Below are 111,907 nucleotides of genomic sequence, written 5' to 3' on the forward strand. Positions count from 1 at the left end.
CTTGACCATATAACACCCAAGCAATTTGCTCATGCAGATTGCGGTGGTGAAGATGATACGAACCGAAAGTTCGCAACCACAAATTCACATATCCGAATTCGCCAAGAGTGTTCAACAGACATTCTGGCTACAGAATTTCTTGACGACCATAGAGCATTGGAACCACCTGATCCCATCCCGAACTCAGTAGTGAAACGATGCATCGCCGATGGTAGTGTGGGGTTTCCCCATGTGAGAGTAGGTCATCGTCAAGATTCATTTCGCAAAACCCCTATCTGCGCATGCAGGTAGGGGTTTTGTCTTTCTGCATCCAGGGTAGGCATTAGTCATCTCCCACATTTCGATCTGGGAACACTAGAATAGAGCCGACGTACCTATTCAGAATATCGAGATGCCCGATCCCGTCGAAACCCAAGCCTTGGAGCAGTTGCCGCTGGACGAACTGGTCGCTTGCCACGAGTGCGACCTGCTGATGCGCAAGCCGGTACTGCAGCATGACGAAAAAGCCCAATGCCCACGCTGTGGATACGAGCTGTACGCCCACCGGCACAATGTGGTCAACCGCAGCCTGGCCTTGGTGTTGACGGCCTTGCTACTGTTCGTGCCGGCCAATTTCCTGCCCATCATGCAACTGCACCTGCTCGGCCAGACTTCGGACGATACCGTCTGGAGTGGTGTGCTGGGCCTGTACAACTCTGAGATGCGCGGCGTTGCCGTGGTGGTGTTCCTCTGCAGCATGGCCATTCCGCTGCTCAAGCTGCTGTGCCAGTTGGCCGTATTGCTGAGCATCCGCCTGAATGTGGGGCGTGACTACGGGCTGGTGTTCTACCGCTTTTATCACCACCTGCGCGACTGGGGCATGCTTGAGGTCTACTTCATGGGCGTGCTGGTGGCGATCGTCAAGCTCGTGGACCTGGCCGAACTGACCGTTGGCCTGGGCCTGTTCTGTTTCATCAGCCTGTTGCTGGTCCAGGTCTGGCTGGAAGTGGTGATGTCGCCACACCAGATCTGGAGTGCGTTGTCGGGGGAGGATCTCCATGCGGGCGATTGATGCAGGCATCCTGGTCTGCAATGAATGTCATGAACTGAACCGTCAGGATGCCGAAAGCGACTCGCAGACCTGTACCCGCTGCGGCGCCATCGTGCACGCGCGGCGACCCAACAGCATCATCCGTACCTGGGCACTGCTGATCACCGCTTCGATCCTGTACATCCCGGCCAACCTGTTGCCGATCATGACTATCAGCACCTTGGGGCAGGGTAGTGGCGACACCATTATGTCCGGCGTCATCACCTTGCTCAAGCACGGCATGCTGCCAATTGCCGCTGTGGTGTTCATTGCCAGTATCCTGGTGCCTACCTTCAAACTGGTGGGCATCGGCCTGTTGCTGTATTCGGTCCAGCGCCGCCAGCCGCTGTCGGCAAGGCAACGGATACTGATGTACCGCTTCATCGAGTTCATAGGGCGCTGGTCCATGCTGGACATCTTCGTCATTGCCATTTTGGTGGCGGTGGTGAATTTCGGTCGTATCGCCAGTGTCGAAGCCAACCTGGGCGCTGTCGCCTTCGCAACTGTGGTGATCCTCACGATGCTTGCTGCTTTAACTTTCGATCCCCGACTGATCTGGGATAACACGGAGTCGGATGACGACCATGAGTGACATGCCAACGGCTAAAACCCGCCCTGCCTCGAACTGGTCGGCTATCTGGATCCTGCCGCTGATCGCGCTGATGATCGGTGGTTGGCTGGCCTGGCAGGCCTACCGCGATGCCGGCGTGGAGATCGAAGTGCGTTTCGAGACCGGTGAAGGCATCGTCGCCAACAAGACCGAGGTGATCTACAAAGGCATGTCGGTGGGCAAGGTCACGAAACTGGTGCTCGACGCCGAAGGTGAGAGTCAGGGGGTAATCGCCACCATCGAAATGAACAAGGCCGCCGAGCCGCACCTGACCAAGGGCACGCGCTTCTGGCTGGTCAAGCCGAGTGTCAGCCTGGCGGGTATCTCAGGCCTGGAAACACTGGTGTCCGGCAACTATATCGCGGTCAGCCCTGGTGAGGGCGAGCGGACCAAGCGCTTCAAGGCACTGAAGGTTGCGCCGCCGCTGTCTGATACCGAGCCTGGCCTGCACCTGACCCTCAAGGCTGAGCGCCTGGGTTCGCTCAATCGGGACAGCCCGGTGTTCTACAAGCAGATCCAGGTTGGCCGGGTGAAAAGCTATCGCCTGTCCGACGACCAGAGCACGGTCGAGGTCAAAGTGTTCATCGAGCCTGCCTACGCCAGCCTGGTGCGCAAGCACACGCGTTTCTGGAATGCCAGCGGCATCAGCATCGATGCTGATCTGTCGGGTGTGAAGGTGCGCAGCGAGTCGCTGTCGAGCATCGTGGCGGGTGGTATCGCCTTCGCCACGCCGGAATATCGCAAGGACAGCCCGCCGACCGACCCGAGCCTGCCGTTCCGCTTGTATGAAGACTTCGATGCTGCCCAGGCGGGTATTCGCGTCAAAGTGAAGCTGAGCGACTATGAAGGCCTGCAGGCGGGGCGCACGCCAGTCATGTACAAGGGCATCCAGGTCGGCTCGTTGAAAGCCCTGAAGATGGAAGACAACCTGGCCAGCGCCACGGCCGAGCTGACGCTGGACCCACTCACCGAGGACTATCTGGTCGAAGGTACGCAGTTCTGGGTAGTCAAGCCGTCGATTTCCCTGGCCGGAATCACCGGCCTGGAAGCGTTGGTCAAAGGTAACTACATTGCCATTCGCCCGGGCGAGAAGGGCGCCAAGCCGCAGCGCGAGTTCGAGGCCCGGCCCAAGGCCCCGCCCCTTGACCTGAAGGCACCAGGCCTGCACCTGGTGCTGTTCGCCGATACCCTGGGTTCCCTGGAGATCGGTAGCCCGGTGATGTATCGCCAGGTGAAAGTTGGTAGCGTGCAGAGCTACCAGTTTGCCCGCAACAGCAAGCGGATCCTGATCGGTGTACACATCGAGAAGGAATACGAAAACCTGGTCAACGGCTCCTCGCGCTTCTGGAACGTCAGCGGAATTACCCTGACCGGTGGCCTGTCGGGCATCAAGATCAAGAGTGAGTCGCTGCAGACCCTGATGGCCGGCGGTATCGCCTTCGATACGCCTACGCCCAATGTTGCGCTCAAGCGCCATATTCCGCGCTTCCGCCTGCTGGAGAGCCAGGAGGCGGTTAACCGCACCGGTACCCTGGTCACCATTCGGGTGGACCGTGCCGACGGCCTCAAGCCAGGTACGCCAATCCGCTTCCGTGGCCTGGATGTGGGTAGCGTCGAGAGCGTGGACCTGACAAAAGACTTGCAGGCGGTACTGCTGCGGGCACGTATCACCGAAGCGGCTGATCGCATTGCCCGTGTGGGCACACAGTTCTGGGTGGTCAAGCCGGCGCTTGGGCTGGTGCGCACCGAGAACCTCGATACCTTGATTGGCGGGCAGTACATCGAAGTGCAACCGGCGGCGAAGGACAAGGGGCCGCAGCGTGATTTCATTGCGCTGGGCGAAGCGCCTGAGGTCGTCGGAGAGGAAGTGGGCCTGCCGTTGACCCTGAGTGCGCCGCGGCGTGGCTCGATCAAGCCGGGAGTACCTGTTACCTATCGCGAGGTGGCGGTGGGCAAGGTGACCGGTTTCGAGCTGGGGCAGACTGCGGATCGCGTGTTGATCCACATTCTGATCGAGCCGCGTTATGCCGCCCTGGTGCGCGGTGGCAGCCGGTTCTGGAACAGCAGTGGCTTCGGCTTCGACTGGGGGCTGATCAAGGGCGCCACGGTGCGTACCGAGTCGCTGCAGACGCTCATCGATGGCGGTATTGCATTCGCCACGCCTGAAGGTGAACAGATGGGCAACCCGGCACGGCCGCAGCAGACCTTCGCCTTGTTCGACAAGCCAGAGGATGCCTGGCTGCAGTGGGCGCCGAAGATCCAGATCGCCAAGTGATTGGAGGGGCGGCCTTGTGTCGCGATAGGGCTGCGGAGCAGCCCCCAATATGTCAGCTTCGCATCCAATATTGCTGGGGCGGCTTTGCCGCCCTATCGCGACGCGAGGCCGCTCCTACAGGAGTGCGATGTATCAGCAAGAAATCGCAGGCATAAAAAAACCGACCCTAGGGTCGGTTTTTTCGACAAGCGTCGCTTAGGCAGCTGCAGCTTCTTTCAGCGCCTTGATGTGGCCATTCAGACGGCCTTTGTGGCGAGCAGCTTTGTTCTTGTGGATGATACCTTTGTCGGCCATACGGTCGATTACAGGTACAGCCAGAACGTAAGCGGCTTGCGCTTTTTCGGCGTCTTTTGCGTCGATGGCTTTAACTACATTCTTGATGTAGGTGCGGACCATGGAACGCAGGCTGGCGTTGTGGCTGCGACGCTTCTCAGCCTGTTTTGCACGTTTCTTGGCGGAAGGTGTGTTGGCCACCGTCGAGCTCCTCGAAAGACTTTAGGTAAATAGCAAACAAAATAGGCCGCGAATCATGCCGATGAGTCGACCAGATGTCAAGGCCACCTGCAGGGTTCCGCCGAGTGGTGCAGCAACAGGCGGGAAATATTCCTTTCTGCCGTGCTACCTGTAAACTCGGGAATTTTTGGCTCCCCTGCGAAGGCGCGGGAGTATCGCACATTCGGACGCTGTCTGGCAGCGCCCTCTGTCTCTGGCGTGAATCTTTTCGATGAATCTGCTCAAATCCTTGGCTGCAGTCAGCTCCATCACCATGATTTCGCGGGTGCTGGGCTTCGTGCGCGACACCATCCTGGCCCGTGTTTTCGGTGCCGGTATCGCCACCGACGCCTTCTTCATCGCCTTCAAACTGCCCAACCTGCTGCGGCGAATCTTCGCCGAAGGGGCATTCTCCCAGGCGTTCGTGCCGATTCTGGCCGAATACAAGACCCAGCAGGGCGAAGAGGCGACGCGGACCTTCATCGCCTACGTCAGCGGCCTGCTGACCCTGGTGCTGGCCCTGGTCACGGCGATCGGTATCCTCGCCGCGCCATGGGTGGTCTGGGCCACCGCCCCGGGCTTTGTCGACAGCGCCGAGAAGTACGCGCTGACCACCGACCTGTTGCGGGTGACGTTCCCTTATATATTGCTGATCTCGTTGTCGTCCCTGGCCGGTGCGATCCTCAACACCTGGAACCGCTTTTCGGTCCCGGCGTTCACCCCGACGCTGCTCAACGTGGCGATGATCATCTTCGCTGTGCTGCTGACGCCGTACTTCAATCCGCCGATCATGGCCCTGGCCTGGGGCGTGTTGGCGGGTGGCCTGGCGCAGTTGCTGTACCAGCTGCCAGCGCTGAAGAAGATCGGCATGCTCGTGCTGCCACGCCTCAATCTGCGCGACGCTGGCGTATGGCGGGTGCTCAAGCAGATGCTGCCGGCGATCCTCGGGGTGTCGGTGAGCCAGATCTCGCTGATCATCAACACCATCTTCGCCTCCTTCCTGGTCGCCGGCTCGGTGTCGTGGATGTACTACGCCGACCGCCTCATGGAACTGCCCTCGGGAGTGCTGGGCGTTGCCCTGGGCACCATCCTGTTGCCGACCCTGGCCAAGACCTACGCCAACAAGGACCGCGAGGAGTATTCGCGGATCATGGACTGGGGCCTGCGCCTGTGCTTTCTGCTGGTGCTGCCGTGCACCCTGGCCCTGGCGATCCTCGCCGAGCCGCTGACCGTGGCGCTGTTCCAGTACGGCAAGTTCAGCGCCTTTGACGCCGCGATGACCCAGCGCGCGCTGATCGCCTATTCGGTCGGTCTGTTGGCCATCATCCTGGTCAAGGTACTGGCACCGGGCTTCTATGCGCAGCAGAATATCCGTACGCCGGTGAAGATCGCGATCTTCACCCTGGTCTGCACCCAGCTGTTCAACCTGGCGTTGATCGGCCCGCTGCAGCACGCCGGCCTGGCCCTGGCGATCAGCCTGGGTGCCTGCCTGAACGCGGGCCTGCTGTTCTGGAAGCTGCGCAGCCAGCAATTGTTCCAGCCGCAACCGGGCTGGGCGATGTACCTGCTCAAGCTGGTGCTGGCAGTCACCCTGATGGCAGCGGTGCTGCTGGTGGGCATGCACTATCTGCCGGCCTGGGAACAGGGCAACATGCTCGAACGGTTCCTGCGCCTCGGTGCGTTGATCGCGGCGGGTGTGGTGACGTATTTCGGTTGCCTGTACCTGTGTGGTTTCCGGCCCCGGCATTTCGCCCGCAAGGCCCTGCATTGAGGTAGAAGGCGGGTCAGGCGTCGGTTTTTCGCATTCCACGCCACACCCGGGCGCTGCTGCCTGTCACCAGCGCCCGGGTGTGGTTATAATCGGCCACTTTATGAGCAAGAAGCGCGTTATGCAGCTGGTTCGAGGTCTTCACAACCTGCGCCCCGAGCACCGGGGCTGTGTCGCCACCATTGGCAACTTCGACGGGGTTCACCGCGGCCACCAGGCAATCCTGGCGCGCCTGCGCGAGCGCGGCCAGGCGTTGGGCCTACCGACCTGCGTGGTGATCTTCGAACCGCAGCCGCGCGAGTATTTCGCCCCGGACACCGCACCCGCCCGCTTGGCGCGCCTGCGCGACAAGGTCGAATTGCTGGCCGCCGAAGGTATCGACCGGGTGCTGTGCCTGGCGTTCAACCAGCGCCTGAGCAAGCTCAGCGCCGATGCGTTCGTCAAGGCGATCCTGGTCGATGGCCTGGGCGTGCGTCACCTCGAAGTGGGCGACGACTTCCGCTTCGGCTGCGATCGTGCCGGTGATTTCGCCTTCCTGGTCGCTGCCGGCGAGCAGTACGGGTTTACCGTCGAGGCGGCCAACACCGTGATCCAGGACGGCCTGCGGGTCAGCAGCACCGAGGTGCGCAAGGCGCTGTCCGAAGGCAACTTCGAGCTGGCCGAGCACCTGCTGGGCCGCCCGTACCGTATTACCGGCCGTGTGCTGCATGGCCAGAAGCTGGCTCGCCAGCTGGGCACGCCGACCGCCAACATCCAGCTCAAACGCCGCCGTGTGCCGCTGTCCGGGGTCTACCTGGCCAGCATCGAGATCGACGGCAAGGCCTGGCCGGGTGTCGGCAACATCGGGGTGCGCCCCACGGTGGCCGGCGACGGCCGCCCGCACCTCGAGATTCATCTACTGGATTATGCCGGCGATCTGTATGGCCGGCGCCTGACGGTGGAATTCCACCACAAGCTGCGTGAAGAGCAGCGATTCGCCTCCCTGGAGGCGCTGAAGTCGGCGATCGATGCGGATATCGCCGCCGCACGTGCACATTGGCACGCTCAACCGCTAACGAAGAGCCTGAAATGACCGACTACAAAGCCACGCTAAACCTTCCGGACACCGCCTTCCCCATGAAGGCCGGCCTGCCTCAGCGCGAACCGCAGATCCTGCAGCGCTGGGACAGCATTGGCCTGTACCAGAAGCTGCGCGAAATTGGCAAGGATCGTCCGAAGTTCGTCCTGCACGACGGCCCGCCCTATGCCAACGGCAAGATTCACATCGGTCATGCGCTGAACAAGATCCTCAAGGACATGATTGTCCGTTCCAAGACCCTGTCGGGCTTCGACGCGCCGTACGTACCGGGCTGGGACTGCCACGGCCTGCCGATCGAGCACAAGGTCGAGGTCACCCACGGCAAGCACCTGACCGCCGACCGCACCCGCGAGCTGTGCCGCGAGTACGCCGCCGAGCAGATCGAAGGGCAGAAGACCGAGTTCATCCGCCTGGGCGTGCTGGGTGACTGGGACAACCCCTACAAGACCATGAACTTCGCCAACGAGGCCGGTGAAATCCGCGCCCTGGCCGAAATGGTCAAGCAAGGCTTCGTGTTCAAGGGCCTCAAGCCTGTGAACTGGTGCTTCGATTGCGGTTCAGCCCTGGCTGAAGCCGAAGTCGAATACGCCGACAAGAAATCCCAGACCATCGACGTGGCCTTCCCGGTTGCCGACGAGGCCAAGCTGGCTGCCGCCTTCGGCCTGGCATCGCTGGCCAGGCCAGCGGCCATCGTGATCTGGACCACCACCCCGTGGACCATCCCGGCCAACCAGGCGCTGAACATCCACCCGGAGTTCAAGTACGCCCTGGTCGATACCGGCGAGCGCCTGCTGGTGCTGGCCGAAGAGCTGGTCGAGTCGTGCCTCAAGCGCTACAACCTGGAAGGTTCGGTGATCGCCACCGCCCCGGGCTCGGCCCTGGAGCTGGTCAACTTCCGCCACCCGTTCTACGACCGCCTGTCGCCAGTCTACCTGGCCGACTACGTCGAGCTGGGCGCCGGCACCGGCGTGGTGCACTCGGCACCTGCCTACGGTGAAGACGACTTCGTCACCTGCAAGCGCTATGGCATGGTCAACGACGACATCCTCACCCCGGTGCAGAGCAACGGCGTGTACGTCGAGTCGCTGCCATTCTTCGGCGGCCAGTTCATCTGGAAGGCCAACCCGGCCATCGTCGACAAGCTGAGCGAAGTCGGCGCGCTGATGCACACCGAAACCATCAGCCACAGCTACATGCACTGCTGGCGCCACAAGACCCCGCTGATCTACCGCGCCACCGCGCAGTGGTTCGTCGGCATGGACAAGCAGCCGAGCACTGGCGAGCCGCTGCGCGAGCGTGCACTCAAGGCCATCGAAGACACCAAGTTCGTCCCGGCCTGGGGCCAGGCGCGCCTGCACTCGATGATCGCCAACCGCCCGGACTGGTGCATCTCGCGTCAGCGTAACTGGGGCGTACCGATCCCGTTCTTCCTGCACAAGCAGACCGGCGAGCTGCACCCGCGCACCGTCGAACTGATGGAAGCCGTGGCCAAGCGCGTCGAGCAAGAAGGTATCGAAGCCTGGTTCAAGCTCGATGCTGCCGAACTGCTGGGTGACGAAGCCGGCCAGTACGACAAGATTGCCGATACCCTGGACGTCTGGTTCGACTCCGGTACCACTCACTGGCACGTACTGCGTGGCTCGCACGACATCGGCCACGCCACCGGCCCGCGCGCCGACCTGTACCTGGAAGGTTCCGACCAGCACCGCGGCTGGTTCCACTCGTCCTTGCTGACCGGGTGCGCCATCGACGGCCATGCGCCGTACCGCGAACTGCTGACCCACGGCTTCACCGTGGACGAAAGCGGCCGCAAGATGTCCAAGTCGCTGGGTAACACCATCGAGCCGGAGAAGGTCAACAATACCCTGGGTGCCGACATCCTGCGCCTGTGGGTTTCCGCGACCGACTACTCGGGCGAGATGGCGGTTTCCGAGCAGATCCTGCAGCGTAGCGCCGATGCCTACCGCCGTATCCGCAACACCGCGCGCTTCCTGCTCTCCAACCTGTCCGGCTTCGATCCGGCCCGCGACCTGCTGGCCCCGGAAGACATGCTGGCCCTGGACCGCTGGGCAGTGGACCGTACCCTGCTGCTGCAGCGCGAGCTGGAAGAGCACTACGGCGAATACCGCTTCTGGAACGTCTACTCGAAGATCCACAACTTCTGCGTGCAGGAGCTGGGTGGCTTCTACCTCGACATCATCAAGGACCGCCAGTACACCACTGGCGCCAACAGTGTCGCCCGTCGTTCCTGCCAGACCGCGCTGTACCACATCAGCGAGGCGCTGGTGCGCTGGATCGCGCCGATCCTGGCGTTCACCGCCGACGAAATCTGGCAGTACCTGCCGGGCGAGCGCAACGAGTCGGTCATGCTCAACGGCTGGTACCAGGGTCTGACCGAACTGCCGGAAGGCATCGAGCTGGACCGCGCCTACTGGGACCGCGTGATGGCCGTCAAGGCTGCGGTCAACAAGGAGCTGGAAAACCAGCGTACCGCCAAGGTCATCGGCGGCAACCTGCAGGCCGAAGTCACCCTGTTCGCCGAGGAAGGCCTGAGCGCCGACCTGAGCAAGCTGGGCGACGAGCTGCGCTTTGTGCTGATCACCTCGGCCGCCAGCGTGGTGCCGTTCGCCCAGGCGCCGGCCGAAGCCGTGGCCACCGAAGTCGAAGGCCTCAAGCTGCAGGTGGTCAAGTCTGGCCACGTCAAGTGCGGCCGTTGCTGGCACTTCCGCGCCGACGTCGGCAGCCACCCGGAGCACCCGGAAATCTGCGGCCGTTGCGTCGACAACCTGAGCGGCTCGGGTGAGGTGCGCCACTATGCCTAACCCTGCAGCGGGGCGCTTCGGGCGCCTTGCATGGCTTTGGCTGAGCTTGCTGGTCCTGGTCCTCGACCAGGCCACCAAGCTGTACTTCAACAATGCCCTGACCATGTACCAGCAGATCGTCGTCATCCCTGACTACTTCAGCTGGACCCTGGCCTACAACACCGGTGCTGCCTTCAGCTTCCTCGCGGATGGCGCCGGCTGGCAGCGTTGGCTGTTCGCCCTGATCGCCGTGGTGGTCAGTGCGGTGCTGGTCGTCTGGCTCAAGCGCCTGGGGCGCGGCGAGACCTGGCTGGCGGTGGCGTTGGCATTGGTACTGGGCGGTGCGATCGGCAACCTGTACGACCGCATCGTGCTCGGCCATGTGGTCGACTTCATCCTGGTGCACTGGCAGAACCGTCATTACTTCCCGGCCTTCAACCTGGCCGACAGCGCCATCACCGTTGGTGCGGTGATGCTGGCGCTGGATATGTTCAAGAGCAAGAAGTCCGAGGATCCGGTCCATGACTGACACCCGTATCGGCCAGAACACCGAAGTCACCCTGCACTTCGCGCTGCACCTGGAAAACGGCGACACCGTCGACAGCACTTTCGACAAGGCCCCGGCCACCTTCAAGGTCGGTGACGGCAACCTGCTGCCAGGCTTCGAGAACGCGCTGTTCGGCTTCAAGGCCGGAGACAAGCGCACTGTGGTGGTGGCCCCGGAGAACGCCTTCGGCCAGCCCAACCCGCAGAACGTGCAAGTCATGCCGCGGTCCCAGTTCGAGGGCATGGAGCTGTCCGACGGGCTGCTGATCATCTTCAACGACGCCGCCAACACCGAACTGCCGGGTGTGGTCAAAGCGTTCGATGACGACCAGGTGACCATCGACTTCAATCACCCACTGGCTGGCAAGACCCTGACCTTCGAGGTGGAGATCCTCGAGGTCAAGGCCCTGTAAGCCTGGAGCCGAGCATGCAAATCAAACTCGCCAACCCGCGCGGCTTCTGCGCGGGGGTCGACCGGGCGATCGAAATCGTCAACCGTGCGCTGGAAGTCTTCGGCCCGCCGATCTATGTGCGTCACGAAGTGGTGCACAACAAGTTCGTGGTGGAAGACCTGCGCAACCGTGGCGCCGTCTTCGTCGAAGAGCTGGACCAGGTGCCGGACGATGTCATCGTCATCTTCAGTGCCCACGGTGTTTCCCAGGCCGTGCGCCAGGAAGCCGCCGGCCGTGGCCTGAAGGTGTTCGACGCGACCTGCCCGCTGGTCACCAAGGTGCACATCGAAGTGGCCAAGTACAGCCGCGACGGCCGTGAGTGCATTCTCATCGGCCACGAGGGGCACCCGGAAGTCGAAGGCACCATGGGGCAATACGACGCCAGCAACGGCGGCGCCATCTACCTCGTCGAAGACGAAGACGATGTTGCCCAGTTGCAGGTGAACGACCCGGACCACCTGGCCTTCGTCACCCAGACCACGTTGTCGATGGACGACACCAGCCGCGTCATCGATGCCCTGCGCGCGCGCTTCCCGAACATCGGCGGCCCGCGCAAGGACGACATCTGCTACGCCACGCAAAACCGCCAGGATGCGGTCAAGCAGCTGGCAGAGGAGAGTGATGTATTGCTGGTGGTTGGCAGCCCCAACAGCTCCAACTCCAACCGCCTGCGCGAGCTGGCCGAGCGCATGGGCACCCCGGCCTATCTGATCGATGGCGCTGAGGACATGCAGCATGCCTGGTTTGAAAAGGCGCAACGGGTGGGCATCACTGCCGGTGCTTCGGCCCCCGAAGTGTTGGTGCAGGGGGTGATTGAACAGCTCAAAGCGTGGGGCGCTACCGGCGCCGAAGAGCTGGATGGGCGGCCGGAGAACATCACGTTCTCCATGCCTAAAGAGCTGCGGGTTCGCTCGCTGATCTGAATCGGGGGCCTGCGCACAGAGAGTCTGCTTCCTTGACTGTGCGCAGGTCGACCCTGCCAGCGCTTGATATCACCACCTGATGATACTTGTTGCTCGCAGGGGCGTTCTCACAAACCTCCAGCGTCGCGCCGAACTGGCCCACTGGCATCCCCACAGCACCGAATTTCACCTGCCCCTTGGTGTTTTCGACGATTCTCATCGGACGCGTGAGCCGGTGTTCGCGCAGCACTTGCTGATTGTGCTCCAGTTGCACAAGCCAGCCCTTACCCCAATTATTTTCCAAAGGCCGCACAAGCACAGGCTGGCTTTGCAGCATGGCGTGACTGCGCGCGCTGCGCAGTGCCAGGGCCAGGTCTCGGGCTGCCGCAGCTCTGTGTAGGCCATCGCTCAACCTGGCGTAGGCCGGCATGCCGAGTTGAGTCAGCAAGGCGGCCATGGCCAGCGCGAACATCATTTGTATCAGTGTTACTCCACGTTGCTTCACCGTGCATTCCTCCCTGGAAGTGCTTGGCTATAGCTTCACGGTCGTTGGGCATGAGGTCCAGTCGACTTGGTTCAAGGCAATGGCAGGAAATGTCGCAGGAGGTGCAGGGATGCACAATAAACAGCGGGGCATGACACTTCTGGAAGTGTTGTTGGCGATAGCCGTGGTAGCTGTAGGCATATTCGCCTCGGCCGCGTTGCAGCTTAAGGCATTGCAAGCCACCGACAGTGCGCGGAGCGAAGGGCAAGCTGCGTTGGCGGCGCACAGCGAACGCGAGCGGAACCGGCCATGAAGCGCATGCAAGTCGGCTTCGGGTTGCTGGAGGTAATGCTGGCGCTGGCAATCGGGCTCATGGTGCTGGTGGCTGCCAGTCAGCTATTCGTTTCCGCTCATCAAACATGGCAGCTTCAAGGCGCGGCGTTGCGCCTTCAGGATGATGCACGCCTGGCGTTGCTGCGCATGGCCCAAGACATCCGGATGGCGGGCATGTTCGGTTGCTTACGACTGAAGCCCGGTGACTTCAAGGACCCGCTTGCTCGGCAGGCATTCGCGCAGCCACTGGTGATCAGGGCGTCCAGCCTGGAGTTGGTGGTCGCTGAGTCATCGGGGTACGCAGGGAAGCCGGATTGGACATTGCTGACGAACTGCCGTGAAGAAGCCGTCGTGTACAAAGATCCTCCTTCGCAAACGAGCGCGGTTATGGCCGTGCGAATCAGGCGCCATCGCTACGAGCTGCGCGATTCAATCCTCTATTTCAACTCTCAGCCGCTAGCCAACCACGTGCGTGAGATGCAGGTGACGCAGGTTGATGTGCCCGAGGGGGGAAGGGTAGATCTGCGACTGACGTTGCTTGAACCGACACTGCAACTTGAGCAGCGGCATGAAATAAGCGTGGCCCTGCGCAATCTGGTTTCCAGCCCATGAACCGTCAACGCGGAATGGTTCTGCTGCTGTCGCTGGTACTCAGCCTGCTGCTGGCTTTGCTTGCGGCATCAGCCTTACGCGACGCACTGATCGAAACGCGAATGACCGGTGCCATGAGTGATGGCCTGCTGGCATTCGAACAAGCAGAGATCGTGTTGCTGGCTGGCGTCGATGAGCTGCAACGCTCGTCCCCGGAGCAGTGTAGTGACTGCAAACCACCTTCACGCCCGCACGACCTGCAAGGCCAATGGCAGAAAGTCAAGGAAGGTTACTTTCACCTGCAGAACCTGGGTGTGACCGACCGAGCTGCACACATGCCCGAGGGCGAACAGTTCACCCTGTACCGAATAACAGCCGTCAGCCAGCAACTGGCAGCTCGCCAGGTCCTCGAAGCCGTCTACGCCATTCCAACCGCTCAACCACAAGCCCCCCAGCGCATCCTCTGGCGGCAAATACTGAGGCAGGACTGACATGCAGCAAGGTATGACCCTGATCGAGTTGTTGATTGTCGTGGCCGTGACCGGCATTCTGGCAGCCATTGCCTACCCCGGTTACAGCGACCAGCTCAGGCGAGCCGCACGCAGCGAAGTGGTTGGCCTGCTGCATGACGCTGCCCTGCGCCTGGAGCGCCATCGCGTGCGCACCGGCCAGTACGCCGAGGGCGACCCGCAGCTGCCCACCAGCAATCGCCACTACCGCCTGCAGGCCCAGCGCGACAGCGACACCTTCACGCTGATCGCCCGCCGGCTGCCCCACGGCCTGATGGCCGATGACCGTTGTGGCGACTTCCAGCTCGACCAGGCCGGTGTACAGAGCAATCCGGGCGCCATGCAAAGCAGCGAGCGCTGTTGGGGAAGCTGAAGGTTGAATGATGCCCAGGCATCGCGGATTTACTTCAGGTGTTGGATCGACAGATGAGCAAGCAAGTAGTGGTGGTCGGTGGCGGGGTGATCGGCCTGCTGACCGCGTTCAACCTGGCGGCGAAGGTCGGCCAGGTGGTGGTGTGTGATCAGGGCGAAGTTGGCCGTGAGTCTTCCTGGGCCGGCGGCGGCATCGTCTCGCCGCTTTATCCCTGGCGCTACAGCCCGGCGGTGACCGCCCTGGCGCATTGGTCGCAGGATTTTTATCCACAGCTGGGCGAGCGCCTGTTCGCCAGTACTGGCCTCGATCCGGAGGTACACACCACTGGCCTGTACTGGCTCGATCTGGATGACGAAACCGAGGCACTTGCCTGGGCCGAGCGAGAAAAGCGGCCGCTCAGCGCTGTGGATATCTCCGCCGCCTACGATGCGGTGCCCGTGCTTGGCCCGGGCTTCAAGCATGCGATCTTCATGGCCGGTGTGGCCAACGTGCGCAACCCGCGGTTGGTGAAGTCGCTCAAGGCAGCGTTGCTGGCACTGCCCAACGTGACCTTGCGTGAGCACTGCCAGGTCAGCGGCTTCGTTCATGAGAACGGGCGCGTGACTGGCGTACAGACGGCTGACGGTGTGCTCACGGCAGATGAAGTGGTGCTCAGCGCTGGCGCCTGGAGCGGTGACCTGCTGCGTACCCTGGGGCTCGAGCTGCCGGTCGAGCCGGTGAAGGGCCAGATGATCCTGTTCAAGTGCGCCGAGGACTTCCTGCCGAGCATGGTGCTGGCCAAGGGGCGCTATGCGATTCCGCGTCGTGACGGGCACATTCTGGTGGGCAGTACGCTGGAGCATGCCGGTTACGACAAGACCCCGACCGAGGACGCGCTGGCCAGCCTCAAGGCTTCGGCCATCGAACTGCTGCCAGCGCTCAAGGATGCCACGGTGGTTGGGCACTGGGCCGGACTGCGGCCAGGCTCGCCGGAAGGCATTCCCTACATCGGGCCGGTGCCTGGGCATGACGGTTTATGGCTGAACTGCGGGCATTACCGCAACGGCTTGGTGCTGGCGCCGGCTTCGTGTCAGCTGTTCGCCGACCTGCTTACTGGGGCCGAGCCGATTATAGATCCGGCACCGTATGCGCCGGCAGGGCGTTTGGGCTGCAAAGCAGCCCCAATTTCACCGAGCTAACAGATCACCGCGATTGGCCAGGCCCCTGCTGCAAGTGCGCCTGGCTGCAATACCAGTCATTCCCCTGCTGCAGCGCCCGGTCGTTGGGCAGGTGCACGCCGCAATGGGCGCAGCGCACCATCTTCAGTGGCGCATCGAGCTTGGGCTCGGGGTGCGACTGCTGGCTGACTTTGAACTTGCGCCACAGCCAGAACGCGGCGGCGATCAGGGCGATCCAGAATAGTAGGCGAACCATGGTGTCCAGCTTGTTGGTTGTAGAAGCCGACAGTCTAGGATGCGGGCATAAAAAAAGGGAGGCCTCGGGCCTCCCTTTCTCATAGCGCTTGGATCAGTCGAACAGACCAAAGGTCATGTAGCTGAACCACGAGCGGTCTTTTTCAGCTTCCTTCGGGCCGGCCGGCACGATCGGGTCGCCGTTCTCGTCCTTCGGCAGCAGCTCTTGCGGCATCTCGTCGCGCGCGTCCTGGAACTGCTTGACCACGTCCTGGTTGGCGCGGGTTTCGCCCGGCGGCAGCGGGGTTTCGGTCTCGATCAGGCCCAGGGTGGCCTTGGACAGCCAGCCGCGGCCGTCAGACTCGGTCTGCTTGGGCTGGAACTGGCCATCGACCAGGCTCGGGTGGTCCGGGTAGTTGAGCTTGAGGGTTTCCAGGCTGGTGGCCGCCAGCTCGTCCAGGTGCATCTTCTGGTACGACTCGACCATGACCGCCAGGCCGTCGCCGACCGATGGGGTTTCCTGGAAGTTCTCGACCACATAGCGACCACGGTTGGCAGCAGCCACGTAAGCCTGGCGGCTCAGGTAGTAGTCGGCCACGTGGATTTCGTAGGCGGCCAGCAGGTTGCGCAGGTAGATCATGCGCTGCTTGGCGTCCGGCGCGTAGCGGCTGTTGGGGAAGCGGCTGGTCAGCTGGGCGAACTCGTTGTACGAGTCGCGGGCGGCACCCGGGTCACGCTTGGTCATGTCCAGCGGCAGGAAGCGCGCCAGCAGGCCACGGTCCTGGTCGAACGAGGTCAGGCCCTTGAGGTAGTAGGCATAGTCGACGTTCGGGTGCTGCGGGTGCAGGCGAATGAAGCGCTCGGCGGCCGATTTGGCGGCCTCAGGCTCGGAGTTCTTGTAGTTGGCGTAGATCAGCTCGAGCTGCGCCTGGTCGGCGTAGCGGCCGAACGGGTAGCGCGACTCCAGGGCCTTGAGCTTGTTCACGGCGCTGGTGTAGCTGGAGTTGTCCAGGTCAGCCTGAGCCTGTTGATACAGCTCGGCCTCGCTGAGGTTCTCGTCAATGACTTCCTTATTCGAGGAACAGGCCGCGGTGAGCCCGAGGATGGCGATCAGCAGCAGGTGTTTCACTTGCATGGCGGCTTGCGTCCCTTTGACGGCCGCTGTCTTGGGCGGTGCCGTCCTGTTATGATGAGCGCCCCGGCCAACCCCGGGACAAAAGAAGCCGTATTTAACCACAAGCTCGCAGCCGAAACCAAAGGCTGTGCGCCCGCCGAATCGAGCATGTCCGAGATCATTCAACTTAGCGCAGAGGTCCCGTCCGAACTGGGCGGCCAACGCCTCGACCAGGTCGCCGCCCAATTGTTCGCCGAGTATTCGCGTTCGCGGCTTACTTCGTGGATCAAAGAGGGCCGCCTGACGGTCGATGGCGCGGTCGTGCGCCCTCGGGACCCCGTCCATGGTGGTTCGCAACTTGTCCTGGAGGCCGAGCAAGAGGCCCAGGGTGAGTGGGTCGCAGAAGATATCGAACTGGATATCGTCTACGAAGACGACCACATCATGGTGATCAACAAGCCTGCCGGGCTGGTTGTGCACCCGGCCGCCGGGCATGCCAGCGGTACGCTGCTCAATGCGCTGCTGCACCACGTGCCAGACATCATCAATGTGCCGCGCGCCGGCATCGTTCACCGCCTGGACAAGGACACCACCGGTCTGATGGTGGTGGCCAAGACCTTGCAGGCGCAGACCAAGCTGGTCGAGCAGTTGCAGAGCCGCACTGTCAGCCGCATCTACGAATGCATCGTGGTTGGCGTGGTGATTGCCGGCGGCAAGATCGACGCCCCGATCGGCCGTCACGGCGGGCTGCGCCAGCGCATGGCGGTGACTGACGGCGGCAAGCCTGCGGTCAGCCACTACCGGGTGCTCAAGCGCTTCCGTTCGCACACCCATGTGCGGGTCAAGCTGGAAACCGGTCGTACTCACCAGATTCGCGTGCACATGGCGCATGTCGGTTATCCGCTGGTCGGCGACCAGACGTACGGTGTGCGTTTCCGTATTCCGCCAGCAGCCAGCCCAACCATGGTCGATGCGGTCAAGAACTTCCCGCGCCAGGCCCTGCATGCGCGGTTCCTGGCGTTGGTCCATCCGATCACCGGTGAGAAGATGAAGTGGGAGTCACCACTGCCGGGCGACTTCGTCTGGTTGCTGTCGCTGCTCAACCAGGACCGCGAGAGCTTTATCGGATGAACGGCCTGACGCAGACGCTGCTGATCCCCGACTGGCCAGCCCCGGCCTCGGTTCGCGCCTGTGTCACTACCCGTGAGGGTGGCATCAGCCTGCCGCCCTACGAATCCTTCAATCTTGGCGATCACGTGGGCGATGACCCGGTCGCGGTTACCGAGAACCGCCGTCGCCTGAGTGACACCTTCGCCATCCAGCCAGCCTGGCTCAAGCAGGTGCATGGCCTGGTGGTGGCGGATGCCGACCCGGCCGTGGTGGCCGAGGCCGATGCCAGCTGGACTGACCAGCCTGGCATTGCCTGCACCGTGATGACGGCCGATTGCCTGCCGGCGCTGTTCTGTGATCGCGCCGGTACCCGCGTGGCGGCAGCTCATGCCGGCTGGCGCGGGCTGGCGAGTGGCGTGCTTGAGGCCACCCTTGATCGCCTGGCGCTGGCGCCTGAAGAGGTGCTTGTGTGGCTCGGGCCGGCCATTGGCCCCAAGGCCTTCGAAGTGGGGCTGGAAGTGCGCGATGCCTTTACTGCCGTGCATCCTGAAGCGGCCAGGGCCTTTGTCGACGGTGAACGGCCGGGCAAGTTGATGGCCGATATCTATGAGCTGGCGCGCATTCGCCTGGCGGCGCGTGGGGTGACGGCTGTTTATGGCGGTGGTTACTGCACGGTCAGTGATGAGCGGTTCTTCTCCTATCGCCGTACCCCTCAAGGGGGGCGCTTCGCCTCGCTGGTCTGGTTGGCCCCGCGTTAATCCAGAAAGCTGACCCCGGTCAACCCCGCTACGCTTGAATCTTCCAGAATCAGCCTTATCTATAAGGTCATCTCAGGCAGGTTTCTTCACGAACAGGCGCTGTCCATCGCTCCGACCTGCCCTTTAAAGGAAGGTACACCATGCGAATAGACCGTTTGACCAGCAAGCTCCAGCTTGCAATATCCGATGCCCAATCCCTGGCCGTTGGCATGGACCACCCAGCCATCGAGCCCGTGCACCTGTTACAGGCACTGCTCGAGCAGCAGGGCGGTTCGATCAAGCCGCTGCTGATGCAGGTCGGCTTCGACATCAACAACCTGCGTCAGGCATTGGTGAAAGAACTCGACCAGTTGCCGAAAATCCAGAACCCCACTGGCGACGTGAACATGTCGCAGGACCTGGCGCGCCTGCTCAACCAGGCCGACCGCCTGGCCCAGCAGAAGGGCGACCAGTTCATTTCCAGCGAACTGGTGCTGCTTGCCGCCATGGACGAGAACAGCAAGCTCGGCAAGCTGTTGCTCAGCCAGGGCGTCACCAAGAAGGCCCTGGAAAACGCCATCAACAACCTGCGCGGCGGTGCGGCGGTGAATGACGCCAACGCCGAAGAATCGCGCCAGGCCCTGGACAAGTACACCGTCGACCTGACCAAGCGCGCCGAAGAAGGCAAGCTCGACCCGGTGATCGGCCGTGACGACGAAATCCGCCGCACCGTGCAGGTGCTGCAGCGTCGTACCAAGAACAACCCGGTGCTGATCGGCGAGCCTGGCGTGGGCAAGACCGCCATCGCCGAAGGCCTGGCCCAGCGCATCATCAACGGTGAAGTGCCCGACGGCCTGAAAGGCAAGCGCCTGCTGGCGCTGGACATGGGCGCGCTGATCGCCGGTGCCAAGTACCGCGGCGAGTTCGAAGAGCGCCTCAAAGGCTTGCTCAACGAGCTGTCCAAGCAGGAAGGCCAGATCATCCTGTTCATCGACGAACTGCACACCATGGTCGGCGCCGGCAAAGGCGAGGGCGCCATGGACGCCGGCAACATGCTCAAGCCGGCCCTGGCCCGTGGCGAGCTGCACTGCGTAGGCGCCACCACGCTCAACGAATACCGCCAGTTCATCGAGAAGGACGCGGCGCTGGAGCGGCGTTTCCAGAAAGTGCTGGTGGAAGAGCCGAGCGAGGAAGACACCATCGCCATCCTGCGTGGCCTGAAAGAGCGCTATGAAGTGCACCACAAGGTGGCCATCACCGACGGTGCGATCATTGCCGCGGCCAAACTCAGCCATCGCTACATCACTGACCGCCAGCTGCCGGACAAGGCCATCGACCTGATCGACGAAGCGGCCAGCCGCATCCGCATGGAGATCGACTCCAAGCCGGAAGTGCTCGACCGCCTCGACCGTCGCCTGATCCAGCTGAAGGTGGAATCCCAGGCGCTGAAGAAGGAAGAAGACGAGGCAGCCAAGAAGCGCCTCGAGAAGCTCACCGAAGAAATCGAGCGGCTGGAGCGCGAGTATTCCGACCTGGAAGAGATCTGGGCGTCGGAGAAAGCTGAAGTGCAGGGCTCGGCGCAGATCCAGCAAAAGATCGAGCAGGCTCGTCAGGAGCTGGAAAGCGCCCGTCGCAAAGGTGACCTGAGCCGCATGGCCGAGCTGCAGTACGGGGTGATCCCGGACCTGGAGCGCAGCCTGCAGATGGTCGACCAGCACGGCAAGACCGAGAACCAGTTGCTGCGCAACAAGGTCACCGAGGAAGAGATCGCCGAAGTGGTGTCCAAGTGGACCGGCATCCCGGTGGCGAAGATGCTCGAAGGCGAGCGCGAGAAGCTGCTGAAGATGGAAGATTTGCTGCACCAGCGGGTGATTGGCCAGGGCGAGGCGGTGACCGCAGTTGCCAACGCCGTGCGCCGTTCGCGTGCCGGGCTGTCCGACCCGAACCGGCCAAGTGGATCGTTCCTGTTCCTCGGCCCGACCGGTGTGGGCAAGACCGAGCTGTGCAAGGCGCTGGCCGAGTTCCTGTTCGATACCGAAGAGGCCATGGTGCGCATCGACATGTCCGAGTTCATGGAGAAACACTCCGTGGCTCGCCTGATCGGTGCCCCGCCAGGTTATGTCGGTTATGAAGAGGGTGGCTACCTGACCGAGGCCGTGCGCCGCAAGCCGTACTCGGTGGTGCTGCTGGACGAAGTGGAGAAGGCTCACCCGGATGTGTTCAACGTGCTGTTGCAGGTGCTGGAAGACGGCCGCCTGACTGACAGCCATGGCCGCACCGTGGACTTCCGCAACACGGTGATCGTGATGACCTCCAATCTGGGCTCGGCGCAGATCCAGGAGCTGGTGGGCGATCGCGAGGCGCAGCGCGCGGCGGTGATGGACGCAGTGGGTTCGCACTTCCGTCCGGAGTTCATCAACCGGATCGATGAAGTGGTGGTGTTCGAGCCTCTGGGCCGCGAGCAGATCGCCGGTATCACCGAGATCCAGCTTGGCCGCCTGCGCAGCCGCCTGCTCGAACGCGAACTGTCGCTGAGCCTGAGCCCGGAGGCGTTGGACAAGCTGATCGCCGTGGGCTACGACCCGGTGTACGGTGCACGGCCGCTGAAGCGGGCGATCCAGCGCTGGATCGAAAACCCGCTGGCGCAGCTGATCCTGGCTGGCAAGTTCTTCCCGGGGACGGCGATTACTGCCACGGTGGAAGGCGACGAAATCGTCTTTGCCTGATTGCTGTCATGAGCAAGCCCCGCTTCGGCGGGGCTTTTTTGTGTCTTCCTGTGCCGGCCTCTTCGCGGGGCACAGGCCCAGCAAATCCGGGGCTTTGCGGCCGTCTTGGATAACTTGCTGAAATTTTTGAAATTTCTGCTTGCATCAAAAATCGAGTGCCCCTAATATACGCCGCGTTGTCAGGCACTAAGCGAATCACCAGCAATATCGGTGACCGCAAAACAACTTACAAATCAGTAAGTTGAACGAAAAAAAGTGGTTGACAAGCAAAACGAAGAATGTAGAATAGCCGGCCTCAGCAGCGACAACGCGAAAGCGAAGAAGCCTAAGGGTCCGAAGCGAACACAGTCTTCGGAGTAGCAGTGAAGTAAGTTGTACCGAAGTTCAGTTCCGCGATAGCTCAGTCGGTAGAGCAAATGACTGTTAATCATTGGGTCCCTGGTTCGAGTCCAGGTCGCGGAGCCAATCTCGGGGTGTAGCGCAGTCCGGTAGCGCGCCTGCTTTGGGAGCAGGATGTCAGGAGTTCGAATCCCCTCACCCCGACCATTTTCCGGGTCGTTAGCTCAGTTGGTAGAGCAGTTGGCTTTTAACCAATTGGTCGTAGGTTCGAATCCTACACGACCCACCATGTAAAAATGGGCATCTCGATCGAGGTGCCCTTTTTTTTAAGCAAGACCTCGGGGTGTAGCGCAGTCCGGTAGCGCGCCTGCTTTGGGAGCAGGATGTCAGGAGTTCGAATCCCCTCACCCCGACCATTTTCCGGGTCGTTAGCTCAGTTGGTAGAGCAGTTGGCTTTTAACCAATTGGTCGTAGGTTCGAATCCTACACGACCCACCATGCAAAAAGGGCATCTCGAATGAGATGCCCTTTTTCTTTGTCTCGAATTTATTCTGCTAGATCCCTGGGCCTGCTCCGCAGGCCTTTCGCGACACAAGGCCGCTCCTACAGGTTGTCCGCGCAGGGTAAATATTGCGCGGTCTTGTGTAGGAGCGGCCTTGTGTCGCGAAAGGGGCGCAAAGCGCCCCCAGCAATCTTCAGTGCAGCTTCAGTCGCGGCTCGGTGCCCCGACCAATCTTGCTACCCAACATCATCAAAGCCGTGCGGAAGAACCCGTAAAGCGCCATCTGGTGCATGCGGTACAGCGAGACGTAGAACATCCGCGCCAGCCAGCCCTCCAGCTTCACGCTGCCCATCAGGTTACCCATCAGGTTGCCCACCGCCGAGAAGCGCGACAGCGACACCAGCGAACCGTAGTCCTTGTACTCGTAGGTCGGCAGCGCCTTGTTCTCCAGCCGCGCCTTCAGGCTCTGCGCCAGCATCGAAGCCTGCTGGTGCGCGGCCTGGGCCCGTGGTGGCACGTTGCGGTCGCTGCCCGGTTGCGGGCACGCGGCACAGTCACCGAAGGCGAAGATGTCGTCATCGCGGGTGGTCTGCAGGGTAGGGCGCACCACCAGCTGGTTGATGCGGTTGGTTTCCAGGCCGTCGATATCCTTGAGGAAGCCCGGCGCACGGATACCCGCCGCCCACACCTTGAGGCTGGCCTGGATCACTTCGCCGTCTTTGGTTTTCAGGCCATCCTCGGTCACTTCACTGACCGCGGCATTGGTCATCACCTTCACCCCGAGTTTTTCCAGGGTCTTGTGCACCGGCACGCTGATACGCTCCGGCAGCGCAGGCAGCACGCGCGGGCCGGCTTCGATGAGGGTGATGTGCATGTCCTTGGGCTGGATGCGGTCCAGGCCATAGGCCGCCAGTTCGTGGGCCGCGTGGTGCAGCTCTGCCGCCAGCTCGACACCGGTGGCACCGGCGCCGACAATGGCCACGCTGATCTGCTCGCTGGCCACGTCGCCCGCGTGGGCACGCAGGTAGTGGTTCAGCAGCTGCTGGTGGAAGCGCTCGGCCTGCTTGCGGGTGTCGAGGAACAGGCAGTGCTGCGCTGCACCCAGGGTGCCGAAGTCGTTGGTGTTCGAGCCCACGGCGATGACCAGGGTGTCATAGCCCAAGGTGCGCGCAGGCAGCAGCTCGCGGCCCTCTTCATCGAGGGTGGCGGCCAGTTGAATCTGCTTGCCTTCACGGTCCAGGCCGCTCATGCGCCCCAGCTGGAAGTTGAAGTGGTTCCACTTGGCCTGGGCCACGTAGTTCAGTTCGTCTTCCGAGGAGTTCAGCGAGCCGGCGGCCACTTCGTGCAGCAGGGGTTTCCAGATGTGCGTGAGGTTGGCGTCGACCAGGGTGATCTCGGCCTGCTTGCGCTTGCCCAGGCTTTTACCCAGGCGGGTCGCCAGTTCCAGGCCGCCGGCGCCGCCGCCGACAATCACGATGCGATGAGTCATGGGGATATCTCATAAGGTTTACGGAATTCGTGGCCCCAGGGGCCGGCCGCAAACTGCAGGAGGGGCGGGCGAGCGCAAGGCAGCTCATAGCACCAGTCCACTCAGCAGGCGGCTGATGAGACCCAACCCGATGGTCACGGCCAGTACCAGCACAAGGAGCAGCCAGGGCCGGAAGGGCCGGCGCTCGACTTGGTGCTGGGGGGCTCGCAGATACTCATCGACACGACGCTGATCTTCCGGGTTCAGGCGACTGGTCATGGTGGGCCTCGTCAGGTAGACGTTTGTGACTGCAGGAACGCCACAGCGTTCATGCAAGCGCTTCAAACAAATGATAATGCTTTCTATCCCTGGCGCCGAGTTTACGCCATCGCAAAGACTCTCGGCAGTGGATCAAAGACTGATGCCCACGTCGAAGACGATGCTGCGCCCCAGGTTGCCGCGCAGAAAGTCCGGCGCGTCGGGGTGGGCGAACAGCACCCGGGCGAACGTCGGCCCGACCAGCGACAGTGAGCGCCAGCCCTGGCGCAGGTATTCGGTGGGCGGCGGGAAATGGGTGTTGAGGTCGAGCACTTCGCGCTTGAGGCTGGCGAAGGCGATGATGTCCAGCTCACCCAGGTCCAGGCCGCGCTCGCGGTAGTTGTGCGCCTTCTTGCGCAGGGTCGGCGCCAGGCGCCCGAGCAGCTCGGCGGCGGCGATGCGCCGGGGGCGGGCTTCGCGGCGCACCAGCTGGGCCAGGGAAAAGGCACTGCGCCGGCGTTGCAGTTCTTCACGCCACTCGTCGTTGAGACGGCGGCCTTCGTCGAGCACGAAAAACACCTCGAATGCCGCATCGCGGAACAGCACGTCCGGCGGCTCCTGGCCGGCCGGGGTGAAGTCCTCGCTGCGGTAGGGAATGTTCAGCCCTTGCAGCAGGCGCTGGCACACCCACCGCTCCCGCTCCCACTTGCGGGCGTTGGAGAGAAAGGCATTGGCTTGTTCGGCCTGGATGGTAAGCAGGCGCAGGTAGTCTGAGTCATCCATGGGAACAAGCTTAGCCGCTAATCGATGACGGTAAGATGCTGTTTGTGCGTGGGAAACAGGGCAGGGTGTAGACTCAGGTTTATCCACAGGCCAGGAAGGGGCATTGCTCGGGTGATCAGCGCGCAGGTTTTATCCACAACCACGCTTGCCGTGGCTTGGCTCGGTTACGTTCCCTTGCTGATCTGGGCTGCCTGCCGTACGCGCTGGGTCGAGCTGGTGACCGACCGACGCCGCCAGCACCTGCTGTTCGGCACGGTGTTCTGCCTGTTTGCCCTGTGGCTGGTCAGGCGTGATTTCGATACGGGGGTTTCATACCACTTCATCGGCATGACGGCGGTGACCTTGCTGCTGGACTGGCCGCTGGCCGTTCTGGGCGGTTTCCTCGCCCAATTGGGGTTGCTGGCGCTGGGGCGGCAGGACCTTGCGGCGCTTGGGGTCAACGGTTTGCTGCTGGTGGGCTTGCCGGTGCTGATTACCGAAGTGTGCGCGATCCTGGTCGAGCGGGCGCAACCGCGAAACCTGTTCGTCTACATCTTCTGTTCGGGGTTCTTTCCCGCTGCGCTGACGGTGCTGATGTGCGTGCCGGTGGCGCTGGGCGTGTTATGGCTGGATGGTCGCTTTGCGATGCCGGAGTGGCTCAGCGACTTTATCGGTTACTTATGGTTGATGATGTTCCCGGAGGCGTTCATCAACGGCATGGTGATCAGTGCGTTGGTGGTGTTTTGCCCGGAGTGGCTGGAGACGTTCAACCGAACCCGTTATTTGCAGGCGCCATGGAAGGATGACGAGCGCTGAGAATTGTATTGGCTGTGCTGGCCTCTTCGCGGGTAAACCCACGAAGAGGCCAGTGCAGGCTAGCGAAAATCAGCTCAGTGCCGCGGCTCCAGCTCCCCGGAAAACAGCTCATCTTCGGCATCCGGCGCCACCGGAATCTTGTGTTCCTCGGCCGCCCAGGCGCCCAGGTCGATCAGCTTGCAGCGATCGGAACAGAATGGCCGGAACGCGTTCTTCTCGTTCCATTCCACAGGTGCGCCACAGGTCGGGCAATCGACGGTCAATGGCTGGCTCATGGCTGGCCTCCTCGTAAAGTCAGGTAAAAGTGGTGCAGGCGGTCAATCTGTTCGTACAGTGCGGCCAGATCGCCGTCGTTGACCACCACGTCGTCGGCATGGCCCAGGCGCTCCTCACGGGCCAGCTGGGCTTTGAGAATGGCCTGCACCTGCTCAGGGCTGGCGTTGTCACGTGCCAGGGTACGTGCCACCTGCAGCGCTTGCGGCACATCGATCACCAGCGTGCGCTGGACCTTCTGATGCTGGCCCGACTCGATCAGCAGCGGCGACACGTACACCGCATAGGGCGACTCGGCCTTGGCCAGGTAACTGAAGATCTCCTGCCCGATCAGTGGGTGCAGCAGTTGCTCCAGCCACTTGCGCTGGGCCGGGTCGGCAAAGATCAGCTGGCGCAAGGCCGCACGATCAAGCTGGCCATCGTCCAGCAGCACGCCGGGGCCGAAGCGTTCGACGATGCTCGCCAGTGCCGGGCGGCCGGGTTCGACCACCCAACGCGCCGCCTGGTCGGCGTCGACCAGGTGCACGCCAAGTTCGACGAAGCGCTCGGCGGCGGCGCTTTTGCCGCTGCCGATGCCGCCGGTCAGCCCGAGAATCCAGGGGGTGAAGGCCTTGGTGGTCATCACATTCCAAACAGTTGCAGGTAGAAGGCGTATATTTCATCACCCCAGAGCACGGCAATCCACCCCGCAATGGCCAGATAAGGGCCAAAGGGTATGGCAGTGCCGACGGATTGCTTGCGCACGCGCAACAGGCACAGGCCCGCCACCACGCCGATCACCGATGACAGCAGCAAGGTTACCGGCAATACCTGCCAGCCGCCCCAGGCACCAATCAGCGCCAGCAGCTTGAAGTCGCCATAGCCCATGCCTTCCTTGCCGGTGATCAACTTGAATACCCAGTACACCGACCACAGGCTCAGATAGCCGGCCACCGCGCCCCACAGTGCATCGGGCAAAGGCACCACGGTGTCGAATGCGTTGACGATCAAGCCCAGCCACAGAGTCGGCAGCACGATGACGTCGGGCAGAATCTGCTGGTCATGGTCGATCAGGCTCAGTGCCAGCAGGCTCCAGGTCAGGAGCAGCAGGGCCAGAGCCTCGATACCTGCACCGGCATGCCAGGCCACTACCATCGACAACAGCGCACAGGCCAATTCGACCAGGGGGTAACGCGCACTGATCCGCTGCTTGCACGCCGAGCAGCGCCCGCGCAAAGCCAGGTAACTGAGTACGGGTATGTTCTCCCAGGCGCGTATCGCGTGGTGGCAATGCGGGCAGTGGGAGGCGGGGAGCGAAAGGTTGAAGCGCTCGTGCTCGATGGTCGGCAGGCCCAGTACCTCCTGCGCCTCGCGCTGCCACTGGCGCTCGAGCATGATCGGTAGGCGATGCACTACCACGTTGAGGAAGCTGCCCAGCAACAGGCCGAGCACAGCCGCCAGGGTAATGAAGTACGCCGGCTGCTCGGCCAGCAAAGTCCATGAAGTCATGTTCAGATCAAGCTACCCAACTGGAAGATCGGCAGGTACATCGCCACCACCAGGCCACCGACCAGCAGGCCCAGGATCAGCACGATGGCCGGCTCCAGCAGGCTGGTCAACTGGTCCAGCGCCTGGCTGACCTGTTCCTCGTAATGGCTGGCGGATTTCTCCAGCATCTGGTCCAGCGTGCCGCTGGATTCACCGATGGCGGTGAGTTGCACCAACAACGGCGGAAACAGCGGCTCAATCGCCATCACCTGGTTCAGCGCCTGCCCGTTGGCCATGCCCTGGCGCAAGCGCTGCACCGCCTGCTCGTGCAGGTCATTGCCGCAGGCCTTGGCCACGGTGACCAGCGCATCCAGTAACGGCACCCCGGCAGCATAGGACGTGGCCAAGGTGCGAGCGAAACGCGCCAGGGCCGCCTGGCTCAAGAGCTTACCGAACACGGGAACGCGTAAGGCCTGTGCAGTTATCCACAAGCGTGCTGGCGCATGCTTCTGATACAGCCGGGTCACGGCAAATCCCAGGGCAAACGCGGTTATCAACAGCAGCGGCGCATAACGCCCCAGCCCTGTGGACAAGTCGATCACCCACTGCGTGAAGGTGGGCAACGCAGCATCGAAACCGGCAAACAGGCTCTCGAATCGCGGAATCACCTCCAGCAACAACACCGCCGAAACGCCCAACCCGGTCAGCAACAGCAGCAGCGGATAGAGCATCGCCTTGCGCACGCGTTTACGCAGCAGCTGGCGCTGCTCCAGCATCCCCGCCAGTTGTTCCAGTTGCCGATCGAGCGTGCCGGACTGCTCACCCACGCGAATCAGGTTGCAGTACAACCCATCGAACCAGGCCGGATGGCGCTGCAGCGCATCCGCCAGCCCCAGGCCCGAGGCCACATCCCGTTTCAATTTATCCAGCAACGCTGCCTGCCCCTTGCTGCAGCCACTGCGGCCCATCACCTCGAAGGCCTGCAGCAGCGGTACCCCGGCCTTGAGCAAGGTGGCCAGCTGGCGGCTGAAGCCCGCCGGGTCGGCCTTCTCGCGCGCCTTTGGCAAGCGCCACTCGGCCCCGCCCGCTGGGCGCAGGCTGGATACGCGGATGCCCTGGCGCTGCAAACCGGCCCTGGCATAAGCCGGGCTGCGCCCGCTGACCTGGCCGCTGACCGTGGCACCGCTGGCATCGGTGCCGCGCCACGAATAGAGATGTGTCGATGGGTTCATGCAAAGGTCCTTTTCTGCCCGTGCGACAAGCCTGGAAACAGCTTGCCCCGTCCATGAGCGGGCGGGCGTCCGTGATGCTCACTAGAGTAGTTCAGCGAAGATGACGCCCTGGCGGGCAGGGGTGACAAAAGGTGTCTGTTCAGGCCTACTGCGCCGCTGCCAGTTGGGGTCGAGCCTGAACTCCACGCGTACACGTATCAAAAAGGAAATCGTTCATGAAAGGGCAACGCGGTATCACCCTGATCGAACTGATGATCGTCGTTGCGATCATCGGCATTCTGGCGACCATTGCCATCCCGATGTACACCAGCCACCAGTCCCGCACCAAGGCGGCGGCCGGGCTGCTGGAGATCAGCGCGCTGAAGACGGCGATGGAGCTGCGCTTGAATGAAGGCAAGGATGTGACGAATGTGGCCGAGTTGGGCGGCCAGCCGGCGACGGCGAACTGTGCGATCACGGTCAGCAGCAAGGCGGCTGACGGGACGGGCTCGATTGCGTGCACCTTGGTTGATGCGCCGGCCAATGTGGTTGGCAAGAGCCTGACCCTGACGCGCTCAGCTACTGGCTGGAGCTGCACCACCAACATTGAGGAAGACCTCGCGCCAAAGGGCTGCAAAGCGTCCTGAGGGGAAGGGAATAAGGCCGGGGAAACAGGGGTTTACGCGGCGGGTGCGGCAGTGGTACGTTGCGCTACACGCCGGTGTAGCTCAGTCGGTAGAGCAGCGCACTCGTAACGCGAAGGTCGCAGGTTCGATTCCTGTCTCCGGCACCACATTCAGCTCCACTGCATTCCGCTGAATGCTTTGGAAGCCCTCTAAACCGGCCTTATGGCCGGTTTTTCGTTTCCACGACCCTCCGTCGGGAACCAACAAAATCCCCAATAACCGGGGGTATTTTTGGGGTACAGCGTCTTTCCTGATTGGAGAACGTACCCCTATGCCACGCCTAGCCATTCCGCTCAGCGACCTCAAATGCCGCACGGCCAAACCGCGTGATCGGGCCTACAAACTGTTCGACGGCGGGGGTATGTACCTGTACGTCGCGCCCAGTGGCTCGAAGACTTGGCGGCTGCGGTATTTCAAACCCAGCGGCAAGGAGGGCACGCTGATTATTGGCAAGTACCCCATCGTTTCATTGGCCGTTGCGAGGGCCAAGCGCGATGAGGCCAAGGCTCTGTTGCTCGACAACCTTGATCCGATGGAAGAAAAGCAGAAGGCCAAGATCGCAGCTCAGCGGGCGAGTCTTCTGTTTGAAACCGTCGCCCTAGAGTGGCACGTCGAAATGTCCCGGCGCTGGACCGAGGGCCACGCCAAGACGGTGCTGAGCAGGTTGCGCACCCATGTGTTTCCACTGATTGGCCAGCGGCCTATCGCTGAGCTCGACACCCATGATCTCCTTGAGATCACCCAGCGGATCAAGGATCGCGGCACCTTGGATGTAGCGCTGCGTGTGCAGAACTATCTCTCCACGATCATGCGGGGAGCGAAGCGAGCGCGACAGATCACTCAAAATCCGGCGCTCGATCTGGCCGGCTCGATTCAAGCGCCGCGTACGGTGCATCGTCCTGCACTCTCGCTGAATCGCCTTCCTGAACTGCTGGATCGAATCGACAACTACACCGGTCGCGAACTGACTCGGCTCGCAGTGCTGCTGACGTTGCATGTGTTTGTGCGCTCCAGCGAACTGCGCTTTGCACGGTGGGATGAATTCGATCTGCAAAGGGCAATGTGGGAGATCCCCGATACCCGCAAGCCGATTGAAGGCGTCCGCTATTCCACACGCGGGACCAAGATGAGTGGGGATATTCAGATAGTGCCGCTGTCGCCTCAAGTGATCGAAATCCTTGAACGGCTACTCAGCTTGAATCGGTTCTCTGAACTGGTGTTGCCCGGTGACCACAGGTACTGGAAACCCTTGTCGGAGAATACGGTTAACCAGGTGCTGCGAAATATGGGGTACGACACCACCAAGGACGTGTGCGGGCATGGTTTCAGGACCATGGCTTGTAGTGCCTTGCTCGAATCAGGGCTGTGGACGGACGCGGCGATTGAGCGGCAGATGAGCCATCAGGAGCGTAACCGCGTGCGCGCAGCGTACATCCATAAGGCACAATTTTTGGAGCAGCGTCGGTTGATCATGGCTTGGTGGAGTAACTACATCGATGCCAACAGATCGGGCCATGTCACCCCGCATGAGTTTGCTCATCCGGTAGGCGACAACGTCACCGCCTTGCCAAATGGCCATGGCGCATTCAATCGCGGGTAAGCCTGCAAAATCGGCGCTGGCTGCTCTTTCACGCGGGTCCATCCAAACAGGGCTGCAAAGCCGCCCTGTTTGGATGGACCTCACTTTGAAGAGCTAAAAGCCACGGCGTTGTCCGGGGTTTGCCACGGAATTCCACCGGTGGATAACCGCTTTTCACGTCCTCAATAGCGCTGAATATCGATCCTTGACCGGGTTTATCCACAGGCGTAGAACTGGCCGTGCAAGCGCTGTCGTTGACAGCACCCCAGGTGATCCGAACCTTTAAGGTCACGCCGCTCCCGCGGTGGTTCTCCCCAAGGGCGATTCGCATCCGGCAGCTCGCCCGGTCACTACCCATGTGATGGATGCTCTTACACACATGGCACTCATGCGCCAGATACTCCGTACCTCGCTGCCCTGCAGCAACCTATCCGCTTGGCCGAATCCTGCGCCAACCTGTGCCCGTCTCTTTCGCTGGAAAGAGACGGGCACTTCTACCACTGCTGCAGCCCTGATCGCACATGGCTTTGCGGCATTCCCCCTCGTGACAATCGGCGTGACAAACGCCGATGTCACCAGCAATAGCCATGTAGATGATGGTGCCGCAGACCAGGGAATGGACTGCACCTGACTGACAGTCAGGCATGCCTCGGTCATCGCATTGCTGCTTGCACCTGGCTCAGGATCTCGCGGCACTGGTCTCGTCAGCCAATGCAGCCTCCACCCGCCCACCGGTAACGGTGTTCAGGAGGCCTGATCATGAGATGCCCTTGCTCCCGGTCGTAAGGAGCCGCCAGTCCCGCGTAGTGGACATTCCCCACAGGTCGCAGGGGCCTTGATCCCTGATAACACTCAGCATTCTTGGCGGGATGACGTGGGGCGAGGACCGGAGAATCGGCGATGAGGTGATCAACATGGCATTGGTAGGTAGACGCGATGGCCGTAATTTCGGTTACGGCAGGCAATTGAGCTATGCAGGGCCGCAGGCGCTGAAAGACATGTTTGGCGGAGGCCACTACGGCACAGTCAAGGCGCACTGTGACCGGTGGCTGGCTTTCGTGAAGTGGTGCCGCTCCGAACAGGGGCCCGGTATCAATGATGCGCGGCAGATTGACCAGAATGTCTTGGCCGACTACGCGGCGTATCTGCGCGAAGTGGTTAGGCGCGGTGACCTTGCTGTCAGCACCGCACAAAACCGCCTATCCAGCGTTAACCAGACCATGGCGGCGCTTCGCGGTGATCAGTGCGTGAAGTTGCCAAGTCCGAGCAAGGCGTTGGGTATGCAACGCACCGGGGTTCGTCACTCGGTGCCGCAGGGACAAGAACGCGAACAGGTTAAACAGATCGTCCATGCGCTTTGCGGCCATCATCAGCTACGAGCCGCTGCGATTGTTCTGGTGGCGCGAGCCACCGGCATGCGCTTGCGTGAGGCCATCTTGGCTGACCTGCCACGGCTAAGCCGTGAGGCTAGCGACTTAGGCAAAATTAACATTCAGGAGGGCACCAAAGGCGGCCGCGCCGGCGCCTCGGCACCGCGTTGGATTGCAGCGAACGACAATGTTCGAGGTGCCCTTGAGTTTGCGCGGCAAGTCTCGCCTGCGGATAGCCGCAACCTGATTGCGCCACACGAGAGCTACCGGAGTTTTCTGCAAGAGATCATCCGCCCTGCGCGGGACATCCTGCATGCACATAACCTCAAGGGCTTCCATGAGCTACGAGCGGCTTACGCATGTGAGCGCTACGAGCAGATCACCCAACACCCCGCGCCAATCAACGGCGGCCAATGTTGCCAGATAGATAGGAACCTTGATCGTGATGCCCGGTGGCAAATCAGCTTCGAGCTGGGGCACGGGCGGATCGACGTGGTCGCAACCTACATTGGTGGCCGGGCATGAGTAAGCCATTCGATATGGAGTTATTCTTGGCTGGCGTTCTGACCGGGTCGCACGCGACGCGGCAACGACATTTGCGGCAGGCGACGCTTATCCAAGCTGAAATTGCAGATCGCTGGCAGCGAGAGACGCCTTGGGCCTGGCAGAGAAAGCATTTAGCTTGGTTTCTTGAGCATCGCCTATGTCGACGCAGCGAGATGACGCAGTATTACTATTTTCTGACCGTGCGGCTGCTCGCTCGCCGTTTACAAAAAACATGGGTGTTCAACCCCAGAGCGAGGATCTGATTTTGATAGGCACGGCTGACAGCAACCGACCCGTTGCAGGTATTTGGCGGTTATGCACCGCAGCCAGCAATGATCTAATGCAAGCTCTAGTCTATCGCGCTAGGTAAACGGCCCTGGATGCGATGGTACTCATGGACAGGGGAGCGAGCCGCGCCATCATTTGGCTATCTCGTAGTTTTCACTTGCGTTAGCATTATGTACCTTACGCCGAGCAAGATCGGCTGGGTCCGTGTATATACCCGGCAGTTCAAAACGCATTCAGATCCGCGCCCTGGTTTGGACTGGGGGTTGGTGGCGCCTTAGCGTCGTGCAGAAAGGAATACTGTGCCAGTGATCAATTTCCATTCGGAGAAGCCGGCTGAACAAGATTTGTTCCCGGGCGGGAGCCATGAAAAGGTCGCTTCCGCAATGCAGGCGTACATTACTACCCCCAATGCTTCCAAGGTCATTGGACTGGATGGTGAGTTCGGATCCGGGAAAAGCTCGATATTGGAGATGCTCGGCAACAAGCTCAAAGCAGAAGATGGTAACTATCGGGTTTGGTTTTTTGACTGCGAGCAAAACTACCAGGGTTCGATCAAGAGCAACTTCATTGAGCTCTTCACCGATCAGCTACTCAAGGATACACGCTCAGGCAGCAAGGAGGCCAACGCGCTGATTCGCAGCAGGGATCTCGCCCTGGGGCGAGAGTTTGAATACTCGAAGAAAACAACGAGTAATGTGAGCGCGTGGGCGCTCTTGCTACTTGCAAGCCTATTTTTCTCTTCGAGCTCCTTCAAGGAAATTTTCAAGCTTGCTCAGCCAACGGCGGAGGTGGCGACGACTCTATTGATCGCCAACTGGGCCGCTCTCATCAGCCCGGGGATCGTGTTGTTTCTGGCCTGGGTTTGCAACCACGGCAGGGACATCGGAGGCGGTAAGAAATGGAGCCTCCTAAGCCTGTTCAAGGGCTCAAGCCATGACTATATCAATGAAAAAATTGAGGTCTCCAAGGAAGTCACGCCCCTTGATTTAAAGCGCACATTGATCGAGCAGTTGAAGCTGCTAACCAAACAGCGCTACGTAGTGATTCTGGATAACCTCGACCGATTACCAAAGGAAAGCTTGCGCAGCGTCTGGAGCGATCTTGAAATCTTCACGTCGGTGGCATCGGCTGAGAACCTGACGGTCGTGGTTCCTTTCTGCTCGAACAAGGTTGCAGCGTATCTGGGGGCTGACGCGGATCGCAAATACGATTCGAGGGATTTCATCGCAAAAAAATTCCCAGTGGTGTTCCGAGCGCCACCTGTTGTCACCTCAGGATGGAAGGATGGTTTCCGCCAGATGTGGAACCACACCTTTGCCCAAGCCGAAGCCTCAACCGCCGAGCACTGCGCGCAACTGCTTCACCGTCACAGCCCTATGGCCAACGGTCTCGTCACCCCACGGCTGCAGAAAAAGTTCATCAACGATATTGCCACCACATCACTGGTTGTCGGTGACCACATCAGCTTGGTGTGTGTCGCCGCCCACTTGCTGCTGTGCCGTTACAATGAGTTTCCGGTTGAGGAGATCCTGCGCAACGATGGGGTGTCGATGGACTACAAGGTATTGGTAAAGCTGGATGACGCAGCAGTGAACAAGGTCGCTGAAACGAATGCCTTGTTGAATACCGTGGTTGGCCAGGATATGAACGCTGGCTGGCAAATCCAGATCCTTCAAGTTCATTTCCTCACGACCAGTGAGATCGCGATTGCCGAGTTGCTCGATGAGCCACTGCGCCAGGCGATCGAAGGCGCTGATGAGGACAAGCTCTACTCCCTGACATCGCTGTTTGGCTTCACAGACGCTTTCAAGCGCCTTTTAACAACCGGTCTACCGCTGTCACAGTTGTTGCCACCCATTCACGCCACACACGAGAAGCACGGAGGGGAGTGGGTGAAAGAGGCAATACAGCAGATCAACGAAGCTGATTTGGTGTGCTTGCCAGAGAATGGCGCTGGAAACACTAAGTTCTATGATGCGATCCAGTACAGCATCACCGAGGGTTTGAACGCATCGAAAATAGCAAGTCATGGAGAAAGACTGAGAGGCTCCATTGAGAGAGCGATTAGCGAACCCTATGACGCGAGCGGCTTTGGCACGCTCAAGAGCGCCGTGAAAGAGTACGATCTTTATTTGGGCGCAGTAGGGGGGGAGTTTGACTCCGTGACCGTTGAGCGTGCAGAGTGCATCATGCACTTGCTGGCGCTGATTGAGACACTCAAGGTCATTAAGTCTCACCACTTCAAGCTCGACTCAGACCATATCGAGACGGCATATCATCAGCTGGCGTGCACCGAGAGCCATCCATTGAGTATGGTGCCCCTAGAGTCCGACCGAGTGATTCCGGCAGTGAATTGGGCGTTCAGTGCCCTTCGCCTCGGTGACGGCCTCGCGGGTGGAATCAGTGCGACAGATATGCTTACTCTGACCAAGGAGTGCAGCACAGGCAACGATTCGGCAATCATCAGCCTAGCGTTTGCAGAGACTATCGATCAAACGATCTTGAGCAATGTTGCATCGCTTCTCAGCACTAACGCCCGCGACATCGTACGCACGGTCGCAGCCATCGTGTACATCCGCAATGAGGATGCCACTTCGTTAATCGGTATTGCCGACATCGAAGGCGTGCTGAAATCAGAGCTTTTCCGATCGTTGGCTAACGCGACGCTGCAGTCCACTGAAGTCCTGCCGCTGCTCTTGGGTGAAGCGGTAGACACCGTGGCGCCATTTGTGGGCGATCTCATCATCCGTAGAGGTATCAGTTCCCTTACTACCATTTGGATGCTGAAAAACTACAGTGCGGTCATGGCTGCGATTGAGGTGCATGGCGTCACGCAGCAAGCATTTTTAGATTGGTTCAATAGTTGGGATACCCATGCCGCTAAACATGCTAATCAACCGCAGATAATCGATACAGCATTGGTGGAAGGTGTCTTTTCAACCTCCGAGTCTAGATTCTCGTCATTTAAGCAGGCGATGTTTAAGTTCCTGGACTCCAGTGATCGAAGTGAAGAAGACTGGAAAAAACTAATCGGGGAGGCCTCGCCTCAGGTGATGAGCATCGCGCGCGCCACGGCGCAGCTGTCAATACCACTAAACAGTGCTGCGACGGTGGGTAAAGCGCTTGGGGCCACGTTGCATGCCTACGTACACGAGGAGGATGTGTACTCGCTGAACACGCAGACCATGGCGATGATCAATGCGCTGCTGCAGGCGCTTGATGAGCAGTCAAGATACGTCATCGGTGGACGGCTACGCACACTGTTCTATTCCGACCCCGACAGTATCGGCAGGCTCATCGAGGTGATCGGAAATTACGGGCACCTCATTCTGGATATTCAGCCCGCTAACAGTGATGAAGCTACACGATTGATCAGACTGCTGGATTACATCGGACGGTACCCTGATGCGACACAGCAAGCGGCAAGCTTCCTGGACAAACGAGCTGATCAGCTGTCCCGTTACAGGTACTCGGACAGTCTGCGTGAAGGGATGGCATCGGTCGTGAGCAAACTAGAGAAACTCACGCCCTCAATCTTCAAAAGATTCGCAAGAAAGTCTTGGTTCGCCTCGTTATTCAAAACTGCGCAATCGGATCAGATTGCTAATGAACGCGGGGAAGAGGCCAAGTAGTAGGGTGATTTAGTTTAGTGTTACAGGGGCTTGTTCTCAGCCTCTTAATAACATACGCAGAAGTGGAGGAATTAACGCCTAGAAGGAGCCTATATTGATTGTTATTTGATGTTTTCAGCCTGGTAGGTGGTTGGGATATGGAAATTCATTATCTAATATGGCAGAAGGCGTTGCATTGCTTAAATGAATTTATGAGATTAAAAGGGCTAGATTTTATTTTATGAGGCCGTTAATTGAGGTTGTCATCCAGAAAGGTACGGCAATAAACAGAGCCCGCCTGCTTGATCTGAAGAGGGATAAAAGACTCGCAGCGAATGTGAGCGTGGTCTACATTTACTCGCTAGTTGAAGAGGCGGTGAACTATCCGAATGAGATGGGCCATGTTGTATATATTGGAGAAGCTGGCCGTCCAAGTGAGCCAACAGGAACGAGATTTGCTCAGCATATTAGCACAAGCGAAACTCGAGGTAGTGATAGTGGGACAATATACTCATTGTCTCGTTATTATTGGCGCGGCATGAAAATCCGGCTTAAAATAATTCTCGTCGAAAATTTTGAAGCAAGAAAGTTTCTTGAGCGAAATCTTCTTTCCGCTCATGTTAAAAGGTTTGGGGCATTGCCAATATGTCAGGGCACGACGGGGAGTAATTATCGCACGACATTAATTTCAGCCTACAATCCTCCCGAAGACCATACTTTGTTGCTAGTTCCGGATTTGGTTGTTAGTTAAAATGTTTTCAATCTCCTTATTGAGTTTTAAAGTATATTCAATTGTTGGGTCGCCACTGGCCATTTTCGACCCGAAGCTGCCCATGTTGGAGGGCAGCAAGCGGCCAAATACGGACGGCTATACAGCGGCTTAGATGGCGTCAATTTTAGGATTGAAGGTGTCTACGAAAGCGAGGGCGATTCATTTTGACGTGCTCGCCAAACCTAAAAAATTCTAGGTCGGTTGTGGTGTAGCTTGTCGGCTCATGAATTGGTTGTAGCTATCAGTAAAACCTGATCTAAATTGGTCGCTGTACAGTCGGGTTGCTTCTCTGTTAAGTAGCTCAAGGTTTTTATAGTCGACCTCTGAGCGGAGCGCCGTACCCTCGTAGAAATTAAGCTGAGGGATGGATGGTATGCCTAGTCTTGGAGCGTTCAGAATGAGCGGACCAAATACTTTCGCACACTTGGCTGGATCATCAACGTTTCCTTTGAGAAGCCGGTTAAGGCCAGAGATTACTAAGTCAGCCACCTGTAGCCCAAGTGTTTCTTTAGAATCAGCGAATTTTGAATCGTGATCTAGCAGTTTTTGGAAGTTAAAACTCATCATGGAGCTTGTAATTTCGGAATAGTCCATCCCGTAAATTTTCTTCCTCTCCGCCAGTTCCTCTCGACTCATCGGGGCAAATGGAGTAGATCCGCCATAGTTTTTGAGAAAATATCTGTGATCATTCTTTGCAGTGACCGGGATGCCTCTGGGTTCTATTTTGAAATTTGCTTGAACAAATGGAGGCATCAGCGCTAGATAAAGGGTTTCGAATACCTTCATTTCCCGATTTTTTTGATCGATGACCCACGAAAATCGGGAAAGCTCTTTTGGGGCATGAATAGCATAGAAGGTTAGAGCCTTGTCCAGCATGAATGCGACAAGCGCCGCTTGAAAAATGATTTGATTGTATTCTTGTATGCTCGATTTCTGAATCAGCTGAATGATACGGTCTGCTTCTTGCCTTAGAAGCATAAACGACTGACCCTCCATCTCGGGCTTTACAAGTTTTAGATAGTTTTCTCTGCCTGCTATTTGACTTTGCTTGTGAGCTTTCGTTTTTTGATCGTCGAATAAAAAGCGATTTGTCGTCACGGCATGCAATGTGCATTTTGCCTTCTTGAGTTTTTCTAAAAATTTAATGAACTCAGGGCTGTCTGGGCTGGGCCTCGGATTTTTAATCTCTTCATGGGGCTCGATGCCTAGGTCCCGTTTCAGTTCAGCCAATGCAGCTTGCACCTGTTTTTCACTGAAATGTGGAACGGTGAGGGCGCCCACCGCGCACCATGCTTTATCGATTCTCTCCATTTTCGTGTGCGCATCGAACAAGCCTGATTCATCGATGTAGATCTTCATACCTTACTTTCATCCCTGTGTGTGGGGCACTTTGTGTGCCACGTTGCCTGTAACCAAAGGTGTCTGCTCAAAGGATTTAGCTGTACCCGTTACAACAGGCATAGTTAAGCCTCAGCGTCCGCTAGTCCTGCTAAACGTTTGCTGATAGTCTCCTGCCCTCCCGGATCGATCAGATCGAAGTGAGTTGGTGCATTTGGCCAAGGCATTGGCGGCTTCCTTGTGCTCGGAGTACGACAGCAGCCAGCCTATCGTACAGAGACATGGTTGAGCCTGACCACCTCGGCACTGAGGCTCTGGAAGTGTTATTACACCCTAAAGCTGAGCGTATGTAGGGGATCAATATCCTGGGTCAGGGGGGCATGCCTACCTTCTCTCAGTGTGACCCTCCCCCAGTCCTTTAGCGGATCTTTGTGCCGGGTGTCGAAGGGGCTGTGCCATCCCCAGAGTACCAGCTACCACTTCCTGGGACGTAATTGAGCTTGTGATTCGAGTCAGCGAGTAACCAAAGATCTGGCCTGGTGGCATCCAGGGTATTGACCCACGATCCTGTCGAGTGCCCCTCCAGACCTCCCGCCATGGTCGGTTACGAGAAAACCAGCCCCGATGGATACTTCCGCACAGCGGATAACTCGCAATCGGCTTGAGTCCGTGCCTTTCCCGCTCAACATCTTCTACACTCAGACCTCAAAAAGCAGCCGGGGTAGCTCCATGAAGAAGGTCTACATCGCTAACTTTGGGCGAAAAAATTACGAATGGCCCGAGTGTCTCAAGAAAAATACCGTCGCGACAATGAATAACCTGGATGCACATGCCGCTTGGTTGGCTAATGATCGGGATGCATACCATCAAATCTCTATGCAACCCTCCAACTTTCTAGACAATAAACCGCCTACTCCTGCGGTCACCACGCGATGGTTCAATGCGACCACAACGGTAAATGACACCGCTGGGGATATATGGATGCATTGCGACCAAAATCATGTGTGGTGGACGGAGTCGACTACCGCTGCCTGTGAAATCTACCAAACTACTGAACCCATTGAGATAGGTGCTCGACCTGTGTTTGTCTACCATAAACCTTGTCTGCCCTGGTCCAGCACGAATAAGAATGGTAGGTCTTTGAGCTGGAACAGCCTGCATCCGAAAGCGAGGCAGATTCTTTTTACACAGGGTACTCTAGCGGCGTTATCACCCGAAAATGCAGCATACGCGAGAGCGCTGATTGATGACGCAGATCTCTCGGAATGGCATGACTTACCGAAATGGAAAGAAGTGTTGCGGAACTCCAAAAAGACGTTGAGTACTAGCTTCACCCCCTTAGAAAGAGCTTGTTACCGAATGGCGCAGACCGCTTTATCGACAGTGGCTCAATCCAATGGGCAAGAGGTGGTGAGTACCATAAAAAACAAGTTAATTAGTCTTTCGTTCGATGATGTGAGGGAGCTACTTGCTGAGCTTTTCAACGCACAGGAAGGAAGGTGTGCTTTGACTGATATACCTCTTCAACTTGATGGTGAGCAAGATGATGACCAGTTTTTATGCTCCCTTGACCGAATCAAAAGTGATGGGCACTACGATCGGGACAATCTGCAAGTTGTTTGTAGGTTCGCTAATCGCTGGAAATCGGATAGTGAAAACGAGGAATTCAAACAGCTCGTTGATGCGATTAGGAGACACTAGCCTCTACAACGCTTAGGTTGTATTTCTTGAGTCGGCCCTTAACCCTTCGGCGCAGATGTCCAATTTTAACCTGCTGTCAACGGCAGTTATGGGTCGGTCTCTGCCGGTCATGATTCCATTGCAAGCGATGGGTTATGCACTTGCGCGTCGCCAGGAGCCTCCGTGAAAATGCGCATCCTCATGAGTGGTCACCGTTGGGGCCTTTTATGATCGTCGGTATGAGGGCGATATATGACTCATCAGTTCATCGATCTCGCCAGAAGTGGGAGTGTAAGCAGGTTCAAATCGACCGCTTTCACCGGCGAAAACGTACTTTGAACAGAGGCATTCGTCATGTAGCTGATCACAATTTATGCAAGGAGGATTGCAGATCTCGATCATTTGATCGATTGCCGTTGAAGGGTCATCGGGATCGTAGATATCGGGATGCCAAGAACTATTCGCAATGATGTATTCGCCTCTCGCGAACCTAACAACGTCATCAGTTCCTTCAAAATTCCAGCTCGACAGGGCTTTAAGGGCTGGCAAGAGAACAACACGACAGTAATCGAATCGATATTCATCAAGGTGGCAGAAAATGCGTCCTTCCTCCTCCATCAAGCTCTGGAACGAGATCTGCCCATAGCGTTCGCCCAGTCCTTTGTACCGCGCTGGGTCAATTCGAATGTGCTTGAGTGCGTTGTTGATCCCGTCGACCAGTTCCATTTTTCGATTTGCAAGATACGCCCCAGAAACCGAGAATTTTGCATCAAACGTTGCGACCAATTCTTTGCGTGTTTCTGTTATCCCGTCGGCCGCTCGCACTGCCTGTAAGTAATCAACGCTGTGAGCCAAAATCAGGTTTGCACCGAACGCTTGGTGGAGCGAGATCTCGTTGTTCCGGACCTTTGCCTCTAAATCGTTCTTAGCAGGCTCAAGGATGTACTTGATGAAGTGTTCGAAATCCTCACATGCCCGGTCAAGGGCCGAGTTTTCTTGCGTCATAGGCTGAATCTCAACTCATTGGGTGTGTTCTGAAGGCCGATGGCGGTATCCGCATCTGAGCAGCGAGGCGCATATCAGCCGATGTCGATACTCAACTCATACACGTGTTGGGCTCCTACAGCTTCAGTCCACTTCCCCGTGAACGATTTATAGGAATCATCAGAAAAGCACCCGGTGACTGTGTAGGGAATTTTTTGATTGCCGCGCTCATCTTGGGGGCAGGGATTTCTTCGTAATAGGCTGTGACGGTTTGAACGGCCTCTGTGAGTTCAAGGCCGATTGCACCGGCCCAAGAAATACCTTGGCCAACTTTCGCTCCCCTAAACCCCAATGCTACAACCTTCGGGCCGATATTCAAGGAGGAAACCACGCCACGAGGGCTGTTGGGTTCATCGTCAGCTATCCAATCTACCGTTGCGTGCATTCAGGGTATTCTTCGACAGGAAATTTTTTGCCACTATACACGCAAGCATGCTTTGTAAATTGCCATGGGATGAATCGCCCCGGCTTTTCTAGACACTTTTGAGCGGTTGCTTTTGGCCGATTGCTGACCTTAGCCACCGCCAGCTATGGGCGCGTTTTCTGCCGTTTCTCACCTAGCACTGGAAGCGGGTGTGCATAGCTCATAGTGGAGCCTTCGCAATTTCCGATTCGATTCCACTTAAAGCCATAACTAGCTGATTTGTTTGTAGATACCCTATGAGGTACATCAAAAAATCCACCAAGTTCCAGCCCCGCGAAAACCGGGCCCTCACGGCCAACAACCGTCCGTCTGTCTCCGGCACCACATATCAAGGCTTGCAGCGATGCAGGCCTTTTTTGTGCGTTGATGAAAGCCAACGCCCAACAGGCCGCTGTAACAAATTGCCGAAAATGGGCGGTTTGACCTTTCAAGGCAAATCTTCGAGAATGTTCGGCGAGGACTGCAAACGCGCATTTTTGGGCATGGCTTGCCAGTAATCGGCCCCCCGAATCTGGCAGCAGTGAAGCTGGTACTCACTGACGTAGGGACAGTCGATAGGCCCCACCATATGGCCGATGATTTGACTGGGTTCTGACCTGATGGATCGTAGATCCGGAAACTAAAGAATCGCTGCGACTACAGCCTCAGTAACATCCGAAGGCGACCCCACAAGGGTCGCCTTTTCTTTTGCCCAATCGATCATTATTTCCCCGACTTTGGTCCCTCGTGGAGTGGGCTGAGGTGTCCAGGTCACCACCGAGTAGTGAAAGCCAAGCACCCGATCACCCTCGCGTGGTTCCAGCGTCAGGGTGCCGTCTACCGTTCGCAGCAGTGTGATGCGCTTTTTAGCCGCTAAAGGATGATGGGCATCGTGGTAGATCTCGGTGCCTTGTGCCATGAGTGAGGCGATGAACGCCGCCAGATGATCCGGGCTATTGATGCCCCGTTTGCGTAGAAACGCTTTCTTCCCATGCCAGATATGCAGGATGCCATAGCCGCTGGCCTGACCGCCCTTGCCCTGGAAGTGCTGGCCGACTTTGACATAGACCCTGCCCTCGGCGAGGTTCAGATTCATGGCTGAAATCGGCGGGATCACGCCAAAGACGAGGCCACCTGTGGGATGCTCCACCAGATCGGCAGGCTTCATCTTGAAAATGCGGGATGGGGTGCTGACCACGGCGGCTCCTTTGCTTGCCGCTATGGTAAGAAAATTGGGAGGAAACGGTCCTTGGAGAACGTTTGCTGCGTGTTTCCCCAGGAGCATGCGGCACTGATGTAACGACCTATGCTCAAACGGCATTTGTGATGTGGGGCCGTTCGGTAGGTTTTTACAGCGCTAGCGATGTTAGAATAGAAGGCAAATAGCGCTTCTTAGAGAGAGCGCAATTTTTATATTCGCATGGCGTGTATCTGCGCCACTCATTAGTTTGGATAAGGATTTGTGCGTGCGAAACAATACCGATAAAGAAAAGGAATATTTGAAGTGCAAGCCATGAAGAGCGCCTTTAAGCCTGCTCTACTTGATCTTTTTTCAATAACTATCGCCTCGATTCTTGGCGCCGTGCTTGTTTTGGTTAGCTTCCATAATGAGTTTTTCATAGGATTTTTTGCTTATCTTGCGGCCGTTGCTATGGTTTTACTTGGAGTCTATGCCGCTAAAAAAAGGTCGAATGACGCCATAGCACATACCATTAATATTTTTGTGACCTCGCTGGTGTGCATAAGCTTTACCTTCAATGCTACCCAAATTTTAGCCGGGTTAATATTGCGCTACATGGGTGACCTTGAGAGCGATCTCATGAATCATTTCGCAGAAAAGTATGCGCTATTAGGATCCCAGGGTGAGCTGCTGTTATGGACGGTAGTGGCAAGTTTTTCTCTCGTGTTCGCCAATCGCTGGGCAAATGAGAAATTCAGAAAAACCCCGACCTCGCCCAAGAAATCGAGCACTATAGAGCAGTTGTGCGCTTTTATACTGTGGCTAACTTCGACTCCGACTAATCTTGTCTTTGTGGTGTTCCTGCTTACAGGCTCTATATATCTGGCGGTCGTATGTAATGATTTGTCTATCTTTGCCGCGGCAGGAGGGCCAATTACAATTATTGGACTTTTTTCGACTATAAAATTCACAACTATTGAGAAATATCTCAAGCGAGAAGAGCTGATTGCAAACAGTACCGGGGTCACTGGCCCGCCTCTTTCTGAAGAGGAGTGCAGAAAGATTGTCATACAAAGCCAGGAGGCCGCTCGGAAGCGTTTGGGCCTTGAATTGAGGTCAGAGCTGACCGGAATTGGCTTAACAGTATTCGGTACGCTGCTTTGGGCTTATGGTATGTATGTGCCCATTACCTCTTGGATTGAAAAGCTCCTTCCTTCGATTAGTTGAGATTATTAATAAGCGCATTGTGTGAGTCCTTTCCGATCACAGAGAGCGTCACTGACTCAATGCTCCAGTGCAGAACCGCTATTAAGCATGGCGGCTGTCGACGATGCCGAGCAAGTGGGATGCCATAATGATCATCTCCCTTGCTTCGGAGGCCTCAAGCCCAACATGCCGATGGCTTTGAGGATTTTTATAACTACCGATTGCGCCTGACATCAGTTGCATCAATGCTTGCTGCTCACCTGTTCCGGCTTTTTTATCTGTCAATGGTCCAATTTTGGGAGCAAAAGCATGAGTAGTGAGCTTAGGTCAATCCATTCATCGCTGAGAAGTGCTACTTTGCGTATCGAGACTTCGAGAGTCTTGAGCGACTCAAAAACTGCAGTGTCATACATTTCCTGTTTGAACAGATTTAGTGCGGCAGACCGTAGTGAGGGGTGGAGCAGCTCCTCTGGAAGTTGGCGATCTTCTATCCACGATTTCAGCGGCGTGCTCTGCTCGTAGTGTTTCCTACCCAGGCGTGAGAGGGTCATCCACGGGCTGTCGTTAATCGGATGATGGCAAATAAAACCATTGCTATACAGCCAGCCCCAAGCTTCTGAGCATGCCAATGCTGCGAGCTCGCTTCGGTCGTAGTCCGTCAGAATGTTTGAAAGAAAGTTATGGGCGCACTCAGCATTTTGAGGGGCCCGCAATTGGCTCCCCAAGACTTGTAGAACAGCTTCACACAAATCCAACAAAGGCGCGTCACTCAGGAGAGCGATCGTTGGGTAAAGATCCTTGAGACGCGGCATAAAATGTACCTGCTACAGTTCGACTGACCACAGACTATAGCCAGCGTAGCTGAGAAGCGTCTTTCGTATTGATACGACTCCTGTTTCCGCAATGAAGCGATGCGGGCCTCTAGACGCTTACATTCTTCCTACGACATGCGTTGCTTTTATGAATGATGCAGCCGCTTGCGAAACCAGCCTCATGGGGATAAATTGCCCCCGTCGCGGCCAATTCCGCGACCGGGTTTGGCGACCCGTACGAAAAGGCGCAACGGCGCCCCGACCACGATTGCAGGCGCTTTTTTTGCGTCCGCAGTTTCGTGTAATGGCGGCTGTGCGTGGGAGACCTTCGGGTCTGCCGAGTTCCTTTTCCTCGGTTCGCCAACCTGCGTACAGCTGCCACCCTAATCGTTTGGCGACGGTCAGCGTGGTGCTTCAATCGAAAAGGACCTCATGCATGCTCATCCGAAGTCTATCCAGGATCCTCGCATCCGTTCTCCGCCGCCGCCCCGCGCCAGCTCTCAAACCTCACCGCTTCTACCCGATCTGCGATCTGGCTCGCCCCACCTCCAGCCCAAGGCGGGTGCCCCATGACTGACCAGGAACGCTTATCCACCCTCCAAAGCTACGCCTGGACCCTCGAACTGCTCGGCGAAGCCTTGGTCCAGCACGATGAAGTGCTGGAGTGCGAACACAACCCTCACCTGAGCTTCCGCAACACCGCAGGCATCCATCAGGCAATCCGGATCATCAGCCGGCTGGCCAGTGAGCAATGCGGGAAGATGATCGACCCCAGCGACCTGGTCGATTGAATGGGAAGAGCGCTGTCGCCAGCCTACAGCTGGCGCAGCTGCTACTGTCAGAAGCCTCAACAACGAAAGATGAGGTTCAAGATGGTTTCTCACAGGGATGTCATCGCCAAAAACCGTGATGCCTGGAATGCATCAGCCGATCACCATCGGCGAAGCGCGGCCTGGAGCCAACTGATCGAAGCCGTGGCTAACAAATACTTTTCTTGCCTGGATTCAACCCTGACTGAACAGTTGGAGCAGGTAGGCGTAACGGGGAAGGCCGTTATCCAGCTGGGCTGCAACAATGGCCGCGAAGTGCTTTCGCTGTTTGCCCTTGGCGCACTGGAAGTGGTGGGTGTCGATCAGTCTTCGGCATTTCTCAAACAAGCGCACGAGCTTGCCGAAAGATCCCCATATTCGCCCGAATTCGTCGAGTCAGACATCCACGAACTGCCGGCAACCCTGAACGAGCGCTTTGATGTCGCCTTGATCACCATCGGTGTTGTGAACTGGATGCCTGACCTCGCTCTGTTCTTCAGCCACGTTGCCAGGACGCTTAAGCCGGGCGGCATTCTAGTGATCTACGAAACCCACCCCTTCCTGGAAATGCTCGACCCCGAAGCCCGCGACCCGTGGCGCATCAGCACTTCCTATTTCCTGTCCGAACCACTGGTCGAAACGGGCGCCATTGTCTACGAAGGCAAGGCCGAGCCCAACGAACTGCAGTCTTATTGGCATCTCCACCCGCTGAGCGATGTGCTCATGAGTGTTACTCGCGCAGGCTTGAGCCTTCGTGCATTCGACGAGTACCCGCATTCCAATCGGGAGGAGGTCTACGACGTCTATGAGCAGGGCGCAGCACAAATACCCATGTGCTACACCCTGGTCGCAGAAAAACGCTGAGTAAGCTGATGAACTGAGCCGTTTTCCCCGGCTCAGCCCACCGTAATCCCCGCATTCAGCATCAACACCACGATCAAGCCAACCACCGCCACGATGGACTGCACCACCGAGATGGTCTTGGTCGCTTCGCCCATGGTCATGCCAAAGGACTCCTTCACCATCCAGAACCCGGCATGGTTGGCATAGTTGAAGAACAGCGAACCGCAGCCGATCGACAGGGCCAGCAACGGCAGGTTCAGGCTGGGGTCAGCACCTGCAAGCGGCGCCAGCAAGCCGGCAGCGCCGACGATGCCAACCGTGGCGGAGCCGGTAGACACAGACAGCAGCATCGCGATCAGCCACCCCAGAATCAACGGCGGGAAGGCCGATTGCTGGGTCAGGTGCACGATGGCATCGCCGACCTTGGCGCTGGTCAGCATCTCCTGGAAGGCCCCACCCCCAGCGATGATCATGATGATCGAGGCGATTGGCTTGAGGCTTTTGCCCAGCGCATCGCGCAGCTGTTCGGCGTCGCCGCCGCGCGCCAGTACCAGGCTCGCGCCGGCGAACAGCACGCCCAGCAGCATGGCGATCAATGGGTTGCCCAGGAAGCTGGCCAGTTCCAGCAGCGCATTGCCCTTGGGCAGCAGCATTTCGGCGACGGCATGCACCAGCATCAGGATCGCCGGCAGCAACGCGGCCAGTATGCCGACCACTACGCCGGGGCGGGGTTGATCGTCGGCTTTCTCGGCCAGGGTGAACTGGTCCAGCAATGCCTGATCGGGGCGCGTGCTCATGCGCTGCGAAATGAACAGGCCATACAGCGGGCCGCCCAGGATCATGGCCGGGATAGCGGCAAGGAAACCATACAGCATGGTGGGCCCGACCGAGGTCTTGAGCACCGCGATGGCGGTCAACGGGCCAGGATGCGGCGGGACCATGCCGTGCATCGCGGCCAGCGCGGCAATCACCGGCACACCGACATACACATACGCCGAGCCCTTGAAGCGGGCCTTGCTTTCCAGCTTGCGCGCCACGCTGAAGATCAACGGCAGCATGATCACCAGGCCCACTTCGAAGAACATCGGGATGCCGATGACAAAGGCCACCAGCATCATCGCCCAGGGGATCATCCGGTCCGAGGTGCGCTTGAGGATCACATCCGCGACCTGTTCCGTGACGCCAGCGTCAGCCAGGATCTTGCCGAGCATCGCGCCCAGCGCGATCACCACCCCGACTGCACCCAGTGTCTTGCCAGCGCCCGTGAGCAGGTGAGAGACGATGCTGCCGGGCTCCATGCGGGTGGCAAAGCCCACGCCAATGGACACCACCAGCAAGGCCAGCAGCGGGTGCATCTTGAGGCGGGACACGATCAGCGCTACCAGCACCAGGACACTGACCAGTGCGGTCAGCAACAGCTGTATATCTAAGGGGGTCATTCAGGGAATCTCGGTTGGGCTGGCGTGCTCGCGGCACTCAGGCATTGCAGGCATGACAGGGTTTCTGCGGGCAATAGCGAGCCGTTATCGGTCGCGGGCAGATGGCCGACTGGATGCGCAAACTTCGAACTTCGGAGGAATGGTGCTGGCGCACGGCGGTGTGGCGCCGGGCATACGCGTAGGGCTGGGCAGTGCGGTCATGGAGCGATTCACCTTGTTATTTGGTCATCTATATGAATCTTTACAAAGTATTTCCGGGACGGTGGGATGCTGTCAATAGCATGCGGTCGCATCACATGGCCTTTTCGCCTTGGCAGACAATACTTCTCTGTATATGCAGGCGTGCTCCTGGTGGCGCTCGCCGCTGGGAGGTGTGAGGTGAACAAGCTATCAATCGTAGGTGCCGGGATCGTAGGCGAGGCGGCGGCGCAGATCATTGCCCGGGAAGAGTACTGCCGTGAGCTGATGTTGCTCGATGTGCAGGGTGAGCTGGCCCAGGGCAAGGCGCTGGACATCTGGCAGGCAGCCGTCGAGTCGGGTTCTGATACCCGGGTGCTGGGTGGCGCCAAGGCCGAAATGCTGCAGGACTCGGACCTGGTGGTGATTACCGCAGGCGTGCCACGTAAGCCTGGCCAGTCGCGGCAGGACGTGCTGAGCATCAACCTGCCGATCCTCGACGGCATCATGCAGGACATCAACCGCTATGCGCCGGCCGCGACGGTGCTGGTGGTGTCGAACCCGGTCGATGTACTGACCTATCGGGCCTGGTCGCTGAGCAAGCTGGGGCGCGGCAGGGTGTTCGGGCAGGCCGGGGTGCTGGATACCGCACGCATGAAGTGCTTCATTGCCGAGGAGACGGGGTTTTCTGCCCGCGATATCACGGCGCTGGTGCTGGGCGGGCATGGCGACAGCATGGTGCCGCTGATGCGCTACTGCCAGGTCGGGTCGGTGCCGCTGTCGCACTTCCTGTCTGATGAGCAGATCGAGCGGATCGTCGAGCGCACGCGTAAGGGTGGTGGTGAGATTCTGGGTTTGAAGAAGGTCGGCAGTGCTTGCGATGCACCGGGCGTGGCCATTGCGCAGATGGTGGATGCGATTGCCAATGGGCGTAACCGCATTCTGCCGGCGGTTGCGATTCTTGAAGGGGAATACGGGCGCACCGACATCGCCATGGGCGTTCCCTGCGTGCTGGCGGGGGAGGGGATTGCCCGGGTGATCGAGTTGCCGCTGGATGCGCAGGAGCAGGCGATGTTTGACCACTCTGCCGATCAGGTGGCGCGGGATATTGCGGAGATGAAGGCGTTGTGAGCGGGGAACAGCGGCTACAGCTGGCGAGACTTTGGGGCTGCTTTCGCAGCCCTATCCGACCGGTCCGGCGCCCCGGCAAGGCCGCTCCTACAATGATCGCATAGTGGCCTATCGGGGTCGTATGAGGGCCGGGACGGCCCGGACGTAAATCAATTCACTTACCAGCTCAACCAGTGTTTGCGTAATGACTGCCGCTGCCGCCAGCCCGCACAGGTCCTCCGGCAATGCCAGTGCCAACGGCAACACCACCAGCGAGTTACGCGTAGCGGCGCTGAAGGTTACCGAGCGTGCCTCTGCCACTGGCAAGCGCAACAGCCGCGCTGCGACGAACCCTAGCAGCGGCGCCAGCAGCATGAAGCCGACGTATACCGGAATCACCGGCAGCAACTGGTCAAAATCCCGCATCACCACGGCAATCTGCGACCCGATCACCGCCACCAGCACCAGTGCCATCGCGGGTACCGGCATCCATGCCCAGGCGTCATTCCAGGCTGAGACAGCGCTGTAGCGGCGGGCGCCGGCGCTGGTGAGCACGGCGAGGATCATCGGCAGCACGATCAGCAGCACGAAAGCTTCCACGAACGGGGCGATGCGGATGGTCACGCCGCTGCTGTCGCCGAGCATCAGCGCCAGGTACAGCGGCAGCAGCATCAGCTGCACCAGCAACAGCACGGGCGTGGCAGCGAGGGTCAGGCGCGAGTCGCCTTTGCCGATGTGGGTGAACACCACCACATAGTCGATGCACGGCGTCAGCAGCACCAGCAGGGCGCCGATCAGGATCGCCGGGTGCTCGGCCAGGCCGCGGGTGAGGCCCCACACCAGTAATGGCACAAGGATGAAGTTGGCAAGCAGCAGGGCGGCCATGAAGCGGCGGTTGCCCAGGCCCTGGCGCAGGTCGAGGAAGGGGATCTGCAGGAACATCGCGTACATCAGCACGGCGATGGCAGGGGTGACCAGCACTTGCAGGTGTTGCGCGGCGTCGCTGGCCAGCAGACTGAAGACAACGGCTGCGAGCACCGCGGCAAAGTAGATCGGGATTTGCTGGGTTTCGAGTTGCTCTCTGGTCAAGACCGGGCCTGTGCTGGGTTGTACGTGGGGTGGCACAGGTTAATACGTGACGACGGGAGGCGCACGACGTATCAGGCCGGCTTGAGCCAATCGACACCGCGTTCCTCGATGATCAGGCTCAAGGTCCCTTGCTGCGCCGCCGGATAGCAGGCCAGAAAACCGCCCACCGGATACAGATTGTGCACCTCCAGCGGGTGCCCCTTCGCGCTGGCCAACTGAATTTCCCTGCGACCCTCTTCAAGCAGCGTCAGGTCGAACGCATCACCGGTTTGCGCATCGGTCAGCGCCCACAGGCTTGGGTCTTCTGCCTTGATCGGCTGGACGTTCACCAGGCCATCGCCGGTGATGAACACTCCTTGGCCAGCGTGGGGGCCGTTGCGCAGATAGAGTCGGTAACCCTTCTCGCCATGGCGAAAATACAGCAGTAACGGGGCTGGCTGGGCGGCTTGCTCGAAGGTGATCAGCCCGATCTCCCGGCCGTGGTGCCAGTTCGCGTCGGTGCCATTCAACATGCCGAGGGTGGTGGCGCCTTCGACGACATGACCTGGCGTTTGCTTTGGGCTCGCCAGCGTTACGGGCCCGCGGGTCATGTTGCCCAGCACATTGATCGGCGCTTCAGCGACCTGCAGGGTGGCGGTGAAGGACAGTGCTACGTGATCAGCCATGGGTGGCCTCCTGCTTGTTTGTCAGAGGAGGCGGCAGGTTAGGCAGCCTGGCCCACGCAGCCTATTCGGAAGCGGTTCCCGCGCCAGAATGCAGGCAAGAAAAAGCCCGGCACAAGGCCGGGCATTTTCACATCAGGCTTGTGCCAATCAGTTGCCGTAAACCGGCAGCTTCTTGCAGATGGCCTTGACCTTCTCACGCACGGCGTCGATCACCGCTTCGTTGTTCAGGTCAGCCAGGATGTCGCAGATCCAGCCGGCCAGCTCGCGGCACTCGGTTTCCTTGAAACCACGGGTGGTGACGGCTGGGGTGCCGAAACGCAGGCCCGAGGTGACGAACGGGGAACGTGGGTCGTTCGGTACCGAGTTCTTGTTGACGGTGATGAAGGCTTTGCCCAGGGCAGCGTCAGCATCTTTACCGGAGATTTCCTGCTTGATCAGCGACAGCAGGAACAGGTGGTTCTGGGTACCGCCGGAAACCACGTCGAAACCACGCTCGATGAACACTTCGGCCATGGCCTGGGCGTTCTTCACGACCTGCTGCTGGTAAGCCTTGAACTCAGGCTGCAGTGCTTCCTTGAAGCAGATGGCCTTGGCGGCGATCACGTGCTCCAGTGGGCCGCCCTGGGCGCCTGGGAAGACGGCGGAGTTCAGCTTCTTCTCGATCTCTTCGTTCTTGCGAGCGAGGATCAGGCCGCCACGTGGACCGCGCAGGGTCTTGTGGGTGGTGGTGGTGACCACGTCGGCGAACGGCACAGGGTTCGGGTACACGCCAGCGGCAACCAGGCCGGCAACGTGGGCCATGTCGACGAACAGGTAGGCACCGACCTTGTCGGCGATGGCGCGGAAGCGGGCGAAGTCCAGGACCTGCGAGTAAGCCGAGAAGCCGGCAACGATCATCTTCGGCTTGTGCTCGACCGCCAGGCGCTCGACTTCGTCGTAGTCGATCAGGCCGTTGCCGTCGATGCCGTACTGGATGGCGTTGTACAGCTTGCCCGACGAGCTCACCGAAGCACCGTGGGTCAGGTGGCCACCGTGGGCCAGGCTCATGCCCAGGATGGTGTCACCGGCCGACAGCAGGGCCAGGTAGACCGCGGCGTTGGCTTGCGAACCCGCGTGCGGCTGGACGTTGGCGTAGTCGGCGCCGAACAGCTGCTTGGCACGGTCGATGGCCAGTTGCTCGACCACGTCGACGTATTCGCAGCCGCCGTAGTAGCGCTTGCCTGGGTAGCCTTCGGCGTACTTGTTGGTCAGGACCGAGCCCTGGGCTTCCATGACTGCCGGGCTGGTGTAGTTTTCCGAAGCGATCAGCTCGATATGCTCTTCCTGGCGCAGGGCTTCTTGCTGCATGGCTTCGAAGAGCTCGGCGTCGTACTTGGCAATGGTCAAATCACGGCTGAACATGGCGGTCCTCAAGGATCGGGGTAATTTGGGGGGGCATTCTAACCGATTGATCCGCGCCTGGCATATGAACTGGCATCAAGTCGCGGACCAATGGGCCTCATGTTGCATCCCGCGCCGTGTCTGGGCTGGAGTTGACTCGAAGGTCCGTTTTTTTGACATGGATTTCAGTCGTGACGCGGCCCCTGTGGGAACTCACTGGAACATGAACAGGGTCTCGTTGGCGAACTGCGCCTCGAACTGGTTGGCCGGCATCGGTCGCCCGAACAGGTAGCCCTGCACCTCGTCACACCCATGCTCGCGCAGGAACTCCAGCTGCTCGTGGGTCTCCACGCCTTCGGCGATCACCGCCAGGTTGAGGCTGTGGGCCATGGCGATGATTGCCCGGGCGATCTGCGCGTCCTGCTCGCCCTCGGGCAGGCCGTCGACGAAGGTGCGGTCGATCTTCAGCACGTCGATGGGGAACTGCTTGAGGTAGTTCAGCGACGAGTAACCGGTGCCGAAGTCGTCGACCGCGATGCTCAGGCCAAGGTTCTTCAGGCTGGCGAGAATCTGCAGGGCCTCGTTGACCTCGCGCATCAGGATGCTCTCGGTCAGTTCCAGCTCCAGGCACGCCGGCGGCAGGCCGGTTTCCTCGAGGATGGTGGCAATCCGCGTGCCCAGCTGGCCGTCGGAGAACTGCCGCGCCGAGATGTTCACCGACACCTTCGGCACGCGCACCTTGCTCTTGTGCCAGACCTTCAGCTGGCGGCTGGCCTCGCGCAGCACCCAGTCGCCGACATCCACCACCAGGCCCAGCTCTTCGATCACCGGGATGAAGTCGCCCGGCGGCACCAGGCCGCGGGTCGGGTGGCGCCAGCGCAGCAGAGCCTCGGCACCGGTCAGGCGCTTGCCGTCACCGCTGAACTGCGGTTGGTAGTAGAGGATGAATTCGTTCTGCTCCAGCGCGTGGCGCAGGTCGCTTTCCAGTTCCAGGCGCTCCAGGGCGCTGGCGTTCATCTCGGTCTGGTAGAACTGGAAGTTGTTCTTGCCACGCTCCTTGGCGTGGTACATGGCGGTGTCGGCGTTCTTCATCAGCTGGCTCAGCTCGTTGCCGTCCTGCGGGCTTAGGGCGATGCCGATACTGGCGGTGACGAAGAACTCGCGGCCTTCCAGCACGAACGGCCGCACCAGGCTGCCCAGAATGCTCTCGGCAACATGAATGGCGCGGTTCAGGGCCATCTCGCGGGTGGCGCGCGGCTGCAGCAGCAGGGTGAATTCATCGCCGCCCATGCGCGCCACGGTGTCGTCGTCATCGACGCAGGCCAGCAGGCGCAGGGCCATATCCTTGAGCATGCGGTCGCCCGCGGCGTGGCCGAGGGAGTCGTTGATCGGCTTGAAGCGGTCGAGGTCGAGGAACATCAGCACCACCCACGACTTCTGCCGCTCGGCCTGCTGCAGCGCGGTGTGCAGGCGGTCCTGGAACAGCGTGCGGTTGGGCAGGTGGGTGAGGGCGTCGTAGTAGGCCAGGCGGTGGATGCGCTGCTCGCTGGCCTTGCGCTCGCTGATGTCGGTAAAGAAGCACACATAGCTGGCCAGGTCGCCTTCGTCGTCGAGCACGGCGGTAATGCCGACCCAGGCCGGGTAATGGTCGCCGTCGCGGCGCTTGAGCCACACTTCGCCTTCCCAGCTGCCGCGCTGGTGCAGCTGCTTGAGCACGTAGCGCAGGTGGCTTTGCTGTTGGTCCTCGACCACCAGCATGGCCGGCAGCTGGTCGAGCACGTCGCTGACCGCATAGCCGCTGACCCTGCTGAACGCTTCGTTGGCCTGCACGATGTAGCCGGCCGGGTCGGTGATCAGGATGGCCGAGGTCGAGTGTTCGAAAACCGTCGCGGCCATGCGCAGGTCTTTTTCCGCGCGGCGTTGCTGGCTGATGTCGCGGCCCACGCCGAGCACGCCCTCGAAGCGCTGCTGGTCGTCCCAGACCAGCACCAGGCGCAATTCGATGGGGATCTTGCGGCCATCGGCGCGCAGGCAGTCGAACAGGAACAGTTGCGTCGGCAGCTGGCTGCGCAGTTGTGCCAGCTGAGCGCTGTCGCCCATGGCCTTGCTGACCCGTTCCATCAGGCTGTAGATGCCGGTGAGCTGGGCCGGGTTGGCGATGATCGACTGCCAGCCGTTGTCGAAGATCCACTCGGCCTGGTAGCCCAGCACCGCCTGCACCGACGGGCTGAGGTAGTTGAGCTGCAGGCGGCTGTCGGTGGAGAAGATCACGTCGCTGATGCTTTCGGCGAGCATACGGTAGCGCTGCTCGCTGTCACGCAGCGACTGGCTGGCCTCGATCTGCACGGTGACGTCCTTGCCCACGCCGATGATGCGCGTGACCAGGCCGTCGTCGTCGCGGGTCAGCACCTGCTCGCGGATTTCGTAGCAGCGCCAGCCGCCGTCACGGTGGCGGAAGCGCAACTGAGTGTGCAGCGACTGGCTGTGCGCACTGTCGCGCTGTTGCTGGCGCAGATCCTGATAGTGCGCGGCGTCTTCGGGGTGCAGCAGCAATTCCCAGAAGCGGTCACCCATCTGCGCCAGCTCGGTGCGGTCGTAGCCGAGGGTCTGGCCGAGGTGGCGGTTACTGAAGATCATCCGCTGGCTGAGCACGTCCTGCACGTACAGCTGGTCAGGCACGGTGCGCACCACGTCGGACCAGAAGCTTTCACGCTCCAGCAGCGACAGCTCCACCTGCTTGCGGCTGGTGATGTCGCTGATACTGAGGATCACCGCCTGGTAATCGCGGCGCTGCTGGGGCAGGCGCGCCATCAGCCACAGGTGCAGCTCGCCGCCCAGCGGCGCGGGCAGGCGCACTTCCAGTTCCAGCGACGGGCGTTGTTCGATCAGGGCGTCGATCAGTTGCATGCCGATGCTCTCGCGGCCAACGCCGCTGCCATCGATCAGCCGTTGCCAGGCGCCTTCGTGGCACTCGACATTGAGCAGTTGGCGCGCCACCTGGTTGATCTCGGTGATCTTCAGCTCCAGCAGCAGCGAGCGGCGCAGATTGGCGTCCAGTGCCAGGCTCTGCTTGAGCCCGGCCAGGTTGCGCAGGTGATAGCGGTCGAGCTGGCCGGGCAGGCTCGACAGATCAAGCACGCACAGGGCCACGCCCGTGCCTTCGAAGATTTCCTGGTAGCGCCGGCGGTCTTCCTGCAGGGCGCGCTGGCGGCGGCGCATGTTGATCAGCGCCAGCACGGGCAGCAGGGCGCAGAACAGTGCCAGCAGGCACTTGCCGATCAGTGCCGGCAGCAGCTTCTGCTGGGCCAGGCCGGCGTCGAACAGGCCACGCATTTGCCAGGCGCTGTTGTCTATGAAGGCGAGTATCACGCTTTGCAGGGGTTCACCGCTGGTCTGTGCCGGGGCATGGCGTTCCAGGACCTCGCCACTGCGGCTGTTTTCCAGCAGCCAGAGCGGGTGGCCGGGGCCGTTCAGGTGCACGGTGAGCGCCTGGTAATAGTCCGCTGACAGGCGCAGCAGCCAGTAGCCGCGATCCTGTTCAGCCGTCTGGCGCAACAGCAGATAGATGATGCGGTTGTCCGCCGAATTGGCGAAAAAGTAGCTGCGGCCCTGGTTCAGGCTGACCAGTTCGTCAATCAACTGGCGGTCGGGGCTGCCGGCCAGGCTGTCGCTGCGCAGTTGCCCGGCATGGTCCAGCCACGCCAGGTCGCGCAGGCTGGGCAGGCGTTCACGCAAGGTCGCCAGCAGGCTCGGCAGGGCGGCGGGCGCCGGCGCCTTGACGTACGGCTGGACCGCGTTGAGGGCCTGCTGGGCCTTGAGCGCCATGTTCAGGCTCAGGTGGTCGGCGAGTTCGGCACTGGCGTCCAGGCTCAGCTGGCGCTGGTCGGCCTGGGTGTGACGGAACTGCGAGAACAGTTGCCATAGCAGCAAAGCCAGCAGGATCAGGGCCAGCAGGGCCAGCGCACCTTTCACCGAACCACGCAGCGAAGCGACTGGGGCCGGCGAAGCGGGGCGCAGCAGAGTCGGATGATTGAGATCGGTCAAGCGTTGGTCCTGCGATTGGGCTGGCGAGGGCAGGGAGGAAACATGCACGGTGTATGCCGGTATCTGCACAGGCCAGGACCGCGGCTGCGCACTATAAAGCCGGACTTCCGAACGGGCTAGCATGCCTGTGATTATGGCAATGTGCCAGCCCCCTTGTCCGGCGCCAGTGGTCGTGGTGATGCCGGCCTGTTCGGCAAGACCCTGCATCCTGTGCGAGAATGCCGCCCGCTTCAATGACAACGCATCGGAGATGTTCGGTTTTGGTTACTCACTTTTCCACCAATGGCCTCGATTCCGCCTGTGGGCGCAGCAGTCAGACCCTTGTCAGCACTGCCGTGACCGCGGACGTATCTTGCAAATCGTGCCAGCGTTCGCTGGTCAAACCCGACGCGGCTGCGGCCTCGAAGAACAAGACGCCATCGCTGGCTGAACTGCGCAAGACCGCCAAGGCGGCGGTAGCGCCGGCTGAAGAGGCTCCCGTGGCTGCCGTGGCCAAGCCGGCGGGCAAGGTTGTCAGCACGCCTGTTGCGGCCAAGCCTGCCAAGGTTGCCGAGCAGCCTGCCCGCAGCGGTGGCTTCAGCGTCAAGGCCGCTTATGCTGCGCGCCTGGCCGAGCAGGGCGAGCGTTGCCGCCTGCCGCGGGGCAAGGCTGGCAAGCAGCGTCACGTCTGAGCCATCTTCGGCTGCAGCACTGACCTTTTCGCGGGGCAAGCCCGCTCCTGCAGGCCGGGTGGTCTTTGTAGGAGCGGGCTTGTCCCGCGAAAGGGCCGGTACAGGCAAATAATGCCTCCCAGGATCACAGCGATCCCCCCCACCATCCGACCACCCTGTGCAACGCCGCGCGTTGGCGTAGAATGGTCGACTTTGTTCAATGAAACCCCGTAAACACATCCCCCTGGCCACAAAGCCTGGGTGATCGTCGATGTCTTTACCTATTTAGAGGGCTTGGTTTTGGCTCAATACGTCTACACCATGCATCGGCTGAGCAAGGTCGTGCCGCCGAAGCGGGAAATTCTCAAGAATATTTCCCTGTCGTTCTTCCCAGGCGCCAAGATCGGCGTGCTCGGCCTGAACGGCGCCGGTAAATCGACCCTGCTGCGGATCATGGCGGGCGTCGACAAGGAATTCGACGGCGAAGCCCGTCCGATGCCCGACATCAACGTGGGTTACCTGCCGCAGGAACCGCAACTGGACCCGAACAAGTCCGTGCGTGAAGTGGTCGAGGAAGCGGTCAGCGTGATCAAGGACGCCCAGGCTCGCCTGGACGAGGTCTACGCGGCCTACGCCGAGCCGGACGCCGACTTCGACAAGCTGGCTGCCGAACAGGCCAAGCTCGAAGCCATCCTGCAGGCCGCCGACGGCCACAACCTGGAGCGCCAGCTGGACGTCGCCGCCGACGCCCTGCGCCTGCCGGCCTGGGATGCCCGCATCGAACACCTGTCCGGTGGTGAGAAACGCCGTGTGGCCCTGTGCCGCCTGCTGCTGTCGGCCCCCGACATGCTGCTGCTCGACGAACCGACCAACCACCTGGACGCCGACTCGGTAGCCTGGCTGGAGCGCTTCCTGCACGACTTCCCAGGCACCGTGGTAGCGATTACCCACGACCGTTACTTCCTCGACAACGTCGCTGGCTGGATCCTCGAACTGGACCGCGGCGCCGGCATTCCGTACGAAGGCAACTACTCGGGCTGGCTGGAAGCCAAGTCGGAGCGTCTGGCGCAGGAATCCAAGCAGCAGAGCGCCCACGAGAAGGCCATGAAAGAGGAACTGGAGTGGGTGCGCAAAGGCGCCAAGGCTCGTCAGTCCAAATCCAAGGCCCGTCTGCAGCGTTTCGAAGAAATGCAGTCGCAGGAATTCCAGAAGCGCAGCGAAACCAACGAGATCTACATCCCGGCCGGTCCGCGCCTGGGCGACAAGGTCATCGAGTTCAAGAACGTCAGCAAGGGCTATGGCGACCGCGTGCTGATCGACAACCTGTCGTTCTCCATGCCGAAAGGCGCCATCGTCGGCGTGATCGGCGGTAACGGTGCCGGTAAGTCGACCCTGTTCCGCATGCTGATGGGCAAGGAGCAACCGGACTCGGGCAGCATCGAGATCGGTGAAACCGTGCAACTGGCCTGTGTCGACCAGAGCCGCGAGGACCTGGACGGTGGCAAGACCGTGTTCCAGCAGGTTTCCGACGGTTCCGACATGATCAAGATCGGCAGCTACGAGATCCCGTCGCGCACCTATGTTGGCCGCTTCAACTTCAAGGGTGGCGACCAGCAGAAGTTCGTCAAGGACCTGTCCGGTGGTGAGCGTGGCCGCCTGCACCTGGCCCTGACCCTGAAGGAGGGCGGTAACGTCCTGCTGCTCGACGAACCGTCCAACGACCTCGACGTCGAAACCCTGCGTTCGCTGGAAGAAGCCCTGCTGGACTTCCCGGGCGCCGCCATCGTGATTTCCCACGACCGTTGGTTCCTGGACCGTGTGGCCACTCACATCCTGGCGTACGAAGACGACTCGAACGTGGTGTTCTTCGAGGGCAACTACACCGAGTACGAAGCCGACCGCAAGAAGCGCCTGGGCGATGCTGCTGCCCAGCCGCACCGTGTACGGCACAAGAAGCTGGCCCAGTAAGCCGGTTTTCTGATGCACAAGAATGGGGCCCTTCGCGGCCCCATTTTTGTGCCTACTCACAGCGGCATGGCGCCGATTTTACCGATGAATCGATGGCGATTTTGTATACACTTATATAAAACGCACCAAATAATTTCATAAAAACGACATTTCGCCCTATTCCAGTGCGATTGCTTCTTGGTACATTTCGAAAAAAACCAATAAGTCCAATCCTCTTGGTGAGATGTCTACCATGATCGAATCTGTCGACAATTTCCTTGCACGCCTGCAGCAACGCGACCCGGGCCAACCGGAATTCCACCAGGCTGTGGAAGAAGTGCTGCGTACCCTGTGGCCTTTCCTCGAAGCCAACCCTCACTACCTGCAGTCCGGCATCCTCGAGCGCATGGTCGAGCCTGAGCGCGCCGTGCTGTTCCGCGTGTCGTGGGTAGATGACCAGGGCAAGGTCCAGGTCAACCGCGGCTACCGCATCCAGATGAGCAGTGCCATCGGCCCGTACAAGGGTGGCCTGCGCTTCCACCCGTCGGTGAACCTGAGCGTGCTCAAGTTCCTGGCCTTCGAACAGGTGTTCAAGAACTCCCTCACCTCGCTGCCCATGGGCGGCGGCAAAGGTGGCTCGGACTTCGACCCGAAAGGCAAGAGCGATGCCGAAGTCATGCGCTTCTGCCAGGCCTTCATGAGCGAGCTGTACCGCCACATCGGTGCCGACTGCGACGTGCCGGCCGGTGACATTGGCGTGGGTGCCCGCGAGATCGGCTTCATGTTCGGCCAGTACAAGCGCCTGGCCAACCAGTTCACCTCGGTGCTGACCGGCAAGGGCATGACCTACGGCGGCAGCCTGATTCGCCCAGAGGCCACCGGCTACGGCTGCGTGTACTTCGCTGAAGAAATGCTCAAGCGTCAGAGCCTGCGCATCGATGGTCGCCGCGTGGCCATTTCCGGTTCCGGCAACGTCGCCCAGTACGCAGCGCGCAAGGTCATGGACCTGGGCGGCAAGGTGATTTCGCTGTCCGACTCCGAAGGCACCCTGTACGCCGAAGCCGGCCTGACCGATGCCCAGTGGGACGCGCTGATGGACCTGAAGAACGTCAAGCGCGGCCGCATCAGCGAGCTGGCCGGCCAGTTCGGCCTGGAGTTCCGCAAGGGCCAGACGCCGTGGAGCCTGCCGTGCGACATCGCCCTGCCGTGCGCCACGCAGAACGAGCTGGACATCGAAGACGCCCGCACCCTGCTGCGCAACGGCTGCATTTGCGTGGCCGAAGGTGCCAACATGCCGACCACCTTGGCGGCGGTCGATCTGTTCATCGAGGCCGGCATCCTGTACGCCCCGGGCAAGGCTTCCAACGCCGGCGGCGTGGCCGTGTCGGGCCTGGAGATGTCGCAGAACGCCATGCGCCTGTTGTGGACGGCCGGAGAAGTGGACAGCAAGCTGCACAACATCATGCAGTCGATTCACCATGCTTGCGTGCATTACGGTGAAGAGGCCGATGGCACGGTCAACTACGTGAAGGGCGCCAACATCGCCGGCTTCGTGAAAGTCGCCGATGCCATGCTGGCTCAGGGCGTGGTCTGATTCCAGGTCGCCGGGGCCGCTTTGCGGCCCTTTCGCGACACAAGGCCGCTCCTACAGATATGCGCGGTCCCCTGTAGGAGCGGCCTTGTGTCGCGAAAGGGCTGCAAAGCAGCCCCAGGACCTCAACCGATTTCGATAATCTCGATCATCCGATCCCCCGCCGGCCGCCGCCACAGCACTTCATCCCCAGGCCCGGCCCCAAGCAACGCCCGCCCCAGCGGCGATCCCCAGTTGATCATCCCGCGCCCGGCATCCGCCTCATCCTCGCCCACCAGCTGCACCACCTGCTCCTGGCCCTGCTCGTCGACGAACCTGACCCGGCTCCCAATCTGCACCTTGCTGCCTGAAGTCGCCGCCGGCACCACCTGCGCGCTTTGCAGCCGCGCGCTGAAATAGCGCAGGTCCCGTTCGGCATCGGCCAGGCGCTGCTTGTCGCCGCGCTCGCCCTCGGCCTGCAACTCGCTGCGCAAGGCATTCAGTTCGCTCACGCGCTGTTGCAGCTGGCGCAGGCCGCTGGCAGTGACGTAATTGGGCTGGTCGCTGACGCGCCGCTCCACCGGCTGGTCGGCCTGGGCGGCGGCCTGGTCTTCGTTGACGAATGCTCGGCTCATGCAATGGCCTCCTTCTGTTGGAGACCAGCATGGCAGGCCGGCAGTTTCAGTGGATGTCCGTTTGCGACCTACTTGCTGCGATAGGCACGGGCTGCACCCTGGTCCTTCTCCTGTTGCCACTCGCGATCACGTTCGTCCCAGAAGCGCTCATGGTACTGGCGCTGCTCCTCGCTGTTCTGCATCGCCTGGCACTGGCGGAAACCATCGTCCCAGCCCGTCTCGTAGTGGCGATCATGCAGGTAACGCGGCACGTCCTTCTTGAAGTCGCCAACCATCAACCCGGCCGCCTGACGGCCGCTGCTGCAACCGTCCTGATAGCCGTCGGCGTAGGCGGGGGGATAACCGTGGTTGACCATCTGATCGTGGGTGGTTTCACAACCCGCCAGCAACAACGCAATGCACACGCCAAACCAGTACCGCGACATGACCACCTGGACCCTTGGATAGATACCGGAAAGTCTAGGTGGCGATTTGTCGGGGAGCTGTCAAAACAGTGTCAAAGAGTCGGTTGGTTCACAATCAGTAGTGATACCACTTCAACTCCAGCATCACCTCATTCTGCGCGCTGGCCAAGTGGCTGAACTCCCGCGAAGCACTCAGCCTCACCCCCAGGTTCTGGCTGATTTCCCATTGTTGGTTCAGGCTCACACTGCGCCGCACCTCGCCATTGGTGAAGTAATCGCCCTTGGCTTCCAGCGTCATGTTGCCCAGGCCGTTGCGCCACAGCAGCCCGCCATTGAACCCCGTCGCCGGGGCAATGAACTGGGCGAAGTCGTTGTGGTGCTCGACCCGAACCGTGCCCAGGGCAAAGCCCAGCAGGCCATCGGCCAGTTGCCAGGTGCCACCGGCTCCGCCATGCACATGGCTCACCAGCACCTCGTCATCATGCTTGCCCGGCACCCGCTCCAGGCCACCTGCCACTTGCCAGGACCAGGGCTTGAGCAGCTCGTTGCGCGGCGTCAGCGAGCGGATGGTGGCCAGGTCCAGGCGTTGCACCTGCCAGTCGTTGCCTTCGTACTGGCGCACCTTGAGCTGCAGGATCTCGATCTGCGCCCCCAGCGGGAAGCCGTAGGCATTGTCGTTGAGGTCGTGATAGGCCATGCGCAGGCCGTACTCGGCATAGGCGCGATCCTCCCGGGTGCCGACGCCCAGTTGCCAGGTACGCGAGTCGTGGCCGTCCTCGGGCAGGCCGGGGCGCTCGATCTGCAAGGGCGGCGGCGGGTTGCCGTTGATGGCCCGCAGCAGCTCGAAACTGCGCTTGGCCTGCCCAGGGTCACGTTCCTGGCCATTGGCCCGGTAGCGCTCCAGGCGGTACGCGGCATCCTGCACCAGGGCCTGGCGCTCGCGGGGCAGGGCTTTGAATTCGGGGCTCTGCAACTGCGTGGTATCGGCACTGACGGCCAGCACCTGGCGCTTCTCGTCATGGTCCAGCGGCTCGGCCCGGGCCAGCAGCTCGCGTTCGCGTGACGGGCGGTAAGTTTCGCTGGCGACCAGGCCCGATTGCTTCACCGCCTTCACCGTATCGGTGGGGATGGCGGTGAGCGGGAACTGCGAGGTCAGGTCCAGGCTCGGCCGGGCCACTTGCAGCAGCTCCAGCAGGCGGTACGAGCAGTTTTCGTCGAAGAAGAAATAATCGAACTGGATCTGCTTCAGTTCCCACACGTGCTCGACCATGCGCCCGGTTTCTTCCGGCGTCAGGTCCAGCTGGTACTCCCACAGGTCGCGGTTCTCCAGGCTGCGGTATTCGGAGAGCTTTTCCTGGTAGGGCATCAGCGCGAACAGGCCCGGGTAGCCGCCCATCAGGCCCTTCCAGGCATACAGGATGCTGTTGTCGCTGCCTTCGATGTAGGCGCCGAAGTTGATCGCATAGCTCAGCAGCGTGGTGTCGTCGCTGCGGGTGTTGGACTGGTCGATGCGCAGCAGGGTGTGGCCGAACATCGACGATGGGCTGTTCAGGTAAGCCGCCGGGAAGATCAGCGCCGCGCTGTGCGGGTCGATCGACTGGTACCAGGTCTTGAATTCCTGGCAGTCCGGTTGCGGCAGGCCTTGCAGGTCGAGCTGTTCACGCAGCCAGCGGGTGCGCGCGGGGAACACGCACTGGGCGTGCTTGTCACCCAGGCTGGCCGGGGCGTACAGCGCTTCGACCGTGGCCTTGAGCTCCTGGTCCGGGTGGTGCGCGCCGTCGTCGGCGAGGAAGAAAGCGTCATCGTCCACATAGCTGCGCCAGCCACCGAGCTTGGCGGTTTCATAGTGGCCCAGGGCAATCCAGTAAGGGGTGTTGGCCAGTTGCTGGATACGGCCTGGGTCCAGCACGGGCATGGCATGAACGGGGGCGCAGGCACACAGCGCCAGGGAAGCGAGGCGTTTGAGCATGTCGGGCAACTACTTCTTAACGATGCCGAAAAAGGGCGAAACCCGCCCCGGGGGCCGGGGCGGGAGCAGCTGCACTCAGGCCTCGGTGGCGTATTTGGCCAGGCGTGGGTCGTTCTTCAGAACGGCCAGGGTGTTGCTGTGGACAGTTTCGGCAGTCACGTCGGCGCTGCTGAAGATCTGGTTGAAGTGCTGGTGGGTGACCGAGGCGAAGTAGCCGCGGTCTTCCGGCGCCACGCCGAGGACCACGGCGTAGGTGGTCAGGGCTTCGCCCTGGCCCATGGCCATGTCTTCGGACAGTTCGTTCATCATGCCATTCATGGCGAACCAGGATTTGCCGCCATAGGTCAGCGAAGCTTTGGTCGAGCAGCCGTTGGTGCCCGAAGTCATGCCGAAGGTGGCGTTACCGGAGGTGCCGTTGGTGGTGGAGGCCAGGAAGTGCGCTGGCGTACCGCGCTGGCCTTCGAACAGCATGTTGCCCCAGCCGCAGTTCGGGCCGCCCGGCGCTTCGGCGAGGGCGTTGAGCGAGACCACGGTGAACAGAGTACCCAGAAGAATCCGTTTCATAGCATTGTTCTCTTTGTCTTAACCAAGGGTCAGGGTTGTCTGGCAACGCGGTTGCCAGGTCGGGAAAGCATTTCACCCACCCGCGCAGCTTGGAGTTTAGGCATGTTCTAAAGGTTGCGTCGTTGATTGCGAAAAATTTGCTCGTCCATGACAGCGTCGCCGCTGCGACATAAAGTCCCGTGGAGCCTTGCAAGGCGCGCGCGGGCAGCGCCAGAATGCTGCGTATCTGCCCCGCCGAAGTAAGGAAACCCAATGCCCGATCCTGTCGCTGCGCGCCTGCGTCTCGCGCCTGAAGCCCTGACCCGGCGTTTCTCCCCCGAGCAGTTTGCCTTTACCAATACCGACGATCTGGAGCCGTTTCGCGGAGTCCTGGGCCAGGAGCGTGCTGTCGAGGCCCTGCAGTTCGGCGTGGCCATGCCGCGCCCTGGTTACAACGTGTATGTGATGGGCGAGCCGGGCACCGGCCGCTTCTCGTTCGTCAAGCGCTACCTCAAGGCCGAGGGCAAGCGCCAGCAGACCCCGGCCGACTGGGTCTACGTCAACCATTTCGATGACACCCGCGAGCCGCGTGCACTGGAGCTGCCATCCGGCAGCGCGGCCGAGTTCATCAGCGACATGGGCGGGTTGATCGACAACCTGCTGTCGACCTTCCCGGCGGTATTCGAGCACCCGTCGTACCAGCAGAAGAAGGGCGCCATCGACCGCGCCTTCAACCAGCGTTATGACCGTGCGCTGGATGTGATCGAGCGTGCATCGCTGGAAAAGGACGTGGCCCTGTACCGCGATGCCAGCAACGTCGCCTTCACCCCGATGGCCGATGGCAAGGCGCTGGACGAGGCCGAATTTGCCCAGTTGCCCGAAGAAATCCGCGAGCAGTTCCACGAGGACATCGCGCTGCTCGAGGAGCGCCTCAACGAGGAACTGGCCAGCCTGCCGCAATGGAAACGCGAGTCGAACAACCAGCTGCGCCAGCTCAACGAAGAAACCATCACCCTGGCCCTGCAGCCGCTGCTGGCGCCGCTGTCGGAGAAGTACGCCGAGAATGCGGCGGTCTGCGCCTACCTGCAGTCGATGCAGCTGAACCTGCTGCGTACCGTGGTTGAGCAACTGGTCGACGACAGCAAGACTGACGCCGTTGCGCGCAAGCTGCTCGAAGAGCAATACGCGCCTAGCCTGGTGGTCGGCCACCACGCTGACGGCGGTGCACCGGTGGTGTTCGAGCCCCACCCGACCTACGACAACCTGTTCGGGCGCATCGAATACAGCACCGACCAGGGGGCGCTGTACACCTCGTACCGGCAGCTGCGCCCGGGTGCGTTGCACCGTGCCAATGGCGGCTTCCTGATTCTCGAGGCCGAGAAGATGCTCGGCGAGCCGTTCGTCTGGGACGCCCTCAAGCGCGCCCTGCAGTCGCGCAAGCTGAAGATGGAGTCGCCGCTGGGCGAGCTGGGCCGTGTCGCCACGGTCAGCCTGACGCCGCAGATGATCCCGCTGAACGTCAAGCTGGTGATCATCGGTTCGCGCCAGCTGTACTACGCGCTGCAGGACCACGATCCGGACTTCCAGGAGATGTTCCGTGTGCTGGTCGACTTCGACGAAGACATGCCGATGGTCGACGAGAACCTCGAACAGTTCGCCCAGCTGCTGCGCACCCGCACCAACGAAGAAGGCATGGCGCCGCTGACCAGCGATGCGGTGGCACGCCTGGCCACCTACAGTGCCCGCCTGGCGGAAAACCAGTCGCGCCTGTCGGCACGCATCGGTGACCTGTTCCAGCTGGTCAGCGAGGCTGATTTCATCCGCCAGCTGGCCAGTGACGAAATGACCGATGCCGGGCACATCGAGCGTGCGCTCAAGGCCAAGGCCACCCGCACCGGGCGTGTCTCGCAACGGGTGCTCGACGACATGCTCGCCGGCATCATCCTGATCGACAGCGAAGGCGCGGCCATCGGCAAGTGCAACGGCCTGACCGTGCTGGAAGTCGGCGACTCGGCGTTCGGTATGCCGGCGCGCATTTCCGCCACCGTCTATCCGGGCGGCAGCGGCATCGTCGACATCGAGCGCGAGGTCAACCTCGGCCAGCCGATCCACTCCAAGGGGGTGATGATCCTCACCGGGTACCTGGGCAGCCGCTATGCCCAGGAATTCCCCCTGGCGATTTCCGCGAGCATCGCCCTGGAGCAGTCCTACGGCTATGTCGATGGCGACAGTGCCTCGCTGGGTGAGGCGTGCACGCTGATCTCGGCCTTGTCGCGCACACCGCTCAAGCAGTGCTTCGCCATCACCGGCTCGATCAACCAGTTCGGTGAAGTGCAGGCGGTGGGTGGGGTCAACGAGAAGATCGAAGGCTTCTTCCGCCTCTGCGAGGCACGTGGCTTGACCGGCGAGCAGGGGGTGATCATCCCGCGCGCCAACGTTGCCACGCTGATGCTGGACGAGCGCGTGCTGCAGGCGGTGGAGAACGGCATGTTCCACGTCTACGCCGTGAGCCAGGCCGACGAGGCGCTGAGCCTGCTGGTGGGCGAGGAGGCCGGGGAGCTGGACGACAAGGGCCAGTTCACCGAAGGCAGCGTCAACGCCCGGGTGGTCGAGCGCCTGCGCGAGATTGCCGAGATGATCAGCGAGGAAGAGATCGAGAAGGCAGAAAAGGAACGCCTGGAAGAGGTGATTGCCCAGGCCAAACCGGCCTGAGTCAATAAATCGGCGCTGGCGGCCATGTGCTACCGTTCAGCGCCGGTTTTCCATCTTTCTGTACTGTTCTTCTATGCTGGAACTTAAGGACGGTATCAGGGTTCAGGATGGAAACAGCCTGGTATTCAGGCTGAACAGGGCTCATTGGAGGGGACGCGGCCATGCGCAACCTCAGCCTTACTCGCCAGTGCCTGGGCCTGGTGACCCGCATCGAATGCAGCATCCGCCCGCTGGCCGGCGACAACGGCATGTGGACTTTGCTGTTCGCCGCCGGCATGGCCGGTGAACAACCCTCTGCGATCAAGGCCCAAGGGCCGTTCCATGGGCCGATGGTGGCCGAATCCGTGCTCAATGCCATCGTCGACAGCCTGACCCTGCATGGGTATCAGGTGGCCGATGATCCACAGATCTGGTGCCTGCACCTGCAGGCTCAGCTGCGGCGGATCAACGGCGAACGCTGCCGGCACCTGGGGGACTACCAGTTCCACCCTGAAACCTGAGCACACATACCCAGCGCTGCGGCATCCGGCCGCAGGCTTTTGCTGTCACAGGTGGCTGGCTATACTCGCGGCCGATTTTCCAGTCACCTGACGAGTCCCAAACCCTCCATGGAACGTATTCTCGAAAATGCGATGTATGCCTCGCGCTGGCTGCTCGCACCCATCTACTTCGGTCTGTCCCTCGGTCTGCTGGCCCTGGCGCTGAAATTCTTCCAGGAAGTTGTCCACGTCCTGCCCAACGTCTTCGCCCTCAGTGAAGCCGACCTGATCCTGGTCATCCTGTCGCTGATCGACATGTCGCTGGTGGGTGGCCTGCTGGTGATGGTGATGATTTCCGGCTACGAGAACTTTGTGTCGCAGCTGGACATCGACGAGAGCAAGGAGAAGCTCAACTGGCTGGGCAAGATGGACTCTTCGTCGCTGAAGATGAAGGTAGCCGCTTCGATCGTGGCGATCTCTTCCATCCACCTGCTGCGGGTGTTCATGGATGCGCAGAACATCTCCACCGATTACCTGATGTGGTACGTGATCATCCACATGACCTTCGTCGTCTCGGCCTTCTGCATGGGCTACCTGGACAAGCTGACCAAGCACTGAGTCCGGTTGCCTGTCACACCGCCCGGCCGTTGCAAAACGGACGGGCGGTGGCGTTTTTGGCTTGTACTTTCTGCCGGTCCGTACAAAAAATGAGCACTCATGCGTGGTTCCCAAAGCGAGGTGCTCTCATGAACCTGCATCAGCTCAACGCCGAGGCCAGGGCCGGCCATGTCGACGAACTGAACCTGATTGCCATCGAAGGCGGCGACTACCTGATCGAGGCCAGGGTCAAAGGCCATCCCCATCCCCTGTCCGATACCCGCGGTGAGCGCTTGCGCGTGCACTCGGTGGAGGATGCGCGCAAGTTGCTGCAGACCATTCCGATGGTGTCGATGAACCTCGTGCACTGGTCGGTGCAGGACGAAATGTGCGGCATGGGCACGCACCCGGAAGAAGACCTGAAGGTGCCGATTTCCCAGCGTTCGGCCTGGTAGCTGCTAGCGGCGCCCCAGTGTGCTAGGCTGCTCGCCCTTTTCATCAAGGGCGCGGCTGCACTGCGCCCTGCCGTGGAGCACGACAATGTCCGAACTCAACCTGTCCACCGACGAAACGCGCGTCAGCTACGGCATCGGCCGTCAACTGGGCGGCCAGCTGCGCGACAACCCGCCACCAGGCGTGAGCCTGGAAGCCATTCTGGCCGGCCTGACCGACGCTTTCAGCGGCGCTGAAAGCCGTGTCAGCGAAGCCGACCTGTCGGCCAGCTTCAAGGTCATCCGTGACCTGATGCAAGCCGAAGCGGCTGCCAAGGCTGAAGCCGCCGCTGCCGCTGGCAAGGAGTTCCTGGTCGAAAACGCCAAGCGTGACGGCATCACCACCCTGGCTTCGGGCCTGCAGTTCGAAGTGCTGACCGCAGGTGAAGGCGCCAAGCCGACCCGCGAAAGCAACGTGCGCACCCACTACCATGGCACCCTGATCGACGGCACTGTGTTCGACAGCTCCTACGATCGTGGCCAGCCGGCTGAATTCCCGGTTGGCGGCGTGATCGCTGGCTGGACCGAAGCCCTGCAGCTGATGAACGCCGGCAGCAAATGGCGCCTGTACGTGCCAAGCGAGCTGGCCTACGGCGCCCAAGGCGTTGGCAGCATCCCGCCGCACAGCACCCTGGTATTCGACGTCGAGCTGCTCGACGTTCTGTAATGCCGTTGAGGCCGGCGCTGCCGGCCTCAATTCCAGCCTGTTCCCCCAGGGCGCAAGGCCCGTGCATAGCAGAACAGAAACAGGTTGCGCACCAGTTCCTTGAGCACCAGCGGCTCACTCGAATTCAGCCCGTACAGATCCAGGTCACCCTGGTCGCGCAGCTCGTCCAGTGCTTCTTCTTCGAGCACAGCGCATACCTCACCGGTTTCCCGATGAAGGATGCGCAGGTAAGGGTGAGGGCGGTCCAGCCAGGCGTCGATCAGATAAGTCATGGCGATTCTCCTTGGAAAGCGGCTCCAATGAGAATAATTCTTATTATCAGAATAGCAAGCGCCAATTGGCAGAATGTGCAATCAGACCTTGCGCACGAATTCCGATTTCAGCTTCATGGCGCCGATGCCGTCGATCTTGCAGTCGATGTCGTGGTCGCCGTCGCACAGGCGGATGTTCTTGACCTTGGTGCCGACCTTGACCACCAGGGACGAGCCCTTGACCTTGAGGTCCTTGATCACGGTCACGGTGTCGCCGTCCTGCAGGACATTGCCGACCGAATCCTTCTTCACCACGTCATCGCTGGCTGCTTCGGCTTCGCCGCTGGCCGACCACTCGTGGGCGCACTCGGGGCAGATCAGCTGGGCGCCATCCTCGTAGGTGTATTCGGAGTTGCATTTGGGGCAGGGTGGCAGCGTGCTCACTTCGGTTCCTTAAACAGACAGACGGTTAAAGACCCATATTGTATAAGGTTTTGCGGGTGAAGTGTTCCGTCAGCACAAAAGCTTCGCGGGCAAGCCCGCTTCTACAGGGTGAGGTGTCTACCTGTAGGAGCGGGCTTGCCCGCGATGAAGGCGACTCGGTCTGTCAGTGGGTACGCGCGACCGCAAACTCGCTCAGCTCGACCAGCGCATCCCGGTATTCGCTGGCTGGCAGCACTTCCAGGCATTCGATGGCCCGCTTGACGTAGTCACGCGCCAGCTCGGCGGTGTACTTCAGGGCACCCGAAGCCTCGACGGCCTCGCGAATCTGCTCCAGGTCTTCCAGGCCACCCTTCTGGATCGCCTTGCGCACCAGTGCCGCCTGCTCCGGCGTACCTTCACGCATGGTGTAGATCAGCGGCAGGGTCGGCTTGCCTTCGGCCAGGTCGTCGCCGACGTTCTTGCCCAGGGCTTCGGCATCGCCTTCGTAGTCGAGCAGGTCGTCGACCAGCTGGAAGGCCACGCCCAGGTGGTCACCGAAGGTGCGCAGGGCTTCGCGCTGCTCTTCGCTGGCTTCGGCCAGTGCCGCAGCGCTGTGGGTCGAGGCTTCGAACAGCATGGCGGTCTTGCCGCGGATGACGTCCATGTAGACCTCTTCGGTGGTGCTGGCATCGCGTACCCGCGACAGCTGCAGCACTTCGCCTTCGGCGATCACCCGGGTGGCCTTGGAGAGAATCTGCATGACCTGCATCGAGCCCAGCTCGACCATCATCTCGAACGAACGTGAATAGAGGAAGTCGCCCACCAGCACGCTCGGTGCGTTGCCCCACAGGGCGTTGGCGGTGGAACGGCCACGGCGCATGCCCGACATGTCGACCACGTCGTCATGCAGCAGGGTGGCGGTGTGCAGGAACTCGATGGTCGCGGCCAGCAGGCGCAGGTCGGCGCCTTCACGGCCCAGGGCCTTGCCGCACAGCAGGACCAGCAGCGGACGCAGGCGCTTGCCGCCGGCGGACGTGATATAGTCGCCGATCTTCGATACCAGCGGCACGCGCGAGGTCAGCTGCTTCTTGATGATCTCGTCGACGGCGCTGAAATCTTCAGCTACCGCGCGGTAGAAGGATTGGGGTTGCATCGGCTGCTCCAGTGAGGTTGCGCGGCATGCTAGGTCGCGGGTCCCGGTGTGTCAAGGCGCGGTGCCTGCTGGCCGGGGGCGGGACTTGCAAGCAAAACCGGGGTTGCGTACAATCGCGCACCCTAACTTCCTGGGCAGCACCTGCCTTACGCAATTGCACAGGGCCGTTCCAGCCCCATGCAGCCATGCCAGCCAATACTCATCATATAAAGCGCTGGGTGAGCAGGATTATCGGAGAAATACCATGTCTTACGCAGTAATCGTTACCGGCGGCAAGCAGTACAAAGTCGCTGAAGGTGAATTCCTCAAGATCGAAAAACTGGAAGTCGCCACCGGCGAATCCGTGACTTTCGATCGCGTCCTGCTGGTTGCCAACGGTGAAGAAGTCACCATCGGCGCACCAGTCGTCGCCGGCGCTAAAGTGGTTGCCGAAGTCGTTTCGCAAGGCCGTCACGACAAGGTTCGCATCATCAAGTTCCGTCGTCGTAAGCACCACATGAAGCGTATGGGCCACCGCCAGTGGTTCACCGAGATCAAAATCACCGGTATCCAGGCTTAATCGCCTCGGTCCCCTGAATTTATTTGGAGAATTGAACCATGGCTCACAAGAAGGCTGGTGGTAGTACTCGTAACGGTCGCGACTCAGAATCGAAACGCCTTGGCGTGAAGATGTATGGCGGCCAGGTTATCAAGCCAGGCAACATCATCGTCCGTCAGCGCGGCACCGAATTCCACGCTGGCTACGGCGTTGGCATGGGCAAGGATCACACCTTGTTCGCCAAGATCGAAGGCGTGATCAAGTTCGAGAAGAAAGGCGAGTTCATGCGCCGTTACGTGAGCATCGTCGCCGCCTAATCGCGACGTCGCTCCAGAAGCCCCGTCATGCGACGGGGCTTTTTCGTTTGTGGTGAGCCTCTTGCAAAGCTGTTTGTATGGGCTGCCGGCGTGGGTTTCTACGGTCGTACGGGGCCGCCGCGCTCATTTTTGCAAGAGCCTCAGGTTTTTCAGTATTCAACTCGCCGACGGGCGAGAGGCGGTTTTCAATGAAGTTTGTTGACGAAGTATCCATTCGGGTCAAGGCCGGTGACGGCGGTAACGGTTGCATGAGCTTCCGCCGTGAGAAGTTCATCGAGAACGGCGGCCCTAACGGCGGCGACGGTGGTGATGGTGGTTCGGTGTACATGGTGGCCGACGAAAACCTCAACACCCTGGTCGACTACCGCTACACCCGTCATCACGAAGCCCAGCGCGGCTCCAACGGCGGCAGCACCGACTGTACCGGCAAGAAGGGCGATGACCTGTACCTGCGCGTGCCGGTCGGCACCACCGTGATCGACGCCTCGACCCAGGAAGTGATCGGTGACCTGGTCACCCCGGGCCAGAAGCTGATGGTCGCCCAGGGCGGCTGGCACGGCCTGGGCAACACCCGCTTCAAGTCCAGCACCAACCGTGCGCCGCGCCAGACCACGCCGGGCAAGCCGGGTGACCAGCGCGACCTGAAGATGGAACTGAAGGTCCTGGCCGACGTTGGCCTGCTCGGCCTGCCGAACGCTGGCAAGAGCACCTTCATCCGTTCGGTTTCGGCCGCCAAGCCGAAAGTCGCCGACTACCCGTTCACCACCCTGGTGCCGAACCTGGGCGTGGTCAGCGTCGACCGCTGGAAGAGCTTCGTCATCGCCGACATCCCCGGCCTGATCGAAGGCGCCTCCGACGGTGCCGGCCTGGGTATCCGCTTCCTCAAGCACCTGGCGCGTACCCGCGTGCTGCTGCACCTGGTCGACCTGGCGCCGCTGGACGGCAGCAGCCCGGCCGATGCCGCCGAAGTGATCATCAACGAGCTGACCCGCTTCAGCCCGTCGCTGACCGACCGTGAGCGCTGGCTGGTACTGAACAAGTCCGACATGCTGATGGAAGACGAGCGCGACGAGCGGGTCAAGGAAGTGGTCGAGCGCCTGCAGTGGGAAGGCCCGGTCTACGTGATCTCGGCCATCTCCAAGCAGGGCACCGAGCAACTCAGCCACGACCTGATGCGCTACATCGAAGACCGCGCCGACCGCCTGGCCAACGACCCGGCCTACGCCGAGGAACTGGCCGAACTGGACCAGCGCATCGAAGACGAAGCCCGCGCCCAGCTGCAGGCCCTGGACGACGCCCGTACCCTGCGTCGCACCGGCGTCAAGAGCGTGCACGACATCGGCGACGACGACGATGGCTGGGATGATGATTTCGAGGACGACGAAGACGGCCCGGAAATCATTTACGTGCGCGACTGATCGGTTGCAGTACACTAAACGCCGCTCTCGGGAGCGGCGTTTTTGTATCCACGGTATCTACAGATTCGACATAGGTTGGAAGAAGATGCGAAGCAAGGTGACGGGCGCCAAGCGCTGGGTCGTGAAGATTGGCAGTGCCCTGCTGACCGCCGATGGCAAGGGCCTCGACCGCGGCGCCATGGCCGTATGGGTCGAGCAGATGGTCGCGCTGCGTGAAGCAGGCGTGGAGTTGGTACTGGTCTCCTCCGGGGCCGTGGCTGCCGGCATGAGCCAGCTGGGCTGGACTTCGCGACCGAGTGCGATGAACGAGCTGCAGGCGGCTGCCTCGATCGGCCAGATGCGCCTGGTGCAGGCCTGGGAGACGAGCTTCGGCGAGCACGGCAAGCACACCGCGCAGATCCTCCTGACCCACGATGACCTGTCCGACCGCAAGCGTTACCTGAACGCCCGCAGCACCCTGCGTACCCTGGTCGACCTGGGCGTGGTGCCGGTGATCAACGAGAACGACACCGTGGTCACCGACGAGATCCGCTTCGGCGACAACGACACCCTGGCCGCGCTGGTGGCCAACCTGGTGGAAGCCGACCTGCTGGTGATCCTCACCGACCGCGACGGCATGTTCGATGCCGACCCGCGCAACAACCCCGAGGCCCAGCTGATCTACGAAGCCCGCGCCGACGACCCGTCGCTGGACGCCGTGGCCGGTGGTACCGGCGGTGCCCTGGGCCGTGGCGGCATGCAGACCAAGCTGCGCGCCGCGCGCCTGGCAGCCCGTTCCGGGGCCCACACGATCATCATCGGTGGCCGCATCGAGCGTGTGCTGGACCGTCTGAAGGCCGGTGAGCGCCTGGGCACGCTGCTGTCGCCCGAGCGCGGCATGCTGGCGGCACGCAAGCAGTGGCTGGCTGGGCACCTGCAGACTCGCGGCACCTTGGTGCTCGACGCGGGCGCCGTGCAGGCGCTGCGCGGGGCGAACAAAAGCTTGCTGCCAGTCGGCGTGAAGACCGTGCAGGGCAGCTTCCGCCGTGGCGAGATGGTGGTCTGCGTCGGCCCGGATGGCGTCGAGGTGGCCCGTGGCCTGGCCAACTACAGCGCGCTGGAGGCGCAGAAGATCATCGGCCAGCCGTCCGATCAGATCGAGGCCGTGCTGGGCTATATCGCCGAGCCGGAGCTGGTGCACCGCGACAACCTGGTGCTGGTATGAAGCTGCTCAAGCGGGCGCTCGCCCTGGCTGTCTTTGCTCTGCCGATGCTGGCCGGGGCCGAAGAGATCGGCCAGGTGTCCACCGTGTTCAAGTTCCTTGGGCCGAACGATCGCATCATGGTCGAGGCTTTTGACGACCCCAAGGTCGAGGGGGTGACCTGCTACCTGTCGCGGGCCAAGACTGGCGGCGTGAAGGGTGGTTTGGGGTTGGCGGAAGACCGGGCGGAGGCTTCGATTGCCTGCCGTCAGGTTGGGCCGATCAGCTTCAAGGGTGAGTTGAAGGACGGTGAGGAGGTGTTCAAGGAGCGCACCTCGCTGGTGTTCAAGACCATGCAGGTGGTGCGCTTCCTCGACAAGAAGCGCAATACCCTGGTGTATCTGGTGTATAGCGACCGCATGATCGAAGGCAGCCCGCAGAATGCGGTGACCGCAATTCCGATTCTGCCCTGGAATCATTGATGTCCAAGGGGAGGCCTTCGGCCTCCAATCGCGGATAAATCCGCTCCTACAAGCGTTCCCCTGTAGGAGCGGATTTATCCGCGAAAGGGCCGCAAAGCGGCCCCATGCTCACTATCAGGCCAGCTCTTCGGCCTGATCCTCACGCACAACCGCCTTCACCTCATCCAGCCGGCTGATGTACTTCCAGTCCGCCTCGTCGATGTAGATGCCATTCGGCCCGCTGCCACCTTCCAGGTCGATCGCCACGCGCGCCGACACCTGCGGCTTCACGCTCGCCAGAATCGGTACGAAGCCCAGCTGCAGGCTGGTCTCCAGCAGTGCCGCCTGGTTGCGTTCGTCGATGTCCGCCGCCTCGTCGAGGTAGTACGGCAGGCGAATGCGCCCGGCCAGGTCGCGGTCCATCAGGTGCAGCAACAGGTACATGTTGGTCAGCGCCTTGATGGTCATGGTGGTGCCGTTGGACGCCGCGCCGTCGATGTCGGCGTGGATGATCGGCTGGCCGTTGACCTTGGTGATCTCGAACGCCAGCTCGAACAGGTCCTTCAGGCCCAGCTGGTTGTGGTTTGCCGCCACCAGCCGTGCCAGGTACTCCTTGGCCTCTTCGTTCTTGTTGTCCTGCTCGGCGCTCTGGGTCAGGTCGAACACCGACAGGGTCTCGCCTTCTTCGTACTGGCCGGCGCTGTGGATGATCTGGTCGATGTGCTTGAGCGCTTCCTTGTTCGGCGCCAGCACCACGCGGAAGCTTTCCAGGTTGGACACCTGGCGCTTGTTGATCTCGCGGTTGAACAGGGCCAGCTGGTGCTCAAGGCTGTCGTAGTCGCTGCGGATGTTGCGCAGGGTCCGGGCGATGTCGGTGACTGCCGCGCGGCGCGCCTTGGCCAGGGTCAGGGCCTCGTCGGTGCGGTGCGCGTAAGCGTTCACCAGCAGCTGCAGGCGGCGCTCCATGTCGTCTTCGCTGTCGAACTTGGCCACGCCCTTGAGGCGCACCTGGGCGTACAGCGCCTCGATCTGGTTGTCGACCCGTTGCAGGGCCTGCCAGCTGTCCTGGTAGTCGTTGAGCATCGGCAGCAGGTTGTCCATGGAGTCGTCGACCGCTTCCATGAACGGCGTGCCGTAGGGCAGGTCGGCCGGCAGCAGCTGGCGACGGCGCAGGGCATCTTCCAGGGTGCGCTGCTTGGCTTCGAGGTCACCGATCTGGCGGCCGACCAGCTGCAACTTGGCCGACAGCTGCTGGACGCGCTCGGTGAAGGCGTCGCTGGAGCGCTTGAGCTCGTCCTGGGCGGCTTCCAGCTGCGCCAGTTGCTCCATCTTCTCCGGCTCTTCGGCGCTCAGGGTTTCGCTGCGGCGGAAGTCTTCCAGAGCTTTCTGGGCGTCCAGCACTTCCTGGTACAGGGCTTCTGTCTGTGCCTTGGAAGCAGTGCGGTCAGCGGCGACCTGCTGCTGGGTCTTGAGCTGCTTGAGCTCCTTTTCCAGGCGCTCCTTCTGGTCGCGCAGGGCCGCGCGGTCGGCCAGGGCCTGCAGGGCCGGCGGGTCGATGTTGGAGATGTCGATGGACAGGCCTGGGGCCTCGAAGCGCTCGCCCTTGAAGCCGTCGAGCACCGCTTCCAGGGATTTCACCCACAGGTCGCTGTCGTCCAGCTCGATGCCGCGGTCGCCCAGCGGCAGGCTGAACAGCGCGCCGTTGAACAGGCGCATCAGGCGGTCGACGTCCTGCTGCGAGAACTCTTCGCGCAGGCGGGCGTAGCTGTTGTTGTCGGCGTGGTCGAGCTGCTGCTTGACCTGCTTCAGGCGTTTTTCCAGGTCGCGCACGCGCTCGTCGAGGTCTTCGGCGCTGAACTGGCGCGACTGCGCCAGGGCGCCGGCCAGTTCGTCGTGGGCGTCCTTGGCGGCCAGCAGGCCCTGTTCCAGGACCTTGACGTCATCGACCAGGGCGAAGCGGTGCTTGAGCACCGACAGCTCACCGAGCCAGCGCTGGATGCCGGTGATTTCACGTTCCAGGCGCATCAGCTCCTGGGTGCCGCCACGCTGGTCGTTCTGCAGGCGGTCCTGCTCGCCACGGAAGTGCTCGGCCTGGATCACCAGCTCTTCCTTGCGCGCCATGGCGTACTCCTGCCAGGTGCCCAGCAGGTTGTCGAGCAGCGGCGAAAGGCGGTGCAGCTTACCGCGCAGGATGTCGCGCTGGGCCACGCCGCCGGCCAGGGCCTCGACCAGCGGGCCTGCGGCGACCAGGGCGTTGTAGTCCTGCTCCATGCGGCGCACGTCACGGAAGGCCTCTTCGCAGGCGGCGATGTAGTCGACGCTGCCTGAGCGCAGGCTGTGCTCGAAGGCGTCGAGGAACAGCTGCTTGAGCTTGGCGGCGGTGATTTCGCGCATGTGCAGCAGGTTGATGAACAGTGCGCGGAAGGTCTTCAGGCTCTGTTCGCTGGTGGAGCGCAGCGGGATCAGGGTCAGGTCCAGCGGGCACGAGGTGTGGCCGCCGACCAGCAGCCGGCGCAGTTCATCAGGCTTGAGCTCATAGGCCTTCAGGCCCAGGCGTTCGAGGTTGGTGAACAGCTCTTTCTGGCGCAGGCAGGTGTCGTTCTTCTGATAATGGGCCAGGTCCAGCTCGCCCTTGTAGGCGAAGAACTGGTGGCCGAAACCGCCGCCCGGGCCGCGGCCGACCACGCCGATCACGTGCGGGCCGTGGGGTAGGTTCAGTTCGCAGAGGATGTACGAGGTGTCGCTGGCGAAGTAGAAGCGGCGCGACTGCTCCAGGCTGTACTTGCCGAAGCTCATGTCGGACATGCGCGCCAGGATCGGGAACTGCAGGGCGTTGATCGACGCCGACTTACCCAGGTTGTTGGCGCCGTACACCGACAGCGGGTGCTCCAGCGGGAACAGGCCGAGGCTGTAGCCGGCGGTGTTGAGCAGTGCGAAGCGGCGGATGCCGTAGCGTTCCTGGCTCATGCGTCAATCTCCTGTTGCTCTTCGCGGATGGCCCGGGCCAGGGCATCCTCTTCGCTTTCCTCGCCGTCGAACGGGGTGAGGTCGAGCGGGTCGTCGGTGCGGTTGAGTTGTTCCGGGCTTTCTTCTTCCACCAGTACCGGGGTCGGCAGCGGCAGGTCGCTGTGCAGGCTGGCGGCCAGGTCGCGGTCCTGCTGCACCGACAGGCACACGTCGAGGAAGCGATGCATCGGCGGCAGGAAGCGGTAGATGCCGCCTTCCTCGTGGGCGAAGCCGAGCTGGGTCATGCGGCGCATGATTTTTTCTTCCAGCTCGTCGACGGTCTGCACTTCGGCCTGCAAGAACAGGTCGCGGTACTTGTCCAGCAGCGAGGGCAGCTCGTCGCGGCCGATGCTGCCGCCGTCGAGCACGGCCATCGGGTCGCGGCCCTGGTCGGCCAGGTGCTCGACGATGATGAAGGTGAACAGCGACAGGCGCTGGGCGGTCTTGTTGACCTGCGCGGCGGCCTGTTCGGGGACGAAGTAGTAGAAGCCGCGGGTGTCGCACACCAGCTCGAAGCCCAGGGCCTTGAACAGGGTGCGGTACTGGTCCTGGAAGTTCGACAGCTGGGCGTACATTTCAGGGTTGCGGCGGCTGACGTGGAAGCCCTTGAACAGCTCGCGGAAGATCGGCGCGAGCTGGGACAGTTCGGAAAGATCAAGATGCATTGGCTGGGCTCGCGTTGGTTTCAGGTTGCGCTTCGCGGCTGGACGTCAGGGCGAACGAGCGCAGGCTGACCAGGTGTTCGTGGGTGGTGTACTCGCGCCGTTCCAGACGTTCGCGCTTGAAGCGCTTCTCCCGCGACAGGCGCGAGAACCAGTACAGCAGTTCGTCGGTGGCGCCTTCGGGCTCCTGGTCCAGCAGCCAGACCATCAGGTCTGGCAGCGGCAGGGCGTCTTCGCAGCGCTCGAGCATCTCTTTGACCGTGCGTGGTGCGCGCGGCAGCGGGCCCTTGTGGGTCTTGTGCGCCTTGGGGAACTTGGCCGGTTTCGGCTCGAAGCGTGCCAGGGCATAGACGTAGGCCTCGACCTGGCTGGCACTGCCGAGGAAGGTGCTCTGCGGGCGGGTGAACAGCGGCATGGCCGCTTGTGGCACGGCATCGATGCCCTTGCGCCGGATCACCGACAGCGCCAGCGCGGCGCCGCGGGTCACCGCGTTGTGCCGGCGCGCTTCTTCACGCAGCGGCAGCAGCAGTTCGCGGGCGTGGCGCAGGGTCAGCTGGGCGCTGGTCTGCATTTCCAGGATACGCGCGTGGGTGCGCAGCAGCATGTCGTCGTCGACCAGGTGGCCGAGGCGCGCCTGTTCGCCGAGCAGCTTCAGCAGCACGGTCTCGACCTTGCGCACGCCTTGCTCGAAGGCGCCGTCGGCGTTGACCAGCTGGATCATCGGCTCGACGTACTCGTCCCAGGTCGCCAGTACTTCGGCGTAACGCTGGCGCAGCGGGATCTGGCGGTTGCTGGTCTTGGCCCGCTCGGCCACGGCGACCAGCGCCTGCTCGTCGTTGTCGAGCTTCTTCAGTACATCGCGCACGCGCATGTCGAGCAGGCGCAGCTGGCGCGCCAGGTCGTCGCTGTCGCGGTTGTCGAAGGCATCCTGGATGTGCCCGGCCAGGCGCTCCAGGTGGCGCAGGTAGGCCTCGATCTCCAGGCACAGGCCCAGCCGGTGCTCGCGGCGCAGGTAGGCGAGGAAGTCGTGGATCTGGGCGTTGAGCTCGAAGCGGTTCGGGCTCTTGGCCACCGGCACCAGGATATCCAGGCGGATCCACACGTCGAGCAGCTGGGTGATGTCCTGCGGCGTGCTTTCCACCTGCTGGCGGCCCAGTTGCTGGCGCAGCTCCACCAGGCTCAGGGTGCCCTGGTCGAAACGCTCGCACAGCGGCTCGATCAGGGCCCAGTGTTCGGCTAGGGCGCGCAGGACGCGCTTGGGTTCGATCATTGGCGTCTACTCGTTGCCAAGTAAAAAAGGGAGCGATTGTACTTCATCCGGAGGGGAGGATTTCACCCCTTGGTCTGTAATGAGAGATAACCTTGGCGCTTGTAGGGGATTCACTGGCTCGCTCACGGGGCTCAGGCAACAAATTTCCGCCGATCAGTTGCAGCACAGCCCCGTCAACGGCGTTAGAATGTGCGACGTTTTGATCCCCGGATTCCCCGAGCCTTGCTGACCGAACCCCGCCGCCGCGCCTACCTTTCCGCCATGCAAGTGGTGCATTGGCTGCCGCGCGCCGAACTGCCGTTTGCCGCACCGTCGCGCCCTGAGCTGCTGTTGCCGCAAGCGCCGGTAGAGCAAGCCGATTTCGAGGTTCGGCCATCTGCCCCGGCGGCCAGCGAAGCCCCGGCCGCGCCCCAGGCCCGCTCCGGCGAGCGCCCGAAAATCGAGATTCCGCGCCCGGGCAGCACGCCCAAGGTCGCTGCCAAGCCCGTCGAAGCCGAGGCAGAGGCCCCCGCACCGCGCCCGGCCCCGGTGCCGCCACCGCGTTTCGCGCTGCAACTGCTACGTGCCGGCAGCTGCCTGTTGCTGATCGAACTGGCCACTGGTCAGCCTTTCCAGAGCCGCGATCCGTCCTATCTGCTGCTCAAGGACATGCTGCGCGCCGCCGGCCTGCCCGATGCTCCGCAGATCATCGGCGAGCCTGTGCGCTGGCCGCTGCTGGTGCGCGGCAACATGGACCAGGGCCCGGATGCCGCACGTGATTTCGTCCAGGGCTTCATCCAGGCGCGCCTGGAAGAAACCCCCTGCAGCGTGCTGTGGCTGATCGGCCTGCCGGCCATGCGCCATGCCGCCAGCGCAGACGCTGAAGCCTATTACCAAGTACTGAAGGTCGACGGCCTGGGCGATGCCTGGGCCTTGCCGGGCCTTGAACTGTTGATGGACGAGCCGCAGCGCAAGGCGGACGTCTGGCAAGCGATGCGCCAGCTGATGGCGCGCTGGAAGAGCGTTGAATGAGTGACTCGATCAGTTTCCGCCCGATGACCGAGGCGGATCTGGATGCCGTGCTTAAGATCGAATATGCCGCGTTCAGTCATCCCTGGACCCGCGGGATCTTTCAGGATGCGCTCAAATCCTACGAAGTGTGGCTGATGTTCGATGGCCAGCAACAGGTGGGGCATGGGGTGATCAACGTGATCATCGATGAGGCACACCTGCTCAACATTACCGTCAAGCCGGAGAACCAGGGCTGTGGGCTGGGGCTGAAGCTGCTCGAGCACCTGATGGCGCGGGCCTATCAGCTCAATGGCCGTGAGTGCTTCCTTGAAGTGCGGGCCAGCAACCAGTCGGCCTATCGTTTGTACGAGCGTTACGGTTTCAATGAAATCGGCCGTCGCCGCGATTACTACCCGGTTGCCGGTGGGCGTGAAGATGCGCTGGTGATGGCTTGCACCCTGCTTGAGGACTGAGTAAACCTGTACCGGCCTCTTCGCGGGCATGGCCCGCGAAAGGGCCAGCAAGTCGATCAAAGCTCCCGCGGCATTACCTCGACCGGCTTGCGCAGGTCCCGCAGGCGCCTGGTCATCTCCCCGGTATTGCACTTCGCCGCTGCCTGCTCTGGCGTGTACTTGCGCACGGTGCGGAAGAACAGCTCACAGGTCTGCTTCTTCTGTGTCACCTGCCATTTGGTCGAACAGGCATCCAGGGTCATCTTCGGTTCGGCCCCCGGGTTACGGCCCATCCCCGCCTGCCAGCAGGCCGCCGTCAAGTCCTGCCCCATCATCTTCAGCCCCGCCGCATCGGCCGCATCCTGATCGCCGCCATGGCTGTCCTTGTTCGCCGCATACCAGATCGCACTCGGATGGTTGGCGCCCAGCACCGGCACTTGAGCGCCCGCCTGCGGGCTGATGCTGACCAGGCCCAGCACATTCACCTGCGGCCCGTACTGTTGCTGGATCCAGCTGCGCACCGGTGCGCCGAAGGCGACCATGGGCAGGGGTTTGGCAATGTTCTGCAGGGTCATCTCCTTGACCATGCGCAGCTGATAGTCCTTGAAGTAGCCATAGGTGCCTGTCAGGGCATCGCCCGCACTGGCTGGGGCGGCGATCGGGGCAATATCGATGATGGTCTGGTAGGCCGGGGTCTGGCTGGCGTCGACACCGTTGAAGGTCAGCAGTTCGGCCCAGCGGTCGGTGGTGTTGGAGCGCAGGTAGTCCTGGGCCTGGGTCAGCGAATAGTCCGGCGGGAAGTGCAGCAGCTCGATGCTGCGGCGGTTCTGCAAGGCCATGCCCAACGGCAGGAACAGGTACCAGTCGTAGGACCATTTGCCGTCCTTGTTCAGCTGGGTGGCGCCGTTGTAGGCCAGTTCGCCACTGTCGAGCAGCTTGCGCAGGGGCTCGGCATAGTTGGCGGGCACGTCGCTGATGGTGGCATGCAGCCGGTCGTGATCACGGCGGACGTGCACCTGGGCGTTGGCATGGCCGTCGCGGCGTACGCTTTGGGTCAGGTAGTGCTCCACGGTCTGCTCCAGCGTCCAGTCGCGGTAGCAGATCACATGGCAGTTGTTGGGGAAGGCGAACAGGCGGGTGACGCGCTGGGCGTCACCCAGGTCGATGCGCGCATCCGCCATGGCCAGGCCACTGAAGGCGAGGGCGGCGAGGCACGTTGCGGCAGTCTTGTGCATGCTTAACTCCTTGTCAGTGGCCGTCCGGGTTGGCGGCCGCGCTCATACTGGGGCAGGGAGCATGGGGATGAGAAGAGCAGGCGGGCTGCTGCTGGCTGCAGCTGTGCTGTCGAGCACAATGGCGCTGGCGGACGAGCGTGACGTGTGGATGTTCGCGCAGTGGGCCGGTGATCATCAGACCCGGCCGTTTCGCCAGATGCTGGTGGATGCGCGTCTATACGGTGTTGTGCCCATCCATCAGCTGTTGCGTTCGGCGTCGGACTGGAAGCTGTGCCATGCCTCGCCGTTTGCGGTGCCGCCGGCCAGCAACTGGCCGGCCGTGCGCTCCACCTTGTCGTTGATCGATACCCTCGACGGGCAAGGCATTCTGCGCCAGTTCGAAGTGGTGTCGGCCTATCGCAATCCCGATCTCAATCGCTGCGCGGGCGGTGCCGTGGGCAGTGCCCATACCCGTGCTTTCGCGGTCGATATCCTGTTGCCGGCCTGGGTCGACCCCAATCCGCTGTGCCGCTTCTGGCAGCAGCATGGTCAGGCCTGGAACATGGGCCTGGGGCGCTATCCGAGCGGGCGCATCCACATTGATACCGCGGGTTATCGCACCTGGGGCGGTGATGGCGGTTCAAACTCGTCGTTCTGCAGCAGGCCCAGGTGACTGAGGCAGGCCTGGCTTTCACTCATCACCCATTCGGCAAAACGCTGGCGCTTGCCGCCATCGTTCAGTGGCTGCGGGCTGAGCAGGTAATAGGCAGAGCCATCGCGCAGGAAGCCGAACGGGGCGTGCAACTGGCCGCTGTCGAGTTCGTCACGCACCATCAGTGCCGAGGCGATGGCCAGGCCCAGGCCGGCGCTGGCGGCCTGTAGCGACAGGTAGAAGTGTTCAAAGTCGCTGCGTTCGCTGTAGTTTGCCTGCCGCTCACTCAGACGCAGCCAGGTGGGCCAGGCGTTGGGGCGGGTGCTGCTGTGCAGCAGGCGTTGGCCGTTCAGGTTGTCGCTGTGTGTGCGGCTGACCGGGCCAATCCACTCATCGCAGATTTTCATGCTGTACAGCGTCGGTGGCCAATGGAAGTCATCCCGGCGTAGTGCCAGGTCGACCCCGCTCCGGGCAAAGTCCACCGGTCCACCAGCAGCCACCAGATGCAGCTGCAGGTCCGGGTGCGCGGCATGGAAACGCGGCAGGCGCGGGATCAGCCAGCGCATGGCGATGGTCGGCTCGCAGGACAGCACCAGCACGTTGTCGCGTTCTTGCTGTTGCAGGCGCTGCACGGCACCTTCGAGCTGTTCGAAGATTGCCTGGGTGGTGCCATGCAATGCCCGGCCGGCGGGGGTGAGGAAGATCGCCCGGTTGCGCCGTTCGAACAGCTCGATGCCCAGGCTTTCCTCAAGCAGGCGCACCTGGCGGCTGACGGCGCCGTGGGTAACATGCAGGAGCTCGGCGGCGCGGACGAAGCTTTCGGTTTCGGCGGCGATGTCGAAGTAGCGGAAGGCGCTGAGGGCTGGCAGTTTCATGGGGTCCCTGTTTGCCCGTGAAGAGGCCGGAACGGGCTGTGGATATCTGTCAGGAAAACTATCAGATCTGCTTCACTTTAAATCGTTTTTTTCCAACCAGGCTGCTCTCGATAATAGATGTATCTGTGCTTTTTCATCGTCTATCGAGGCCTTTCCCTTGACCGAACTCATCGCCGTCGCCCTGTTCACCCTTCTGGCCGTCATCAGCCCTGGCGCCGACTTCGCCCTGGTCACGCGCAGCAGTTACGCCCAGGGCCGCAAGGCCGGGCTGGCCGCTGCGGTGGGGATCGCCCTGGGCGTGCAGGTGCATGTGCTGTACACGGTGCTGGGGATCGCCGTGGTCATCAGCCAGAGCCCGGCGCTGTTCCTGGCCATGAAAGTGCTCGGTGCGGGCTATCTGATCTACCTGGGCTACCAGTCGTTGACCAACACAGGTCGCATCAGCCTGGAGGGGGAGGTGGCGCAAGCCGGCGTGCTGGCTGCGTTGCGCACAGGCTTCATGACCAATGCCCTCAACCCCAAGACCATGCTCTTCGTCGTCAGTGCCTACACCCAGGTGGTACGGCCGGGTAGCCCATTGGGGGTGGATTTCGCCTACGGGGCATTCATGTCGTTCGCTCACTGGGCCTGGTTCAGCCTGGTGGCGTTGTTCTTTTCCCGTGCTGGGCTGCGTGCGCTGATGATCGCAAGGCAGCGGCTGGTCGACCGAGTGATCGGTGTCGCGCTGATCGGGCTGGGTCTTGCCGTGGCAGTTGCCGGGGTGCGTTGAGGTGGCGGGGCTTTGCCGGGCAAGGCCCCGCCCTGCGTTTCAAAGTGGGGCGGCAGAATTGCCAGTGCCTCCCGGCCCAGGGGCGACTCCCTTCTGGCCCTCGGAGGCTTTCCAGGGCAATGGCTGCACTGCCATGTTGCGCAGTACTCGATTACCACTGAGTTCATGCTTGATCACCGCCAGCAGATGCAGCCCCACCAGCCCTCCCAAGGCTTCGGTACTGTAGCGATGCAGCCGGTGGAACATCTCCAGTACATCCGGGGCGCTCAGTGGTGCTGGCAAGGTCAGGACTTCGAACACCACGATAGGGCGGTCCATCATCAGCACGCCTGTTGCCAGGACCATGCTGGTCGTCAGGTAAATGATGTTATGGACAAACCTTGCCAGGCATTCGCCAGGCACTGCGGGGTGCCTGCGCAGGTGCGCAAGACGCAGCCAGGCACGCACCACGAAAAAGGGAATGAACAGGGTCGTCAACGAGATATTCAGCGCGGTGAACAGGAGTCGGTTGCGTTGCGATACATCAAACAGGGACACGTAAGTGCCAGCGCACAGTGACCATAAAATGATTGCAGCGGATAACCAGTGCAGCGCAATTTGCGCGGGAGAATATTTAGCCCCAGACATTGAACACCCCCATCGTAATAGTTGAGGACTCTCAGGGTGGATAAACGGCCTCCGGCAAAAGCCTGGCCAAGTCCACGCCATGAAGTGTTGCAAAATGTGTGACAGGAATGTCGTCAGGGGCTGCAAGCCGCATACATGCAGGCGTGAGCTTTGGCGGGTGGGGGATAGTCCCCGCTAGTGGGCGGTGGGAGTGGGGCTGAAAAACAAATACCCTAGACACAAGAAAGCCCGCACTGGGCGGGCTTCTTGTATTGTTTATGATCTTCAGGCGAAGACTGTAAACAAGTGTTTGGTGGCTACACAGGGACTTGAACCCCGGACCCCAGCATTATGAATGCTATGCTCTAACCAACTGAGCTATGTAGCCGATGGGGCGCATTATTCCCTTGTGTCGGACCTGTGTCAACACTCATTTCAAAAAAAATTGCACACCTTTCAAAAACTTAGCGACCGACCCCGGTTTCAGCGGACGATCAGCCACTGCCCGAGCACGCCGTACAGCTGCAAATGCTGCTCGGCAGCCAGGGCCGCCAGGGTTTCGCCTGGTTGGTCGAGGTTGAAGTCACCACTCACGCGTCGATAGGCGGTCTGCTGATCCATCAGCCAGACCCGGCGGCCCTGATAGCTGGCCAGTCGCTCGATGACCTGCCCCAGGGGCAGGTCGCTGGCGAGGAGTTGGCCGGTGCGCCAGGCATCCGCCGTCTTCACGTCGACGTTCTGCACCGGGTTGATCCGTGCCTCGCTGAAGGTCACTCGCTCACCCGCCGACACCATGCGCTGGTCGCCGCCCTGGATGACCATGGCCTTGCCATTGAACACCACCAGTTCATCCTGATCGGCATGGCGCGCCACCATCAGGCGGGTGCCGTACACCTGAATACGGGCATCGTCGACCTGAATCTCCATGGCGCGACCATCGAGCACCACCTCCAGGTACACCTGGCCTTGCACCAGGTGCAATTGGCGCGTGCGCCCGCGCAGGTCGACATTCATCGCGCTGGCGCTGTCCAGGTGCAACGTTGAACCGTCGGCCAGGCGCACGCTGCGCCGCTCACCCACATCCGTAGCCAGCTCACTGGCCAGGCGCTGCATCAGTGGCCAGTAAAGATAGGCAAAAGCACCGAGCAGAAGCAGGAACAGCGCGGCCACAACCTGGCCCCGGTAGCTGCGGTGCACCTTGAGCAAACGCGGTCGTGGCCGGGCGGGGGGCACCTGCAGTTGCTGCCAGCACGCTTCCAGCTCAGCGTAGGCGTGCGCATTGTGCGGCTCCTGGCACCAACGGCCGAATGCCTGACGTTCGCCTTCATCGCAGCCGGGCTGGCGCAGGCGGGAAAACCACTCCAGCGCTTGCTGCTGAGGATCGGCCTGAATCTGCGTGGCGGGCATCGGGCTCATGGGTGGTGTGCTCGCGTGAGGGCGGTTTCGCCCAACGATTACGGGGAAAGGTAGGCTGAGGATGCTAAATATATTGAGAACCATTTACAAGTGCGCGATGCTGGCAAACAAAAAAGGTAGCTATGTATCTATTTGTTTCCTGATAATCGGATCCCAAACCTGCGGACGGAATTCAAGCTCATGGCCATCAGCAGCACCTCCACCGCCAGCACCGGTTCGGCGAACCAAGCCAATCCGCTGGTGATGCGCATCATCGCCTTCTGCGCCCTGGCGCACCTGATCAATGACCTCATCCAGTCGGTGTTGCCGGCGATCTACCCGATGCTCAAGGCCAACTACGACCTGAGCTTCGCCCAGATCGGCATGATCACCTTGACCTTCCAGATCACTGCCTCGCTGCTGCAACCGTGGGTCGGCTTCTTCACCGACCGCAGGCCGACGCCCAACCTGTTGCCGCTGGGCACCCTGTGCACCCTGGTGGGGATCGTCATGCTGGCGTTCGTCGGCAGCTTCCCGATGATTCTGCTGGCCTCGGCACTGGTCGGCATCGGTTCGTCGACCTTCCACCCGGAGACCTCGCGGATCGCGCGGCTGGCCTCGGGTGGCCGATTCGGCCTGGCGCAGTCGACCTTCCAGGTTGGCGGCAACACCGGTTCTGCCTTCGGCCCGTTGCTGGCGGCGGCCATCGTGATTCCGTTCGGCCAGACTCATGTGGCCTGGTTCGGTGTGGCGGCGCTGTTCTTCTTTGCCGTGACCCTGATGCTGCGCCGCTGGTACAAGGAGCACCTGAACCAGGCCAAGGCGCGCAAGGCGGTGCAGGCCACCCACGGCATTTCGCGCGGGCGGGTGATCGCGGCGCTGGTGGTGCTCGGGCTGCTGGTGTTTTCCAAGTACTTCTACATGGCCAGCTTCACCAGTTATTTCACCTTCTACCTGATCGAGAAGTTCAGCCTGTCGGTGGCCAGCTCGCAGCTGCACCTGTTCCTGTTCCTCGGCGCGGTGGCGGCCGGTACCTTCTTCGGCGGGCCGATCGGTGACCGCATCGGGCGCAAGGCGGTGATCTGGTTCTCGATCCTTGGCGTGGCGCCGTTCACCCTGGCATTGCCGTATGCCGACCTGTTCTGGACCACCGTGCTCAGCGTGGTGATCGGTTTCATCCTGGCCTCGGCGTTTTCCGCGATCGTGGTGTATGCCCAGGAGCTGGTGCCGGGCAGCGTGGGCATGATTGCCGGGGTGTTCTTCGGGCTGATGTTCGGCTTTGGCGGGATTGGTGCGGCGTTGCTGGGGTACCTGGCTGATTTGCGTGGCATCGAGTATGTATATGGACTGTGCTCGTTCCTGCCGCTGTTCGGCTTGTTGGCGGTGTTTCTGCCAAATACTGGTAAACGCTGACATCGCCGGGGCTGCTTTGCAGCCCTTTCGCGACACAAGGCCGCTCCTACAAGGGACCGCGTGCTTTTGCAGGAGCGGCCTTGTGTCGCGAAAGGGCCTCGCAGAGGCCCCCGGGTAATTGACGATAAGGTCAACCTTGGCCTAGAGTGCCGCCTCTCTTTTCAACACCTGCGTAGTAGCCACCGCAATGCGCCGTACCCAATCTCTCCCACACGCCCGCCAGCCTGCCCTTCAGGCCATGCGTCGTGCGTGGCCGAGCGATACGGTGCTCAAGCGTCGCCGCAGCGTGCTGTTCGCCTTCACCTTCTCGCCACACCCAGCCCTGAACTGACATCCCCGCGCCCTTGCGTCGACCGCCTTCCCGGCGTGCATGCGGGCGCCTGTATCTGCGCGTCTTTTCAGTTTTGCCTGGAGTGGTACATGAACATGCGTTTGCTGGCGGGCCTTCTGTTCGCCGTGTCGGTGGTGGGCTTCAGCCTGGGGGCCAGCCTGCCGCTGGTGTCGTTGCGCTTGCACGAGGCCGGTGCCGGCACCCTGGAAATCGGTGTCATCTCGGCCATCCCGGCCGCGGGCATGATGCTCTCGGCGTTCATGGTCGACGCCTGCTGCCGGCACCTGACCCGGCGCACCATCTACCTGCTGTGCTTCAGCCTGTGCACCGTGAGCATCGCCCTGCTCGATTCGGCGTTCGATACGCTGTGGCTGCTGGCCGTGCTGCGCCTGGGCCTGGGCATCGGCATGGGCATCGCGATCATCCTCGGCGAGTCCTGGGTCAACGAGCTGTGCCCGGACCACAACCGCGGCAAGATCATGGCCCTGTACGCCACCAGCTTCACCGGTTTCCAGGTGCTTGGCCCGGCACTGATCGCGCTGATTGGCGCCGACAGCCCGTGGATCATCGGTGTGGTCACGATCGGTTATGGCCTGGCCCTGCTGTGCATCCTGCTGACCGTGCCCAACGACCATGTCGAGCATGGCGATGAGGGCGAGAAGAGCTTCGGCCTGGCAGGCTTCTTCCGCGTGGCGCCGGCGCTGTGCGTGGCGGTGCTGTTCTTCTCGTTCTTCGATGCCGTGGTGCTGTCGTTGCTGCCGGTGTACGCCAGCAGCCATGGTTTTGCCGTGGCCGTGGCGGCGCTGATGGTGACCGTGGTGTTCGCCGGCGACATGGTGTTCCAGCTGCCCCTGGGCTGGCTGGCCGACCGCGTCGAGCGCACCGGGCTGCACCTGGTGTGCGGGCTGGTGGCAATGGCCATCGGCATCGCCCTGCCATGGCTGCTGCAGGTGACCTGGCTGCTGTGGCCGATGCTGGTGCTGCTGGGCGCGGTGGCGGGCGGCATCTATACCTTGGCGCTGGTGCTGATCGGTCAGCGCTTCAAGGGGCAGGACCTGGTCACCGCGAATGCCAGCGTGGGCCTGCTGTGGGGTGTCGGCAGCCTGGTCGGGCCGCTGGTGAGCGGCGCCGCGATGGATGTGGCGCCGCATGGCCTGCCGATGGCGCTGGCGCTGATGGCGGGGCTGTTCGTGTGCTTTGCCCGGCAATCGTACCGGCGGGTGGGGAAGTTGCGAGCCGTTGCCGACTGAGGAATTGGCGGCGCAAGATCCGGCGTTTGCCCAATCAGCCGCTGGGCTAAGCTGGACCTGCCTTGAGCCAACAGGAGCGACGGATGATCCTCGCCGACCTTTCGCCTGACGCCTACCGCGAAGCCACCGACCACCTGGCTGCGCTGGACCCGGACTGGGCGCGGCATATCGAAGCGACCGGGCCTTGCCTGCATCAGGCGACCCCAGGGCGTGAACCTTATGAAGCGCTGGTGCGGGCCATTGCCTATCAACAGCTGCACGCGCGCGCGGCCGAGGCGATCCTTGGACGGTTGCTGGCGTTGTTTCCCGGGCAGGCATTTCCGACACCCGATCAGTTGCTGGCGGTCAGCCCCGAGGTGATGCGCGGGTGCGGTTTTTCGGCGAGCAAGCTGGCGACCGTTCAGGGCATCGCCCGGGCCAGCCTAGAGGGCCTGGTACCCAGTCGTGAAGAGGCATTGGGCTTGTCGGATGATGCATTGATCCAGCGGCTGGTCGCGCTGCGTGGCGTCGGCCGCTGGACGGTGGAGATGCTGTTGATCTACAGCCTGGAGCGCTCCGATATCCTGCCCGTGGACGATTTTGGCGTGCGCGAGGGGTATCGTCGGCTCAAGGGGCTGGACAAGGCACCGACACCTGCGCAGATGCGTTCGCTGGGTGGTGGCTGGAGCCCATACCGTACAGTGGCTGCCTGGTACCTGTGGCGGGCCTGATTTTTTGCATGGGCTTTGCCGGCCCTTTCGCGGGTAAACCCGCTCCCACAGGATTTTGCACAGGCCTTCAGATGGTGAGTATCCCCGTGGGAGCGGGCTTGCCCGCGATGAGGCCGGGGCAGGCGAAACAAATAGTCGAGGTAGACCGCGATGAATGCCTTCACCACTGACAGCCAACGCTGGCAAGCCGTCGAGTCCCGTGACACTTCTGCCGCCGGCCACTTCGTCTACGCCGTGCGCACCACCGGCGTGTACTGTCACCCCGGCTGCAAATCGCGCATGGCCAAGCGCGAAAACGTTGAGTTCTTCAACGACGCCACCAGTGCCGAAGCTGCCGGCTATCGTGCCTGCCGACGCTGCATGGCCAAGGCGGATACCAATCGTCGCTCCGACCTGGTCGCCCGCGCCTGCCGCCTGCTGGAAAGCAGCGACACTCCGCCCAGCCTCGACCAGCTTGGCGCGCAACTGGCCGTCAGCCCCTTCCACCTGCACCGCCTGTTCAAGGCCGAAACCGGCCTCACCCCCAAGGCCTACGCCAGCGCCTTCCGTGCCCGACGCCTGCGCGAGCGGCTGGGCGACGGGCAAGGCTCTGTGACCGATGCCATCTACGACGCCGGCTACAACTCCAACAGCCGCTTCTACGCAAGCGCCGACCAGCGGCTGGGCATGCGTCCCCGCGACTATCAGTCAGGCGGCACTGGCGCGACCATTCACTTTGCCATTGGCCAGTGCTTTCTGGGGGCGATCCTGGTGGCCCAGAGCGAGAAGGGTATCTGCGCGATCCTGCTCGGTGATGACCCCGAGACGCTGCTTGAGCAGTTGCAGGATCAGTTCCCCAAAGCCCACCTGATCGGCGGCGATGCCGCTTACGAGCGGCTGGTCGCCGAAGTTGTCGGGTTTGTCGAGGCGCCAGCACTGGGGCTGGACCTGCCGCTGGATGTGCAGGGCACCGCCTTCCAGGAGCGGGTCTGGCAGGCTTTGCGCGAGGTGCCGGTGGGCAGCCGGGTCAGCTATACCGACATTGCCGAGCGCATCGGTGCACCCAAGGCAGTGCGTGCCGTGGCCATGGCCTGTGCCGCCAACCACATTGCCGTGGCCATCCCTTGTCACCGGGTGGTACGCCGTGACGGCGACATCAGCGGCTATCGTTGGGGGGTGGAGCGCAAGCGGCAACTGTTGGCGCGAGAAACGGCACTCTCCTGATCGCCTCAAGCCGCGTAGAATCCTCCGCCAAATCGATGGGTAAAGAGGAATATTCGATGAGGCGCGTCTGCCTTGCCCGATTCTACCTGGCCGTAATGGCCCTGATGCTGGCGCTGGTCGCTCCGGCCTGGTCGGCCCCGGCCACGCCCGTGTCCAGCCTGGCCGCGGCGGAAATGCCGGTGCTCGACGAAAATGCCAGTTACGAGCAACTGAGCGATCGGCTCGACCAGATCCGCCAGGGCGTCACCAGCAATGCCAACGACGACCTGCTGTCGCAGTTGCGCCTGTCGGCCGTGCAGGTGCAGCGTCAGGCTGAAGCACTCAGCACGCTGCGCACCGCCGATGTGGAAAAGCTCGACGACAAGCTCAAGGTGCTTGGCCCGGTGCAACCGGACGAAGCCGAAGCCTTGACCCGCCAGCGCAAGCAGCTGGATGCCGAGAAGAAGGCGGCGGTCACTGCGCAGGAGCAGGCCGTCAAGTTGACCCAGTCGGCCCGGGACCTGTCCACGCAAATCGTCAACCTGCGCCGCAGCCAGTTCAACTCGCAGATCCTCAGCCGCGCGGCGACGCCCCTGAGCCCGGCATTCTGGCAAAACCTGATCCGCCCCACCGCGGACGACGTCTCGCGCCTTGACGATCTGCGCAGCGAGGCGGCCGATGCCGTGGCCAGTGCGTTCAGTGCCGAGCACCGCTGGTTCTTCATCGTCAGCCTGGTGGCGGCCGTGCTGGTCTGGACCGTGGTCCGCGGCCTGCTCGAGCGCCTGCTGGCCAGTGTCATGGTGCACCGCCTGCCGGAGGGTCGCCTGCGCCGCAGTGCCCTGGCCTTGAGCGTGAGCCTGGCCACCCTGGGCACCATCTCCGGCTCGGTGTCGCTGCTGCGCTGGGGCCTGGAAAGCAGCTCCGAGCTGGGGTCCGATGTCGCCAGCCTGACCAACCACTTCCTCACCCTGGTGGTGTTCAGCGCCTTCATCACTGGCCTGGGCCGCGCCATGCTGATGCTGCAACGGCCATCCTGGCGCCTGCCGCCGATCCACGACGAAGTGGCCAGCGCGCTGGGCTGGTTCCCCAAGCTGCTGGCCCTGGCGCTGATGGTCATGCTGACCATCGAGCGCATCAACAGCGTGATCGGCACCAGCCTGGCACTGACCGTGGCCACCAACGGCCTGACCGCGCTGGTGGTGGCAGTGATCTTCTCGGTGGCGTTGCTGCGTTATCGCCGCACCTTGCGCAAGCACGAGCTGGCGCGCCCGACCGGCTGGGTCGGGCTGGTCCCGTTCGTGATCGTGGTGTGGGTCGGGCTGATCGTGCTGGCGCTGCTCGCCGGCTACCTGACCCTGGCCTACTTCCTCACCGCCAAGCTGCTGTGGATCAGTGTGGTGGCGGTGTGCGCCTACCTGCTCACCACCTTCCTCAGTGACCTGTGCGAGGCCCTGCTGTCGCCACGCCAACCTGGCGGCCTGGCCCTGGCCTCGACCCTGGGCCTGGCGCCGCGTCACCAGGCCCAGGCCAGTACCATCCTGGTCGGCATCAGCCGCACGGTGCTGCTGTTCCTGGCGATCCTGCTGGCGCTGATGCCTTCGGGCACCAGCCCTGGCGAGCTGCTGCTGAGCCTGGGTGACTGGGACGGTACCGGCGGCAAGCTGCTTGGCAACCTCAACATCGTGCCGCAAGACATCCTGCTGGCGGTGCTGATCTTCTTTGGCGGCCTGTTCGGCATCCGTGTGGTCAAGCGCTGGCTGAGCGAACGGCTGCTGCCGGAAACCGACATGGACGCCGGCATGCGGGCCTCTCTGGTGACCCTGGTCGGCTACCTGGGCTTCCTGTTCCTGGCCATGCTGGTGATGTCGACCCTGCGCATCAACCTGACCAGCCTGACCTGGGTGGTCAGTGCGCTGTCGGTCGGTATCGGTTTCGGCTTGCAGCAAATCGTGCAGAACTTCATCTCCGGCCTGATCCTGCTCACCGAGCGCCCGGTCAAGGTGGGTGACTGGGTGAGCCTGGCAGGGGTCGAAGGGGACATTCGCCGGATCAACGTGCGCGCCACCGAAATCCAGATGTCCGACCGCTCCACGGTGATCGTGCCCAACTCGCAGTTCATTTCGCAGAACGTGCGCAACGTGACCATGGGCAATGCGTTGGGTGTGGTGGGCATTACCCTGACCTTGCCGCTGGAGACCGACGCCAACCATGTACGCGAGCTGCTGCTGGCGGCCTATCACGAGCATGAGGCGATTCTCGATGCACCGGCCTGTTCGGTGAGCTTCAAGGACCTGACCTCGGCGGGCATGGTCATTGGCGTGAGTGGCTATGTGGCGGGGCCGCGGCAGGTGTCGGGCACCCGCAGCGACTTGCTGTTCACCATTCTTGGGCGCTTGCGCGATGAAGGCATTGCCCTGTCGTCGCCACAGAGCATGGTGCTGGTACAGGAAGGCTCGCGCCCGGCCGACGAATCGGCGTGATATCGGGGGCTGCTGTGCAGCCCTTTCGCGACACAAGGCCGCTCCTACAGAGGTACGCGTTCTCCTGTAGGAGCGGCCTTGTGTCGCGAAAGGCGCGCACAGCGCCCCCGAATTCAATGCTGCTTGGCCTGCCTTATCCGCAACAGGATCACCAGCAAAACCAATAGCACCGGCGGCGCCATCCCCAACAGCGCATCCCGCGCCGTCAACCCCAGCCCCAATACATTCAGCCCACCATACAGCAGCTTGAACAGGTTCAGCAGGTAGTAGGTGATGGCGATGATCGACAGCCCCTCGACCGCCCGCTGGATCTTCACCTGGGCATCGGCCCGGGCATTGAGGCTGCGCAGGATCCCGGCATTCTGCTCTTCCATCTCCACCTGCACCCGCGCCTGCAGCAGGTCGCCCAGGTTGGCGACGTTCTTCGCCAGCTGCTCCAGGCGCTGTTCGGTCGCCGCGCAGTAGCGCACGGTCGGCTTGAAGCGGCGCTCGATGAATATCCCCAGGCGCTGACAATCACCCACATGGCTCTCACGCAACTCGCCGAGGCGTTCGAATACCAGCTGCGCATAGGCCTGGGTGGCGCCGAAGCGGTGGCGGGTCTTCACTGTGCGGCTGACCACCTGGCGCGACAGGTGGGCGATGGCTTCGAGCAGGGCCTTGGAGTCGTGGCCATCACCGCCGGCGCTGCGCTCCGACAGTTGCACCAGGGTCTTGTCGAAGGCATCCAGCTCCTGGCTCAGGGCCTTGGCCGTGGTCAGGGTCAGCGAGGCCATCATGCGGTAGGTCTCGATTTCCAGCAGGCGGCGGATCATCCGGCCCTGGCGGTAGGCGTTGAGGCGACGGTTGATGAACAGGAAGCGGTTGGTGCCGTCCTCGGTCAGGCGGAAGTCGCTCCACACCACCGCATCGCCACCGCCGACGCAGGAGCCGCACGGGTCCTTGAAACCGTAGTGGGGCAAGTCGAGGTCCTGTTCATCACGCACCAGCACCTGTACGGCATTGATCACCTGCGCCGCCTGCGGCGCGATGGCGTCGGCCAGCACCGGTGGTAGCGGTTGCCATTCGGTGTCGGCGGCAGAGCAAGGCACCACCAGGGTCAGGGTGAAGAATTCGGTGTGCCGCTCCCACTTGAACGGGTGGCCATCCAGGCGAGTGATGCCCTGGGCGGCCTCGGCGTCGATCGCTACCGGGCAGCAGCGTTGCAGCAGCGCGGCGCAAGCGGCATCGCCGCCCAGGACGGCCAGGTGGAAGACATGCGCCGGGCCATCGAAGTACAGCGACGGGCGGGCGTGCAGCTCGTTGTGCAAGGCGGTGCGTTGAGGGTGCATGGTGGTCCGGCCTGGTGTTGTGATTGTGGGGGTACCAGGGAGTGGGACTTAGGGAGGAGTGGGGAAAGTCACTGGGGGGCGAAATCTGTGTGGGAAACTGTCTGTTCGCCGTTAGAGATTCTGCGCCTGGGAGATCGAGCGCCGCCCGCGCGGCGCTCGATTTCACAGGCGCTGATAATATTGTGGCAGGCACCTGACGGCCATCACCCCAAACACCGGGTCACATGTTTCACCGACTGATAACCCGACAACCCCCAAGGCCCCAGCTCACGGCCAATCCCGCTGCCCTTGGTGCCGCCCCACGAAGTCTCGACGAACACCGCCTGCACCGAGTTGATCCACACATGGCCGACCTCCAGCGCATCGGCCACGCGCTCGGCGCGTTGCAGATCGGCGGAGCACACCGTGGCGACCAGCCCGAAGCGGCTGTCGTTGGCCTCGGCAATGGCCTGTTCTTCAGTGGCGAAGCGACGCGCGCACAGCACCGGGCCAAAGATCTCTTCAGTCCACAGGCGGCTGTCCTTCGGCACATCGGCATACAGCGTCGGGCTCACGAACCAGCCCTCACGGTCCAGCGCCTGCCCGCCGGCCAGGCATTGCAAACCTTCTTCACGCGCTGTCGCGAAGTAGCTGGCAACCTTCAGCCACTGCGCCTGGCTGGTCAGCGGCCCCATGTCGACCTCTTCGGTCAGCGGGTTGCCGACCCGCAGCTTTTGCAGTGCGGCCTGCAGGCGCGGCAGCAGCGCGTCGGCAATGCCGTCCTGCACCAGCAGGCGCGAGGTGGCCGAGCACATCTGCCCGGCGTTCCAGGTGATACCGGCGACGATCCATTCCACCGCCTGGTCCGGGTCGCAGTCGTCGAACACCACGATCGCCGACTTGCCACCCAGCTCCAGCGTCACCGGCCGGCACTGTGCCGAAGCACTGCGCATCACCTGGCTGCCGACGCTGTTGCTGCCGGTGAACGACAGCTTGTCGAGGCCGTTGTGGCTACTCAGTGCGGCGCCCGTTTCGGCCTTGCCGTTGACGATGTTCAACACACCGGCCGGCAGGCTCAGGGCATCGGCGATCTGGCCGTAGGTCTGCTCGATCAGCGGGGTCACTTCCGACGGCTTGAGCACCACGGTGCAACCGGCCGCCAGGGCCGGGGCGAGTTTCCAGGCGCTGGTTACCAGCGGGAAGTTCCACGGCACGATCAGGCCGACCACGCCCACCGGTTCGAGGCGGGTGCGAGCGGTGAAGCCGGCTGCGGCCAACGGCACGTCACGGTTCTTCGATGGCAGTTGTTCGGCCAGCTCGGCGTAGTAGGCAAAGGTGGCGACCGCATCATCCAGGTCGATCTCGGCCTCGTGGCGCGGCTTGCCGTTGTTGCGCATCTGCAGCGTGATCAGTTCTTCGCGGCGTTGCCCGAGCTGTTCGGCAAAGCCGCGCAGGAAGGCCGCGCGCGTGCTGGCGCTGACCTTTTTCCAGGTAGGCAGGGCGGCACGGGCGGCGGCCACGGCCTGGTCGACCTGGGCCACGCTGGCGGCCATCAGTTCGGCGAAGGGCAGGCCCAGCGCAGGCTCGCTGACGCTGATGCAGTCGCTGCCCTGGCCTTCGACCCAGCGGCCGGCAATATAGTGGGAAGTGGTCATGGTCGGTATCCAGTCAGGCCATTTCGGCGGTGGTCACCGGCGTGCGCGGGGCGCTTTTGCAGCGCACCCAGCGCGGGCCATTCGGGCCATACACGCCAGCAGGTTCAGGGAACAGGTTGAGCAGCAGCAGGTACAGCACACCGGCCAGGCCCAGGGTCACCGGCAGGCTCAGGTCGATACCACCGGCCAGGTCGCCCAGCGGGCCTACGAACTGCCCTGGCAGGTTGACGAAGCACAGGCCGACCATCGCGCTGGGGATCCACGCGCCCATGCCGCGCCAGTTCCAGCCATGCAGGAACCAGTAGTGGCCGCCACGCTGGCCGCGGGTGAACACCTGCAGGTCGTCAGCGTGGTAGAAGCCGCGGCGGGTGATCAGGCCGAGGATCATGATCACCATCCATGGGCTGGTGCAGGTGATGATCAGCACGGCGAAGGTCGACACGCTCTGCACCAGGTTGAAGGTGAAGCGGCCGATGAAGATGAAACCGATCGCCAGCACCCCGATCAGCAAGGTGGCGCCAGCGCGGCTGAGCAGGCGCGGGAACACGCTGGACATGTCCAGGCCGGTGCCGTACAGCGCGGTGGTACCGGTGGACATGCCGCCGATTACCGCAATCAGGCATACCGGCAGGAAGAACCAGCTCGGTGCGACGGCCAGCAGGCCGCCGACGTAGTTGTTGGCGGCGATGTAGTCAGGCGCCTGGGTGGCCACCAGGGTGGCGGTGCACAGGCCGAACAGGAACGGGATCAGCGTGGCCACCTGGGCGGCGATCACCGCCAGCATGATGCGCGACTTCGGCGTTTGCCGCGGGATGTAGCGCGACCAGTCACCGAGGAAGGCGCCGAACGACACCGGGTTGCTCATGGCCAGGATCGCCGCGCCGACGAAGGCTGCCCAGAAGCCCGGCTGGCTGAGGTTGACGCTACCGGCAAAGCCCGCGTCGAACGGCCCGGCAAAGGCGAAGATGCCCAACAGGAACAGCAGGCTCGAAGCCCACACGGCAATCTTGTTGACCCACAGCATGAAGCGGAAGCCGAAGATGCACACCACCAGCACCAGCACCGCGAACAGGCCGTAGGCCAGGCCCAGGGTCAGGTCGGTTTCCGGCAGCCCGGCCAGGCGCTTGGCGCCGCCGACCAGGGCATCCCCCGAGCTCCACACCGACAGCGAGAAGAACGCCACGGCGGTGAGCAGCGACAGGAACGAGCCGACGATGCGCCCGTGCACGCCAAAGTGCGCGCCCGACGACACGGCATTGTTGGTGCCGTTGAGGGCACCGAACAGACCCATCGGCGCCAGGATCAGCGCGCCCACGCCGACACCAAGCAGGATTGCCCAGACCCCGGCCTGGAACGACAGCCCGAACAGCACCGGGAAGCTGCCCAGCACGGCAGTGGCGAAGGTGTTGGCACCGCCGAAGATCAGGCGGAACAGGTCCAGCGGGGAGGCGTCGCGTTGATCGTCGGGGATCTGTTCGACGCCATTGGTCTCGATACCGGTCGAGTGGCTCATGGTGATGCTCCAGCGCGGTTGTTGTAGGCCCGTCGCGGTGCGCGGGCCCTCTTGTGGTTGCGATGGCAGTGCGGCAAGGCCGCGTAAGTTCGGATCAGGCAGCGGTGACGACCGACAGGTGCTCGTGGCACGCCAGCCATTGTTCACCGTGGCGGCGGAAGACGATGGTCTCGCGCTCGGCCAGTTGGTGCTCCTCACCGGCAATGCGAATGTGCGTGGCCACGTCATGCATGAAGATCGCCACGTCGCCTTGCAAGCTCACTTGCACGTTGCTCGATTCACAGCCAAGCACGGCAAAACCCTCGGCCTGCCATTGGGCCCAGAGGTCTTCATAGGCACGGCGCGACAGCAACGGTTGCGGCACGGTGTGGAAGAGGAAGGTGGCGTCTTCGCTGAAACAGGCGAAATAGCGGGCGGTGTCGTTGCTGGCAAAGGCTGTGATGAGGTCGGCGGCAGCTTGCCGTACCTGGAGTGTCTGGTCCACGGGAGTGGCCTCACGGTTATTGTGATTGTGGTGAAGCGATTCTGGTGGGGGCGGGCGAGGGGAAAAATCGCGGAGGAGAAATAATTAGTTCAGGAATTTGTGAACCAATCTCCCGGCTTCCTTTACCGGTGCCCCTGCAGTGGATAAGGTTGGCTGCTATGTTGGCGTTCGACCTTGTCCAGGGAACAAAACAAATGAGTAACTACGAGCCGCCATTGACGGTAACGCCGCGCATGCTGGCATTGGTCGCCGAGATCAGTGAGCACGTCGGGCAGTTGACGGCTTATCGAGACGATGCGCTTACACCGCAGCTGCGCCGGGGAAACCGCATCAAGACCATTCAGGCGTCGCTAGCCATTGAGAACAACACGTTAAGCGTCGAGCAGGTGACGGCACTGTTGGAGGGTAAACGGGTATTAGGATTGCCGCGCGAAATCCAGGAAGTGCGCAATGCCTTCGCCACCTATGACGCGATGCCGTCCTGGCAGCCTGGCCGCCAGTCTGATCTGCTTGCTGCACATGCATTGTTGATGCATGGCCTGATCGATGATGCAGGTCACTTTCGACAAGGTGGAGTTGGCATCTATCGTGGTTCTCGCTTGCTTCATATGGCACCCCCGGCCAATCGAGTGCCGTTGCTGGTTCAAGACCTTTTGCGCTGGCTCTCACGTAGTGAATGGCACCCGCTGATCGTCAGCTGTGTATTTCACTATGAGTTCGAATTCATTCATCCCTTCGCGGATGGTAATGGGCGGATGGGGCGCTTGTGGCAGACCCTCATGCTCAGCCAATGGCGAGGTGTGCTGGCTTACCTGCCAGTAGAAACGGTTATCTGCGAACAGCAGGAGGCATATTACGGAGCGCTTGCAGCTGCCGATCATGCCGCTGAAGCGACGCCCTTTGTCGAATTCATGCTGGAGGCGTTACTCCAAGCCCTGGTTGAGGCGAACTCGACCGATCAAGTAACCGATCAAGTAACCGATCAAGTAACCAGCCTGTTGAGCATCCTGCCGCCAGGCAAGGCGTTGAAAGCCAGCGAGTTGATGCAGCGTCTGGGGCTTTCGCATCGGCCCACTTTCAGCAAGTCGTATCTCAAGCCTGCTTTGGCTTCTGGCCTTATTGAAATGACAGACCCTGATTCACCCCGTAGTCCGACGCAGCAGTATCGGCGCGTCCAGAAATGATCTGGACCGATTGAGGCCAAGCAATACGAAGCCGGCATCAAGTACCGGCGCGGGCAAGCATTCCCGTCATTGAACTGCAATCTGCAGCGCGCACCCTCACAGTCTCCGCTCCACTGCCTCATTGCGAGTTCGAATGGGCCATCACGCGCTATACCCCCAGCAGGAACACGACCTGTTCGGCCTGCTCTACGCGTTTTCCTTCCGCCCCGGCGAGTCTGGCCGCGAGCTTGACTCGGCCCAGACGCTGCGCAAGCTTAGTGAACCGCTAGACCCGGACGAATTCCTCTGGCTGCACCTGAACCTCGCCCACGCCGCCTGCGAGCGCTGGCTACGTTCGCACCTGCCGTTGCCGCAGGCGTTCTTCGAAACCTTGCGCGAAGGCTCGCGCTCGACGCGCATCGAGCATGTCGACTCGACCCTGCTGGCTGTGGTCAACGACGTGGTGTTCAACTTCGGCCTGGTGTCGTCGGACGTCTCTACCCTGTGGGCCTGCGCCAGCAGCCAGCTGCTGGTGAGTGCCAGGCTGCAGCCGTTGCATTCGGTGGACAAGCTGCGCTCATCGGTGAAGCAGGGCGAGCGCTTCCATTCACCGATCGAGCTGCTGGTGCACCTGCTGCGCGATCAGGGCGATCTGCTGACCCAGATCGTGCGCGAGACCACCACCAGCGTCGACCGCATTGAAGACCAGCTGCTGTCCCAGCGCCTGAGCGACAACCGCGCCGAACTAAGCAGCATGCGCCGGGTGCTGGTGCGCCTGCAGCGCCTGCTGGCGCTCGAACCCGGCGCCTTGCTGCGCCTGCTCAACCGCCCGCCCGAATGGCTGCAGGAACAAGACATGCGCCAACTACGCGCGGCCACCGAAGAATTCACCCTGGTGATCAGCGACCTGACCGCCCTGGGCGAGCGGATCAAGCTGCTGCAGGAAGAAATCGCCGCCAAGCTCAACGAGCAGACCAACCGCACCCTGTTCACCCTGACAGTGGTCACCGTGCTGGCGCTGCCGATCAACATCATCGCCGGCTTCTTCGGCATGAACGTCGGCGGCGTGCCGCTCTCGGATGACCCGAACGGCTTCTGGCTGCTGGTGGCACTGGTGGCGACCTTTACCTTCCTGGCGGGCCGCTGGGCATTCAGCAAACGGCGTGAGTATTGAACCTGTACCGGCCACCCCAGGCGAACCGACTGACGGTCCCTTGCACCCCACATCCTTGCCTACGCTGATAGTCCCAACCTGTCAGAGCAAGGAGTTGCGCCATGGCCTTCCAATACAAGCGTCTGGACAAGAACAACGCCGCCGTCCTGCTGGTCGATCACCAGGCCGGCCTGCTTTCACTGGTGCGCGACATCGACCCCGACCGATTCAAGAACAACGTGCTGGCTCTTGCCGACCTGGCCAAGTACTTCAAGCTGCCGACCATCCTCACTACCAGCTTCGAAACCGGCCCCAACGGCCCGCTGGTGCCCGAGCTCAAGCAGCAGTTCCCCGACGCCCCCTATATCGCCCGCCCCGGCAACATCAATGCCTGGGACAACGAAGACTTCGTCAAGGCGGTGAAAGCCACCGGCAAGAAGCAGCTGTTGATCGCCGGGGTGGTCACCGAAGTCTGCGTAGCCTTCCCGGCCTTGTCGGCGTTGGAGGAGGGCTTCGAGGTGTTCGTGGTCACCGACGCCTCTGGCACGTTCAACGAACTGACCCGTGATTCGGCCTGGCGGCGCATGGAGGCAGCCGGTGCCCAGCTGATGACCTGGTTCGGCGTGGCCTGCGAGCTGCACCGTGATTGGCGCAACGATATCGAAGGCCTCGGCACCCTGTTCTCCAACCATATACCGGACTATCGCAACCTGATGACCAGCTACAACAAGCTGGCGAAATAAGGGCTGCCAGGGCGCGGTAATTTGCCTTAACAAGCGAAACGGCAAATTGTCATGGATCGACCATACTGACTCTTCATTCGCCCTCGGGAGAGCGCCATGGCCAAGCCGTCCAAGAAGAAAGAGTCAAAAGAGCAGGCAGAGAAACTGGGCGGCAAAGCCTACGAGCAAGAGCTCAAGAAACTGCACGTGGAGCTCGTGAAACTTCAGGAATGGGTGGTGGCCAAGGGCCTTAAGGTATGTGTCGTTTTCGAGGGCCGCGATGGTGCCGGCAAGGGCGGCACCATCAAGGCCATCACCGAGCGGGTCAGCCCGCGGGTGTTCCGCGTAGTGGCGCTGCCGGCCCCCACCGAGCGGGAAAAGACCCAGATGTACGTGCAACGCTACTTGACCCATCTGCCTGCCGCCGGCGAGGTGGTGATCTTCGACCGCAGCTGGTACAACCGCGCCGGCGTGGAACGGGTGATGGGGTTCTGCAGTGAAGAACAGGGCGCCAAGTTCCTCTCCGTGGTGCCGCTGTTCGAGAAGATGATGGTCGAGTCGGGGATCATCCTCATCAAGTACTGGCTTGAAGTCAGCGCCGAGGAGCAGACCCGCCGCCTGCAGGACCGCATCAGCGACGGGCGCAAGTTGTGGAAGCTGTCACCCATGGACCTCAAGTCGTACACCCGCTGGGACGACTACACCCGGGCCCGTGACGACATGTTCGCCGCCTCCGATTCATCCTGGGCCCCGTGGTTCATGGCGCACTCCAACGACAAGCGGCGCGCCCGGCTGAACATCATCAGCCACATGCTGACGCGCATCCCCTACAAGGACATCACCCGCGATGAGGTGGTGAAGCTGCCCAAGCGCGGCAGGATCGGCAAATACAAGGCTGTGCCTTATCCCTTCAAAGTGGTCGAAGAGCGTTTCTGATCCCTCCCGGCAGCATTTGGCAAGGGTGCGAGCTTATGCCTCATGACGGCAGCCTGTTGCAGGCAACGGTTGTGTTTCTGCTGGCCGTGGTGCTTCTGGTGCCGCTGGCGCAGCGTTTGAAAATGGGTGCCGTGCCCGGCTACCTGCTGGCCGGCATCCTGATCGGGCCGTCGGTGCTGGGCCTGCTGGGTAACCCGGATAACGTCGCTCGGCTGTCGGAGATGGGCGTGGTGATGCTGTTGTTCGTCATTGGCCTGGAGCTGTCGCCACGGCGGCTGTGGACCATGCGCAAGGCGTTGTTCGGCATCGGCTCGTTGCAGGTGGGGCTGACGGCGGTGGTGCTCGGCCTGCTGGCGTACTTCCTGTTTGGCCAATCGAAAGCGGCGGCGATCGTGCTCGGTCTGGGGCTGGCGCTGTCGTCGACGGCGTTCAGCCTGCAAGTGCTGGCCGAACGCAAGGACCTGGGCAAGCCACACGGCCGCCTGGCCGTGGCCATCCTGCTGTTCCAGGACATCGCCGCGATTCCCCTGATTGCCGTAGTGCCGTTGCTCGGTGGCGATGTCAGTACTGCTGACGAAGGTTCCTGGCCGCTGCTGGCGGTGGCGGCGGGCATTGGTGTGGTGATTGTTTCTGGCCGCTATCTGTTGACTCCGGTATTCAAATGGACGGTCGGTTCGGGGCTGCCCGAACTGTCCACCGCGACTGCCTTGCTGGTGGTGCTGGGCACCGCCTGGGTGATGGAGCATGTCGGCGTGTCCATGGCCCTGGGCGCCTTCCTTGCCGGTGTGCTGATGGCCGACTCACCTTTCCGGCATGAACTGGAAACCCAGATCGAACCGCTCAAGGGCCTGCTCCTCGGGCTGTTCTTCGTCGGTGTCGGCATGAGTGCCGACTTGCAGCTGCTGTTCGGCATGCCCCTGATCGTGCTGGGGCTGACGCTGCTGCTGGTGGTGATCAAGATGCCCCTGCTGTTGGTGCTCGGGCGCAGGGCGGGCGGCCTCAGCCAGGCGCAGGCACTGTGCCTGGCGGTGGTGTTGGCGTCTGGGGGGGAGTTTGCCTTCGTGGTGTTCAAGCTGGCGCTCGAGCACCAGGTGTTGACGCAACAGGTTCACGACTTGCTGGTGCTCGCCATCACGCTGTCGATGGCGGTGGTGCCCCTGGTGATGATGGCCCTGGCGCGGCAGTTGCGTGACGAGGACCGCCCGGTAGCCGAAACGGGCCAGTGAATAGCGCCTTGCTGGCGCGCCTACGTTCGGAGGTGAAACATGCAGCCGAGTTTGAAGCTGGACAGTGCCCTGTCGCGGGGCCTGCTCGACGTGCTGATCAAGGCAGGCCTGGTGGCCGCCCTGGTGATGTTCTCCTTCCAGGTTTTCCAGCCGTTCCTGGAGCTGATGCTGTGGTCGGTGATTCTGGCGGTAACGCTGTACCCCTTGTACTTGCGCATCAGGCGCGGCACCGGCATCAAGGATGGCTACGTGGCAGCGCTGGTGGTGCTGCTGGTGCTGATCGTGCTGCTGGTACCGATCTACCTGGTGGTGATGTCCATCGGTGAGTCAGTGGACAGCCTGGTCACGCTGCTCAAGAGCGGTACCTGGAGCGTGCCGGCACCGCCCGAATCGGTGGCCACCTGGCCGCTGATCGGGCCGAGGCTGTATGCGTTATGGCTGTCGGCATCGGAAAACATGGCCAGCGTGCTCAACCAGTGGCTGCCCCAGCTCAAGGGCGCCGGGCTTACGGTGCTGGGCGCTGCGGCCAGTGCCGGTGGTGCGTTTCTGTTGTTCGTCGGTGCAATCATCATTTCTGGTGTGATCATGGCCTTTGGCGAGCGCGGTGAACTTGCGGCGCAGCGCATCGCCATGCGGGTATCCGGCGAGGAGCGCGGCAAGCCGCTGGCCCAGTTGTGCACCGCGACCATTCGCGCGGTCGCCCAGGGCGTGATCGGCATTGCCTTCATCCAGATGCTGCTGATCGGCGTCGGTTTCGTGATCAAAGGGGTGCCAGGGGCCGGTATGCTGGCCATCGTCATCCTTATGCTGGGGATCGCCCAGGCACCCGCGACGCTGGTCACGGTGCCGGTGATCATCTATGTGTTCAACGTCGAGGGTTTCACTGCAGCGACCATCATCTTTGCCGTCTATACCTTCGTGGCCGGGCTTGCCGACAACGTGCTCAAGCCGCTGTTGCTGGGGCGCGGGGTGGATGTACCGATGCCGGTGGTGCTGATTGGCGCCCTGGGTGGCATGGTGGTCAAAGGCATCATCGGCCTGTTCATCGGCCCGGTGATCCTCGGCGTGACCTATGTACTGTTCTGGCAATGGGTGGCGCTGCAGGTACCGGAGCAACCTGTGCCACCGGCACCCTGAGCGCGGGCTTGCCATGCCCAAGCGTTGCTATGGCCTGGGGCTGTTGCTGGTCCTGGCCGGCTGCACGCAGGTCGGCCCGGAGTTCGAGAAGCCCCGGGACCCGTGGCTCGACAGCTGGAACACGGCAATGCTGGAGCAGGCCGGGCGCAGCGCGCCAGTACCGGACCTGCGCCAGTGGTGGGCGGTGTTCGCCGACCCGACGCTGGATGCGCTGATTGCCGAAGCCGACGCCAACAATACCAGCCTGCGTGTGGCCGGCCTGCGCATTGCCGAGGCGAGGGCGCAGCTGGCCATCGTCCAGACCGGGCGTTATCCACAGCTGCAGCAGTTGCGTGCGCAGAGCCTTTACCTCAAGCAGGACCAGTCCGGCACGCCCACCGCGCGGGACTCGGTGTTCTGGCAGTCCAGTGCGGGCTTCGACATCGCCTGGGAAATCGACTTCTGGGGCCGCTTCAGCCGCGCCATCGAGAGCGCTGATGCGGTGTACTTCGCCTCCCAGGCCAATTATGCCGATGCGATGCTGCTGTTGCGTGCCCAGGTGGCCGATACCTACTTCGCCCTGCGCACCGCCGAGGCCCGGCTGGACATTGCCCAGGACAACGCCAAACGCCAGGCCCGCAGCCTGCAGATCACCGAGCGGCTGTTCCGCCATGGCGAGAACGATGAGCTCGACTGGCAGCAGGCGCGTACCCAGTACCTGGCGACCCTGGCCACCATCCCCGAGTTCGAAAACCAGCTCAATGCCTTGCGCAACGTGCTTTGCTCGCTGCTTGGCCGGCCACCGGGCCCGCTGCCCGAGCTCGAGGCGCGCCACGGGCAGCTGCCGTTGCCGGACCGGGCGGTGTTGCAGGACGTGCCGGCCAGCCTGCTGCAACGGCGCCCGGACATCCGCGCCGCCGAACAGGCGGTGGCGGCGCAATCGGCGCTGGTAGGGGTGGCCGAAGCGGACCTTTATCCACAGCTGAGCCTGCTGGGCAGCATCGGCTGGACCTTCCTGTCGGCCAGCCACCTGCCGAACAGCTTCGACCTGGCGGCGGGGCCGAGCCTGCTCTGGAGCCCGTTCGACTATGGCAGGCGCAAGAACGCCGTGCGGGTCGAGGACGCCCGCCTGCAGCAATTGATCGAGCTGTATCACCAGAGCGTGCGTGACGCCGCGCACGAGGCCGACGATGCCGCCAGTGGCCTGGTGCGTTCGCTGCAGAGCGCCAGCATTCGCCAGGATGCTTCGCAGGCCGCCCAGCGTTCGCTGACCTTGGCCAGCTCGCAGTACCAGGAAGGCTTTGCCGACTTCCAGCGTGTGCTCGATGCCCAGCAGCTGCTGTTGCAGCAGCAGGATGGTTACCTGGTCAGCCGTGGCAACGCGGTGAGTAGCCTGGTGAGCTTGTACAAGGCACTGGGCGGCGGCTGGGACAACAACCGTAAACCGATCGACCCTGCCACCCGCCAGAAGATGGAAAACCGTACCGATTGGGGCGACCTGCTCGACGAGCCGGCCCCCGCCGACCCCGAACAAGGTGAGCCGAAATGAGTGACGCCGCGGACGCTCCGCCAGCCCCCGATCGCGGCATGCGCGGGGTGTTGATACTGATCGTCGTCAGCCTGGTCTGGTACCTGCTGGCCGACCGTTTCACGCCCTACACCCAACAAGCGCGGCTGCAGGCCTACGTGGTGCCGGTGGCTGCCGAAGTGGCCGGGCAGATCAAGCGCGTGGCCGTGGGCAACAACCAGGAAGTGCGCCAGGGCGATGTGCTGTTCGAGCTCGACCAGGAGCAGTATCGCATCGCCCTGGCCCGCGCCGAAGCCGACCTGGATACCGTGCGTCGGCAGATCGGTGCCAGCACCGCCGGCATCGATTCGGCCCAGGCCGCACTGGTGGCAGCCCAGGCCAACGAACGCAAGGCGCGCCAGGATGCCGAACGGCTCAAGCGGCTGATCGACGAAGACCCGGGCACGGTATCGGTGCGCCGCCTGGAGGGCGCCCAGGCCACCCGCGACCAGGCCATCAGCCAGGTGGCCGCCGCTCGCGCCGAGGTGCAACGGGCCCGTGAACAGCAGGGCGGGGCCGATGGCGACAACGCGCAACTGCGCAGCGCCGCAGCCAATGTGGAAAAGGCCCGCCTGGACCTGGCGCGCACCATGGTCCGCGCCGATGCCAACGGCCTGATTACCGACCTGCGCACCGACGTGGGCCACTACGTGGGCGCCGGCAGCCCGATGATGACCTTGATTGCCATCCATGACGTGTGGATAAGTGCCGACATGACCGAGAACAACCTCGGCCGCCTGTACCCCGGCGCCCCGGTGCTGGTGGTGCTCGATGCCATGCCCGGCACGGTGCTGAAAGGGCGGGTTCGCAGCATCGGCTATGGCGTGAGCGTCGGCCAGCCCGCGCCGCCGGGTAGCTTGCCAACCGTGCAGAACAGCCGCGACTGGCTGCGCTCGGCGCAGCGCTTCCCGGTGATCGTCGAATTCGATCGTGATCAGCTGCTAGACAAGACCGGCTTGCGTGTGGGCGGCCAGGCCGAAGTCATGGCGCTGCCCGGCGAAGGCAACCCGCTGAACCTGCTGGGCCGCGTGTTCATGTGGCTGATGAGCTGGCTGTCGTATGCCTATTGAGCTGCGTCGCCTGCGCGCGCTGCGCCTGGCCTGGGGCGTGGCGCTGTGCCTGGCGACCAGTTTCGGTCTGGGCTTGCCGGTGCCGTTCCTGGCGCCGGTGTTCGCGGTGCTGCTGTTGGCCATGCGCAGTGAGGCGCTGCCGATCAAGGCGGCGCCGGCGCTGGCGATACTGGTGATGCTCAGCTGCGGCAGCGGCCTGCTGCTGATTCCGCTGTTGCGCCATGCCCCGCTGAGCGGGGTACTGCTGGTCGGCGTGGGGGTGTTCCTGGTCTTGCGCTATGCGCTCAAGGGCGGCAATGGTTTGCTGGCCAACCTGCTGGTGATTGGCCTGACCATGATCGCGGCCGCTGGCACCAGCGATTTCAGCCTGGCGCTGTCGGTGGTCGAGGCGATGGCCAAGGGCATGTTGCTGGCGGTGCTAGGCACGGCGCTGGCCCATGTGCTGTGCCCCGAGCCGGCCGGTGCGCCTGCGCAATCTACGCCGCCTCTGCTCGACAGCGCCGATGTCAGCTGGGTAGCCTTGCGCGCCACGCTCATCGTCATGCCGGCCTTCCTGCTGGCGCTGATCGCCCCGGACCAGTTCATGCCGCTGATCATGAAGGCAGTAAGCCTCGGGCAGCAGGCGGGGGAGACGCGGGCGCGACATGCCAGTCGCGAGCTGATTGGCTCGACCTTGCTGGCCGGGGTGCTGGCGATGTTGCTGTGGGGGGCGCTGAGCCTGTTCGTGCACTTGTGGATGTTCTTCCTGTGGGTGCTGCTGTTCGTCCTCTGGCAGGCGCGCAGGCTCTACCGTGCGGTGGATACGAAGCAGAGCCCGGCGTACTGGGTGAGCTGCCTGACGACCCTGCTGATCCTGCTCGGGCAGTCGGTGCAGGACAGTGCAGGCGGGCAGGATGTGTATAAGGCCTTTGCGGTGCGCATGGCACTGTTCGTGGCCGTGTCGCTGTATGCCAGCGCCATGTTGATCTGGATCGACCGGCGCCGGGTTCGGGCTGTCTAGGGTTGCCAGTCAATCCCGGTATCTGCCAGATAGGCATCCACCGCCGCCCCGACCGTAGGGTGAAACGCTTTCTCTCCCATATGCTCGAACAACTCGAAGCGCTTCATCTTGTCCTTCACCGGGTCTTTCATCTCGGCAAACTGCAGCTCCACCCCCCGAGCCTCCAGCACCCGATCCAGCTCGGCGAGCATGTCCGCCGAGGTGATATCGATGCTGGTCACCGGTTCCGCCGCAATCACCAGCCGCTGCACCTGGGTCGGTGATTCATCCACCGCCGCCAGCACCGTGCCCTGAAACTGCTCGGCGTTGGCGAAGAACAGCGGGGCGTCCCAACGCAGCAGCACCAGCCCCGGAATTCGCCGCGCCTGTGGATAACGCTTCACATCATGGTAGCCACGGGTGCCATCGACACGCCCGAGTACGGCGTGATGCGGCCGCCAGCCGTCCCACAGGAATTCGATCACCGATATCACCACGGCAATGCAGATCCCCGGAATGGCGCCGAACACCGCGACGCCGACGAAGCAGGTGAACGACAGCCAGAACTCCCATTGCTGCATGCGGAAGATGCGCTTGAGATCGGCGAACTCGAACAGCCCTAACGCCGCAGCGATCACCACCGCAGCCAATGCGCTGTTGGGCAGGTGCTGCATCAGGTTGGGCGCGACCAGCAGCAACAGGGTCACTGCCAGCGCGCCGATGATGCCGGTGAGCTGGGTTTTCGAGCCAGCCGCCTCGGCCACCGGTGTGCGCGACGAACTGCTGCTGATCGGGATGCCCTGGAACAGGCCGGAGGCCAGGTTGGCCACGCCCAGGCCGAACATTTCCTGGTTCGGGTTGACGGGTGTTTTCAGCCGCGCAGCATAGGAGCGTGACAGCACGCTGGTATCGGCGAACGACACCAGCGCCACGGCAATCCCGCCCAGTACCACTTCGACCAGGTCGATGTCGCTGACCCATGGGAATACCAGGCTGGGCAGGCCCTGGGGCAATTGGCCGAGCACCTTGACGCCCATCTGGTCGAGGTTGAACAGGCTCACGGCAAGCGTTGCCAGCACCACGGCGATGAGGATGCCCGGCAGGCGCTTGAAGGGTTTGAGCAGCAGGATCAGCCCCAGGCTGCCGGCTCCGACGATGAAGCTTGGCCAGTGTCCAGCGCCTGCGAACAGTGCCTGGCCAAGGTGCCAGAGGTCACGTAAGGGCCCCTGGCTGTCAACTTTGATGCCGAACAGCTTGGGCAACTGGCTGATCAGCACGGTGAGCGCGATGCCGTTCATGTAGCCATAGCGGATCGGCTTGGACAGCAGTTCGGTGATGAAGCCCAGGCGCAGCAGCCCGGCGATGACGCAGAAGGCACCGGCCACCAGGGCCATCAGGCTGGCAATGGCGATGGCGCGCTGCGGGTCGCTGGCGGCGTATTGCACCACCACCGCCAGGATTGGCGCGGCCAGCGCCGAGTCCGGGCCGAGCACCAGGATGCGGCTGGGGCCGAACAGGGCATAGGCCAGCAGCGGGATGATGGTGGCGTAAAGGCCGTAGATGCCCGGTACCCCGGAGGCTTCGGCGTAGGCGATGCCAACCGGCACCAGCATGGTGGTCAGCACCAGGCCGGCGGCGATGTCCTTGGGCAGCCAGGCGGGTTGGTAGTGCAGCAGGGTGGCCAGGCCAGGGAGCCAGCGTTGCCAGTCGAAGCCCGAGCGGGGAGGCGTTTTATGCATGGTCGAGGCTCTTGGGAGGAGGGCGCAGGCCCTTCAGAGACTCAGCTTAGATGCAGAAAGTTGGGGCCGCTCTGCGGCCCTTTCGCGACACAAGGCCGCTCCTACAGGTACAGCGCAAATTTCCAGATTTCGCTGTATCTGTAGGAGCGGCCTTGTGTCGCGAAAGGGCTGCAAAGCAGCCCCGGCAATCCCTCAGGTGTAAGACAATTCTGAACCTGAAACCAAATGCTTCAGTTCAAGATGTCTTGGGAATTATCCTACGCACGCCGCTGCCGTTTCTCTGTTGTGGATGCAGAGCATCAGGGCTAATTTCCCCGGGTCGTCGCGGTTTGACGACCGGGTGTGAGAGCCCGGCAGTGCATCGTGCCAGTGTCATGGCAGCCGTTCGTGGGCAGGCTTAAGCCTGGCCGGAATTCCGATGTTCGCCGGTCTCTCACCCCGCGTTCGGCTGCCACCCTGATTCTGTGAGAGGAAGTGGGTGATAGCTCCGCATACTGAACTCGGAGAAATCATGATGAAGAAGCTTGTACCCGATCCACCCGCCAAAGTTCTTTCCCAGCCGTTCTACACCATCAACAAAGACATGCCCTCACCCGAGGCATTGCTCTATGCTATTCAGTTACTACACGGAATTGAAGACACCCTCGACGAATACATCTGCGGCAATGCCGGCGAGCCGGGTATCGGCATGCTGGTCAACAGTGTGCATAACGTGCAGATGGGAAGGGCGTTGGCTGAGTTGGTCTTGACCCGGGAGGCGGGGGAGATCACCTGGCATTGATTGCCGGTTTATTCCAGATGTGAAAACGGCGGCGCCCCCTTCGCGGGGCAAGCCCGCCCACAGGTTTAACATTGCCCTCGAGCGCAGTGCAGAACCTGTGGGAGCGGGCTTGCCCCGCGAAGGGGGCGCCGCCGATGTTGCGTTATACGTTAAAGCGGAAGTGCATCACATCGCCGTCTTTAACGATGTAGTCCTTGCCTTCCAGGCGCCATTTACCGGCTTCCTTGGCACCGCCTTCACCCTTGAACTGGATGAAGTCGTCATAGGCCACCACTTCGGCGCGGATGAAGCCTTTTTCGAAGT

General features: G+C 61.8%; 104 protein-coding genes, 7 tRNA genes and 1 rRNA gene (1 of these 112 cut by a window edge). 69 read left to right on the forward strand and 43 right to left on the reverse strand.

All coding sequences use genetic code 11. The annotated features are described in order from the left end of the window. Nucleotides 1-138: 138 nt before the first annotated feature. The 4 genes from rrf to ACIPZ8_RS06150 all read left to right on the forward strand — a co-directional run bounded on the left by rrf (nt 139) and on the right by ACIPZ8_RS06150 (nt 3,954). Nucleotides 139-254: ribosomal RNA gene (gene rrf, locus ACIPZ8_RS06135) — 5S ribosomal RNA — on the forward strand. 137 nt (nt 255-391) lie between these two features. Continuing rightward, nucleotides 392-1,051: a paraquat-inducible protein A gene (locus tag ACIPZ8_RS06140; RefSeq protein WP_343595859.1), complete on the forward strand. Its 660-nt coding sequence runs from the start codon at nt 392-394 to the stop codon at nt 1,049-1,051. Beyond that, complete coding sequence (locus ACIPZ8_RS06145) at nt 1,038-1,661, forward strand: paraquat-inducible protein A (RefSeq protein ID WP_400720504.1); 624 nt, start codon at nt 1,038-1,040, stop codon at nt 1,659-1,661. The genes ACIPZ8_RS06140 and ACIPZ8_RS06145 overlap by 14 nt, the downstream gene beginning before the upstream one ends. Next, nucleotides 1,654-3,954: an MlaD family protein gene (locus ACIPZ8_RS06150; protein WP_400720507.1), complete on the forward strand. Its 2,301-nt coding sequence runs from the start codon at nt 1,654-1,656 to the stop codon at nt 3,952-3,954. Before ACIPZ8_RS06145 ends, ACIPZ8_RS06150 begins: the two co-directional genes overlap by 8 nt. Before the next feature lie 195 nt (nt 3,955-4,149). On the opposite strand, the gene rpsT is transcribed toward ACIPZ8_RS06150, so the two are convergent. After that, on the reverse strand, nt 4,150-4,428 hold the full coding sequence (gene rpsT, locus ACIPZ8_RS06155) for a 30S ribosomal protein S20 (RefSeq protein WP_003247625.1): 279 nt from the start codon (nt 4,426-4,428) through the stop codon (nt 4,150-4,152). 250 nt (nt 4,429-4,678) lie between these two features. On the opposite strand from rpsT, the gene murJ reads away from it, so the two are divergent. The 6 genes from murJ to ispH all read left to right on the forward strand — a co-directional run bounded on the left by murJ (nt 4,679) and on the right by ispH (nt 12,014). Beyond that, nucleotides 4,679-6,217: a murein biosynthesis integral membrane protein MurJ gene (gene murJ / locus ACIPZ8_RS06160; protein WP_400720510.1), complete on the forward strand. Its 1,539-nt coding sequence runs from the start codon at nt 4,679-4,681 to the stop codon at nt 6,215-6,217. A gap of 118 nt (nt 6,218-6,335) precedes the next feature. Next, nucleotides 6,336-7,286 (forward strand): bifunctional riboflavin kinase/FAD synthetase, encoded by a 951-nt coding sequence (gene ribF / locus ACIPZ8_RS06165; RefSeq protein ID WP_103445786.1) that lies wholly within the window; start codon nt 6,336-6,338, stop codon nt 7,284-7,286. Beyond that, nucleotides 7,283-10,114, forward strand: a complete 2,832-nt coding sequence (ileS, locus tag ACIPZ8_RS06170; RefSeq protein WP_400720513.1) for an isoleucine--tRNA ligase — start codon at nt 7,283-7,285, stop codon at nt 10,112-10,114. The genes ribF and ileS overlap by 4 nt, the downstream gene beginning before the upstream one ends. Further along, nucleotides 10,107-10,622: a signal peptidase II gene (gene lspA / locus ACIPZ8_RS06175; protein WP_054886101.1), complete on the forward strand. Its 516-nt coding sequence runs from the start codon at nt 10,107-10,109 to the stop codon at nt 10,620-10,622. The genes ileS and lspA overlap by 8 nt, the downstream gene beginning before the upstream one ends. Next, nucleotides 10,615-11,052 carry an FKBP-type peptidyl-prolyl cis-trans isomerase gene (gene fkpB / locus ACIPZ8_RS06180; protein ID WP_056795234.1) on the forward strand — a complete coding sequence of 146 codons (438 nt, stop codon included), beginning with the start codon at nt 10,615-10,617 and terminating at the stop codon, nt 11,050-11,052. The genes lspA and fkpB overlap by 8 nt, the downstream gene beginning before the upstream one ends. A gap of 14 nt (nt 11,053-11,066) precedes the next feature. After that, nucleotides 11,067-12,014 carry a 4-hydroxy-3-methylbut-2-enyl diphosphate reductase gene (gene ispH, locus ACIPZ8_RS06185; RefSeq protein ID WP_400720517.1) on the forward strand — a complete coding sequence of 316 codons (948 nt, stop codon included), beginning with the start codon at nt 11,067-11,069 and terminating at the stop codon, nt 12,012-12,014. On the opposite strand, the gene ACIPZ8_RS06190 is transcribed toward ispH, so the two are convergent. Then, complete coding sequence (locus ACIPZ8_RS06190; protein ID WP_400720520.1) at nt 11,983-12,498, reverse strand: GspH/FimT family pseudopilin; 516 nt, start codon at nt 12,496-12,498, stop codon at nt 11,983-11,985. The two genes, ispH and ACIPZ8_RS06190, sit on opposite strands and share 32 nt — an antisense overlap. A 109-nt stretch (nt 12,499-12,607) precedes the next feature. On the opposite strand from ACIPZ8_RS06190, the gene ACIPZ8_RS06195 reads away from it, so the two are divergent. Genes ACIPZ8_RS06195 through thiO form a run of 5 tightly spaced genes read left to right on the forward strand, consistent with a single transcriptional unit; the run spans nt 12,608 to nt 15,461 of the window. Next, nucleotides 12,608-12,790: a prepilin-type N-terminal cleavage/methylation domain-containing protein gene (locus ACIPZ8_RS06195; protein ID WP_400720522.1), complete on the forward strand. Its 183-nt coding sequence runs from the start codon at nt 12,608-12,610 to the stop codon at nt 12,788-12,790. Further along, nucleotides 12,787-13,422, forward strand: a complete 636-nt coding sequence (locus ACIPZ8_RS06200) for a PilW family protein (protein WP_400720525.1) — start codon at nt 12,787-12,789, stop codon at nt 13,420-13,422. The genes ACIPZ8_RS06195 and ACIPZ8_RS06200 overlap by 4 nt, the downstream gene beginning before the upstream one ends. Further along, on the forward strand, nt 13,419-13,892 hold the full coding sequence (locus ACIPZ8_RS06205) for a hypothetical protein (protein WP_400720528.1): 474 nt from the start codon (nt 13,419-13,421) through the stop codon (nt 13,890-13,892). Before ACIPZ8_RS06200 ends, ACIPZ8_RS06205 begins: the two co-directional genes overlap by 4 nt. A 1-nt stretch (nt 13,893) precedes the next feature. Continuing rightward, the gene (locus tag ACIPZ8_RS06210) at nt 13,894-14,283 is read left to right on the forward strand and encodes a type IV pilin protein (protein ID WP_400720531.1); all 390 of its coding nucleotides are present in this window, start codon (nt 13,894-13,896) and stop codon (nt 14,281-14,283) included. A 53-nt stretch (nt 14,284-14,336) separates the two neighbouring features. Continuing rightward, nucleotides 14,337-15,461, forward strand: coding sequence for a glycine oxidase ThiO (thiO, locus tag ACIPZ8_RS06215; RefSeq protein WP_400720533.1), 1,125 nt, complete (start codon nt 14,337-14,339; stop codon nt 15,459-15,461). 4 nt (nt 15,462-15,465) lie between these two features. Here thiO and ACIPZ8_RS06220 read toward each other — a convergent pair whose 3' ends face one another. Further along, nucleotides 15,466-15,696, reverse strand: a complete 231-nt coding sequence (locus ACIPZ8_RS06220) for a PP0621 family protein (RefSeq protein WP_400720536.1) — start codon at nt 15,694-15,696, stop codon at nt 15,466-15,468. A gap of 93 nt (nt 15,697-15,789) precedes the next feature. Continuing rightward, nucleotides 15,790-16,809, reverse strand: coding sequence for an outer membrane protein assembly factor BamD (locus ACIPZ8_RS06225; RefSeq protein ID WP_400720539.1), 1,020 nt, complete (start codon nt 16,807-16,809; stop codon nt 15,790-15,792). A 147-nt stretch (nt 16,810-16,956) separates the two neighbouring features. Here ACIPZ8_RS06225 and rluD point away from each other — a divergent pair, with 147 nt between their 5' ends. From rluD to ACIPZ8_RS06265, 8 genes are all read left to right on the forward strand, one after another. After that, nucleotides 16,957-17,919 carry a 23S rRNA pseudouridine(1911/1915/1917) synthase RluD gene (rluD, locus tag ACIPZ8_RS06230; RefSeq protein ID WP_400720542.1) on the forward strand — a complete coding sequence of 321 codons (963 nt, stop codon included), beginning with the start codon at nt 16,957-16,959 and terminating at the stop codon, nt 17,917-17,919. Next, entirely contained in the window at nt 17,916-18,656 is a 741-nt protein-coding gene (pgeF, locus tag ACIPZ8_RS06235; protein WP_400720545.1) for a peptidoglycan editing factor PgeF, read from the forward strand. The genes rluD and pgeF overlap by 4 nt, the downstream gene beginning before the upstream one ends. Before the next feature lie 140 nt (nt 18,657-18,796). Beyond that, on the forward strand, nt 18,797-21,361 hold the full coding sequence (gene clpB / locus ACIPZ8_RS06240; protein ID WP_400720548.1) for an ATP-dependent chaperone ClpB: 2,565 nt from the start codon (nt 18,797-18,799) through the stop codon (nt 21,359-21,361). Nucleotides 21,362-21,750: 389 nt separating this feature from the next. After that, nucleotides 21,751-21,826 (forward strand) — tRNA-Asn (locus ACIPZ8_RS06245). A gap of 4 nt (nt 21,827-21,830) precedes the next feature. Further along, nucleotides 21,831-21,907: transfer RNA gene (locus ACIPZ8_RS06250), tRNA-Pro, on the forward strand. 6 nt (nt 21,908-21,913) lie between these two features. Then, nucleotides 21,914-21,989 (forward strand) — tRNA-Lys (locus ACIPZ8_RS06255). Between the two features lie 50 nt (nt 21,990-22,039). Then, nucleotides 22,040-22,116 (forward strand) — tRNA-Pro (locus tag ACIPZ8_RS06260). Nucleotides 22,117-22,122: 6 nt separating this feature from the next. After that, nucleotides 22,123-22,198 (forward strand) — tRNA-Lys (locus ACIPZ8_RS06265). 197 nt (nt 22,199-22,395) lie between these two features. On the opposite strand, the gene ACIPZ8_RS06270 is transcribed toward ACIPZ8_RS06265, so the two are convergent. The 3 genes from ACIPZ8_RS06270 to ACIPZ8_RS06280 all read right to left on the reverse strand — a co-directional run bounded on the left by ACIPZ8_RS06270 (nt 22,396) and on the right by ACIPZ8_RS06280 (nt 24,711). Then, nucleotides 22,396-23,691 carry an NAD(P)/FAD-dependent oxidoreductase gene (locus tag ACIPZ8_RS06270; protein WP_400720551.1) on the reverse strand — a complete coding sequence of 432 codons (1,296 nt, stop codon included), beginning with the start codon at nt 23,689-23,691 and terminating at the stop codon, nt 22,396-22,398. An 84-nt stretch (nt 23,692-23,775) separates the two neighbouring features. Next, entirely contained in the window at nt 23,776-23,949 is a 174-nt protein-coding gene (locus ACIPZ8_RS06275) for a DUF3094 domain-containing protein (protein WP_008091951.1), read from the reverse strand. Between the two features lie 132 nt (nt 23,950-24,081). Then, entirely contained in the window at nt 24,082-24,711 is a 630-nt protein-coding gene (locus ACIPZ8_RS06280) for a DUF1780 domain-containing protein (RefSeq protein WP_152959241.1), read from the reverse strand. Between the two features lie 111 nt (nt 24,712-24,822). Here ACIPZ8_RS06280 and ACIPZ8_RS06285 point away from each other — a divergent pair, with 111 nt between their 5' ends. Further along, nucleotides 24,823-25,506: an energy-coupling factor ABC transporter permease gene (locus tag ACIPZ8_RS06285; protein ID WP_400720554.1), complete on the forward strand. Its 684-nt coding sequence runs from the start codon at nt 24,823-24,825 to the stop codon at nt 25,504-25,506. Between the two features lie 74 nt (nt 25,507-25,580). Here ACIPZ8_RS06285 and yacG read toward each other — a convergent pair whose 3' ends face one another. Genes yacG through ACIPZ8_RS06305 form a run of 4 tightly spaced genes read right to left on the reverse strand, consistent with a single transcriptional unit; the run spans nt 25,581 to nt 28,478 of the window. Beyond that, complete coding sequence (gene yacG / locus ACIPZ8_RS06290; protein WP_085674056.1) at nt 25,581-25,781, reverse strand: DNA gyrase inhibitor YacG; 201 nt, start codon at nt 25,779-25,781, stop codon at nt 25,581-25,583. Next, complete coding sequence (gene coaE / locus ACIPZ8_RS06295; protein ID WP_400720557.1) at nt 25,778-26,401, reverse strand: dephospho-CoA kinase; 624 nt, start codon at nt 26,399-26,401, stop codon at nt 25,778-25,780. The genes yacG and coaE overlap by 4 nt, the downstream gene beginning before the upstream one ends. Continuing rightward, nucleotides 26,401-27,267, reverse strand: coding sequence for a prepilin peptidase (locus ACIPZ8_RS06300; RefSeq protein ID WP_400720560.1), 867 nt, complete (start codon nt 27,265-27,267; stop codon nt 26,401-26,403). The genes coaE and ACIPZ8_RS06300 overlap by 1 nt, the downstream gene beginning before the upstream one ends. Nucleotides 27,268-27,269: 2 nt before the next feature. After that, complete coding sequence (locus tag ACIPZ8_RS06305) at nt 27,270-28,478, reverse strand: type II secretion system F family protein (protein ID WP_400720563.1); 1,209 nt, start codon at nt 28,476-28,478, stop codon at nt 27,270-27,272. Nucleotides 28,479-28,693: 215 nt separating this feature from the next. On the opposite strand from ACIPZ8_RS06305, the gene ACIPZ8_RS06310 reads away from it, so the two are divergent. The 7 genes from ACIPZ8_RS06310 to ACIPZ8_RS06340 all read left to right on the forward strand — a co-directional run bounded on the left by ACIPZ8_RS06310 (nt 28,694) and on the right by ACIPZ8_RS06340 (nt 37,288). Continuing rightward, nucleotides 28,694-29,104, forward strand: a complete 411-nt coding sequence (locus ACIPZ8_RS06310; RefSeq protein ID WP_400720565.1) for a pilin — start codon at nt 28,694-28,696, stop codon at nt 29,102-29,104. A 70-nt stretch (nt 29,105-29,174) separates the two neighbouring features. Continuing rightward, nucleotides 29,175-29,250, forward strand: a tRNA-Thr gene (locus ACIPZ8_RS06315). A gap of 164 nt (nt 29,251-29,414) precedes the next feature. After that, nucleotides 29,415-30,743: a tyrosine-type recombinase/integrase gene (locus ACIPZ8_RS06320; protein ID WP_400720567.1), complete on the forward strand. Its 1,329-nt coding sequence runs from the start codon at nt 29,415-29,417 to the stop codon at nt 30,741-30,743. Between the two features lie 893 nt (nt 30,744-31,636). Continuing rightward, nucleotides 31,637-32,617, forward strand: coding sequence for an integrase domain-containing protein (locus tag ACIPZ8_RS06325; RefSeq protein WP_400720569.1), 981 nt, complete (start codon nt 31,637-31,639; stop codon nt 32,615-32,617). Then, nucleotides 32,614-32,901, forward strand: a complete 288-nt coding sequence (locus ACIPZ8_RS06330) for a hypothetical protein (RefSeq protein ID WP_400720572.1) — start codon at nt 32,614-32,616, stop codon at nt 32,899-32,901. The genes ACIPZ8_RS06325 and ACIPZ8_RS06330 overlap by 4 nt, the downstream gene beginning before the upstream one ends. Before the next feature lie 330 nt (nt 32,902-33,231). Beyond that, nucleotides 33,232-36,558 (forward strand): P-loop NTPase fold protein, encoded by a 3,327-nt coding sequence (locus tag ACIPZ8_RS06335; protein WP_400720575.1) that lies wholly within the window; start codon nt 33,232-33,234, stop codon nt 36,556-36,558. A gap of 220 nt (nt 36,559-36,778) precedes the next feature. After that, nucleotides 36,779-37,288: a hypothetical protein gene (locus ACIPZ8_RS06340; RefSeq protein ID WP_400720578.1), complete on the forward strand. Its 510-nt coding sequence runs from the start codon at nt 36,779-36,781 to the stop codon at nt 37,286-37,288. A 213-nt stretch (nt 37,289-37,501) separates the two neighbouring features. Here the strand turns inward: ACIPZ8_RS06340 and ACIPZ8_RS06345 are convergent, their stop codons facing one another. Continuing rightward, entirely contained in the window at nt 37,502-38,668 is a 1,167-nt protein-coding gene (locus ACIPZ8_RS06345; RefSeq protein ID WP_400720581.1) for a DUF3800 domain-containing protein, read from the reverse strand. Between the two features lie 708 nt (nt 38,669-39,376). Between ACIPZ8_RS06345 and ACIPZ8_RS06350 the strand changes: the two genes are divergently transcribed. After that, entirely contained in the window at nt 39,377-40,348 is a 972-nt protein-coding gene (locus ACIPZ8_RS06350) for a hypothetical protein (protein ID WP_400720584.1), read from the forward strand. 204 nt (nt 40,349-40,552) lie between these two features. Here the strand turns inward: ACIPZ8_RS06350 and ACIPZ8_RS06355 are convergent, their stop codons facing one another. From ACIPZ8_RS06355 to ACIPZ8_RS06365, 3 genes are all read right to left on the reverse strand, one after another. Further along, a complete protein-coding gene (locus tag ACIPZ8_RS06355) occupies nt 40,553-41,332 on the reverse strand; it encodes a hypothetical protein (RefSeq protein ID WP_400720587.1) in 780 nt (259 codons plus the stop codon). Nucleotides 41,333-41,447: 115 nt separating this feature from the next. Further along, nucleotides 41,448-41,756: a hypothetical protein gene (locus tag ACIPZ8_RS06360; RefSeq protein WP_400720590.1), complete on the reverse strand. Its 309-nt coding sequence runs from the start codon at nt 41,754-41,756 to the stop codon at nt 41,448-41,450. Between the two features lie 658 nt (nt 41,757-42,414). Continuing rightward, entirely contained in the window at nt 42,415-42,972 is a 558-nt protein-coding gene (locus tag ACIPZ8_RS06365) for a hypothetical protein (protein ID WP_400720592.1), read from the reverse strand. A 306-nt stretch (nt 42,973-43,278) separates the two neighbouring features. Here ACIPZ8_RS06365 and ACIPZ8_RS06370 point away from each other — a divergent pair, with 306 nt between their 5' ends. After that, on the forward strand, nt 43,279-44,181 hold the full coding sequence (locus ACIPZ8_RS06370) for a hypothetical protein (protein ID WP_400720595.1): 903 nt from the start codon (nt 43,279-43,281) through the stop codon (nt 44,179-44,181). Between the two features lie 81 nt (nt 44,182-44,262). Here ACIPZ8_RS06370 and ACIPZ8_RS06375 read toward each other — a convergent pair whose 3' ends face one another. Both ACIPZ8_RS06375 and ACIPZ8_RS06380 read right to left on the reverse strand, forming a co-directional pair. Further along, nucleotides 44,263-44,445, reverse strand: a complete 183-nt coding sequence (locus ACIPZ8_RS06375) for a TIGR02391 family protein (protein ID WP_400720597.1) — start codon at nt 44,443-44,445, stop codon at nt 44,263-44,265. After that, nucleotides 44,442-44,972: a hypothetical protein gene (locus ACIPZ8_RS06380; RefSeq protein ID WP_400720599.1), complete on the reverse strand. Its 531-nt coding sequence runs from the start codon at nt 44,970-44,972 to the stop codon at nt 44,442-44,444. Before ACIPZ8_RS06380 ends, ACIPZ8_RS06375 begins: the two co-directional genes overlap by 4 nt. A 569-nt stretch (nt 44,973-45,541) precedes the next feature. On the opposite strand from ACIPZ8_RS06380, the gene ACIPZ8_RS06385 reads away from it, so the two are divergent. Together ACIPZ8_RS06385 and ACIPZ8_RS06390 are read left to right on the forward strand one after the other, a co-directional pair. Beyond that, nucleotides 45,542-45,763 carry a hypothetical protein gene (locus ACIPZ8_RS06385; RefSeq protein ID WP_400720602.1) on the forward strand — a complete coding sequence of 74 codons (222 nt, stop codon included), beginning with the start codon at nt 45,542-45,544 and terminating at the stop codon, nt 45,761-45,763. 69 nt (nt 45,764-45,832) lie between these two features. Next, on the forward strand, nt 45,833-46,645 hold the full coding sequence (locus ACIPZ8_RS06390; protein ID WP_400720605.1) for a class I SAM-dependent methyltransferase: 813 nt from the start codon (nt 45,833-45,835) through the stop codon (nt 46,643-46,645). Nucleotides 46,646-46,677: 32 nt separating this feature from the next. On the opposite strand, the gene ACIPZ8_RS06395 is transcribed toward ACIPZ8_RS06390, so the two are convergent. Beyond that, a complete protein-coding gene (locus ACIPZ8_RS06395) occupies nt 46,678-48,063 on the reverse strand; it encodes a GntP family permease (RefSeq protein ID WP_400720608.1) in 1,386 nt (461 codons plus the stop codon). Nucleotides 48,064-48,441: 378 nt separating this feature from the next. Here ACIPZ8_RS06395 and ACIPZ8_RS06400 point away from each other — a divergent pair, with 378 nt between their 5' ends. Then, nucleotides 48,442-49,371 (forward strand): malate dehydrogenase, encoded by a 930-nt coding sequence (locus ACIPZ8_RS06400; protein WP_400720610.1) that lies wholly within the window; start codon nt 48,442-48,444, stop codon nt 49,369-49,371. Nucleotides 49,372-49,479: 108 nt separating this feature from the next. Here the strand turns inward: ACIPZ8_RS06400 and ACIPZ8_RS06405 are convergent, their stop codons facing one another. The 4 genes from ACIPZ8_RS06405 to ACIPZ8_RS06420 form a co-directional block, all read right to left on the reverse strand. Further along, nucleotides 49,480-50,439 (reverse strand): arsenic resistance protein, encoded by a 960-nt coding sequence (locus ACIPZ8_RS06405; protein ID WP_400720612.1) that lies wholly within the window; start codon nt 50,437-50,439, stop codon nt 49,480-49,482. A 71-nt stretch (nt 50,440-50,510) separates the two neighbouring features. Beyond that, on the reverse strand, nt 50,511-51,104 hold the full coding sequence (locus ACIPZ8_RS06410) for a hypothetical protein (RefSeq protein ID WP_400720615.1): 594 nt from the start codon (nt 51,102-51,104) through the stop codon (nt 50,511-50,513). Between the two features lie 147 nt (nt 51,105-51,251). Beyond that, nucleotides 51,252-52,505, reverse strand: a complete 1,254-nt coding sequence (gene glyA, locus ACIPZ8_RS06415) for a serine hydroxymethyltransferase (RefSeq protein ID WP_400720618.1) — start codon at nt 52,503-52,505, stop codon at nt 51,252-51,254. Nucleotides 52,506-52,697: 192 nt separating this feature from the next. Further along, nucleotides 52,698-56,528 carry an EAL domain-containing protein gene (locus tag ACIPZ8_RS06420; protein WP_400720621.1) on the reverse strand — a complete coding sequence of 1,277 codons (3,831 nt, stop codon included), beginning with the start codon at nt 56,526-56,528 and terminating at the stop codon, nt 52,698-52,700. Nucleotides 56,529-56,788: 260 nt separating this feature from the next. Between ACIPZ8_RS06420 and ACIPZ8_RS06425 the strand changes: the two genes are divergently transcribed. From ACIPZ8_RS06425 to gdhA, 3 genes are all read left to right on the forward strand, one after another. After that, nucleotides 56,789-57,199, forward strand: a complete 411-nt coding sequence (locus ACIPZ8_RS06425) for a hypothetical protein (protein ID WP_400720624.1) — start codon at nt 56,789-56,791, stop codon at nt 57,197-57,199. Between the two features lie 279 nt (nt 57,200-57,478). Beyond that, on the forward strand, nt 57,479-59,146 hold the full coding sequence (gene ettA / locus ACIPZ8_RS06430; protein ID WP_400720626.1) for an energy-dependent translational throttle protein EttA: 1,668 nt from the start codon (nt 57,479-57,481) through the stop codon (nt 59,144-59,146). Nucleotides 59,147-59,378: 232 nt separating this feature from the next. Beyond that, entirely contained in the window at nt 59,379-60,719 is a 1,341-nt protein-coding gene (gdhA, locus tag ACIPZ8_RS06435; protein WP_400720629.1) for an NADP-specific glutamate dehydrogenase, read from the forward strand. Between the two features lie 122 nt (nt 60,720-60,841). On the opposite strand, the gene ACIPZ8_RS06440 is transcribed toward gdhA, so the two are convergent. From ACIPZ8_RS06440 to ACIPZ8_RS06455, 4 genes are all read right to left on the reverse strand, one after another. Beyond that, entirely contained in the window at nt 60,842-61,330 is a 489-nt protein-coding gene (locus ACIPZ8_RS06440; protein WP_400720632.1) for a GreA/GreB family elongation factor, read from the reverse strand. 68 nt (nt 61,331-61,398) lie between these two features. Beyond that, nucleotides 61,399-61,755 (reverse strand): hypothetical protein, encoded by a 357-nt coding sequence (locus ACIPZ8_RS06445; RefSeq protein WP_294339381.1) that lies wholly within the window; start codon nt 61,753-61,755, stop codon nt 61,399-61,401. Between the two features lie 94 nt (nt 61,756-61,849). Beyond that, nucleotides 61,850-63,703, reverse strand: a complete 1,854-nt coding sequence (locus ACIPZ8_RS06450) for a DUF4105 domain-containing protein (RefSeq protein WP_400720634.1) — start codon at nt 63,701-63,703, stop codon at nt 61,850-61,852. A gap of 75 nt (nt 63,704-63,778) precedes the next feature. Further along, nucleotides 63,779-64,267 carry a DUF3015 domain-containing protein gene (locus ACIPZ8_RS06455; RefSeq protein WP_054887210.1) on the reverse strand — a complete coding sequence of 163 codons (489 nt, stop codon included), beginning with the start codon at nt 64,265-64,267 and terminating at the stop codon, nt 63,779-63,781. Between the two features lie 252 nt (nt 64,268-64,519). Here ACIPZ8_RS06455 and ACIPZ8_RS06460 point away from each other — a divergent pair, with 252 nt between their 5' ends. The 5 genes from ACIPZ8_RS06460 to ACIPZ8_RS06480 all read left to right on the forward strand — a co-directional run bounded on the left by ACIPZ8_RS06460 (nt 64,520) and on the right by ACIPZ8_RS06480 (nt 69,192). Next, nucleotides 64,520-66,958, forward strand: a complete 2,439-nt coding sequence (locus tag ACIPZ8_RS06460; RefSeq protein ID WP_400720636.1) for a Lon protease family protein — start codon at nt 64,520-64,522, stop codon at nt 66,956-66,958. A gap of 161 nt (nt 66,959-67,119) precedes the next feature. Further along, the gene (locus ACIPZ8_RS06465) at nt 67,120-67,458 is read left to right on the forward strand and encodes a hypothetical protein (RefSeq protein ID WP_400720639.1); all 339 of its coding nucleotides are present in this window, start codon (nt 67,120-67,122) and stop codon (nt 67,456-67,458) included. Between the two features lie 108 nt (nt 67,459-67,566). Beyond that, nucleotides 67,567-68,055: a TIGR00645 family protein gene (locus ACIPZ8_RS06470; protein WP_003247486.1), complete on the forward strand. Its 489-nt coding sequence runs from the start codon at nt 67,567-67,569 to the stop codon at nt 68,053-68,055. Between the two features lie 128 nt (nt 68,056-68,183). Further along, nucleotides 68,184-68,489 carry a DUF6482 family protein gene (locus ACIPZ8_RS06475; protein WP_400720642.1) on the forward strand — a complete coding sequence of 102 codons (306 nt, stop codon included), beginning with the start codon at nt 68,184-68,186 and terminating at the stop codon, nt 68,487-68,489. A gap of 85 nt (nt 68,490-68,574) precedes the next feature. Further along, the gene (locus tag ACIPZ8_RS06480; RefSeq protein WP_294339349.1) at nt 68,575-69,192 is read left to right on the forward strand and encodes an FKBP-type peptidyl-prolyl cis-trans isomerase; all 618 of its coding nucleotides are present in this window, start codon (nt 68,575-68,577) and stop codon (nt 69,190-69,192) included. A 26-nt stretch (nt 69,193-69,218) separates the two neighbouring features. Here ACIPZ8_RS06480 and ACIPZ8_RS06485 read toward each other — a convergent pair whose 3' ends face one another. The 3 genes from ACIPZ8_RS06485 to ACIPZ8_RS06495 form a co-directional block, all read right to left on the reverse strand. Continuing rightward, nucleotides 69,219-69,464 carry a hypothetical protein gene (locus ACIPZ8_RS06485; protein ID WP_400720644.1) on the reverse strand — a complete coding sequence of 82 codons (246 nt, stop codon included), beginning with the start codon at nt 69,462-69,464 and terminating at the stop codon, nt 69,219-69,221. Between the two features lie 81 nt (nt 69,465-69,545). Then, entirely contained in the window at nt 69,546-69,887 is a 342-nt protein-coding gene (locus ACIPZ8_RS06490) for a zinc ribbon domain-containing protein YjdM (protein ID WP_324120181.1), read from the reverse strand. Between the two features lie 163 nt (nt 69,888-70,050). Beyond that, nucleotides 70,051-71,019 carry a polyprenyl synthetase family protein gene (locus tag ACIPZ8_RS06495; RefSeq protein WP_400720648.1) on the reverse strand — a complete coding sequence of 323 codons (969 nt, stop codon included), beginning with the start codon at nt 71,017-71,019 and terminating at the stop codon, nt 70,051-70,053. Nucleotides 71,020-71,263: 244 nt separating this feature from the next. Between ACIPZ8_RS06495 and rplU the strand changes: the two genes are divergently transcribed. The 5 genes from rplU (at nt 71,264) to ACIPZ8_RS06520 (ending at nt 74,954) form a co-directional block, all read left to right on the forward strand. Continuing rightward, nucleotides 71,264-71,578, forward strand: coding sequence for a 50S ribosomal protein L21 (gene rplU, locus ACIPZ8_RS06500; RefSeq protein WP_003247466.1), 315 nt, complete (start codon nt 71,264-71,266; stop codon nt 71,576-71,578). 38 nt (nt 71,579-71,616) lie between these two features. Continuing rightward, nucleotides 71,617-71,874, forward strand: coding sequence for a 50S ribosomal protein L27 (gene rpmA, locus ACIPZ8_RS06505; protein ID WP_003247464.1), 258 nt, complete (start codon nt 71,617-71,619; stop codon nt 71,872-71,874). A gap of 188 nt (nt 71,875-72,062) precedes the next feature. Further along, nucleotides 72,063-73,292 carry an Obg family GTPase CgtA gene (gene cgtA / locus ACIPZ8_RS06510; RefSeq protein WP_400720651.1) on the forward strand — a complete coding sequence of 410 codons (1,230 nt, stop codon included), beginning with the start codon at nt 72,063-72,065 and terminating at the stop codon, nt 73,290-73,292. 85 nt (nt 73,293-73,377) lie between these two features. Continuing rightward, nucleotides 73,378-74,496: a glutamate 5-kinase gene (proB, locus tag ACIPZ8_RS06515; protein WP_159412162.1), complete on the forward strand. Its 1,119-nt coding sequence runs from the start codon at nt 73,378-73,380 to the stop codon at nt 74,494-74,496. Further along, complete coding sequence (locus tag ACIPZ8_RS06520) at nt 74,493-74,954, forward strand: CreA family protein (RefSeq protein WP_400720654.1); 462 nt, start codon at nt 74,493-74,495, stop codon at nt 74,952-74,954. Before proB ends, ACIPZ8_RS06520 begins: the two co-directional genes overlap by 4 nt. A 114-nt stretch (nt 74,955-75,068) precedes the next feature. Here ACIPZ8_RS06520 and mksF read toward each other — a convergent pair whose 3' ends face one another. From mksF to mksB, 3 genes are read right to left on the reverse strand one after another with little or no spacing between them, the layout of a single operon-like run. After that, complete coding sequence (mksF, locus tag ACIPZ8_RS06525) at nt 75,069-77,900, reverse strand: Mks condensin complex protein MksF (protein WP_400720657.1); 2,832 nt, start codon at nt 77,898-77,900, stop codon at nt 75,069-75,071. Continuing rightward, nucleotides 77,897-78,604 carry an Mks condensin complex protein MksE gene (mksE, locus tag ACIPZ8_RS06530; protein WP_400720660.1) on the reverse strand — a complete coding sequence of 236 codons (708 nt, stop codon included), beginning with the start codon at nt 78,602-78,604 and terminating at the stop codon, nt 77,897-77,899. The genes mksF and mksE overlap by 4 nt, the downstream gene beginning before the upstream one ends. After that, complete coding sequence (mksB, locus tag ACIPZ8_RS06535) at nt 78,594-79,871, reverse strand: Mks condensin complex protein MksB (RefSeq protein ID WP_400720663.1); 1,278 nt, start codon at nt 79,869-79,871, stop codon at nt 78,594-78,596. The genes mksE and mksB overlap by 11 nt, the downstream gene beginning before the upstream one ends. A gap of 222 nt (nt 79,872-80,093) precedes the next feature. On the opposite strand from mksB, the gene ACIPZ8_RS06540 reads away from it, so the two are divergent. Then, nucleotides 80,094-80,882 carry an energy transducer TonB gene (locus ACIPZ8_RS06540; RefSeq protein ID WP_400720666.1) on the forward strand — a complete coding sequence of 263 codons (789 nt, stop codon included), beginning with the start codon at nt 80,094-80,096 and terminating at the stop codon, nt 80,880-80,882. Further along, on the forward strand, nt 80,879-81,334 hold the full coding sequence (rimI, locus tag ACIPZ8_RS06545) for a ribosomal protein S18-alanine N-acetyltransferase (RefSeq protein ID WP_060512520.1): 456 nt from the start codon (nt 80,879-80,881) through the stop codon (nt 81,332-81,334). Before ACIPZ8_RS06540 ends, rimI begins: the two co-directional genes overlap by 4 nt. Before the next feature lie 56 nt (nt 81,335-81,390). On the opposite strand, the gene ACIPZ8_RS06550 is transcribed toward rimI, so the two are convergent. Next, nucleotides 81,391-82,548 (reverse strand): hypothetical protein, encoded by a 1,158-nt coding sequence (locus ACIPZ8_RS06550; RefSeq protein WP_400720669.1) that lies wholly within the window; start codon nt 82,546-82,548, stop codon nt 81,391-81,393. Between the two features lie 67 nt (nt 82,549-82,615). Between ACIPZ8_RS06550 and ACIPZ8_RS06555 the strand changes: the two genes are divergently transcribed. Beyond that, complete coding sequence (locus tag ACIPZ8_RS06555; RefSeq protein WP_400720672.1) at nt 82,616-83,200, forward strand: D-Ala-D-Ala carboxypeptidase family metallohydrolase; 585 nt, start codon at nt 82,616-82,618, stop codon at nt 83,198-83,200. Here ACIPZ8_RS06555 and ACIPZ8_RS06560 read toward each other — a convergent pair. Continuing rightward, complete coding sequence (locus tag ACIPZ8_RS06560) at nt 83,140-84,054, reverse strand: LysR substrate-binding domain-containing protein (protein ID WP_400720675.1); 915 nt, start codon at nt 84,052-84,054, stop codon at nt 83,140-83,142. The two genes, ACIPZ8_RS06555 and ACIPZ8_RS06560, sit on opposite strands and share 61 nt — an antisense overlap. Before the next feature lie 157 nt (nt 84,055-84,211). Here ACIPZ8_RS06560 and ACIPZ8_RS06565 point away from each other — a divergent pair, with 157 nt between their 5' ends. Then, nucleotides 84,212-84,823, forward strand: coding sequence for a LysE family translocator (locus ACIPZ8_RS06565; RefSeq protein WP_400720678.1), 612 nt, complete (start codon nt 84,212-84,214; stop codon nt 84,821-84,823). A gap of 39 nt (nt 84,824-84,862) precedes the next feature. On the opposite strand, the gene ACIPZ8_RS06570 is transcribed toward ACIPZ8_RS06565, so the two are convergent. From ACIPZ8_RS06570 to ACIPZ8_RS06580, 3 genes are all read right to left on the reverse strand, one after another. Next, entirely contained in the window at nt 84,863-85,450 is a 588-nt protein-coding gene (locus ACIPZ8_RS06570; protein WP_400720680.1) for a cytochrome b, read from the reverse strand. 290 nt (nt 85,451-85,740) lie between these two features. Beyond that, nucleotides 85,741-85,817 (reverse strand) — tRNA-Met (locus ACIPZ8_RS06575). A 95-nt stretch (nt 85,818-85,912) separates the two neighbouring features. Continuing rightward, nucleotides 85,913-86,845, reverse strand: a complete 933-nt coding sequence (locus ACIPZ8_RS06580) for a FecR family protein (RefSeq protein ID WP_400720683.1) — start codon at nt 86,843-86,845, stop codon at nt 85,913-85,915. Nucleotides 86,846-87,025: 180 nt separating this feature from the next. On the opposite strand from ACIPZ8_RS06580, the gene ACIPZ8_RS06585 reads away from it, so the two are divergent. From ACIPZ8_RS06585 to ACIPZ8_RS06610, 6 genes are all read left to right on the forward strand, one after another. Then, nucleotides 87,026-88,237, forward strand: coding sequence for an MFS transporter (locus ACIPZ8_RS06585; protein WP_400720686.1), 1,212 nt, complete (start codon nt 87,026-87,028; stop codon nt 88,235-88,237). Nucleotides 88,238-88,424: 187 nt separating this feature from the next. Beyond that, a complete protein-coding gene (locus ACIPZ8_RS06590) occupies nt 88,425-88,568 on the forward strand; it encodes a hypothetical protein (protein ID WP_177332445.1) in 144 nt (47 codons plus the stop codon). Nucleotides 88,569-88,657: 89 nt separating this feature from the next. Continuing rightward, nucleotides 88,658-89,818 carry an MFS transporter gene (locus ACIPZ8_RS06595; protein ID WP_294339241.1) on the forward strand — a complete coding sequence of 387 codons (1,161 nt, stop codon included), beginning with the start codon at nt 88,658-88,660 and terminating at the stop codon, nt 89,816-89,818. Between the two features lie 83 nt (nt 89,819-89,901). Continuing rightward, a complete protein-coding gene (locus ACIPZ8_RS06600; protein WP_400720690.1) occupies nt 89,902-90,528 on the forward strand; it encodes a DNA-3-methyladenine glycosylase family protein in 627 nt (208 codons plus the stop codon). A 150-nt stretch (nt 90,529-90,678) separates the two neighbouring features. Continuing rightward, a complete protein-coding gene (gene ada / locus ACIPZ8_RS06605) occupies nt 90,679-91,731 on the forward strand; it encodes a bifunctional DNA-binding transcriptional regulator/O6-methylguanine-DNA methyltransferase Ada (protein WP_400720693.1) in 1,053 nt (350 codons plus the stop codon). Nucleotides 91,732-91,787: 56 nt separating this feature from the next. Next, nucleotides 91,788-94,190, forward strand: a complete 2,403-nt coding sequence (locus ACIPZ8_RS06610; RefSeq protein WP_400720696.1) for a DUF3772 domain-containing protein — start codon at nt 91,788-91,790, stop codon at nt 94,188-94,190. 113 nt (nt 94,191-94,303) lie between these two features. Here the strand turns inward: ACIPZ8_RS06610 and ACIPZ8_RS06615 are convergent, their stop codons facing one another. The 4 genes from ACIPZ8_RS06615 to ACIPZ8_RS06630 all read right to left on the reverse strand — a co-directional run bounded on the left by ACIPZ8_RS06615 (nt 94,304) and on the right by ACIPZ8_RS06630 (nt 99,152). Beyond that, nucleotides 94,304-95,521 carry a DUF3422 domain-containing protein gene (locus tag ACIPZ8_RS06615; protein WP_400720699.1) on the reverse strand — a complete coding sequence of 406 codons (1,218 nt, stop codon included), beginning with the start codon at nt 95,519-95,521 and terminating at the stop codon, nt 94,304-94,306. A gap of 203 nt (nt 95,522-95,724) precedes the next feature. Then, nucleotides 95,725-97,155, reverse strand: a complete 1,431-nt coding sequence (locus ACIPZ8_RS06620; protein WP_400720702.1) for an aldehyde dehydrogenase family protein — start codon at nt 97,153-97,155, stop codon at nt 95,725-95,727. 13 nt (nt 97,156-97,168) lie between these two features. Further along, entirely contained in the window at nt 97,169-98,668 is a 1,500-nt protein-coding gene (locus ACIPZ8_RS06625) for a cytosine permease (protein WP_085673948.1), read from the reverse strand. 94 nt (nt 98,669-98,762) lie between these two features. Then, nucleotides 98,763-99,152, reverse strand: a complete 390-nt coding sequence (locus ACIPZ8_RS06630) for a YybH family protein (protein ID WP_400720705.1) — start codon at nt 99,150-99,152, stop codon at nt 98,763-98,765. Between the two features lie 194 nt (nt 99,153-99,346). Here ACIPZ8_RS06630 and ACIPZ8_RS06635 point away from each other — a divergent pair, with 194 nt between their 5' ends. From ACIPZ8_RS06635 to ACIPZ8_RS06675, 9 genes are all read left to right on the forward strand, one after another. Continuing rightward, nucleotides 99,347-100,336, forward strand: a complete 990-nt coding sequence (locus ACIPZ8_RS06635) for a Fic family protein (RefSeq protein ID WP_110638502.1) — start codon at nt 99,347-99,349, stop codon at nt 100,334-100,336. A 133-nt stretch (nt 100,337-100,469) separates the two neighbouring features. Then, the gene (locus tag ACIPZ8_RS06640; RefSeq protein ID WP_110638394.1) at nt 100,470-101,489 is read left to right on the forward strand and encodes a transporter; all 1,020 of its coding nucleotides are present in this window, start codon (nt 100,470-100,472) and stop codon (nt 101,487-101,489) included. 101 nt (nt 101,490-101,590) lie between these two features. Next, nucleotides 101,591-102,211 carry an isochorismate family cysteine hydrolase YcaC gene (gene ycaC / locus ACIPZ8_RS06645; protein WP_400720709.1) on the forward strand — a complete coding sequence of 207 codons (621 nt, stop codon included), beginning with the start codon at nt 101,591-101,593 and terminating at the stop codon, nt 102,209-102,211. 96 nt (nt 102,212-102,307) lie between these two features. Further along, nucleotides 102,308-103,126, forward strand: coding sequence for a polyphosphate kinase 2 (gene ppk2 / locus ACIPZ8_RS06650; protein ID WP_400720712.1), 819 nt, complete (start codon nt 102,308-102,310; stop codon nt 103,124-103,126). 35 nt (nt 103,127-103,161) lie between these two features. Beyond that, nucleotides 103,162-104,352, forward strand: coding sequence for a monovalent cation:proton antiporter-2 (CPA2) family protein (locus ACIPZ8_RS06655; protein ID WP_400720715.1), 1,191 nt, complete (start codon nt 103,162-103,164; stop codon nt 104,350-104,352). Between the two features lie 39 nt (nt 104,353-104,391). Further along, complete coding sequence (locus ACIPZ8_RS06660; RefSeq protein ID WP_400720718.1) at nt 104,392-105,489, forward strand: AI-2E family transporter; 1,098 nt, start codon at nt 104,392-104,394, stop codon at nt 105,487-105,489. Nucleotides 105,490-105,502: 13 nt separating this feature from the next. Beyond that, the gene (locus ACIPZ8_RS06665; protein WP_400720720.1) at nt 105,503-107,017 is read left to right on the forward strand and encodes an efflux transporter outer membrane subunit; all 1,515 of its coding nucleotides are present in this window, start codon (nt 105,503-105,505) and stop codon (nt 107,015-107,017) included. Beyond that, nucleotides 107,014-108,105 carry an HlyD family secretion protein gene (locus ACIPZ8_RS06670; protein WP_400720723.1) on the forward strand — a complete coding sequence of 364 codons (1,092 nt, stop codon included), beginning with the start codon at nt 107,014-107,016 and terminating at the stop codon, nt 108,103-108,105. The genes ACIPZ8_RS06665 and ACIPZ8_RS06670 overlap by 4 nt, the downstream gene beginning before the upstream one ends. Beyond that, nucleotides 108,095-109,105 carry a DUF2955 domain-containing protein gene (locus ACIPZ8_RS06675; RefSeq protein WP_400720725.1) on the forward strand — a complete coding sequence of 337 codons (1,011 nt, stop codon included), beginning with the start codon at nt 108,095-108,097 and terminating at the stop codon, nt 109,103-109,105. Before ACIPZ8_RS06670 ends, ACIPZ8_RS06675 begins: the two co-directional genes overlap by 11 nt. Here ACIPZ8_RS06675 and ACIPZ8_RS06680 read toward each other — a convergent pair. Next, the gene (locus ACIPZ8_RS06680) at nt 109,102-110,823 is read right to left on the reverse strand and encodes a SulP family inorganic anion transporter (protein WP_400720728.1); all 1,722 of its coding nucleotides are present in this window, start codon (nt 110,821-110,823) and stop codon (nt 109,102-109,104) included. The genes ACIPZ8_RS06675 and ACIPZ8_RS06680 overlap by 4 nt on opposite strands. Before the next feature lie 511 nt (nt 110,824-111,334). On the opposite strand from ACIPZ8_RS06680, the gene ACIPZ8_RS06685 reads away from it, so the two are divergent. Continuing rightward, complete coding sequence (locus tag ACIPZ8_RS06685) at nt 111,335-111,604, forward strand: hypothetical protein (protein WP_400720731.1); 270 nt, start codon at nt 111,335-111,337, stop codon at nt 111,602-111,604. 142 nt (nt 111,605-111,746) lie between these two features. Here the strand turns inward: ACIPZ8_RS06685 and ychF are convergent, their stop codons facing one another. Then, nucleotides 111,747-111,907 carry the final stretch of a redox-regulated ATPase YchF gene (gene ychF / locus ACIPZ8_RS06690; protein ID WP_110638402.1) on the reverse strand. The gene runs 940 nt beyond the window's last position, so only the last 161 of its 1,101 coding nucleotides appear in the window; the start codon falls outside the window, past its right edge — the gene reads right to left on this strand; it ends in the stop codon at nt 111,747-111,749.

It is taken from the genome of Pseudomonas sp. NPDC089422 (assembly GCF_044749405.1).
Taxonomy (GTDB): Bacteria; Pseudomonadota; Gammaproteobacteria; order Pseudomonadales; family Pseudomonadaceae; genus Aquipseudomonas.

Excerpts from the sequence above, each read along its gene's own strand:
- ACIPZ8_RS06140 (WP_343595859.1), top strand. The coding sequence starts at position 392 with ATGCCCGATCCCGTCGAAACCCAAGCCTTGGAGCAGTTGCCGCTGGAC.
- ACIPZ8_RS06145 (WP_400720504.1), top strand. The coding sequence starts at position 1,038 with ATGCGGGCGATTGATGCAGGCATCCTGGTCTGCAATGAATGTCATGAA.
- ACIPZ8_RS06150 (WP_400720507.1), top strand. The coding sequence starts at position 1,654 with ATGAGTGACATGCCAACGGCTAAAACCCGCCCTGCCTCGAACTGGTCG.
- murJ (WP_400720510.1), top strand. The coding sequence starts at position 4,679 with ATGAATCTGCTCAAATCCTTGGCTGCAGTCAGCTCCATCACCATGATT.
- ribF (WP_103445786.1), top strand. The coding sequence starts at position 6,336 with ATGCAGCTGGTTCGAGGTCTTCACAACCTGCGCCCCGAGCACCGGGGC.
- ileS (WP_400720513.1), top strand. The coding sequence starts at position 7,283 with ATGACCGACTACAAAGCCACGCTAAACCTTCCGGACACCGCCTTCCCC.
- lspA (WP_054886101.1), top strand. The coding sequence starts at position 10,107 with ATGCCTAACCCTGCAGCGGGGCGCTTCGGGCGCCTTGCATGGCTTTGG.
- fkpB (WP_056795234.1), top strand. The coding sequence starts at position 10,615 with ATGACTGACACCCGTATCGGCCAGAACACCGAAGTCACCCTGCACTTC.
- ispH (WP_400720517.1), top strand. The coding sequence starts at position 11,067 with ATGCAAATCAAACTCGCCAACCCGCGCGGCTTCTGCGCGGGGGTCGAC.
- ACIPZ8_RS06195 (WP_400720522.1), top strand. The coding sequence starts at position 12,608 with ATGCACAATAAACAGCGGGGCATGACACTTCTGGAAGTGTTGTTGGCG.
- ACIPZ8_RS06200 (WP_400720525.1), top strand. The coding sequence starts at position 12,787 with ATGAAGCGCATGCAAGTCGGCTTCGGGTTGCTGGAGGTAATGCTGGCG.
- ACIPZ8_RS06205 (WP_400720528.1), top strand. The coding sequence starts at position 13,419 with ATGAACCGTCAACGCGGAATGGTTCTGCTGCTGTCGCTGGTACTCAGC.
- ACIPZ8_RS06210 (WP_400720531.1), top strand. The coding sequence starts at position 13,894 with ATGCAGCAAGGTATGACCCTGATCGAGTTGTTGATTGTCGTGGCCGTG.
- thiO (WP_400720533.1), top strand. The coding sequence starts at position 14,337 with ATGAGCAAGCAAGTAGTGGTGGTCGGTGGCGGGGTGATCGGCCTGCTG.
- ACIPZ8_RS06220 (WP_400720536.1), bottom strand. The coding sequence starts at position 15,696 with ATGGTTCGCCTACTATTCTGGATCGCCCTGATCGCCGCCGCGTTCTGG.
- ACIPZ8_RS06225 (WP_400720539.1), bottom strand. The coding sequence starts at position 16,809 with ATGCAAGTGAAACACCTGCTGCTGATCGCCATCCTCGGGCTCACCGCG.
- rluD (WP_400720542.1), top strand. The coding sequence starts at position 16,957 with ATGTCCGAGATCATTCAACTTAGCGCAGAGGTCCCGTCCGAACTGGGC.
- pgeF (WP_400720545.1), top strand. The coding sequence starts at position 17,916 with ATGAACGGCCTGACGCAGACGCTGCTGATCCCCGACTGGCCAGCCCCG.
- clpB (WP_400720548.1), top strand. The coding sequence starts at position 18,797 with ATGCGAATAGACCGTTTGACCAGCAAGCTCCAGCTTGCAATATCCGAT.
- ACIPZ8_RS06270 (WP_400720551.1), bottom strand. The coding sequence starts at position 23,691 with ATGACTCATCGCATCGTGATTGTCGGCGGCGGCGCCGGCGGCCTGGAA.
- ACIPZ8_RS06275 (WP_008091951.1), bottom strand. The coding sequence starts at position 23,949 with ATGACCAGTCGCCTGAACCCGGAAGATCAGCGTCGTGTCGATGAGTAT.
- ACIPZ8_RS06280 (WP_152959241.1), bottom strand. The coding sequence starts at position 24,711 with ATGGATGACTCAGACTACCTGCGCCTGCTTACCATCCAGGCCGAACAA.
- yacG (WP_085674056.1), bottom strand. The coding sequence starts at position 25,781 with ATGAGCCAGCCATTGACCGTCGATTGCCCGACCTGTGGCGCACCTGTG.
- coaE (WP_400720557.1), bottom strand. The coding sequence starts at position 26,401 with ATGACCACCAAGGCCTTCACCCCCTGGATTCTCGGGCTGACCGGCGGC.
- ACIPZ8_RS06300 (WP_400720560.1), bottom strand. The coding sequence starts at position 27,267 with ATGACTTCATGGACTTTGCTGGCCGAGCAGCCGGCGTACTTCATTACC.
- ACIPZ8_RS06305 (WP_400720563.1), bottom strand. The coding sequence starts at position 28,478 with ATGAACCCATCGACACATCTCTATTCGTGGCGCGGCACCGATGCCAGC.
- ACIPZ8_RS06310 (WP_400720565.1), top strand. The coding sequence starts at position 28,694 with ATGAAAGGGCAACGCGGTATCACCCTGATCGAACTGATGATCGTCGTT.
- ACIPZ8_RS06320 (WP_400720567.1), top strand. The coding sequence starts at position 29,415 with ATGCCACGCCTAGCCATTCCGCTCAGCGACCTCAAATGCCGCACGGCC.
- ACIPZ8_RS06325 (WP_400720569.1), top strand. The coding sequence starts at position 31,637 with ATGGCATTGGTAGGTAGACGCGATGGCCGTAATTTCGGTTACGGCAGG.
- ACIPZ8_RS06330 (WP_400720572.1), top strand. The coding sequence starts at position 32,614 with ATGAGTAAGCCATTCGATATGGAGTTATTCTTGGCTGGCGTTCTGACC.
- ACIPZ8_RS06340 (WP_400720578.1), top strand. The coding sequence starts at position 36,779 with ATGAGGCCGTTAATTGAGGTTGTCATCCAGAAAGGTACGGCAATAAAC.
- ACIPZ8_RS06345 (WP_400720581.1), bottom strand. The coding sequence starts at position 38,668 with ATGAAGATCTACATCGATGAATCAGGCTTGTTCGATGCGCACACGAAA.
- ACIPZ8_RS06350 (WP_400720584.1), top strand. The coding sequence starts at position 39,377 with ATGAAGAAGGTCTACATCGCTAACTTTGGGCGAAAAAATTACGAATGG.
- ACIPZ8_RS06355 (WP_400720587.1), bottom strand. The coding sequence starts at position 41,332 with ATGACGCAAGAAAACTCGGCCCTTGACCGGGCATGTGAGGATTTCGAA.
- ACIPZ8_RS06360 (WP_400720590.1), bottom strand. The coding sequence starts at position 41,756 with ATGCACGCAACGGTAGATTGGATAGCTGACGATGAACCCAACAGCCCT.
- ACIPZ8_RS06380 (WP_400720599.1), bottom strand. The coding sequence starts at position 44,972 with ATGCCGCGTCTCAAGGATCTTTACCCAACGATCGCTCTCCTGAGTGAC.
- ACIPZ8_RS06385 (WP_400720602.1), top strand. The coding sequence starts at position 45,542 with ATGACTGACCAGGAACGCTTATCCACCCTCCAAAGCTACGCCTGGACC.
- ACIPZ8_RS06390 (WP_400720605.1), top strand. The coding sequence starts at position 45,833 with ATGAGGTTCAAGATGGTTTCTCACAGGGATGTCATCGCCAAAAACCGT.
- ACIPZ8_RS06395 (WP_400720608.1), bottom strand. The coding sequence starts at position 48,063 with ATGACCCCCTTAGATATACAGCTGTTGCTGACCGCACTGGTCAGTGTC.
- ACIPZ8_RS06410 (WP_400720615.1), bottom strand. The coding sequence starts at position 51,104 with ATGGCTGATCACGTAGCACTGTCCTTCACCGCCACCCTGCAGGTCGCT.
- glyA (WP_400720618.1), bottom strand. The coding sequence starts at position 52,505 with ATGTTCAGCCGTGATTTGACCATTGCCAAGTACGACGCCGAGCTCTTC.
- gdhA (WP_400720629.1), top strand. The coding sequence starts at position 59,379 with ATGATCGAATCTGTCGACAATTTCCTTGCACGCCTGCAGCAACGCGAC.
- ACIPZ8_RS06440 (WP_400720632.1), bottom strand. The coding sequence starts at position 61,330 with ATGAGCCGAGCATTCGTCAACGAAGACCAGGCCGCCGCCCAGGCCGAC.
- ACIPZ8_RS06445 (WP_294339381.1), bottom strand. The coding sequence starts at position 61,755 with ATGTCGCGGTACTGGTTTGGCGTGTGCATTGCGTTGTTGCTGGCGGGT.
- ACIPZ8_RS06450 (WP_400720634.1), bottom strand. The coding sequence starts at position 63,703 with ATGCTCAAACGCCTCGCTTCCCTGGCGCTGTGTGCCTGCGCCCCCGTT.
- ACIPZ8_RS06455 (WP_054887210.1), bottom strand. The coding sequence starts at position 64,267 with ATGAAACGGATTCTTCTGGGTACTCTGTTCACCGTGGTCTCGCTCAAC.
- ACIPZ8_RS06460 (WP_400720636.1), top strand. The coding sequence starts at position 64,520 with ATGCCCGATCCTGTCGCTGCGCGCCTGCGTCTCGCGCCTGAAGCCCTG.
- ACIPZ8_RS06465 (WP_400720639.1), top strand. The coding sequence starts at position 67,120 with ATGCGCAACCTCAGCCTTACTCGCCAGTGCCTGGGCCTGGTGACCCGC.
- ACIPZ8_RS06470 (WP_003247486.1), top strand. The coding sequence starts at position 67,567 with ATGGAACGTATTCTCGAAAATGCGATGTATGCCTCGCGCTGGCTGCTC.
- ACIPZ8_RS06475 (WP_400720642.1), top strand. The coding sequence starts at position 68,184 with ATGAACCTGCATCAGCTCAACGCCGAGGCCAGGGCCGGCCATGTCGAC.
- ACIPZ8_RS06480 (WP_294339349.1), top strand. The coding sequence starts at position 68,575 with ATGTCCGAACTCAACCTGTCCACCGACGAAACGCGCGTCAGCTACGGC.
- ACIPZ8_RS06485 (WP_400720644.1), bottom strand. The coding sequence starts at position 69,464 with ATGACTTATCTGATCGACGCCTGGCTGGACCGCCCTCACCCTTACCTG.
- ACIPZ8_RS06495 (WP_400720648.1), bottom strand. The coding sequence starts at position 71,019 with ATGCAACCCCAATCCTTCTACCGCGCGGTAGCTGAAGATTTCAGCGCC.
- rplU (WP_003247466.1), top strand. The coding sequence starts at position 71,264 with ATGTCTTACGCAGTAATCGTTACCGGCGGCAAGCAGTACAAAGTCGCT.
- rpmA (WP_003247464.1), top strand. The coding sequence starts at position 71,617 with ATGGCTCACAAGAAGGCTGGTGGTAGTACTCGTAACGGTCGCGACTCA.
- cgtA (WP_400720651.1), top strand. The coding sequence starts at position 72,063 with ATGAAGTTTGTTGACGAAGTATCCATTCGGGTCAAGGCCGGTGACGGC.
- proB (WP_159412162.1), top strand. The coding sequence starts at position 73,378 with ATGCGAAGCAAGGTGACGGGCGCCAAGCGCTGGGTCGTGAAGATTGGC.
- ACIPZ8_RS06520 (WP_400720654.1), top strand. The coding sequence starts at position 74,493 with ATGAAGCTGCTCAAGCGGGCGCTCGCCCTGGCTGTCTTTGCTCTGCCG.
- mksF (WP_400720657.1), bottom strand. The coding sequence starts at position 77,900 with ATGAGCCAGGAACGCTACGGCATCCGCCGCTTCGCACTGCTCAACACC.
- mksE (WP_400720660.1), bottom strand. The coding sequence starts at position 78,604 with ATGCATCTTGATCTTTCCGAACTGTCCCAGCTCGCGCCGATCTTCCGC.
- mksB (WP_400720663.1), bottom strand. The coding sequence starts at position 79,871 with ATGATCGAACCCAAGCGCGTCCTGCGCGCCCTAGCCGAACACTGGGCC.
- rimI (WP_060512520.1), top strand. The coding sequence starts at position 80,879 with ATGAGTGACTCGATCAGTTTCCGCCCGATGACCGAGGCGGATCTGGAT.
- ACIPZ8_RS06550 (WP_400720669.1), bottom strand. The coding sequence starts at position 82,548 with ATGCACAAGACTGCCGCAACGTGCCTCGCCGCCCTCGCCTTCAGTGGC.
- ACIPZ8_RS06555 (WP_400720672.1), top strand. The coding sequence starts at position 82,616 with ATGAGAAGAGCAGGCGGGCTGCTGCTGGCTGCAGCTGTGCTGTCGAGC.
- ACIPZ8_RS06560 (WP_400720675.1), bottom strand. The coding sequence starts at position 84,054 with ATGAAACTGCCAGCCCTCAGCGCCTTCCGCTACTTCGACATCGCCGCC.
- ACIPZ8_RS06570 (WP_400720680.1), bottom strand. The coding sequence starts at position 85,450 with ATGTCTGGGGCTAAATATTCTCCCGCGCAAATTGCGCTGCACTGGTTA.
- ACIPZ8_RS06580 (WP_400720683.1), bottom strand. The coding sequence starts at position 86,845 with ATGAGCCCGATGCCCGCCACGCAGATTCAGGCCGATCCTCAGCAGCAA.
- ACIPZ8_RS06585 (WP_400720686.1), top strand. The coding sequence starts at position 87,026 with ATGGCCATCAGCAGCACCTCCACCGCCAGCACCGGTTCGGCGAACCAA.
- ACIPZ8_RS06590 (WP_177332445.1), top strand. The coding sequence starts at position 88,425 with ATGCGCCGTACCCAATCTCTCCCACACGCCCGCCAGCCTGCCCTTCAG.
- ACIPZ8_RS06595 (WP_294339241.1), top strand. The coding sequence starts at position 88,658 with ATGAACATGCGTTTGCTGGCGGGCCTTCTGTTCGCCGTGTCGGTGGTG.
- ACIPZ8_RS06600 (WP_400720690.1), top strand. The coding sequence starts at position 89,902 with ATGATCCTCGCCGACCTTTCGCCTGACGCCTACCGCGAAGCCACCGAC.
- ada (WP_400720693.1), top strand. The coding sequence starts at position 90,679 with ATGAATGCCTTCACCACTGACAGCCAACGCTGGCAAGCCGTCGAGTCC.
- ACIPZ8_RS06610 (WP_400720696.1), top strand. The coding sequence starts at position 91,788 with ATGAGGCGCGTCTGCCTTGCCCGATTCTACCTGGCCGTAATGGCCCTG.
- ACIPZ8_RS06615 (WP_400720699.1), bottom strand. The coding sequence starts at position 95,521 with ATGCACCCTCAACGCACCGCCTTGCACAACGAGCTGCACGCCCGCCCG.
- ACIPZ8_RS06620 (WP_400720702.1), bottom strand. The coding sequence starts at position 97,155 with ATGACCACTTCCCACTATATTGCCGGCCGCTGGGTCGAAGGCCAGGGC.
- ACIPZ8_RS06625 (WP_085673948.1), bottom strand. The coding sequence starts at position 98,668 with ATGAGCCACTCGACCGGTATCGAGACCAATGGCGTCGAACAGATCCCC.
- ACIPZ8_RS06635 (WP_110638502.1), top strand. The coding sequence starts at position 99,347 with ATGAGTAACTACGAGCCGCCATTGACGGTAACGCCGCGCATGCTGGCA.
- ACIPZ8_RS06640 (WP_110638394.1), top strand. The coding sequence starts at position 100,470 with ATGGGCCATCACGCGCTATACCCCCAGCAGGAACACGACCTGTTCGGC.
- ycaC (WP_400720709.1), top strand. The coding sequence starts at position 101,591 with ATGGCCTTCCAATACAAGCGTCTGGACAAGAACAACGCCGCCGTCCTG.
- ppk2 (WP_400720712.1), top strand. The coding sequence starts at position 102,308 with ATGGCCAAGCCGTCCAAGAAGAAAGAGTCAAAAGAGCAGGCAGAGAAA.
- ACIPZ8_RS06655 (WP_400720715.1), top strand. The coding sequence starts at position 103,162 with ATGCCTCATGACGGCAGCCTGTTGCAGGCAACGGTTGTGTTTCTGCTG.
- ACIPZ8_RS06660 (WP_400720718.1), top strand. The coding sequence starts at position 104,392 with ATGCAGCCGAGTTTGAAGCTGGACAGTGCCCTGTCGCGGGGCCTGCTC.
- ACIPZ8_RS06665 (WP_400720720.1), top strand. The coding sequence starts at position 105,503 with ATGCCCAAGCGTTGCTATGGCCTGGGGCTGTTGCTGGTCCTGGCCGGC.
- ACIPZ8_RS06670 (WP_400720723.1), top strand. The coding sequence starts at position 107,014 with ATGAGTGACGCCGCGGACGCTCCGCCAGCCCCCGATCGCGGCATGCGC.
- ACIPZ8_RS06675 (WP_400720725.1), top strand. The coding sequence starts at position 108,095 with ATGCCTATTGAGCTGCGTCGCCTGCGCGCGCTGCGCCTGGCCTGGGGC.
- ACIPZ8_RS06680 (WP_400720728.1), bottom strand. The coding sequence starts at position 110,823 with ATGCATAAAACGCCTCCCCGCTCGGGCTTCGACTGGCAACGCTGGCTC.
- ACIPZ8_RS06685 (WP_400720731.1), top strand. The coding sequence starts at position 111,335 with ATGATGAAGAAGCTTGTACCCGATCCACCCGCCAAAGTTCTTTCCCAG.